The 115,343-nt window shown below is 58.4% G+C and carries 104 protein-coding genes (1 of these 104 running past the window's edge); 13 read left to right on the top strand and 91 right to left on the bottom strand.

Annotation, left to right across the window (positions count from 1 at the left end; all coding sequences use genetic code 11):
• From C4N24_RS00520 to C4N24_RS00435, 18 genes are all read right to left on the bottom strand, one after another.
• Positions 1 to 772 carry the 5' portion of a DUF3794 domain-containing protein gene (locus C4N24_RS00520; RefSeq protein ID WP_112089866.1) on the bottom strand. It extends 746 nt beyond the left edge of the window, so the window shows 772 of its 1,518 coding nt (coding positions 1-772); its start codon is at positions 770 to 772; its stop codon lies off the left edge, out of view.
• 118 nt (positions 773 to 890) lie between these two features.
• Positions 891 to 971, bottom strand: a complete 81-nt coding sequence (gene spoVM / locus C4N24_RS15840) for a stage V sporulation protein SpoVM (protein WP_015538484.1) — start codon at positions 969 to 971, stop codon at positions 891 to 893.
• 70 nt (positions 972 to 1,041) lie between these two features.
• Positions 1,042 to 1,677: a thiamine diphosphokinase gene (locus tag C4N24_RS00510; RefSeq protein ID WP_112089865.1), complete on the bottom strand. Its 636-nt coding sequence runs from the start codon at positions 1,675 to 1,677 to the stop codon at positions 1,042 to 1,044.
• Positions 1,678 to 1,695: 18 nt separating this feature from the next.
• Complete coding sequence (rsgA, locus tag C4N24_RS00505) at positions 1,696 to 2,574, bottom strand: ribosome small subunit-dependent GTPase A (protein WP_112089864.1); 879 nt, start codon at positions 2,572 to 2,574, stop codon at positions 1,696 to 1,698.
• 12 nt (positions 2,575 to 2,586) lie between these two features.
• The gene (gene pknB / locus C4N24_RS00500) at positions 2,587 to 4,470 is read right to left on the bottom strand and encodes a Stk1 family PASTA domain-containing Ser/Thr kinase (RefSeq protein WP_112089863.1); all 1,884 of its coding nucleotides are present in this window, start codon (positions 4,468 to 4,470) and stop codon (positions 2,587 to 2,589) included.
• Positions 4,463 to 5,212, bottom strand: a complete 750-nt coding sequence (locus tag C4N24_RS00495) for a Stp1/IreP family PP2C-type Ser/Thr phosphatase (RefSeq protein WP_112089862.1) — start codon at positions 5,210 to 5,212, stop codon at positions 4,463 to 4,465. Before C4N24_RS00495 ends, pknB begins: the two co-directional genes overlap by 8 nt.
• A 16-nt stretch (positions 5,213 to 5,228) precedes the next feature.
• Positions 5,229 to 6,269 carry a 23S rRNA (adenine(2503)-C(2))-methyltransferase RlmN gene (gene rlmN / locus C4N24_RS00490; protein WP_112089861.1) on the bottom strand — a complete coding sequence of 347 codons (1,041 nt, stop codon included), beginning with the start codon at positions 6,267 to 6,269 and terminating at the stop codon, positions 5,229 to 5,231.
• A 41-nt stretch (positions 6,270 to 6,310) separates the two neighbouring features.
• Positions 6,311 to 7,642: a 16S rRNA (cytosine(967)-C(5))-methyltransferase RsmB gene (rsmB, locus tag C4N24_RS00485; protein WP_112089860.1), complete on the bottom strand. Its 1,332-nt coding sequence runs from the start codon at positions 7,640 to 7,642 to the stop codon at positions 6,311 to 6,313.
• On the bottom strand, positions 7,642 to 8,562 hold the full coding sequence (gene fmt, locus C4N24_RS00480; protein ID WP_112089859.1) for a methionyl-tRNA formyltransferase: 921 nt from the start codon (positions 8,560 to 8,562) through the stop codon (positions 7,642 to 7,644). Before fmt ends, rsmB begins: the two co-directional genes overlap by 1 nt.
• On the bottom strand, positions 8,562 to 9,098 hold the full coding sequence (def, locus tag C4N24_RS00475) for a peptide deformylase (RefSeq protein ID WP_005926004.1): 537 nt from the start codon (positions 9,096 to 9,098) through the stop codon (positions 8,562 to 8,564). Before def ends, fmt begins: the two co-directional genes overlap by 1 nt.
• Before the next feature lie 19 nt (positions 9,099 to 9,117).
• The gene (gene priA / locus C4N24_RS00470; protein WP_112089858.1) at positions 9,118 to 11,379 is read right to left on the bottom strand and encodes a replication restart helicase PriA; all 2,262 of its coding nucleotides are present in this window, start codon (positions 11,377 to 11,379) and stop codon (positions 9,118 to 9,120) included.
• A gap of 27 nt (positions 11,380 to 11,406) precedes the next feature.
• Positions 11,407 to 11,979: a guanylate kinase gene (gene gmk / locus C4N24_RS00465; RefSeq protein ID WP_112089857.1), complete on the bottom strand. Its 573-nt coding sequence runs from the start codon at positions 11,977 to 11,979 to the stop codon at positions 11,407 to 11,409.
• Positions 11,969 to 12,247, bottom strand: coding sequence for a DUF370 domain-containing protein (locus C4N24_RS00460; RefSeq protein WP_112089856.1), 279 nt, complete (start codon positions 12,245 to 12,247; stop codon positions 11,969 to 11,971). Before C4N24_RS00460 ends, gmk begins: the two co-directional genes overlap by 11 nt.
• Before the next feature lie 18 nt (positions 12,248 to 12,265).
• On the bottom strand, positions 12,266 to 13,144 hold the full coding sequence (locus C4N24_RS00455) for a YicC/YloC family endoribonuclease (protein WP_112089855.1): 879 nt from the start codon (positions 13,142 to 13,144) through the stop codon (positions 12,266 to 12,268).
• A gap of 276 nt (positions 13,145 to 13,420) precedes the next feature.
• On the bottom strand, positions 13,421 to 13,762 hold the full coding sequence (locus C4N24_RS00450) for a transposase family protein (protein ID WP_112089854.1): 342 nt from the start codon (positions 13,760 to 13,762) through the stop codon (positions 13,421 to 13,423).
• Between the two features lie 196 nt (positions 13,763 to 13,958).
• Positions 13,959 to 15,362: an oxaloacetate decarboxylase subunit alpha gene (locus C4N24_RS00445; protein ID WP_112089853.1), complete on the bottom strand. Its 1,404-nt coding sequence runs from the start codon at positions 15,360 to 15,362 to the stop codon at positions 13,959 to 13,961.
• A gap of 16 nt (positions 15,363 to 15,378) precedes the next feature.
• Complete coding sequence (locus tag C4N24_RS00440; protein WP_112089852.1) at positions 15,379 to 15,759, bottom strand: biotin/lipoyl-containing protein; 381 nt, start codon at positions 15,757 to 15,759, stop codon at positions 15,379 to 15,381.
• A 51-nt stretch (positions 15,760 to 15,810) separates the two neighbouring features.
• Positions 15,811 to 17,130: a carboxyl transferase domain-containing protein gene (locus C4N24_RS00435; protein WP_112089851.1), complete on the bottom strand. Its 1,320-nt coding sequence runs from the start codon at positions 17,128 to 17,130 to the stop codon at positions 15,811 to 15,813.
• 472 nt (positions 17,131 to 17,602) lie between these two features.
• On the opposite strand from C4N24_RS00435, the gene C4N24_RS00430 reads away from it, so the two are divergent.
• Positions 17,603 to 19,555 (top strand): glycerophosphodiester phosphodiesterase family protein, encoded by a 1,953-nt coding sequence (locus C4N24_RS00430; RefSeq protein WP_242983144.1) that lies wholly within the window; start codon positions 17,603 to 17,605, stop codon positions 19,553 to 19,555.
• 131 nt (positions 19,556 to 19,686) lie between these two features.
• Here the strand turns inward: C4N24_RS00430 and tsf are convergent, their stop codons facing one another.
• From tsf to C4N24_RS00410, 4 genes are all read right to left on the bottom strand, one after another.
• Complete coding sequence (tsf, locus tag C4N24_RS00425) at positions 19,687 to 20,610, bottom strand: translation elongation factor Ts (RefSeq protein ID WP_112089849.1); 924 nt, start codon at positions 20,608 to 20,610, stop codon at positions 19,687 to 19,689.
• 48 nt (positions 20,611 to 20,658) lie between these two features.
• Positions 20,659 to 21,381 carry a 30S ribosomal protein S2 gene (gene rpsB, locus C4N24_RS00420; RefSeq protein WP_015538473.1) on the bottom strand — a complete coding sequence of 241 codons (723 nt, stop codon included), beginning with the start codon at positions 21,379 to 21,381 and terminating at the stop codon, positions 20,659 to 20,661.
• Positions 21,382 to 21,582: 201 nt separating this feature from the next.
• A complete protein-coding gene (locus C4N24_RS00415; RefSeq protein ID WP_112089848.1) occupies positions 21,583 to 23,520 on the bottom strand; it encodes an LTA synthase family protein in 1,938 nt (645 codons plus the stop codon).
• Between the two features lie 155 nt (positions 23,521 to 23,675).
• Positions 23,676 to 23,969 carry a PRC-barrel domain-containing protein gene (locus C4N24_RS00410; RefSeq protein WP_112090164.1) on the bottom strand — a complete coding sequence of 98 codons (294 nt, stop codon included), beginning with the start codon at positions 23,967 to 23,969 and terminating at the stop codon, positions 23,676 to 23,678.
• A gap of 136 nt (positions 23,970 to 24,105) precedes the next feature.
• On the opposite strand from C4N24_RS00410, the gene C4N24_RS00405 reads away from it, so the two are divergent.
• Positions 24,106 to 24,720 (top strand): HAD family hydrolase, encoded by a 615-nt coding sequence (locus C4N24_RS00405; protein WP_112089847.1) that lies wholly within the window; start codon positions 24,106 to 24,108, stop codon positions 24,718 to 24,720.
• Between the two features lie 75 nt (positions 24,721 to 24,795).
• Here the strand turns inward: C4N24_RS00405 and C4N24_RS00400 are convergent, their stop codons facing one another.
• The 11 genes from C4N24_RS00400 to C4N24_RS00350 form a co-directional block, all read right to left on the bottom strand.
• The gene (locus tag C4N24_RS00400; RefSeq protein WP_015538470.1) at positions 24,796 to 24,954 is read right to left on the bottom strand and encodes a hypothetical protein; all 159 of its coding nucleotides are present in this window, start codon (positions 24,952 to 24,954) and stop codon (positions 24,796 to 24,798) included.
• A 57-nt stretch (positions 24,955 to 25,011) separates the two neighbouring features.
• Positions 25,012 to 25,371 carry a nitrous oxide-stimulated promoter family protein gene (locus C4N24_RS00395; RefSeq protein ID WP_112089845.1) on the bottom strand — a complete coding sequence of 120 codons (360 nt, stop codon included), beginning with the start codon at positions 25,369 to 25,371 and terminating at the stop codon, positions 25,012 to 25,014.
• A gap of 342 nt (positions 25,372 to 25,713) precedes the next feature.
• A complete protein-coding gene (locus C4N24_RS00390) occupies positions 25,714 to 26,136 on the bottom strand; it encodes a flavodoxin (protein ID WP_112089844.1) in 423 nt (140 codons plus the stop codon).
• A 207-nt stretch (positions 26,137 to 26,343) separates the two neighbouring features.
• Positions 26,344 to 27,099, bottom strand: a complete 756-nt coding sequence (locus C4N24_RS00385; RefSeq protein ID WP_242983143.1) for a heparan-alpha-glucosaminide N-acetyltransferase — start codon at positions 27,097 to 27,099, stop codon at positions 26,344 to 26,346.
• A 28-nt stretch (positions 27,100 to 27,127) separates the two neighbouring features.
• A complete protein-coding gene (locus C4N24_RS00380; RefSeq protein WP_112089842.1) occupies positions 27,128 to 28,351 on the bottom strand; it encodes a peptidase U32 family protein in 1,224 nt (407 codons plus the stop codon).
• Between the two features lie 81 nt (positions 28,352 to 28,432).
• Entirely contained in the window at positions 28,433 to 29,569 is a 1,137-nt protein-coding gene (gene mltG, locus C4N24_RS00375; RefSeq protein ID WP_112089841.1) for an endolytic transglycosylase MltG, read from the bottom strand.
• Positions 29,570 to 29,585: 16 nt separating this feature from the next.
• Positions 29,586 to 30,398 (bottom strand): hypothetical protein, encoded by an 813-nt coding sequence (locus C4N24_RS00370; RefSeq protein ID WP_112089840.1) that lies wholly within the window; start codon positions 30,396 to 30,398, stop codon positions 29,586 to 29,588.
• 35 nt (positions 30,399 to 30,433) lie between these two features.
• Complete coding sequence (locus C4N24_RS00365; protein ID WP_112089839.1) at positions 30,434 to 31,105, bottom strand: dTMP kinase; 672 nt, start codon at positions 31,103 to 31,105, stop codon at positions 30,434 to 30,436.
• The gene (gene thyX / locus C4N24_RS00360; protein WP_112089838.1) at positions 31,102 to 31,881 is read right to left on the bottom strand and encodes an FAD-dependent thymidylate synthase; all 780 of its coding nucleotides are present in this window, start codon (positions 31,879 to 31,881) and stop codon (positions 31,102 to 31,104) included. Before thyX ends, C4N24_RS00365 begins: the two co-directional genes overlap by 4 nt.
• A gap of 4 nt (positions 31,882 to 31,885) precedes the next feature.
• Positions 31,886 to 34,564: an ATP-dependent helicase gene (locus C4N24_RS00355; RefSeq protein ID WP_112089837.1), complete on the bottom strand. Its 2,679-nt coding sequence runs from the start codon at positions 34,562 to 34,564 to the stop codon at positions 31,886 to 31,888.
• Positions 34,565 to 34,647: 83 nt separating this feature from the next.
• Complete coding sequence (locus C4N24_RS00350; protein ID WP_112089836.1) at positions 34,648 to 35,190, bottom strand: GNAT family N-acetyltransferase; 543 nt, start codon at positions 35,188 to 35,190, stop codon at positions 34,648 to 34,650.
• 103 nt (positions 35,191 to 35,293) lie between these two features.
• On the opposite strand from C4N24_RS00350, the gene C4N24_RS00345 reads away from it, so the two are divergent.
• The 3 genes from C4N24_RS00345 to C4N24_RS00335 are packed head-to-tail and all read left to right on the top strand — an operon-like array spanning position 35,294 to position 37,519.
• Positions 35,294 to 36,121, top strand: a complete 828-nt coding sequence (locus C4N24_RS00345) for a GntR family transcriptional regulator (RefSeq protein WP_242983142.1) — start codon at positions 35,294 to 35,296, stop codon at positions 36,119 to 36,121.
• A 17-nt stretch (positions 36,122 to 36,138) separates the two neighbouring features.
• Positions 36,139 to 37,080 (top strand): aspartate carbamoyltransferase, encoded by a 942-nt coding sequence (gene pyrB / locus C4N24_RS00340; protein WP_055184493.1) that lies wholly within the window; start codon positions 36,139 to 36,141, stop codon positions 37,078 to 37,080.
• 1 nt (position 37,081) lies between these two features.
• The gene (locus C4N24_RS00335; protein WP_097780195.1) at positions 37,082 to 37,519 is read left to right on the top strand and encodes an aspartate carbamoyltransferase regulatory subunit; all 438 of its coding nucleotides are present in this window, start codon (positions 37,082 to 37,084) and stop codon (positions 37,517 to 37,519) included.
• A 631-nt stretch (positions 37,520 to 38,150) separates the two neighbouring features.
• On the opposite strand, the gene C4N24_RS00330 is transcribed toward C4N24_RS00335, so the two are convergent.
• The 9 genes from C4N24_RS00330 to C4N24_RS00290 form a co-directional block, all read right to left on the bottom strand.
• The gene (locus C4N24_RS00330; RefSeq protein WP_112089834.1) at positions 38,151 to 39,443 is read right to left on the bottom strand and encodes a sensor histidine kinase; all 1,293 of its coding nucleotides are present in this window, start codon (positions 39,441 to 39,443) and stop codon (positions 38,151 to 38,153) included.
• Positions 39,436 to 40,158: a LytR/AlgR family response regulator transcription factor gene (locus C4N24_RS00325; RefSeq protein WP_112089833.1), complete on the bottom strand. Its 723-nt coding sequence runs from the start codon at positions 40,156 to 40,158 to the stop codon at positions 39,436 to 39,438. The genes C4N24_RS00330 and C4N24_RS00325 overlap by 8 nt, the downstream gene beginning before the upstream one ends.
• A 126-nt stretch (positions 40,159 to 40,284) precedes the next feature.
• The gene (locus C4N24_RS00320) at positions 40,285 to 41,655 is read right to left on the bottom strand and encodes a sodium-dependent transporter (protein ID WP_112089832.1); all 1,371 of its coding nucleotides are present in this window, start codon (positions 41,653 to 41,655) and stop codon (positions 40,285 to 40,287) included.
• A 14-nt stretch (positions 41,656 to 41,669) separates the two neighbouring features.
• Complete coding sequence (locus tag C4N24_RS00315; protein ID WP_005926111.1) at positions 41,670 to 42,497, bottom strand: pseudouridine synthase; 828 nt, start codon at positions 42,495 to 42,497, stop codon at positions 41,670 to 41,672.
• A gap of 130 nt (positions 42,498 to 42,627) precedes the next feature.
• The gene (gene ytfJ / locus C4N24_RS00310) at positions 42,628 to 43,032 is read right to left on the bottom strand and encodes a GerW family sporulation protein (RefSeq protein ID WP_015538459.1); all 405 of its coding nucleotides are present in this window, start codon (positions 43,030 to 43,032) and stop codon (positions 42,628 to 42,630) included.
• Positions 43,033 to 43,111: 79 nt separating this feature from the next.
• The gene (locus C4N24_RS00305; protein WP_112089831.1) at positions 43,112 to 43,840 is read right to left on the bottom strand and encodes a DUF2953 domain-containing protein; all 729 of its coding nucleotides are present in this window, start codon (positions 43,838 to 43,840) and stop codon (positions 43,112 to 43,114) included.
• A gap of 3 nt (positions 43,841 to 43,843) precedes the next feature.
• Complete coding sequence (gene scpB, locus C4N24_RS00300; RefSeq protein WP_112089830.1) at positions 43,844 to 44,389, bottom strand: SMC-Scp complex subunit ScpB; 546 nt, start codon at positions 44,387 to 44,389, stop codon at positions 43,844 to 43,846.
• Positions 44,386 to 45,108, bottom strand: a complete 723-nt coding sequence (locus C4N24_RS00295; protein WP_112089829.1) for a segregation and condensation protein A — start codon at positions 45,106 to 45,108, stop codon at positions 44,386 to 44,388. The genes scpB and C4N24_RS00295 overlap by 4 nt, the downstream gene beginning before the upstream one ends.
• On the bottom strand, positions 45,109 to 45,783 hold the full coding sequence (locus C4N24_RS00290; RefSeq protein ID WP_112089828.1) for a site-2 protease family protein: 675 nt from the start codon (positions 45,781 to 45,783) through the stop codon (positions 45,109 to 45,111).
• Positions 45,784 to 45,976: 193 nt separating this feature from the next.
• On the opposite strand from C4N24_RS00290, the gene rpmB reads away from it, so the two are divergent.
• From rpmB to C4N24_RS00265, 5 genes are all read left to right on the top strand, one after another.
• Positions 45,977 to 46,165: a 50S ribosomal protein L28 gene (rpmB, locus tag C4N24_RS00285; RefSeq protein WP_080545321.1), complete on the top strand. Its 189-nt coding sequence runs from the start codon at positions 45,977 to 45,979 to the stop codon at positions 46,163 to 46,165.
• Positions 46,166 to 46,234: 69 nt separating this feature from the next.
• Positions 46,235 to 46,411, top strand: a complete 177-nt coding sequence (locus C4N24_RS00280) for a DUF4250 domain-containing protein (protein WP_015538456.1) — start codon at positions 46,235 to 46,237, stop codon at positions 46,409 to 46,411.
• 79 nt (positions 46,412 to 46,490) lie between these two features.
• Complete coding sequence (locus tag C4N24_RS00275; RefSeq protein ID WP_112089827.1) at positions 46,491 to 47,249, top strand: esterase family protein; 759 nt, start codon at positions 46,491 to 46,493, stop codon at positions 47,247 to 47,249.
• A gap of 226 nt (positions 47,250 to 47,475) precedes the next feature.
• Positions 47,476 to 47,838, top strand: coding sequence for a metal-sensing transcriptional repressor (locus tag C4N24_RS00270; RefSeq protein ID WP_112089826.1), 363 nt, complete (start codon positions 47,476 to 47,478; stop codon positions 47,836 to 47,838).
• A gap of 38 nt (positions 47,839 to 47,876) precedes the next feature.
• Complete coding sequence (locus C4N24_RS00265; protein ID WP_112089825.1) at positions 47,877 to 50,441, top strand: heavy metal translocating P-type ATPase; 2,565 nt, start codon at positions 47,877 to 47,879, stop codon at positions 50,439 to 50,441.
• 264 nt (positions 50,442 to 50,705) lie between these two features.
• Here C4N24_RS00265 and C4N24_RS00260 read toward each other — a convergent pair whose 3' ends face one another.
• Both C4N24_RS00260 and C4N24_RS00255 read right to left on the bottom strand, forming a co-directional pair.
• Complete coding sequence (locus C4N24_RS00260) at positions 50,706 to 51,257, bottom strand: NADH peroxidase (RefSeq protein ID WP_005926148.1); 552 nt, start codon at positions 51,255 to 51,257, stop codon at positions 50,706 to 50,708.
• A gap of 262 nt (positions 51,258 to 51,519) precedes the next feature.
• Entirely contained in the window at positions 51,520 to 52,881 is a 1,362-nt protein-coding gene (locus tag C4N24_RS00255; protein WP_112089824.1) for a uracil-xanthine permease family protein, read from the bottom strand.
• A 383-nt stretch (positions 52,882 to 53,264) separates the two neighbouring features.
• Here C4N24_RS00255 and C4N24_RS00250 point away from each other — a divergent pair, with 383 nt between their 5' ends.
• Entirely contained in the window at positions 53,265 to 54,386 is a 1,122-nt protein-coding gene (locus C4N24_RS00250; RefSeq protein ID WP_112089823.1) for a cysteine desulfurase family protein, read from the top strand.
• Between the two features lie 124 nt (positions 54,387 to 54,510).
• On the opposite strand, the gene tuf is transcribed toward C4N24_RS00250, so the two are convergent.
• The 45 genes from tuf to C4N24_RS00025 all read right to left on the bottom strand — a co-directional run bounded on the left by tuf (position 54,511) and on the right by C4N24_RS00025 (position 112,183).
• On the bottom strand, positions 54,511 to 55,713 hold the full coding sequence (gene tuf / locus C4N24_RS00245; protein WP_112089822.1) for an elongation factor Tu: 1,203 nt from the start codon (positions 55,711 to 55,713) through the stop codon (positions 54,511 to 54,513).
• A 172-nt stretch (positions 55,714 to 55,885) separates the two neighbouring features.
• On the bottom strand, positions 55,886 to 58,012 hold the full coding sequence (gene fusA / locus C4N24_RS00240) for an elongation factor G (RefSeq protein ID WP_112089821.1): 2,127 nt from the start codon (positions 58,010 to 58,012) through the stop codon (positions 55,886 to 55,888).
• 24 nt (positions 58,013 to 58,036) lie between these two features.
• Positions 58,037 to 58,507, bottom strand: coding sequence for a 30S ribosomal protein S7 (gene rpsG, locus C4N24_RS00235; protein ID WP_005926179.1), 471 nt, complete (start codon positions 58,505 to 58,507; stop codon positions 58,037 to 58,039).
• 159 nt (positions 58,508 to 58,666) lie between these two features.
• A complete protein-coding gene (gene rpsL, locus C4N24_RS00230; RefSeq protein WP_005926182.1) occupies positions 58,667 to 59,095 on the bottom strand; it encodes a 30S ribosomal protein S12 in 429 nt (142 codons plus the stop codon).
• Positions 59,096 to 59,388: 293 nt separating this feature from the next.
• Entirely contained in the window at positions 59,389 to 62,961 is a 3,573-nt protein-coding gene (gene rpoC, locus C4N24_RS00225) for a DNA-directed RNA polymerase subunit beta' (RefSeq protein ID WP_112089820.1), read from the bottom strand.
• 124 nt (positions 62,962 to 63,085) lie between these two features.
• The gene (locus C4N24_RS00220; protein ID WP_112089819.1) at positions 63,086 to 66,955 is read right to left on the bottom strand and encodes a DNA-directed RNA polymerase subunit beta; all 3,870 of its coding nucleotides are present in this window, start codon (positions 66,953 to 66,955) and stop codon (positions 63,086 to 63,088) included.
• A 476-nt stretch (positions 66,956 to 67,431) separates the two neighbouring features.
• The gene (rpoD, locus tag C4N24_RS00215) at positions 67,432 to 68,511 is read right to left on the bottom strand and encodes an RNA polymerase sigma factor RpoD (RefSeq protein ID WP_112089818.1); all 1,080 of its coding nucleotides are present in this window, start codon (positions 68,509 to 68,511) and stop codon (positions 67,432 to 67,434) included.
• Between the two features lie 48 nt (positions 68,512 to 68,559).
• Positions 68,560 to 70,335 (bottom strand): DNA primase, encoded by a 1,776-nt coding sequence (gene dnaG / locus C4N24_RS00210; RefSeq protein WP_112089817.1) that lies wholly within the window; start codon positions 70,333 to 70,335, stop codon positions 68,560 to 68,562.
• A 25-nt stretch (positions 70,336 to 70,360) separates the two neighbouring features.
• Entirely contained in the window at positions 70,361 to 71,359 is a 999-nt protein-coding gene (locus C4N24_RS00205) for a deoxyguanosinetriphosphate triphosphohydrolase (protein ID WP_112089816.1), read from the bottom strand.
• A gap of 142 nt (positions 71,360 to 71,501) precedes the next feature.
• Positions 71,502 to 72,122: an IMPACT family protein gene (locus tag C4N24_RS00200; RefSeq protein ID WP_005926201.1), complete on the bottom strand. Its 621-nt coding sequence runs from the start codon at positions 72,120 to 72,122 to the stop codon at positions 71,502 to 71,504.
• Positions 72,123 to 72,234: 112 nt separating this feature from the next.
• The gene (locus C4N24_RS00195) at positions 72,235 to 73,173 is read right to left on the bottom strand and encodes a CAP domain-containing protein (RefSeq protein ID WP_112089815.1); all 939 of its coding nucleotides are present in this window, start codon (positions 73,171 to 73,173) and stop codon (positions 72,235 to 72,237) included.
• A 486-nt stretch (positions 73,174 to 73,659) separates the two neighbouring features.
• Positions 73,660 to 74,127, bottom strand: a complete 468-nt coding sequence (gene nrdR / locus C4N24_RS00190; protein WP_112089814.1) for a transcriptional regulator NrdR — start codon at positions 74,125 to 74,127, stop codon at positions 73,660 to 73,662.
• Positions 74,128 to 74,143: 16 nt separating this feature from the next.
• Complete coding sequence (gene secF / locus C4N24_RS00185) at positions 74,144 to 76,477, bottom strand: protein translocase subunit SecF (RefSeq protein WP_112089813.1); 2,334 nt, start codon at positions 76,475 to 76,477, stop codon at positions 74,144 to 74,146.
• Positions 76,478 to 76,660: 183 nt separating this feature from the next.
• Entirely contained in the window at positions 76,661 to 77,941 is a 1,281-nt protein-coding gene (locus tag C4N24_RS00180; RefSeq protein WP_112089812.1) for an aminotransferase, read from the bottom strand.
• A 225-nt stretch (positions 77,942 to 78,166) separates the two neighbouring features.
• Complete coding sequence (gene clpX / locus C4N24_RS00175; protein WP_112089811.1) at positions 78,167 to 79,489, bottom strand: ATP-dependent Clp protease ATP-binding subunit ClpX; 1,323 nt, start codon at positions 79,487 to 79,489, stop codon at positions 78,167 to 78,169.
• Between the two features lie 36 nt (positions 79,490 to 79,525).
• Positions 79,526 to 80,122, bottom strand: a complete 597-nt coding sequence (gene clpP, locus C4N24_RS00170; RefSeq protein WP_015538544.1) for an ATP-dependent Clp endopeptidase proteolytic subunit ClpP — start codon at positions 80,120 to 80,122, stop codon at positions 79,526 to 79,528.
• Positions 80,123 to 80,260: 138 nt separating this feature from the next.
• The gene (gene tig, locus C4N24_RS00165) at positions 80,261 to 81,577 is read right to left on the bottom strand and encodes a trigger factor (protein WP_112089810.1); all 1,317 of its coding nucleotides are present in this window, start codon (positions 81,575 to 81,577) and stop codon (positions 80,261 to 80,263) included.
• 216 nt (positions 81,578 to 81,793) lie between these two features.
• Positions 81,794 to 82,477, bottom strand: coding sequence for a metallophosphoesterase (locus C4N24_RS00160; protein ID WP_097783957.1), 684 nt, complete (start codon positions 82,475 to 82,477; stop codon positions 81,794 to 81,796).
• A gap of 36 nt (positions 82,478 to 82,513) precedes the next feature.
• Positions 82,514 to 83,980, bottom strand: coding sequence for a threonine synthase (thrC, locus tag C4N24_RS00155; RefSeq protein ID WP_112089809.1), 1,467 nt, complete (start codon positions 83,978 to 83,980; stop codon positions 82,514 to 82,516).
• Positions 83,981 to 84,242: 262 nt separating this feature from the next.
• On the bottom strand, positions 84,243 to 84,611 hold the full coding sequence (locus C4N24_RS00150) for a YraN family protein (protein WP_112089808.1): 369 nt from the start codon (positions 84,609 to 84,611) through the stop codon (positions 84,243 to 84,245).
• On the bottom strand, positions 84,608 to 85,255 hold the full coding sequence (locus tag C4N24_RS00145; protein WP_112089807.1) for a ribonuclease HII: 648 nt from the start codon (positions 85,253 to 85,255) through the stop codon (positions 84,608 to 84,610). Before C4N24_RS00145 ends, C4N24_RS00150 begins: the two co-directional genes overlap by 4 nt.
• Entirely contained in the window at positions 85,252 to 86,175 is a 924-nt protein-coding gene (gene ylqF / locus C4N24_RS00140) for a ribosome biogenesis GTPase YlqF (RefSeq protein ID WP_112089806.1), read from the bottom strand. Before ylqF ends, C4N24_RS00145 begins: the two co-directional genes overlap by 4 nt.
• Entirely contained in the window at positions 86,172 to 86,723 is a 552-nt protein-coding gene (lepB, locus tag C4N24_RS00135) for a signal peptidase I (RefSeq protein WP_055184269.1), read from the bottom strand. The genes ylqF and lepB overlap by 4 nt, the downstream gene beginning before the upstream one ends.
• 106 nt (positions 86,724 to 86,829) lie before the next feature.
• Positions 86,830 to 87,171, bottom strand: coding sequence for a 50S ribosomal protein L19 (gene rplS, locus C4N24_RS00130; protein ID WP_015538550.1), 342 nt, complete (start codon positions 87,169 to 87,171; stop codon positions 86,830 to 86,832).
• A gap of 217 nt (positions 87,172 to 87,388) precedes the next feature.
• A complete protein-coding gene (locus C4N24_RS00125) occupies positions 87,389 to 88,033 on the bottom strand; it encodes a TIGR03936 family radical SAM-associated protein (RefSeq protein ID WP_112089805.1) in 645 nt (214 codons plus the stop codon).
• Entirely contained in the window at positions 88,008 to 89,867 is a 1,860-nt protein-coding gene (locus tag C4N24_RS00120; RefSeq protein ID WP_055184265.1) for a TIGR03960 family B12-binding radical SAM protein, read from the bottom strand. Before C4N24_RS00120 ends, C4N24_RS00125 begins: the two co-directional genes overlap by 26 nt.
• Before the next feature lie 37 nt (positions 89,868 to 89,904).
• Positions 89,905 to 90,414, bottom strand: a complete 510-nt coding sequence (locus C4N24_RS00115; RefSeq protein WP_112089804.1) for a metalloprotease — start codon at positions 90,412 to 90,414, stop codon at positions 89,905 to 89,907.
• Positions 90,411 to 90,941 (bottom strand): M23 family metallopeptidase, encoded by a 531-nt coding sequence (locus tag C4N24_RS00110; RefSeq protein ID WP_112089803.1) that lies wholly within the window; start codon positions 90,939 to 90,941, stop codon positions 90,411 to 90,413. Before C4N24_RS00110 ends, C4N24_RS00115 begins: the two co-directional genes overlap by 4 nt.
• A gap of 127 nt (positions 90,942 to 91,068) precedes the next feature.
• Positions 91,069 to 93,462 (bottom strand): polyphosphate kinase 1, encoded by a 2,394-nt coding sequence (gene ppk1, locus C4N24_RS00105; RefSeq protein ID WP_112089802.1) that lies wholly within the window; start codon positions 93,460 to 93,462, stop codon positions 91,069 to 91,071.
• 53 nt (positions 93,463 to 93,515) lie between these two features.
• Positions 93,516 to 93,860 (bottom strand): ComEA family DNA-binding protein, encoded by a 345-nt coding sequence (locus C4N24_RS00100; protein WP_112089801.1) that lies wholly within the window; start codon positions 93,858 to 93,860, stop codon positions 93,516 to 93,518.
• Positions 93,861 to 93,942: 82 nt separating this feature from the next.
• Positions 93,943 to 94,770, bottom strand: a complete 828-nt coding sequence (locus tag C4N24_RS00095; RefSeq protein WP_112089800.1) for an HAD hydrolase family protein — start codon at positions 94,768 to 94,770, stop codon at positions 93,943 to 93,945.
• A complete protein-coding gene (locus C4N24_RS00090; RefSeq protein WP_112089799.1) occupies positions 94,767 to 95,699 on the bottom strand; it encodes an RluA family pseudouridine synthase in 933 nt (310 codons plus the stop codon). The genes C4N24_RS00095 and C4N24_RS00090 overlap by 4 nt, the downstream gene beginning before the upstream one ends.
• A 3-nt stretch (positions 95,700 to 95,702) precedes the next feature.
• On the bottom strand, positions 95,703 to 96,182 hold the full coding sequence (gene lspA, locus C4N24_RS00085; protein WP_112089798.1) for a signal peptidase II: 480 nt from the start codon (positions 96,180 to 96,182) through the stop codon (positions 95,703 to 95,705).
• A 91-nt stretch (positions 96,183 to 96,273) separates the two neighbouring features.
• Positions 96,274 to 99,069: an isoleucine--tRNA ligase gene (ileS, locus tag C4N24_RS00080; RefSeq protein ID WP_112089797.1), complete on the bottom strand. Its 2,796-nt coding sequence runs from the start codon at positions 99,067 to 99,069 to the stop codon at positions 96,274 to 96,276.
• A gap of 36 nt (positions 99,070 to 99,105) precedes the next feature.
• Entirely contained in the window at positions 99,106 to 99,951 is an 846-nt protein-coding gene (locus C4N24_RS00075; RefSeq protein WP_112089796.1) for a DivIVA domain-containing protein, read from the bottom strand.
• Positions 99,952 to 99,966: 15 nt separating this feature from the next.
• Entirely contained in the window at positions 99,967 to 100,785 is an 819-nt protein-coding gene (locus tag C4N24_RS00070) for an RNA-binding protein (RefSeq protein WP_112089795.1), read from the bottom strand.
• Positions 100,769 to 101,233: a cell division protein SepF gene (locus C4N24_RS00065; protein WP_005925611.1), complete on the bottom strand. Its 465-nt coding sequence runs from the start codon at positions 101,231 to 101,233 to the stop codon at positions 100,769 to 100,771. The genes C4N24_RS00070 and C4N24_RS00065 overlap by 17 nt, the downstream gene beginning before the upstream one ends.
• Positions 101,234 to 101,342: 109 nt before the next feature.
• Positions 101,343 to 102,656 (bottom strand): HlyD family efflux transporter periplasmic adaptor subunit, encoded by a 1,314-nt coding sequence (locus tag C4N24_RS00060; protein WP_242983141.1) that lies wholly within the window; start codon positions 102,654 to 102,656, stop codon positions 101,343 to 101,345.
• A gap of 5 nt (positions 102,657 to 102,661) precedes the next feature.
• Complete coding sequence (gene miaA / locus C4N24_RS00055) at positions 102,662 to 103,582, bottom strand: tRNA (adenosine(37)-N6)-dimethylallyltransferase MiaA (protein ID WP_112090163.1); 921 nt, start codon at positions 103,580 to 103,582, stop codon at positions 102,662 to 102,664.
• Between the two features lie 13 nt (positions 103,583 to 103,595).
• Positions 103,596 to 105,740, bottom strand: a complete 2,145-nt coding sequence (gene mutL, locus C4N24_RS00050; RefSeq protein WP_112089793.1) for a DNA mismatch repair endonuclease MutL — start codon at positions 105,738 to 105,740, stop codon at positions 103,596 to 103,598.
• 33 nt (positions 105,741 to 105,773) lie between these two features.
• A complete protein-coding gene (mutS, locus tag C4N24_RS00045; RefSeq protein ID WP_112089792.1) occupies positions 105,774 to 108,389 on the bottom strand; it encodes a DNA mismatch repair protein MutS in 2,616 nt (871 codons plus the stop codon).
• A gap of 112 nt (positions 108,390 to 108,501) precedes the next feature.
• Positions 108,502 to 108,909 (bottom strand): YlbF family regulator, encoded by a 408-nt coding sequence (locus C4N24_RS00040; protein WP_005925591.1) that lies wholly within the window; start codon positions 108,907 to 108,909, stop codon positions 108,502 to 108,504.
• A 60-nt stretch (positions 108,910 to 108,969) separates the two neighbouring features.
• Positions 108,970 to 110,361, bottom strand: coding sequence for a tRNA (N6-isopentenyl adenosine(37)-C2)-methylthiotransferase MiaB (miaB, locus tag C4N24_RS00035; protein ID WP_112089791.1), 1,392 nt, complete (start codon positions 110,359 to 110,361; stop codon positions 108,970 to 108,972).
• A gap of 118 nt (positions 110,362 to 110,479) precedes the next feature.
• Positions 110,480 to 110,884: a Fur family transcriptional regulator gene (locus tag C4N24_RS00030; RefSeq protein ID WP_112089790.1), complete on the bottom strand. Its 405-nt coding sequence runs from the start codon at positions 110,882 to 110,884 to the stop codon at positions 110,480 to 110,482.
• 24 nt (positions 110,885 to 110,908) lie between these two features.
• Entirely contained in the window at positions 110,909 to 112,183 is a 1,275-nt protein-coding gene (locus C4N24_RS00025; RefSeq protein ID WP_015538564.1) for a replication-associated recombination protein A, read from the bottom strand.
• Positions 112,184 to 112,355: 172 nt separating this feature from the next.
• On the opposite strand from C4N24_RS00025, the gene C4N24_RS00020 reads away from it, so the two are divergent.
• The gene (locus tag C4N24_RS00020) at positions 112,356 to 113,045 is read left to right on the top strand and encodes an endonuclease III domain-containing protein (protein WP_112089789.1); all 690 of its coding nucleotides are present in this window, start codon (positions 112,356 to 112,358) and stop codon (positions 113,043 to 113,045) included.
• Positions 113,046 to 113,065: 20 nt separating this feature from the next.
• Positions 113,066 to 113,392, top strand: a complete 327-nt coding sequence (locus C4N24_RS00015; protein WP_112089788.1) for a GlsB/YeaQ/YmgE family stress response membrane protein — start codon at positions 113,066 to 113,068, stop codon at positions 113,390 to 113,392.
• A 240-nt stretch (positions 113,393 to 113,632) separates the two neighbouring features.
• Here the strand turns inward: C4N24_RS00015 and C4N24_RS00010 are convergent, their stop codons facing one another.
• Both C4N24_RS00010 and C4N24_RS15205 read right to left on the bottom strand, forming a co-directional pair.
• Positions 113,633 to 114,352 (bottom strand): ABC transporter ATP-binding protein, encoded by a 720-nt coding sequence (locus C4N24_RS00010; protein ID WP_112089787.1) that lies wholly within the window; start codon positions 114,350 to 114,352, stop codon positions 113,633 to 113,635.
• Positions 114,349 to 115,343: hypothetical protein (locus tag C4N24_RS15205; RefSeq protein ID WP_181573012.1), on the bottom strand; the 995-nt coding region annotated here is incomplete at its 5' end. The genes C4N24_RS00010 and C4N24_RS15205, both read right to left, overlap by 4 nt.

Here is a 115,343-nt window from a genome sequence, read left to right as displayed (position 1 = left end):
CCGGCTCTGCCACACATAAGCAATGGCAGTCCTCGGTGATGCCCTCTAGATCTATCACCTGCTGGAAGGGCAGCGCCGCCGCCTGACTTTGCAGGGCAGTATCCCCTTCTGCCCGCCACGCGCACTGCACCCGCAACTCCCCCTTGACCACAGCTTTACCGGCAAGCAGCTTTACCTCTGCCACACAGGCGTTGCCGGTAATATCCAGTACAGCCGCCGGAGGCTTTGCAAAGACAAGCTCGCCCTCCAAAGTGACCAGCTTATCCAGCACGGCCACGCTGCGCACGCCTTGCAGTGTGCGCAGCTGCTGCTCGATACCGCCATCTGCCAGCGCCGTAATGACCTCGGTCTTGCACTGTGTGTGTACCGTGACCACCAGCCCATAGGCACCTCGCACCTCGATGCGGCGCGGGTCTGCCGCGCGGGTGTTGAGGTACTCTGTCTGCCCTTCCACCACGGCTGTCCATGCGGTAAAAGCCAGCTCCGGCAGTTCCAGCTGCCGGGTGAAGGGCAGCTTTTGCTCGGTCTGGCACAAGCCTTTTTCCGCTTCGCTCTGGTAAAACACTGTGCATCGCAGATAGCCCTCTAAGGTAAGTCTGCCCGGCTGCAGCTGCCGCTGCAGCACCACCGGGTGGACAAAGCACTTTACCAGCTTACCCACCGGCGGCAAATCGTCCGAAATGCGGATCTCGGTCTCCAGCGGAAGTTCTGCCTTTACGGTACAGCCCGCCCCGCCCTGCGGCAGCGTGTCCCGGAATATCTTCAGTTCCATGTGCAGTGCGCTCCTTTCCCTGTCCGTTTCCGTAAGAGTGTATGCGGCAGCAGACGACGGTATGCCGACAGCAAAAGACCGGTGTGCAGCAGCTGCCACACACCGGCCTTTTATGGATTCAGTTCTCTTTGCGGATGCCGAACAGCTTGCGCAGAATGCCGCACAGCGCTTTCGGGCTGCGAATGACCACTACCTGCATCTCCACCCCGCCTTTCGCTCATGTTTACCCCATTATAGCGTCTGACAGGCAAAAATGTTCCGGGAATGGTTCAATCCGCGATGGTCTCCACCACCACCAGCGCGCCCTGCCGGGTGCTGATGGTGATGCAGCTTGAACCTTCGGCGTACTCGTTGCTTACGCCCAGCGGATAGCCTGCTGTGAGTACGGCATCCTCCAGCTCGTAGAAGGAGCCTTTTTCATACACGCCCTCGGCGCGCCCTTCCATGGGGAAGGCTGAAAAGTAGAAGAACTCCTCCCTGGGATAGCTGCGGCTCTCGCCCGGCAGCACAAAGGTGATGCGGGAGCGCTCGTCCTGCAAGGCGGCACGGATGCCGCGCTGCTCCAGCCCAAGGCCGGTGCACAGGTTTGCAAGGGTATGCTCCACCCGCCTGCCGCCCAGTGCACCCAGCAAAAGCACCTCGTCAAAGCCCTTCTGTGCAGCAAGCTTTGCGGCATACTCGGTATCGGTGTCGTCCTTGACGTGGGGAAGAACAACGATATCGTCCGTATCCTGCTGCGGACAGGGAGCGGAATCAAAGTCGCCTACAATGATATCTGGTTTACAGCCCAGCCGCACACAGTTGCGGTAGCCCGCATCGCAGGCAATGATAAAATCATCGCTGCGCAGCAGGCGCTTGAGCTCCGGCTGCACCGGGCAGGCGGAAAGGATCACACAACGGGACATTATATTCTTCCTTCCGTATTACACTTTCGGGCGCTGCCAGTCCTTGACATCCTTTACCTCGTCGTACATGGCGCAGTAGCTGTCGTACCGGGTCTGGGAAAGTTTGCCCTCTGCCAGCGCTGCCCGCACAGCACAGCCTTTTTCGCTGCGGTGGGAGCAGCCGGTAAACTGGCACTGACCCAGATAAGGACCGAACTCCGGGAAGGCGTGTTCCAGATTCTCCTTGGGGATGAACCCGGCACGGTTGGCTTCCAAGCTGGCAAAGCCCGGGGTGTCGGCAATGCGTCCGCCGTAGGCTTCAAAGACGGTCACCTCACGGGTGGTGTGTCGGCCGCGTCCCAGCTTCTGGCTGATGGCGCTGGTCTCGCGGGCAGCGTCCGGCAGCAGTGCATTCAGCAGGGTGGATTTTCCCACGCCGGAGTTGCCGCAGAAAGCGCACAGCCTGCCGTTGATCCACTGCTTCACTTCGTCCAGCCCGGTACCGCTTTCGTAGTCGATACGGATAAATGGCAGAGTGGACTTTGCATAGGCGTTTGCCAGAAAATCCGCCTCGGCAAGGTCGCTTTTGGTGCACACCACCACCGGCTGTACGCCCTTATCCACCGCAATGGCGGAAAGCTTATCCAGCACCAGCGTGCTGGGGGTGGGCTGGGTAGTGCTTGCCACAAGAAACAGCACATCCAGATTTGCCACCGGCGGGCGCACAAAAACGTTTTTACGGGGGGCGATCTGTGCAATGACCGCCGCACCGTTTTCGGTCTCCAGCGTTACCTCATCTCCTGCCACAGGGGTGATCTTCTGCTTGCGGAAGATGCCGCGGGGCTTGCACTCCACGATGCCATCCGGCGTTTTTACATAGTAAAAGCCGCCAATGCCTTTTACGATATAACCGTTCATGCATATCCTCCGTCAACCCAGCAGCGAGGACCACCAGTCCAGAATACCGCCGCCTGTGGAGCTGCTGCTGGAGCTCGGCTCGCTGCTGCTGCCGGTGCTCTCGCCGCCGGTAGAGCCTTCACCAGTAGTGCCGGAAGTACCGTCACTGCCCGGCTGCTCCGGTTCCTGCGCCGGTGCAGCGCCTGCGCTGACCACAACGTTTACGCGGCTGTTCAGCTTCGCGGTGGTACCTGCTGCAGGGTTCTGGCTGAGCACCGTGCCTGCGGGCTGGTCGCTGTATTCTTCGCTCTGGCTGCCAAGACCCAGATGGTTCTGCACCAGCAGGGTGCGGGCATCATCCACGCTCATGCCGGTAAGCGAGGGCACCTTGGTGGTGGTGGACACCTGCGGACGGCTGATATAAAGGATGACCGTAGAGCCTGCCGCCACCTGCGTACCGGCGGCAGGGTCGGTGCGGATGACCGCACCGGAGGCCACCGAGGTATCCACAGCCTGTGTGACCAGCACCGAAACGCCCAGTGCCTTGAGCTGCTGCTCTGCGTCGGTCTGCACATAGTTGGTCAAGTCCGGCACCGTGACATACTGGGTGCCCAGACTGACGGTCAGCGTTACGCTCTGACCCTCGCGGACGGTGCGGCCGGACACCGGCGACTGCTTATAGATATAACCGGCAGCATAGTTGCTGTTATATTCTTCTTCCCACTCCGGGGAGATCTGGCCGGATGCGATCTGATCCGTGGCCATGGCCTGATCCTTGGTCATGCCGATATAGTCCCCAAGGGTGACATCAGCCTTGTTGTTCATCAGGTTAGAGGAGTCGTTCAGGATCATCCAGCACAGCGCCATGCAGGCCAGTGCAAAGGCAATGGTGATGCCGAACAAGGCCGGCAAAAAGACGGTGCGGCGCTTTTTGACAGGCTTATTCTTGCCGTTTTTGCGGGGGGCAGGCTGTTCGTTCTGACGGATCGCGCGGTTCTGATTCATGGTACGTTTCACCACCTTTTCGGGTGCTTCTTCTGTAATATACTGATATTCAAACAGCACGGAGGGGTTCTGCACATAGGTATCCAGAGCTTCCAGCATCGCCCGTGCCGAGGGGTAGCGGTTCTGGGGGAGCTTCGCCATAGCCTTTTCTGTGATCTCCACCAGCGCATAGGGCACCTCCGGTGCCAGCTCGTGCAGCGAGCGGGGCTCGTCCGAGATCTGCTTGATGGCAACCTCCACCACATCATCGGCGTCAAAGGGCAGATGACCAGAGAGCATCTCGTACATCATGACGCCTACCGAGTAGATGTCGCTGGTGCGGTCGGTCTCGTCGCCTTTGGCCTGTTCCGGGCTGATATAATGCACACTGCCCATCGCCTTGCCGGCCAGCATCTGGTTATCTGCCCGGGAAATGCGGGCGATGCCGAAGTCCATCATGCGCAGCTGGCCATTATCCAGCAGCATAATGTTCTGGGGCTTGATATCCCGGTGCACGATGCCGTTGGCGTGGGCGTGCTCCAGCGCCTTGAGGATCTGGGAGATGAAGTGCACGGTCTCCCGGCTGGAAAGCTTGCCGCCCCGCTCGTTGAGGTACTCCCGCAGGGTCATGCCATCCACATACTCCATGACGATATATTGCAGATGGTCATTGACCGAAACATCGTACACCTTGACGATATTGGGGTGGTTCAGCAGGGAGATGGCCTTGGATTCGTTTTTAAAGCGGCGCACAAGATCCGGGTCGTGCATATATTCCTGCCGCAGCACCTTGACGGCCACCACAGTCCCGGCGGGCACGGGGCCGTTCTGTCCCCGCATGACCGCCTTATACACATTGGCCATGCCGCCGGAGCCGATCAGTTCCTGCACCTCGTATAGGCCGTCCAGTCTTTTACCGATCAGGTTATCCATGGCGCACCTCCATCGGCTCTACCCCCACCAGCAGGGCGGTGATATTGTCCGGGCCGCCGTTTTCGTTGGCGGTGCGGATCAGAACATCCGGCAGATCATAAAAAGACCCGCTGCGCAGCAGCTGCTCCAGCTGCTCTGTGGGCACGGCATTGGTCAGGCCATCCGTGCACAGCAGCAGAACGTCCCCTGCCTGCAGCGCCACGGTGGTGAACTCCGGCTCCAGCCGGTAATCCACACCCAGCGCCCGGGTGATGATGTTTTTCTGCGGGTGATGCTCTGCCTGCTCCTGCGTGATGGTGCCGCAGTCCACCAGCTCCTGCACATAGGAGTGGTCGTGGGTCAGCTGCGCCAGCTTACCGTCCCGGTACAGGTAGGCGCGGGAATCGCCCGCGTGGCTCAGATAGGCCTTGCCGCCACGCACCAGAGCGCAGACGGCAGTGGTGCCCATACCGGCCAGAGACTCCTCCCGCAGCGCCTTCTGGAACACATAGCGGTTGGCGCTGAGCAGCGCCTTCTTTAAAAAGGTCTCCTCTTCGCCGGGGATGCACTGGCTGTACTGCTCCTGAAAGCAGCGCTCGATGACGCTGCACGCACACTGCGAGGCTTCCCGCCCGCCGCGTGCGCCGCCCATGCCATCGCACACCAGCGCCCAGGCTGCATCGCCGGGCAGCTCCCCGGCACGGTAGTCATCCTGATTGTCCTGCCGGACGCGTCCTACATCCGTTTTTCCTGCAAGTTTCATAGGTTTCTCCCTCTATTTATGCCTTGCCGTTCATTTCGTCGCGGCGTAGCTGGCCGCAGGCGGCACTGATCTCGCTGCCAAGGCGGCGGCGCACCGTGGCGTTTACGCCAAGGCTTTCAAGCTTTTGCTGGAACCGGCGCACATTGGCTGCATCCGTAGCGGAGTACGGACTGCCGTCCACCGGGTTGATGGGGATCAGATTTACATGAGCGCCCATGCCCCGGATCAGATCTGCCAGCTGCTTTGCGCAGATATCAGAATCATTGACACCGCGCACCATGGAATATTCAAAGCTGACCCGGCGGCCGGTGGTCTCCTGATACCGGCGCACGGTCTGGATCAGCTGCTCCACCGGGTAGGCATCGTTGACCGGCATCATGCTGCTGCGGATCTGGTTGGTGGGTGCGTGCAGCGAGATGGAAAGGGTAAGCTGCAGCTTTTTTTCCGCCAGCTGGTCGATCTTAGGCACAAGGCCGCAGGTGGAAAGGCTGATATTGCGCATCCCGATATTGACGCCCTCGGGCGAGGTGATGTTCTCCAAAAAGCGCATCACCTCGTCAAAGTTATCCAGCGGCTCGCCGATGCCCATGAGCACGATATGCGAGATGCGCTCGCCGATATCCTTCTGGGCAGTGTAGATCTCGGAGCAGATCTCGCCTGCTTCAAGGTTACGCACCCGCCCCGCCTGCGTGGAAGCGCAGAACCGGCAGCCCATGCGGCAGCCCACCTGCGTGGACACGCACACGGTATTGCCGTAGTGGTAACGCATGACAACAGTCTCGATGCAGTTGCCGTCTGCCATGCGCAGCAGATACTTCACAGTACCGTCCTTAGCTTCCTGACGGCGTTCGATCTGCGGTGCAGCGATATAAAAGGTTTCTTCCAGCTTTGCCAGCAGGGTCTTGGGCTGGTCGGTCATGGCAGAAAACTCGGTGACCAGTTTCTGGTGCACCCAGTGGAAGATCTGCTTTGCCCGGAAACCCGGCTGTCCCAGCGCTTTCAGTTCAGCAGTCAATTCTGCCAGCGTCAGGGAAGAAATACAGCGTTTTTGTTCCATTCTGTTCTCCTATAAGAGGATACGACCCACAAAGGTCGTGCTTATTGCGTTGCGGCGGCTTTTTGCAGCACACACAGGAAAAAACCGTCCATGCCGGTACGGGTGGGCACCGAAAGGCAGCCGTGCTCCCCTGCCGTCATCCCGGCGGGCAGCGGTACATCCGGCGCGCAGACCTCAAATTCCGGGTGACGCTGCAAAAAGGCTGCGATTTGCTGCTGATTTTCTGCCGGGTCGATGGTGCAGGTGGAGTAGACCAACCGCCCGCCCGCCTTGAGCAGCGCCGCAGCGGTATCCAGAATTGCCGCCTGTGTGGCAAGCAGTTCTGCCTGCCGGGCAGCTTCCAGCTTTTTATAGCGGAGATCCGGCTTTTTTGCCAGAATGCCCAAGCCGCTGCAAGGCACATCCGTCAGGATGCGGTCTGCCATGGGCAGTGCAGGGTTCGGCTTGGTGGCATCGTTGCACAGGGTATGCACCCCGGCAAAGCCCATGCGATCCACAGCGGTTCGGATCAGCCCTACACGGTTTTCTGCCGCATCACAGCTGTACAGTTCTCCTGTGCCCTGCATCTGCTCGGCCAGCAGAATGGTCTTGCCGCCGGGGGCAGCACACAGATCCAGCACCGTCTCGCCGGGGGCTGCACCTACGCAAAGAGCTGCCAGCTGACTGGCCTGCCCCTCCACATGGTAGTACCCCTGCCGGAACAGCTCGTTGTCTGCCGGGCTGCCCGCAAACCGTGCCAGCACACTGCCGGGCACGATGCCCTGCCGCACCTCTGCTGCGCCCTGCTCTGTGAGCAGCGCACACAGCTGTGCAGCGTTGGCCTTGATGGGATTTGCGCGCAGGCTGGTCAAACCTCCATCGGCCTGATAGGTCAGGATGCCCAGTGCTTCATCCGGGTAGTTTTTGTGGAGGAATTCCGCCACATCCCGCCCGGCAGAGCCAAGCACCATCAGGCGCTGGATCTCGTCTGTAAAGACGGCAGCGTCTAAATCATAGCCGCAGGCCTTGCGCAGCACAGCGTTGACAAGGCCGGAAGCGCTGGATTTTTTAAAGGTGCGGGTCAGCTTGACCGCTTCGTTCACCGCAGCGGAGACAGGCACCTGCATATAGCGCGCCTGTGCCAGTGCAGCGCGCAGAATCTCCCGCACGGGGGCATCCAGCTTCGCCAGACCCTTGGGCAGAAACTGCTCCAGAATATAGTCCAGCGTGCCCCGGTGCTCCAATACGGTGTAGAAGATGGCGCTTGCAAAGCCCTTATCCCGGCCTTCCAGCTTCTGGCGCTTGAGCTCTGCGTCCAGCACCAGATTGGAAAAGCCGTCCTGCTCCTGCCGTATCAGTGCGGCAACTGCCGCCGCACGCGGATTTGCCGCCATCAGAGGTTATCCCCCGTTTTCAGGCGCAGACCCGCTGCAAAGGCGGTGCCATCCATGGGCTTTTTGCCCTCCGGCACAACTTCCAGCAGCTGGATAGCACCCTCGCCGCAGGCTACGGTCAGGGGCTTTGTGGCCAGCACAGTGCCGGGGGCTTCACCGTTGGCGGCAGCCACGCGGCAGGACATCACCTTAAGTTTTTTGCCGCCGGAAGTGATAAACCACGCACCCGGCCAAGGATTCATGCCGCGCACCCAGTTATGGATATGGGCGGCAGAGTCTGTAAGGTGGAACTCTGCCATCTCCTTGTTCAGCATGGGGGCAAGGGTGGCGTTTTCGTAGTCTTGCGGCACAGCCGTCAGGGTACCTGCGGCGATTTGGGGAATAGTCTCGCACAGAGCTTCGGCGCCCACAGCGGTAACGCGGTCAAACAATTCGCCGCTGGTCTCCTCGGGGTCAATAGCGATTTTTTTACAGTACAGTACATCGCCGGTATCCAGCCCTTCGTCCATCTGCATGATGGAAACGCCGGTCTCGGCGTCACCGTTCAGCACCGACCACTGCACCGGGGCGCTGCCGCGATACTTCGGCAGCAGCGAAACGTGCAGGTTGATGCAGCCATAGCGGGGCATTTCCAGCACGGACTTCGGCAGGATGCAGCCATAGGCCACCACCACGATCAGCTCCGGGGCGAGGGCACGGATGTTTTCATCCTCGCTGCCGTCCCGCAGGGTGCGGGGCTGGAACACAGGTGTGCCGTGCGCCAGAGCAACCTCCTTGACCGGCGGCGCGGTGAGCACCTGCTTGCGGCCGACCGGCTTATCCCGCCGGGTGTACACGGCACAGATATCGTGCCCGGCGGCATATAGGGCTTTCAGGCACTCGGCGGCAATATCCGGCGTGCCCATGAACAAAATGCGCATCAGTTGTTTCCTTTCGCTTCGCGGGCAGCCTTTTTGCCTTCCTCGGTATCCTCATAGAAGTACTCGCTGGACTCCATGATGGTGATGCCGTCCAGATGGTCGTTCTCGTGCTGGATGCAGCGGCCCAGCAGACCGTCAGCTTCCAGCTCGAACCATTCGCCGTTGCGGTCCTGCGCACGCACCTTGACGGCAACCGGGCGAGTCACAGCGCCGTTATGTCCTGGGAAGGACAGGCAGCCCTCGTAGGCGGTCTCCTCTTCCTCGGAAACGGCAAGGATCTCAGGGTTGACGAAGTCAATGAACTTGTACTCGTAATCCTCGGGGATCTCCTCCGGGGCATCGGTGGTGTCCCACACCACGAACAGGCGGCGCATCATGCCTACCTGCGGGCCAGCCAGACCCACGCCATCGGCGGCGATCATGGTCTCGCGCATATCGTCCAACAGAGTAGCCAGACGGTCGTCAAAATTGGTCACAGGGCGGCAGACCTTGTTCAGGATGGGGTCGCCTTCTTTAACAATATTACGGATAGCCATAATGGTACCTCCAGTTTTATCAGATGTCACCATCCGAGTGCAGGTCTACGATGACCGATGCCTTGGACGGCAGTTTTTCTTTTTCATACAGTGCCAGTGCAGCACGCACAAGGTCGCGGAAGCGGCGGTCGTTGCGGCACTTGACGGTGAGCTTATAGCGGTAGGTGTCGTTGATCTTTTCAATGCTGCCGGGCGTAGGACCCAGAATGCGCAGGGGCAGATCCGGCTGCTTGGCCGCCTGCTGCCCTAAAAGCACCGAGAAACGGGCAGCGGCGCGCGCCACCTCGTTCTCCTTTGCACCGGCAAAGCCGATGACGCACAGCCCGCAGAAGGGCGGGTACAAGCCCAGCCTGCGGTAGTCGATCTCCTGCTCATAGAAAGCATCGTAATCCTGCGCGGCGGCAAGGGTGAGCACCGGGTTGTCCGGGTCGGTGGTCTGGATGATGGCAAAGCCGGGCTCTTTTGCGCGGCCGCTGCGTCCCACCACCTGCGTGATCAGGCTGAACACGTTCTCGTATGCCCGGAAACCCTGTGCAAACAGCAGCGAATCAATGCCCAGAACGCCCACAAGGGTCACATCCTCGAAGTCCAGCCCTTTTGCCACCATCTGGGTACCCACCATGATGTCGTATTCATGCGCTGCAAATTTGGCAAGCAGCTTTTCGTGGGCGTCCTTGGCGGCGGTAGAGTCCTGATCCATGCGCAGCACCCGTGCCTCCGGGAAGAGCTTTGCCAGTTCCTCCTCGGCCTTCTGGGTGCCAAAGCCCCGGTACTGCAGCTTGCCGCCGCAGGCCGGGCAAAGGGTGGGCGGCGGCTCCTGCTGGGAGCCGCAGTAGTGGCACAGCACCTTATGCGCTGATTTGTGGTACACCATGGGCACGCTGCACTTGGGGCACTTGAGCACCTCGCGGCAGTCCTCGCACTGGGCAATGGTCTGATAGCCCCGGCGGTTGAGCAAAAGGATGGTCTGCTTTTCCGCGTCCAGATTGCGGCGGATGGCATCTTCCAGCGCAAGGCTGATCTCGCGGGGATTGCCCGCAGCCAGTTCTGCCCGCATATCCACGATCTGCACACTGGGCAGCGGGTTGCCGCCGTAGCGCTTGGTCAGCCGCACCAGCTGGGTGCGGCCATTCTGCGCAGCGTAAAAGCTCTCGGTGCTGGGGGTGGCGCTGGCCAGAAGCAGCAGTGCGCCGTTTTCGGCGGCACGCTGCCGGGCGACCTCGTGGGCGGAGTAGCGCGGTGCGGATTCCGACCGGTAGGTGTGCTCCTGCTCTTCGTCAATGATGATAAGACCGATGTTTTCCAACGGCGAAAACACTGCGCTGCGGGTACCAACCACGATATCTGCACCACCATCCTGGATCATCTGCCATTGCAGCAGGCGTTCGGTGTGGTTGAGTGCGGAGTGCTGCACCGCCACCCGGCGGCCGAACTGCCCCTTTAACCGCAGGATCATCTGCGGGGTCAGGCTGATCTCCGGCACCAGCACCAGCGCCTTGCGGCCAAGCTCCAGACAGCGGGCAATCAATTTTAAAAATACCAGCGTCTTGCCGCTGCCGGTCACGCCGTACAGCAGCGCCGAATGGGGTGCGGCATCTTCTAGCTTGGGCAGCAGCGTGTCGTAAGCAGCTTGCTGCTGTTCGGTGAGGGTAATGGGGTCGTTGCGCAGCGGAATGGAGGCGTACAGGTCGATGGACTTATTCACCTTGCTGCATTCCAGCACGCCCTTGGTGCACAGATTATCCAGCACCGCGCGGCTGATGCCCTTATCCTCCAACTCGTTCAGGGTGCGAGGGCCGCCGCTCAGCAATGCCACCGCTGCCAGCTGCTTTGCCGTAGGCTTTGGCTTTTGCGGCAGCGTGCTCACAAGCTTGTAGGCATTTTCGGTGTGGCGGGTAAGCTGCTTTTGCAGTACCGGGGTCACACCGTCTGCCGCCACGGCGGGCTTATACTGCGCACCATACGGAATGACCGCCTTGACGGCCTCGTAGTAGGTGCAGAAGGTGCGCTCCTTTAAAAAATGCACCAGCCGCAGCAGCTCCGGTGTCAGACAGGCCGAAGCCGGGGCTACATCGAACAGATATTTCAGCTTGGAGTGCTCTGGCTCGGCATCGCAGGCCAGCACCACGCCCATGCGGGCGCGGCTGCCCTTGCCAAAGGGCACCAGCACCATGCTGCCCAGACGCACCGCATTCTGGTGCTCCGGCAGAACAGCGTAGGTGTACAGCTTATCAAAATGGAAGGTCGCATTGCTGACGGCAACGCCTACCGTTTTGGGCATTCGTCCAACTCCTTCAACGCTTGATTTTTAGCCTTGCAGCCCGGTGCGCTGGCAGATGACCTGATACAGCTCTGCGGCGCAGGGCTCGATCTGGTTGTTGACCAGCTTTACGGTAAACTTATCCTGCTCAGCCAGCTCCTGCCGGGCGGTGGCAAGACGTTCCTGAATGCTTTCCTCGGTCTCAGTGCCGCGGCCGCGCAGACGGTGCTCCAACTCCTCCACAGAGGGCGGCAGCAGAAACACGGTGGTAGCGCCCGGGAACATCCGGCGGATATTGGCAGCGCCGTGCACATCGATGACCAGCACGACCACCTTGCCGGCTTCCAGCCGCTTCTCCACCTCAGACTTCAGGGTGCCGTAGTAGTTGCCGTTATAGAAGTTGTGCTCCACCACCTGATCGTTTTCCAGCAGCTGCTGGAACTGCTCGCGGGTGCGGTAGTAGTAGTCCACACCCTCCTGCTCGCCGGGGCGCGGGGTGCGGGTGGTAGCAGAGACGGTCTTTTCGATCTCGGGGTGTGCCTCGCGCAGTGCCTTGACCACGCTGTCCTTGCCGGTGCCGGCTGCGCCGGAAACTACAAACAGAAATTTATCATTCGCCATGAGATGCTTCTTCCTCCATTGATGCTCTGCCCTCCTGCCCGGCAGCGCGGCTTGCCACCGTTTCGGGCTGAAGGGCGGACAGCACGACATGATCGGAGTCCATGATGAGCACAGCCCGGGTGCTGCGGCCGTAAGAGGCATCGATCAGCATCCCGCGCTCGCGTGCTTCCTTCACCAGACGCTTGACCGGTGCAGAGTCCGGGCTGACGACTGCCACCACGCGCCCCGCACTGACCATATTGCCAAAGCCGATGTTGATGAGTTTCATAGGCTCCTCCACAACATATTATTCCAGATTCTGGATCTGCTCGCGGATCTTTTCGATCTCCGCTTTCATATCCACCACGATGCGTGTGATATCCAGATCCTGACACTTGGAGCCAATGGTGTTGGTCTCGCGGTTCAGCTCCTGCGTCAGGAAATCCAGCTTGCGGCCCACGGGCTCGTCCAGCTGCAGGATATCGCGGTACTGCGCAATGTGGCTGCGCAGACGGACAGTCTCCTCATCCACGGCGGTCTTATCGCCAAAGATGGCGGCCTCGGTCAGCACACGGGCATCATCGATATCACGATCCTGCAGGATGACCTTGAGTTTTTCGTACAGGCGGTTGGTGTAGTTCTCTACCCGGCCTGCACTCAAAGCTTCCACCTTGCCGACGCACTGTTCCAGAAACGCAAGGCGGCTTTCCACGTCTGCCTTCATCTTGGCACCCTCGGCGGCGCGCATCTCCACAAAGCGATCCAGCGCCTGCGCGGTGACGGCAGACACATCCTGCCACAGCTGCTCCTCGTCCACATCGGCGTGGCGGGTGGTCAGCACATCCGGGAAACGGGTCAGAACGGCGGTAGACACATCATTTTTGACCCCCAGCTGCTCAGACAAGGTCCGCATCGCCTGCTGATAGCTGCGGGCAAGCTCCATATTGACGGCGACCACAGTATCCGCTGCGTCCACGTTCTGCACGGTCATGCTAAGCTCCACCTTGCCGCGGGAGATCCGCTGGTTGAGCTGCTTTTTCAGGCGGCTGTCCAGAGAACTGCAGGTGCGCGGGATGCGGGAGGAATACTCGAAATAGCGGGAGTTCACGCTGCGCAGCTCCACAGTGATCTCACGGCCATTGAGCACGGCAGTCCCCCTGCCGAAACCGGTCATGCTTAAGATCATACTAGCTCCTATTCTTTTGCGGTTTAACTTCGTTTTTTCTGTATAGGTATCCGCTTTGGGCACACAAGCCCATGTTACGATACATATAGCATCATTTTACTATTCTTTTCTGAAAAATTCAAGGTGCAGACTGCATCCGCGCAAAAAACACGATTTCCATTTTTTACTGCTGTGCATCCGTCCGCAGTCAAAACAACATGGCTGCGGCAGTTACCGCTTTTTAGAAGCTCCCCCCTGAAAAATTATAACCCCGCGTTTTCACGCAGGGTCATAACATCAGTTCGTCTTATAAACGCAGGTCACGCTGGTTTGCAGGATATCTGCGTTGAGCAGCGTGCGCTCCACCCAATGGATGTTGTCGGCAATGGTATCCAGAGAGACCTCGTATTCCTTGGCAATGCTTTCCATTGTGCGGTATTCGTAGCGATAGATCAAGGTCAGAATAAGCTTGTCCATCATGGAGATCTTGGTAAAGCGGGTCTTACGTTTGTGCTCCTGACGGTAAGCCTCCTGCAGAGCCTTAAGCATCCGGTCAAATTCCAGTTTTGAAATGCCAAAATACCGTTGATAGTCCTGCTCCTGAAACTCAGCAATGCGCTGTTCCGGGATGCTTCGCATAGCATTTTCCTCCACATCATTTATTGTATTGCCGGGATCATTTCTTTCATTATAAAATGTATTGGGCAGCAAGTCAATGTGTATGCAGAAGTTTTTCCGGCATTGCCCGGCGCAGCCTGTTTTGTGCCTTTGCCGGATATACAAAAAGGGCTGCCGCACAGCTTTTTGTGCAGCAGCCCTGAAAGAAGCTTATTTATCAGACAGGATGGGACTGGTTGGTGTAATCCACATGGTCACCGTCCACGCCCTGCTTTTTAGCATTGCGCTTATCGAAGAACTTGGGTGCGACCTGCGGGAACATGGCGTAGGTCAGCACGTCTTCTTCCTGCGTTGCCCACTTGGCAGCTTCGGCCTTCAGCTTGTCCATTTCGGGAGCCAGCGTGTCGGCAAAGCGGCAGGTGATGGGCTGCTCGTCACCAAGGATCTTCTTGGTGAACTCGGGCTTGATGGGAGCGGGAGTCTTGCCGTAGTCGCCGTGGACCAGACCCTTGAACTCCTTGGTGACCATCTTGTAGCGCTCGCCCATGATGACATTGAACACAGCCTGCGTGCCAACGATCTGGCTGGTGGGGGTGACCAGCGGCGGATAACCTGCATCCTCACGGACGCGGGGGATCTCGGCCAGCACTTCGTCCAGCTTATCCTCCTTGCCGGCATCCTTCAGCTGCTTGAGCATATTGGAGAACATACCGCCCGGCACCTGATACAGCAGGGTGTTGGCGTCCACGCCAAGGCTCTTGGGGCTGATCTGACCGTTGGCGATGTACTTCTCTCGCAGCTTTGCAAAATAAGCGCGCACGACATTCAGCTGCTTCAGATCCAGACCGGTGTCGTAGTCGGTGCCCTGCAGGGCAGCAACCAGACTCTCAGTGGGCATATGGCTAGTGCCAAGGCTCAGGGGGCTCATAGCGGTATCGACGATGTCGGCACCTGCTTCGATGCCCTTGAGGATGGACATGGAAGCCAGACCTGCAGTGTAGTGGCTGTGGATATCCACAGGGATGCTGACGGTCTCCTTCAGCTTCCTGACCAGATCATAGCAGGTATAGGGGGTGAGCAGACCGGCCATATCCTTGATGCAGATAGAGTTTGCACCCATCTCCTCCAGAGTCTTGGCGTAGGATGCAAAGTACTCGTTGTTGTGCACGGGGCTCAGGGTGTAGCTGATGCAGCCCTGCACATGAGCGCCTTCCTTGTTGGCAGACTTGATGGCGGTCTGCAGGTTGCGGGGATCATTCAGAGCGTCGAAGATGCGGATAACGTCGATGCCGTTGGCAACAGATTTCTGTACAAAGTACTCCACAGCGTCATCTGCGTAGGGACGGTAGCCCAGCATATTCTGGCCGCGGAACAGCATCTGCAGCTTCTGGTGCGGCAGCTCCTTGCGCAGGATGCGCAGACGCTCCCAAGGATCCTCGTCCAGGAAGCGGATGCAGCTGTCGAACGTAGCGCCGCCCCAGCACTCCACAGAGAAGTAGTTGATCTTGTCCATTTCGGGCAGGATGGGGCGCATCTCGTCCATGGTCATACGGGTGGCCAGCAAAGACTGGTGCGCATCACGCAGGACGACCTCGGTCACCTTGATCGGCTTTTTTGCCATGGTTGTCACCTCTTCCTTAGTTCATGGAAACCAGAACGTCACCGGAGTTGACGGTATCGCCCTTGTTCACGTTGATGGAAGCCACGGTGCCATCCTGCGGAGCAACGATCTCGTTCTCCATCTTCATGGCCTCGAGGATGACCAGCACGTCGCCGGCCTTGACAGAAGCACCGGCAGCGACCTTGACATCCAGAATGTTGCCGGGCATGGGAGCCTTGACGGCAACTGCACCGGCTGCACCGGCGGCTGCCTTGGGAGCAGCTGCGGGTGCGGGAGCGGCCTTGGGTGCGGCGGGTGCTGCAACGGGAGCAGCAGCAACAGGAGCAGCGCCTGCGGCAGTTTCCTCAACGGAAACGCTGTAAGCAACACCATTGACAGTAATATTGTAGTACTTCATGGAAGGATCCTCCAATTCAAAATCGAACTCAATTAACTTACATTCGGACGCTTACAGAGCCATATTGCCATGCTTCTTGGGCAGGCGGGCGGCACGCTTGGTGCTCAGCAGCTCCAGTGCAGCCACAACGCTGGCACGCACATTGGCGGCATCGCAGCTCATATCGGCAGCACCGGCAGCCACTGCGCTGGCAGCGCTGCACACCTCAGCGGTGTAAGCAGCAGCCTTGGCCTTGGTGGCGGCAATGATGTTGTCGGAAGCATCGATCTCGTCCTTGTACAGCACGCTGACAGCGGCGCTGGGCTCCAGTGCGCTGACGGTGCAGCCGGTCACAGCGATGCGCAGGTCGGCAGCAGCCAGAGCGGTGTACACAGGACCCACAGCCTTGCCGGCCAGCACAGCCACCTTTGCGGTGGTAGCATCGGCATAGGTAGCGGCCAGACGGGCAGCCTCGCGGATGCCGCCAGCCACGTCATCGGTAACGCTGGGCACAAAGCCCTCGGTGTCCACGATGGTGACCACAGGCACGCTGAAAGCATCGCACAAGCGCACAAAGCGGGAAGCCTTGGCTACGCAGTTGTGGCACAGCTGCTTGCCGGTTGCCACAACGCCCACGGCGTTGCCGCCGATGGTTGCAAATGCAGTGTAGACAGCCTTACCAAAGCCTGCGTACAGCTCCACAGCGCTGTCCTTATCGATCACAGCGGCAGCAGCCTTTGCGGGCTCGGCACCGGCAGCCAGAACAGCGGCGGGCTGCTCGAACTCGAAGATCGCCGGGCCGGTCAGGTTGTTGGCGGGCAGCAGACCCACGATGTGAGCGGCCTTTTCAGCAGCCTCTGCGGCATCGGCAGCCACGATGGAAGCCACACCTGCCTTGGCGGCAGCAGCAGCGCTGCCTGCATCGGCGACCTTATCGCCCTTGGCAGCGGAGGTGAACGGAGCGGTGAAGAACAGCTCTGCGCCCTCGGCCATGATGCAGACGTCTGCGTTGGCAGCGCTCAGAGCGCTGGTGCCGCCGCAGACACCCAGAACAACGGCCACCTGCGGAATAACACCGGAGACCTTTGCGATCTGTGCATTCAGCTTTGCGCTGACAGTCAGCACGTCCAGACCCTCAGCCAGCTTTGCACCAACCGAGTTATAGAAGGTGACCACCGGGCAGCCGGTCTGTGCAGCCATTTCCAGAACCTTGATGTTCTTTTCAACATCCTTTACGGTAACAGCCTCGCCGTTCTGATAAACAGCGTAAGCCTGCTGACCTGCGGCATAACCGCAGGCAGCGCTCACTGCACCATCAGCAAACAGCGCAGTATACTCCCCGTCATCGAAGAACTTGGCGAGGATTTCTCCCTTATTGATCTTTGAAGCCATAATTAGACCTCCTGGTTGTCTGTGTGAGCTTTCAAAATTATATTTATTATACAGAAGCTGGCAAAAAAATGCAAGGGATTCTATAAAAATCCATGTGATTCAACATCCATCGCTTATGGAAAGCCAAATTTTTAACGATTCATCGTTTTGCGCGTTTTATCTGGGCAACTGCTATCGCACGCCCTTTTTGCGGATGTAGAAATTTTTCCGGTTTTTTTGGCGAAACTGCACCCGTCTGCTGCGTTTTCTTTCCGTTGCGTTTATGTTACACTATATTATAGCAATTCAACTTTTTAATGCAACAGCAACAGCGTTGAATTGCATATCGCAAATATGCTGTTTAGATGTTGTACTAATTTCTTGACTTGCGATAAAATATTAAAAATCATATTTGCCGGGCAGTCTGCCAAACTGTACCTATGCAGTGCACGAGAAAAGCCCGGTAAAAATGAAAAAAGAGGTTGAAGCTATCTTGAAGCGATTTTCCGCAAAGCTCCGGCAGCAGGAGCAGGCCTACCGCTCTCTGCATGATGCCGCCCGTTCCCTGCTTTCGCCAAAGGGGCGGGTATTTCTGTTTTTTCTGCTGTTTTATAAGGTACTGACAAACCTCTTGTTCGTACCGGCGTTGCAGCTGATCTGGGCACTGACGCTGCGGTTCGCACCCATCCGCTACCTCAACAATAAGACCGCTTCCCGCATCTTTGCCTCCCCTGCCATCATTGGGTGCATCGCCGTGCTGGCGGTGCTGGCAGCCTTCTGGAACCTGTACGAGGTCGCCACAATGCTGCATCTGCTGACACGGATACGGCACGGCGAGCCCCTGCGGGCGTGGGCGGTGTTCCGGGATGCCTTTTGCAGCCTTGTGCGGGTGTTTCTGCCGCAGAACCTCCCACTGCTGCTGTATGGCGCTGCCCTGATCCCGCTGACGAACTTTTTTCTGGCTGCAAACCATCTGACCCAGTTTGCCGTGCCGGAATATCTCTGGGGGCTGCTGAAGGCGCGTTCCTCCAATCGTTTTCTATTTGCTCTGGCGGTGCTTTTTGTGCTGGCACTGCTGCTGGACGGGCTTGTGGTTCTGCCAAAATTTCTGCTGGAGCGCAAAAGCTTTGGCTGTGCGTTTGCGGAGAGCCTGCACATTTTGCGCAGCCGCACCGGGCAGCTGCTTGGGCTGGCACTGCACTGGATGCTGACCGCCGCCGTGCGCACCGGGCTGATGCTGCTGTGCGGGGCAGCGCTGTTCTATTGCGTCATCCTAGGTGTCGGCTTTGCCAGCACTGCTGCCCTGCTGGCACTTTCCCGCGCGGCACTGCTGATCGAGTTACCGTTCCTTTGCCTGCTTATGGACTGTGCCATGACGGCGGCGCAGAGCACCCTTACAGAGGTACTGTACGAAGCGCCCCGGCAGTCCGATGCAGCGCAGCCGACCATTTCCGATGTACTCCCTGCCCTGCACCGTGAGCAGACGGTGCTGGCCGGGATGATGGCCTGCGCCGCACTGGTTACCTGCGGCGTAGCGGCGGTATACCTGCTGTTCCCGCAAACGCAGCCGCTGCAAAGCGTGCTGGGCCTTGCCGACCCGGTGATCACCTATCACCGTGGCTATTCTTCCCGTGCACCGGAGAACACCATGGCTGCCTTCGAGACCGCGCTGGAGCACGGCAGCCCCCGCATTGAGTTGGACGTGCAGATGACCGCTGACGGCGTAGCCGTGGTGACCCACGACACCAGCCTGCGCCGGTGTACCGGCTGCAACGCCAACATCTACGACCTGCCCTATGTACAGGTGCAGCAGCTGGATGCCGGACGCTGGTTCCATCGGCAGTTCACGGGTTCCTATATTCCCACGCTGGAAGAGGTTCTGGCGCTGTGCAAGGGCAAGGCAGAACTGAACATTGAGATCAAGCCCAGCACCTTTACGCCGACATTGGAAGCCGAAACGGTACGGCTGATTCACGCATACGACTACGGTTCAGACTGCGTGGTCACCTCCCAGAGCTACGAGACCCTGTGCAAGGTGAAGGAACTGGACCCGGACATTACCACCGGGTATATTCTGGCGCTGGGCGTAGGCACCTACTACGATCTGCCTGCCGCAGACTTTTTCAGCGTAGAATCCACCTTTATCACCGCCGGTATGGTGCAGCAGATCCATCTGCGCGGCAAGACCATCTCCGCATGGACCATCAACCGTCAGCAGGATGCCGAAAAGCTGCTGCAGCTGGGCGTGGATGACCTGATCACTGACAAACCCGAGATCATTGCGCCGCTGCTGGCACGGGACAAGGCTTTGGATAACCGTCTGCTCTGGCTGCGGGATCAGATTCAGGAGTTGTTTGCCGCCCCGGACGCTGAAGAAACGATGGAGGTTGAGGAGACTATCGAGGACGCCATTGAGGATCCCGAAGAGGTTTTGGACGAAGCATAAGCAGAAGATTTATACAGCAATACCGGGCAGTCTGCGGGCTGCCCGGTATTTGCCTTTTCACGCAAATCAAAAGGAGCCGCAGCACCCTGTTACAGGTACTGCGGCTCCTATTTTGTCTTTGGAAGTTTAAATTACTTCACCATGCTTGCAACTTCAGATGCGAAGTCGTCAGCACGCTTCTCCAGACCCTCGCCCTTGACAAAGCGGGCGAACTTGACGATCTTGATCTCGCCGCCCAGGTCCTTAGCGACCTTAGCGGTGTACTGAGCAACGGTCAGGTCGCCGTCCTTGACGAACTCCTGATCGACCAGGCAGTTCTCCTTGAAGAACTTCTTGATCTTGCCCTCGATCATCTTCTCCTTCACAGCCTCAGGCTTGTTAGCGGTCTTGGGATCCTGAGCCATCTGAGCCAGCATGATCTCCTTCTCCTTAGCCACGACCTCGGCGGGGACAGAAGCCTCGTCGACGTAGCCGGGGTTAGCAGCAGCGACCTGCATAGCGATGTCCTTGCCGTAAGCAACGAACTCGTCCTTAGCATCGATGTCGTTGGTGGTCTCGAAGTTGACCAGAATGCCGTGGGTGCCGCCGCCGTGGACGTATGCAGAGCAGACGCCCTCGTAACGGGTGAAGCGGCGAACCTTGATGTTCTCCTTGATGACCAGGATCAGGTTCTTCAGAGCCTCGTCAACGGTCTCACCAGCCTCGGTCTTGCAAGCCATCAGAGCCTCGACATCAGCGGGGTTCTGCTTCATGATGACCTTGGTAGCCTCCTTGACGAAGTCAACGAACTTGTCGTTCTTGGCAACGAAGTCGGTCTCAGCGTTGACCTCGATGACAACACCGACCTTGCAGGCGGGGCAGTAGTCAGCGTAGACCATACCCTCGGCAGCAACGCGGCTTGCCTTCTTGGCGGCGGTAGCCAGACCGCGCTCGCGCAGGATCTCGATTGCCTTCTCGAAGTTGCCGTCAGCCTCGGTCAGAGCCTTCTTGCACTCCATCATGCCGCAGTCGGTCTGCTTGCGCAGTTCCATAACGTCCTTTGCAGAAATAGCCATTTTTGTTTTCTCCCTTACACGTTATTTGATTGGTTGCGGAATGGGAAATCAGGCGTTTGCTGCGTCCTCGGCGGGAGCGGCCTCCTGGTTGCCCTGCTTGCCTTCCAGCACAGCGTCAGCCATAGCGCCGGCGATCAGCTTGACAGCGCGGATAGCGTCGTCGTTGCCGGGGATCACGTAGTCGATCTCATCGGGGTTGCAGTTGGTATCAACGATAGCAACGATGGGGATGTTCAGCTTGCGAGCCTCGGCAACAGCGATGCGCTCCTTGTGAGGATCGACAATGAACATAGCCTTCGGCAGGGTCTTCATGTTCTTGACGCCGCCCAGATACTTGTCCAGCTTCTCCATCTCCAGCTCCAGCTTAGCCACTTCCTTCTTGGGCAGCAGCTCGAAGGTGCCGTTCTCCTTCATCTTAGCCAGCTGATCCATACGGTCGATGCGCTTACGGATGGTGCGGAAGTTGGTCATCATGCCGCCCAGCCAACGAGCGTTGACGTAGTGCATGCCGCAGCGCAGAGCCTCGTCACGGATGGACTCCTGAGCCTGCTTCTTGGTGCCAACGAACAGGATGTCGCCGCCCTCAGCTGCAACTTCCTTCACGTAGTTGTAAGCCTCGTCCAGCTTCTTCACGGTCTTCTGCAGGTCAATGATATAGATACCATTGCGCTCGGTGAAGATGTATTTAGCCATCTTGGGGTTCCAGCGGCGGGTCTGGTGACCGAAGTGCACACCTGCCTCGAGAAGCTGCTTCATAGAAACGACTGCCATAATAAAATACCTCCAGATATTGTTTTGCCTCCGCACACCGTGATCTGCACAGTACATCGGGTACCGGCGGACTGCCCTCAACCCAAAAGGGCACAAAAGGGCATAGTGATGCGTGTGTAATGCTTTGTTATAATAGCACAAAAAGAATGCGGTTGCAAGTGGTTTTCTCTGTTTTGTATAAAGAAACTCTCACTTTTTCTCTTATTTGCCCGTATTCATCCCGCTTAAGCCCGCAACGCCCATGCGGTTGAGGGCATATCCCTTGCCGAACATCAGGTCGTATTGCAGCATCCAGTGCTCGTTTGTCCAGCGCTGCTGGAACTCCGTGGGCTGCTGGGTGGTGGTGCCGTCCAAGTTCATGGTAGTGCCGCGGGTGCAGCTGCGGCTGGCGACCCGCAGCTGCCGGTTGAGGAACTGGAAGTACAGCGGCTGCTCCAGCCCGAACAGTTCCATCATCACCGGGGAGATATCGTAAGCGGCAATGGTGCCAAAGTCCACCGGCTGCTGGCTGTAATTCGACCACATCAGCAGCGTGGTCTGGTGCAGACGGGGGTCGGTGCTGGAGCCGCTTGCATAACCGGTAGTGGTGTAGACATCGTAGTTGGAATCGATGGGGTTATAGTGGTCGCCCCAGAACACCAGAATAACCGGCTCGTCCACCTGAGAAAAATACGCCGTCAGCTTGCCCAACATGGCGTCTGCATCCCGGATGCCGGTAGCGAAATCTTCCAGCGCACCCACGGTGCTGCTCTTGAGCCCCACCGGATGGGATACGACGTGCACCCGCTCGTCATCTGGGTAGTTGTCTCTATTATAATTGGTATGGTTCTGCATGGTGACCGCGTGCAGGAAGATGGGCTTATCAGAGGAAGTGCTCATCTTTTCGTACTGCTGAATGATCTGGTCGGCCATAGAGTCATCGGTCACAAGGCCGCTGGTCCAGTAGTGCTTGCGCACCTTGGTCACGCCGTGCATATCTTCCAGACTGATAAAATCACTGAAACCGAGGTTGGGATACGCCTTATCGCGGCTCCAGTATTTTGCCCAGAAGCAGTGCACCGCAGCGGTCTGATAGCCCTTGAGTTTGAGGTAGTTGGGCAGGGCGAACATGGGCTTTGTGACGTGCTGCTGGTAGGGCTTGCTGCCGCTGGGCAGGAAGGACACCGAGTAGCCGGTCAGGGCTTCAAATTCCACATCACAGGTGCCGCCGCCAAAGCTGGGGCTGTAGGCTCTGCCGTAGGCGCTGGTCTGCTGCAAAGCGTGGAGGTTCTGCGATACATCGGTATCAAAGGTGATGCCGTACTGCTCTAACTCCGAAACATCCCAGTAGGACTCGTCCATCACATAAATAATGGTAGGCTGCTTTGCCTGCTCCTCCTTGGGGGTAGTAGCGGCATAACTGCCCGCATACATGGGGCCGGTGGAGAATTTCTCGCTCTCAGCTACGTTATCCAGAATATCGTCCACCGCCTGCTCCGAGTAGCCCTCGGGCTTGTCGATCTCCAGATTGGTGAGGTTGGTCATAAAACCGGTAAGTACACCGTAGTAACGATAGTAGCGGTCCTGCATCCACGCATCCGGCGTGATGCCCAAAACCTGCGTGACTGCGGGCTGTAAGTAAACGCCGAAGATCAGCAGACACAGCGCCGCCGCCGAAGCACCGGTGCCCGCAAGCCTTGGCAGCCAGCGCTGACGCAGCCGCCCGCGATAAACAAAGAAGCTTGCCACCGTAAGCGCCAGCACCAGCACAATGGAGACCACCATGCTGGTCTGCAACTTGAGCCCGGCAGCAGAGGCCACACCGGCGGCTTCGGACACCTGCATCAGATCCCACGGCAGAAAGGGCTCACCCCGCAGCTGCATGGTGTAAAAGTTTACTGCGCAGGGTGCGCAGCCCAGAACAGCCATGCCCAGCGTAGCAAGCGGCGGGATGCGCAGCACCCAGTCCAGCAGTTCCCACACCAGAAACAGCAGCAGCCATGCCAGCAGGTATGCCCCGAAATGGGGAAAAATAAAGCTGATAAAGGTATCAGCGGTCAGCGACCCACGCGCGATCCACTCGCCCAGCAGCAGCACGATAAGAGAAACTGCCGCCGGGAAGAGCATCCGCAGGGTCAACAGCGGTTTGGATGTTTTCATAGTTGATATCCCTTTCCACGTCCCGAACCCTATTTCCAGAGTGGCTGTGCTATTTGCACAAGCCTTTCGTGCTTATTATAGTCACTTTGCCGAAAATGTCCATTCATGATTTTACAAAAATTATGGTTTTATTTTTCAAAATATTCCCCTATTTTTCACAGACCCAGCTTTGCACGCAGCTGCTGCCAGAAGCCGTGAGGTGCTGCCGGTGCTTTTGGCACGGCGGTATGCACCAGAATGGCATCCGTGCCAATGGTCTCAATCTCCCTCCAAGGGATGGTCAGACTCTCGTCCCGACCCAGCAGACCAAAAAATCGTGGCCTGCCCAGTAAGATCAGGCTTTGCAGCTGCGCCGTTGCGGGGTCAAGTTCCAGATCATCCGCGCGGCCAAGGCACACCCCCTGCTCCAACTGAACGACCTCTTTCTCGCACAGTTCCCGGATCGTCACGGCACTCTCCCCTTTCTGCCACAGCATACGCCGGGGCGGCATTTTCTATGCCAAAGGGGTGGAAAGCACCCGCCCGGTTGTGGTATACTATGGAAAATATCTGAGAAAAACATCCAATACAAGCGAGGCAGCAGTTATGTATAAAAGCATTATTTTTGATATCGGCGGTGTGCTGGTGGATTTTGACCCCAAGGCGTACCTTGTAGACCGGCTGTGCAACGCCGAAATGGAGGAGAAGGTCTACGATTTGACCTTTGGCAGCGAGGAGTGGCAGCTGCTGGACGCGGGCAAGCTTTCCCGCTATGACGGCAACCAGCGTATGCTGGAGCACGCCCGCGCCGAGGGCTGCGCCTTTGAGGTGCAGGGCGTGCTGGACGACTGGATGCACATTCTGCGCCCGCGTCTGCGGATGCTGGAACTGGTGCGGCGGCTGAAGAGCCACGGCTATTGCGTGTATTACCTGAGCAACATTCCGCAGGATGTGCTGGAATTGCTGATCGAACGCGGCGTGCTGGCTCAGTTTGACGGCGGCGTAGCCTCCTGTGAGGTACAGGTGAACAAGCCCGACCCGCAGATCTACAAAGCTTTGCTGAAGAAGTATCAGCTGAAGGCCAGCGAGTGCGTATTTATCGATGACAGACTGGAAAACGTGCAGGCCGCCTTCGCGCTGGGCTTTGCCGGTATCCAGATGAAGGACAGCGTCGGTACACTGATCCGCAGCCTTGCCACCTGTAACGTGACGCTGCGCTGAGCATTGATACCGTAAAACGCAGCAGCCCCTGCCGGAAAGCCGTTCCGGCAGGGGCTGCTTTGCGCTGGTAGGAACTTACTTTTCTTCGTAGCTCTGGCAGTAGTGCGGGGTCTCCACCTGCTGGGTGGTGCAGCTGCACTGCTCCGTCACCTTGATCTGCGGCAGATCACATTTGCAGCCGTCCACATTGTGGCAGCACGCGCAGACATCACAGGTCACGCCGATGTTTTCCATGCTTATCACCTCTTTGTCCATAGGTTGCCCTGTGGAGCAAGGGTTTATACATGGATTTTATCCGTTTGCCTTTTTGGCTTCCCGCTTGGATTTGAGCGTGACCGCCACGTGCCTGATAGACAATACCGGATGCACCGGCAGCATACGCGGGCCCGCCCAGCGCATGACTGCACGAATTTTCTCCCGCATTTCCGGTTTATAGCAATGGACCTTGCAGGCGGAACAGAAGGTCTTTGTTTCCATAAACGGACACTTTTCAATGCGCGCAAGCGCATAATCGTGCAGCTGCCGGCACTCCGGGCATAAAGTGCCTTTGGGAGTGTCATGCTGTTTGCGGCAGTAGAGTGCGATCATCTCGCTGACAAGCAGTTTTTCATCTGCACGCTTTTTATCCAAGTTTTTGGGGGTCTGCTGCATCGGGTCCGTTCCTCCTGATCATTCTTATTCTCTTTTACGGCCTGACCGGCGCGCAGCACGGCGTACTGCACTGCGCAAAAACGCAAAGCCTACTGTAACGCCAAGTGCCACAGCCATTTCCATATACACCGCCTTTACCAAAAACGGCAGGAGTTGACGGATATTTCGTCCGCTTTCTCCTGCCGTAAATTCTGCATTTTTACGATACTCTGCATAACGGCTGCTGCACTTCTAAAAGTTAGTGCTTTCTAACTTTTGTTTCTATAAAAATGCCGAAACACGGCAAGTTATAGTTTAGCGCAGCAAACCATTTTTGTCAAGAGAGTTTCCCTCTCGTAAAGCTCACCATGCCGCCAGATCTGCGCCCAGCTTACGGCAGGCAGCCTGCACGTCATCATCAGGTGTTTCGTTGCAGATGAGCCCTTCCTCGCTGAACAGCTGTGCGCCATCATCCTGTGCGCGCTGTACCCAGTCGCGCATCCACTGACCGTCACCCCAGCCGTAGGAGCCGAACAGTGCGATCTTTTTGCCGTTCAGAGAGCCTTCCAGTGCAGCAAACATAGGCTCGAACTCGCTCTCCTCCAGCTGCTCTGCACCCATAGCCGGGCAGCCAAAGGCCACCACATCAAACTCTGCCAGCTTTGCGGGGGTCATCTCGGCGCAGGACACGATGGTGCCGTTGGCACCTGCGCCCTCGGCGATGCAGTTTGCCATGGTCTCGGTATTGCCGGTGGCGCTCCAGAATACGATTGCTACTTTGCTCATAAAACTCTACCTCTTTCTCTGTGTAGTTAGTTTCGTTTAACTTCATGCTCTGTAAAAATGCGTCCGTGTTTCATGACGCATTTTTGTAGTTAGCATTTTCTAACCGTCAACAGGATACCACAGCCCTGCCCCGCTTGTCAAGGCATTGGCGCAATGTTTGCACGGCACAACAATGCCACCTTTTCTAAAGCGCACAGAGCGTGCGTTTCAGCTGCCCAATACGCGGAACACTGCCAGAAGCGCCCCGTAGATGACCGGCTGGTGCAACAGATACAGCAGCAGCGAGTGCCGTCCAAGCCAGCCCAGCGGCGGGCAGACCGAGCAGTGCAAGGGCTCCATGCGCTGCCGCCCTACAACTCCGTAGAGAAAGTACCCCGCCCAGAACAGAAACAGCCACGGCAGAAGGGCGAAATAATCCGTAGAATAGAACCACCACGGATAAAAGCCAAAGTACGCTGTAACGTAGTTTGCATACAGTGTCTGCGGCAGCCAGAGGCGCAGGCTGCCAAAACCCAAATAGCCTGCCGAAACATTGCGGGTCAGGGCGAACAGCACTGCGGAGATAGCAAACCCTGCTGCGGGTGGAATGCGCCGCAGCGGCTTTTCCAAAAGGCCGGTCAGCAGCATAGCGCTGCCCAGCAGGGTCAGCACGCCAAAAACGACCCTGTCATCCGGCATAAAAAGCAGCGTGACTGCCGTGACAAGCGCCCCCGCCCCAAACACCTGTGCGCCCCGGCGCAGGGTATGATGCCCAAGCTGCACACAGAAGCCGGACAATAGAATAAACACCCAGCAGATGCTCTGCTGCCACAGATGCCCGGGCAAGCCATAATACCAGTCTGCCTGAATGCCGAACAGATTGACCAGATCCCAGCAGCCGTGATAGAGCATCATACTAACTAAATCCAGTCCGCGCAGCTCATCCAGAATGGCGTAGCGGGCAGAAGTGTTATTGTACTTCACGGCGTTTTCCTTCCTTTTTGTCACGCTGTTACACCGTTTTGCGGCGCAGCAGGCTCATGGGCGGCAGTTCCGGGGTGGGCATGGTGTATTTTTCCATGGCGTGAGGGGTGCTTTCCACCCGCTCCCCTGCTTCGTTTTCAATCCATTCCGGGGTAAGCGGGATGCTGCGTCCGTCCGGGCACAGTGCCTCCAGCGTATCTCCAAGGCTCCATTTGCCGCGCTGCTGGCAATGGGCGATGCCGTTTTCCCAGCTGTCCACCGTGCCAACGAACTCCCACTCGCGGATGTAGGTGGCGCTGTCGGTGGCCTGTTTGGCCTGTTCGCGGCCAAAATAGAAGCCGGGAGAATAGTGCCGGTGGCTGGTGCGGGTAAGCTCTGCGTACACCTCCGGCGGCAGCTCAAAGTTATCGTTTGCCGGGTCGGCCAGATAGGCGTCCAGTGCCTTGCGGTAGGCAGCGGTAACGCTGGCAACATAGTAGAAGGTCTTGGCGCGGCCTTCGATCTTCAGGCTGTCCACGCCCGCCTTGCAGATCAGGTCGATGAAGGGTGCGGTGCACAGATCGTTGGCGTTAAGGATGTAGCTGCCGTTCTCGTTTTCGCCGATCTCGTACAGCTGACCGGGGCGGGTCTCCTCGCTCAGGTAGTACTTCCAGCGACAGGGCTGGGCGCACTGGCCGCGGTTGGCGTCACGCCCTGCCATGTAGTTGGACAGCAGGCACCGGCCGGACACGCTCATGCACATCGCACCGTGCACAAAGGCCTCGATCTCCAGCTCCGGCGGGGTCTTATCGCGCAGGATGGCAATATCCTGCAAGGTCATCTCCCGGGCCAGCACCACGCGCTTTGCGCCCATTTTGTAGGCGGCGCGGGCGGCTGCCCAGTTGGTGATGCCGGTCTGGGTGGAAAGATGCACATCAATGTCCGGGGCAAAGGTCTTGCAGGCATCCAGCACACCAAGGTCTGCCACGATAAAAGCATCCACACCGGCCTTGGCGGCTTCCTTGATGGCCTCCGGCAGGCGGTCGGCTTCCTCGTTGGTGGGCAGGGTGTTCATGGTCAGGTAGACCTTGCGGCCGCGGGCATGGGCGTAGATGACGCTTTCCGTCAGCTGCTCCGGGGTAAAATTGGCCGGGGCAGAGCGCATACCAAACTCCGGCAGACCGCAGTAAACGGCATCGGCACCGTAGTTGATGGCATAACGCAGACGTTCTGCATCGCCCGCCGGGGCAAGCAGTTCCGGGATCTGTAACATTTGTAGGTTCCTCTCTTATGTATCACAGTTTTTAACGGGAAAGGGGCCGCTGCACCGTGTTTTTTGTGCAGCGGCCTTTCCTCAGTTTTTCAGGCTTTTGTTCACAGCTGCGGCAGTTTTGCAGTTTGCGTTATGCTCTGCCAGCGTGTGGGCGTAGTAGTAATTGCCCTTGAGGTCGGTCACAAAGAAGTAAGCGTCCTTGGCTTCCTCATCGGGCTGCGGCTCCAGCGCCGCTTTGATGGCGGCAAGACCGGGGTTCGAGATGGGGCCAGCGGGCAGGCCGGTGCAGCTGTAAGTGTCGTAGGCTGCAAGGATATTTTCCGGGATATCATCCCAGCCGCCGTAGTAGGGTGCGACCCAGTTCCAGAGATAGTTATTGTCGGCGTCGCTCTGGATATGGCTGGAGGTGTTGCTTTGCAGCCGGGGATAGGGCGAGCCCTCCGCCAGACGGTTGCGGAACACCTGCGCCACGTTGGAGTCCTGACTGTTGCCCGCTTCCTCCTGCACAAAGGAGGAAAGAGTGACAAGCTCCGGCAGGGTCATGTCCTGCTTTTTGAGCGCTGCGTACATTTCCTTGGTAAATTGTGCATCGAACTGGGCGTAGAAGGTAGCCACATAGTTGTGCACCGTATCACCCTTCAAAAACTCGTAGGTCTCAGGGAAAAGATAGCCCTCACACTTCATGAAGCGGTTCGGAGCATCTTTATCCTCCGGGACATACTGCCAGAAGGTATATGCGCTGAAATCGCCCTCGTTGGCTTCCTTCAAAAACTCCTCGGCGGTGCACAGACCAGCGGCTTCCATCTTCTGGGCAATGGCAATGGCCGTGGTGCCCTCCGGAATGGTCACCCGCACTGTTTCTGCCTTGGCGTACTGGGAAAGGGTGCTGATGAGTGCATCGTAGGAGCTGCCAGTGGTCAGCTCAAAATCGCCGTATTGCAGCTTTGCGGCAGCACCCTTTTCCCCCACATACCAGCGGAACAGGTAGGCAGAGCGGATGACGCCTGCGTCCTTCAGCTTGTTGGCGATCGTGGCTACGCCGCTGCCCTGCTGAATGCTTACGGTGACCGCCGTGCCGGGCTTACTGCTGCCGTGGATCTCGCTGCGGGCAAACAGCACCGTTGCGCCCGCGGCCAGTAGAAGCAGCAGAAGCACCACCAGCAGAATTTTGCCTGCACCGCCCTTTTTGCGGGCTGCGTGTGTATCGTTGTGTGCCATACGCACCTTCCTTTTTTCAGTTTTCCAGCATCAGACGCAGATAGCTCTCGCTCACGTCAAAAGGCTCTGCGTCAAAGCGGATCATGCCGTATTCCTGCCGGGTGCCCTCGCCCAGAAAAAGCGGCTGGGCAGCGCCTACCGTGATGACCGCCTTTTCCACGATGACTTCCTTCTCGCGGGCGGCTTCCATCAGGATCTCGGCGGCGCGGTCGCTGTCGGCCATCATCTCCACAAAATACAAGGTGTCCTCCTTGCGGAAGTAGATGCCGTAGCCATGCTCGTTGGACACGATGGTAGCGCCCCGGGCGTACAGCTCCTGCAGCACCACCGCCATGCGCTCCGGGCTGAGCTGCACGGTATCCTTCCAGAACTGCTCCCGCAGCTCGCACAGCTTTTTGGCCGTAACGGTGTCAAATTCCGCCTGGCTCCACAGGTTGCGGCTTACCTCGCGGGGCAGGCAGCGCAGCGCAAAAGCCTGCGCAAAGCCCTTATCCTGCAGCAGCGCTGCCTGTGCTGCATCTGCCGGGACTGCCACCGTAAAGCCTGCGCCCCGCAGCTTTTGCTGGGCGCACAGGGTATCCAGCAGACCCGCCAGCAGCAGACTGCCCTCGCCGCACAGGCACAGGTAATTGCCCGTGCGCCCCTGCAGGGTGACCGGCACAGCCAGCGCAGCCGCCACGATGGTGTCGTTTTCATCGGCCACATAAATGTTCTGCACACCGGCAAAACGTTCCAGTACCATTTTTGCAAAATCTTCGGTATCATGATGCTGGCTCTGCCACAAAGCCAGCACTGCCGCCTCGTCGGACGGCTGCATCAGACGATACATCGTTCAGGATGCCCCCTCTTATCATATTTTATCGTTCAGCCCAGTGTTTTCCGGGCAAGCTGCTGTACCTCTTGCTGGATCTCTTCAATGCTGCGCATGGCGTCCCCGCTGGTGCAGTGCACGGTGTCCCAGCCAAGATGCCGGGCGCAGAACTCGGCAGCGGCGCGGCTGCGCGCCAGATAGGCTGTATCCTTCTCGTGCAGGTCCTTTTTGCTCTCGTCGCCGTGGTAGCGCTGGGTCATCAGGCGCTGGCTGACCGCCGGGTCTACCTGCAAATAGATGACCCTGTCCGGTGCGGGCAGACCCAGCAGACGGAACTCATAATCAAACAGCCAGTGCAGATATTCCTCCCACTGCTTCTGCGGAAGCTTCGAGCACTGGTGCACCGCGTTGGAGGTGGTGTACCGGTCGGCGATGATCACACCGCCCTGCTCATAAAAGCTGCCCCAGCTGGTTTTATAGCTGGCATAGCGGTCCACCGCGTAAAAGCTGGAAGCCGCATAGGCGTTTACATCATCCGGGTGCTGGCCGAACTGCCCTGCCAGATACATCTTGACCAGTGCGCTGGAATCGCTGGCATAATCCGGGAAGGTGATCTTCTGCACCGGTACACCCTGCGCGGCAAGATGCTCTGCCAGCAGCTTTGCCTGGGTGGCCTTGCCGCTGCCGTCCAGCCCTTCCAGCACGATCAGTTTGCCTTTGCTCATACGGCGGCACCTTCTTTAATGGCAGCATATTTTGCGCGCACCTCAGCGGTTTTGCCGCAGCACATCTTGCCCTCCGGGCAGGCACCGCACAGGCAGGCAGGGCCGGCCTTGGCAAAGATATGGGGTGCTACCGGGTACACCAGCGCGAACATCTTTTCAGCCAGTTCCCGGATCTCCCACTGGGCGCGGTTGCAGCAGCGCAGCTGGAAGAAGTTCATCAGGCTGCGGGCGTTCATGGTGACTACCATTTTGGTCTCGCAGGCATTGGGCAGCACAAAGCGGGCGTCCTCGTTGGCCTGTTTAGACGCCTTGGCGCGGGCCTGCTTTTCCGGCATTCCCTCAGCCATCAGACGGGCGGTGTGCCCCTCCTCCAGCTTATGAGCGAGGTCAAGATAACGCTGGGCGTCCTCTTCCATGCTGGCAAGGAAAGCGGCTTTTGCTTCCGGGATGGCTTCGATCTCCGGGGGCGTCACATAGCGGAAATCATCCAGACGCACATAGCGCTGGCTCTGCACGCTGAAGGACGCAATGCGGTGCCGGGTGATCTGGGCAAGCAGGGTGCGGCTGACCCCCTCGATACCAAAGGTAAAGCTGGCGTGCTCGATGGGGCTTGCATGTCCAAGGTCACTGAGCATGGTCAGAAATTTTGCAGTTTTTTCCTCGTCCAACCCGTCCAGAAGGTCGGTGATATGGGCGTCGGAGTAACAGAGCTTTGCGGCAGCCGCTACCACCTTTTCCGGTTCCGGGGTGTGGGCGATCAAACGAACAGTCATCATAGGGTCATTCTTCCTCCGTAATCTTGGTCAGGGGCGCAAAATTGGCCATCGTTTTCTTGATGCCCACTTTTTCAAAGTTGATCTCCACGATCTGATCCCCGGCAGCAGGCTTTACCTTCAGCACCGTGCCGCGGCCAAACACTTTGTGCTCCACGATGTCGCCCGGTTCATAGTGCTTTGCGTCGAAAGCCACCGATTTTACGGCAGAATTTGCTGTAAAGGCTGTTTGCTTTACAGTATTTTTCGTCGCATTTCCGCTGGAATATCCAGAACCAAATCCGCCGCTTCTGGTAGTCGGCTGAGTGGAGCTGTTGCCATAGTGACTACCAAAACCGGAGGAAACGGTACTTCTTCCGCCGTAAGAGGAGCCAAAGCCACGGCTTTCACCGGCGTTATATTCCCGGTTCAGGTAGCCGCTGCGGTTGCCCGAGCTGTAACCCGAGCCATAACCGCCGCCGTAGCTGCTGCGGCTGTAACCGGAGGGGCCGGAGTAGCCGGATGCCCCGCCGGGCACGGTATCGCTGTAACTACTGCCCCAACCGCCCATGCGGGAACGCTGTTCCAGCACCGGGCTGCGGGTCTCCTCGATATATTCCGGCTCGATCTCCCGCAGAAAGCGGCTGGGCTCGTTGCGCTGGGTGCGGCCGTACAGCATCCGCGTAACGCTGTTGGAGATGTACAGCTCCTTTTTGGCGCGGGTGATGCCAACGTAAGCCAGACGGCGCTCCTCTTCCAGATCTGCTTCGGAGTACTTGCTCATCTCGCTGGGGAAAACGCCCTCCTCCATGCCGATAAGGAACACGTAGGGAAACTCCAGACCCTTGGCAGAGTGGATGGTCATCAGCACCACCTGATCGCTGCTTTCGTTGTAGCTGTCGATATCACTGATGAGGGCGATATCCTCCAGATAGCCTTCCAGTGTGGCTTCCTCGCCGTGCTGATCGCAGTAGTTTTTGACGTTGTTTACCAACTGACCCAAGTTCTGCAGACGGTCGGCGGCATCCTCGTGCCCCTTGGCGGCGTCTGCTTCCAGCATGGCCTTGTAGCCGGTCAGTTCAATAACATCGGAAGCGAACTCATCCAGCGTGCGGGTGGCAAGGGAATCCTGCAGGCGCTGGTAGATCTGCCAGAACTTGAGCAGCGGCATGACCGCGCGGGAGAGCTTGGCGTACTGGTCGGCATGGCTGATAACATCCAGCATACTGACCCCCTGCTGCCCGGCAAGGTCTGCAATGACGTCAACGGTGGTGGCACCGATCTTGCGGGCGGGCTCGTTGATGATGCGGCGCAGCCGCACATCGTCCCGGGGGTTGGCCATGATGGACATATAGGAGTGGATGTCCTTGACCTCCTTGCGGTCGTTGAAGCGCTGCCCGCCCACGATCTTATGCGGGATGCCCGCGCGGGTGAAGTAGCTTTCGATGGGAGCCGACTGGGCGTTCATGCGGTAGAGGATGGCGTGGTCTGCCAGATGCCCGCCCGCCTTCAGGTGCTGTCCGATGACGTCCGCAATGTGGCTGGCTTCGTCCTGCTCATTCTCGGCGGTATACACCTGCACCTTATCACCCTCGCCATTATCCGTCCACAGGGTCTTGCCCTTGCGCTCGGTGTTGTGCTGGATGACACAGTTGGCTGCGTTGAGGATGTTGGAGGTAGAGCGGTAGTTCTGCTCCAGACGGATGGTCTTGGTGCCGGGGTAGAGTTTTTCAAAGTTGAGGATATTTTCAATGGTAGCGCCGCGGAAACGGTAGATGCTCTGGTCGTCATCGCCCACCACGCAGATGTTGCGCTCCGGTCCGGTGAGCAGACTGACCAGACGGAACTGCGCCACGCTGGTGTCCTGATACTCGTCCACCAGCAGGTAGCGGTACTTGTTCTGGTAGAACTCCCGCACGTCCGGGTGGTCGGCCAGCAGCTGCACGGTCTGATAAATCAGATCGTCAAAATCGAACGCACCGGCCTCTTTCAGCTTTTTCTCGTAAGCTGCGTAGATGCGGGCGGTCTGGGTGCTCTTCACGTCTCTGGCGTGGTCTGCAAGCGCCTGTTCTGGGCTGACCAGCTGATCCTTCCAGCGGCTCATCTGGTTGATGGCGGCCTTGATGGGCAGGAATTTATCATCGATGCTCAGTTCTTTATACACCGTTTTCATCACGCGCTGGGCATCGTCGGTGTCATAGATGGTAAAGCTGCGGGGGTAGCCGATCTCCTCCGCCCAGCGGCGCAGAATGCGCACACAGGCCGAGTGGAAGGTAGAGGCGAACACCTCGTCCCCTTCCTCGCTGCCCAGCATCCGGCGCAGGCGTTCCTTCAGTTCCCCTGCCGCCTTGTTGGTAAAGGTAATGGCCATCACGTTCCAGCTGCGCACCGCGTTGCGGCGCAGCATCCCGTCCAGCCAGCTGGGGGCATCCGTACCGGTCATGATGGCGGTGCGCAGGGCTTTGACGTCCTCCTCGGTCACCGGGCGGGGCGTTTCTTTGGAGCCGTGCGCCGAGCCGAACCGGATGAGGTTGGCAATGCGGTTGACCAGCACGGTGGTCTTGCCGCTGCCGGCACCGGCAAGGATGAGCAGCGGGCCATCCGTGGTAAACACAGCCTGCCGCTGCATATCGTTCAGGCGGCCGAATTGCTTTTCAATGTAAGTATCACGCAGGGTGCAGAATTCCTGCCCGAGAGATGCTGCCATGGTTTCACCTGTTTCCTTCGCTGTTATTCATACCGTATAGTATAACACATTTCGAAAAGGTTGTACACCAAAACTGCATGGAGTTACAACTGCTTTTCCAGCAGATAGCGGTCGTAGCCGCCGTACATCTCCCGGCGGCAGCGGATGACGAAGCCGCCGGCCTGTGCGTTGCGCAGGCTGTAGCTGTTATCCGGGCTGACGGTAGCGCCCAGATGGGTGATCTGCGGCGGCAGCAGCGGCAGGGCTGCTTCCAGCATGGCGCGCTGCAGGCCGTTGCCCCGCCAGTCCGGGTGCACTACCGCGCTGTCTGCGTTCGCCCAGTGCTGCCACTGGCTTTGCGGCACACCCAGAAAGGCGGCGTAGTTTTCATCGCTCTGCCCGCACAGGCGCAGGATGAGGTACGCACCCAGCCGCCGTTGCTGCCATGCGCCGATACATATCCCAGTGCGCAGATAGCCGGTGATGTTTTCCAGCGTATCCGGCACGAACTGCTCCGGGTGCGGCATGGCGGCGCGCACTTCGTTTTGCAGCGCGAACACCGCCGATGCCTCGGCGGGGGTGCAGCGCCGCAGGGTAACAGCCTGCCGGGCGGGCTTGCCGCATACTTTTTGCAGAAAATAGTCCATCTGTACTATGCCCTCCAAAATAAAATCGTACTTTTCAGCAGATTCCAGTATAAATGACGCTTTTCTAAATGTCAAATTATGCTATAATAGGAGAGAAGGGGCTGTGGAGGAATCCTCCCTGCCCGTTCGTATGAAGTTCGGGGCGGCCTGCCGCCCGGAAACGGAGGAACCATCCATGAAAGATCCCGCACTGGCATCGTCCAGCCGCTTGGGCGGCGCTGTGATCAGCGACCGCGTTGTTGCAAGCCTGCTGGAGGAGCTGTCCAACGGGCGCTATGCCCAAGCCGACCGTCTGCCCGCCGAGGTAGACCTTGCCACCGAGCTGGGGGTGAGCCGCACCGTGATCCGTGACGCGCTGAGCGAGATGGAGCGCGCCGGTTATGTGGAACGGGTGCGCGGCATTGGCACGGTGGTGAACCGCGCTGTGCTGGGGCTGCGCAGCCGCTTGGACCAGAAGCTGGAGTATTACCCTTTGATCCGCAGCTTTGGCAGCTACCCCCATGCCGACGGCATTCAGGTGATGCTTCTTCGTGCAGGCGAGGAGATGGCGCACGCGCTGGCGCTGGAAGTCGGTGACGAGGTGATCTGCATCAAAAAGCGTATCCTTGCCGATACGACCCCGGTGATCTATTCCATCGACTACCTGCCCCGCAGCCTGTTCGGCAACCGGGACTACACCCGCATCGACCTGACCGGCGACATCTTTGAGATCTTGGAGCAGGAGTGCCACCAGCAGATCTCTTCCAACGTGGCGCACCTGAAGGCCAGCTGCGGCGATGAAGCCATCCGCGCAGCCATGCGGCTTGCCCCGGGCGAGGCCATGCTGCTGCTGGACGAAGTATGTTTCAATCGTTTGTGCAAGCCGGTGATGCGCTCGCTGAGCTACTACACGAACTTTTTTGATTTTTCCATCTTACGCAAACTGCTTTAAACGGAGGTATCCTATCTATGCGTCATCTGATCGATCCCTTGGATCTTACCCAGCAGGAGATCACACAGCTGCTTGATCTTGCCGACCGTATCTGCGCCGACCCCGCCGCCTATCAGGAGGTGGCCAACCACAAAAAGCTGGCTACCTTGTTCTACGAGCCCTCCACCCGCACCCGGCTGTCCTTTGAAGCGGCCATGCTGAACTTAGGCGGTCATGTGCTGGGCTTCCCCAGCGAGAACGTGTCCAGCGCCACCAAGGGCGAGAGCGTGGCCGACACCATCCGGGTGGTGTCCTGCTATGCCGACATCGTTGCCATGCGCCACCCCAAGGAGGGCGCACCGCTGCGTGCTTCCCGCTATTCCCGCATTCCGGTGATCAACGCCGGTGACGGCGGCCACCAGCACCCCACCCAGACCCTGACCGACCTGATGACCATCCGCCGCCGCATGGGCAGACTGGATGATCTGACCATCGGTCTGTGCGGCGACCTGAAATTTGGCCGCACCGTCCACTCCCTGCTCAAGACCATGGCGCGCTGCAAGAATGTCCGCTTTGTGCTGATCAGCCCGGAGGAACTGCGGGTGCCGGATTATATCATCAACGACGTGCTGGAGGCCAACGGCATCCCCTACAAGGAGACCCGCAGTCTGGAGGAATCCATGCCGGAACTGGACATCCTGTATATGACCCGCGTGCAGAAGGAGCGCTTCTTCAACGAGGAGGACTATATCCGCCTGAAGAACAGCTATGTGCTGACCCGCGAAAAGATGGCGCAGGCCAAGCCCACCATGGCGGTGTTGCACCCCCTGCCCCGTGTGAACGAGATCGCGCTGGACGTGGACGACGACCCGCGCGCCGCTTATTTTGAACAGGTGCAGAACGGCGTTTACGTCCGCATGGCACTGATCATGACCCTGCTGGGGCTTGCAGACCCCAAAGCACCGAAGGAGGAGAACTGATATGTTGAATATTGACGAGATTCAGAACGGTATTGTCATCGACCACATCAAGGCAGGCACTGCCATTGGTCTGATGGATCTGCTGGGCATTGCGGGCAACCGCACCGCCAGCGTGGCGCTGATCCAGAACGCACGCAGCAAAAAAACGGCCAGCGGCCGCAAGGATATCATCAAGGTGGAGGGCGACGCTTCGTGGCTGAACCTGGATGTGCTGGCTTATCTGGACCCGAACATCAGCGTGACCATTATTGAAAACGGCAAGGCTGTCCGCAAGGAGCAGCCCAAGCCGCCCAAGCGTCTGGTGAACATTGTGCGGTGCAAGAACCCTCGCTGCATCTCCAGCATTGAAGAGGAGTGCGACCAGATCTTTGAGCTGAGTTCCAACGGCAAGTACCGCTGCATCTACTGCGAGCAGGAGCTGCAGGTAAAGCCGGAGTAACTGCATTTTTGCCCGAAGCAAAACGATTTCAAATGCGCTCCGCTTCGCTCTGCGCATAGCTCAAGGAATTGCATTTTAATTTTGCAGCTCAGCCAAGCCTGCGGGCTTGGCTGAGCTGCTTTTTCATTCGTTGGCTTATAGAGTCAAAGTTTTTCTTTGAGGAAATCGGCAGAGCGCTGCGATGACTGAGAGGGTCGAGTATACAAAAAGGACTGCTATACTGGGCAAAACCCATGTAGAGCAGTCCTTTTTTGCACAAAAGAGAGCTGACGGAACTCTTTGCAGCGCACGATACCCCGACCTGCCTACGCCATTCCCATACAGCAAGCAGAGCCGGAATTGCGACGCATCGAGTAACTTTATCGACTGCAACCCCCAAAAGGCCCGCCGCAGAAAGTTCCGTCAGCAGAGGTCTGCGCATCTATGCGCAACCCAAAAAGCAAAGGTAGACAGCCCGCTTACACGCACCGCAGGCCGTTTTCCATCCAGCAACAAAGCTCTTAAAAAGAAGGGTGTTACCCTCCCACCGCAACGTGACCATGTCCGCACGGAAGGCTTCCTTTACTGGCTTTAGTATAGCAGAGTTACGCTTGTGTTGCACAAAAACTGTCATATTCTGACGGTGCAGATGTCATGAATTGTCGGTGGGCACCGCACAGGTAAAGCGGAACCAATTGTCCCGGCAGCTCAGGGTATACTCCGCACCATGGCGCAGCAGAACGTCCCGCACGTTGGAAAGCCCCATGCCGTGGCCGGGCTCCTTGCGGGTGGTGCGGGGCAGCTGCCCATCCGGCGGCAGCTCCACATCCCGTTGCACCCGATTGCGCACCGAGAGAAGGTATTCCTCCCCCGTTTTGCGCACCCGTACATAGACCTCCGGTGGGTACGCCTGCGCTGCGGCACAGATGGCGTTATCCAGCAGATTTGCCAGCACGGTGACCATATCCACCCCGCTTAAGGGAAAATTCCGCAAATCACAAAGGTCAAAATACACGCTTACGCCCTGCCGGGCGGCTTCCTCGTATTTGCGGGTCAGGATGGAATCCAGCAGCGGGTTGTGGGTATCCATAATGGTGGTGCTGGCCGCCACAGCCTTATCTACACCGGCAATATAGTTCTGTGCACCAGCCACATCTCCCTGTTCCAGCAAGGCACGCAGCGCACTGATGTGGTTGGTGAACTCATGGGTCAGACGGCGCTGGGCGGTGTAGGAATCCAGCAGAGCCGAGGCCCGCTGCTGCTCCAGCTCGGCCTGAAAATGCAGGCTGCGCCGCTGCATGACCTGATCATTGAACATCGCCACGATACACAGATGCACCATGACAGCCACCGTAAGCCCCACTGTCATCCCCATTGTGGCCATGGTGGCCCTTTTGTTGTTATCTGTGAGCATGAGCAGGATGTTCAGCACCACGACCACACCCGGAAAAAAGCTCATGGTCAGCGCCTGCAAGGGCTCCAGCGCATTGCGCCTGCGCCACTTGCCTACCAAAAAGGCCACAGCTGCGCCCACCACCATATTTGCCACCGCTATGATGATTAGACAGTCTGCGCGTTGGATGACCTGCTGCAGTTCACACTTCAGGATCCACGATATGACATACCGCATACTGTTTTCAACCAACAGGCACATGGTACCGTTGATCAGGCAGGCAGTAAACTTCTGACCCGGTGTGCCGCCAAATAGCATGACGGTGATGAACAGAAAAAGAAGTGTGAGAGCCACTGCCATCGGCGTAAAAAAGCCATAGTTGTGCACGACCGAAAGGGTCATCGTAAGCATGGTTATAACACCGGACCACACCAGAGGGTGCTTTACCTTGCCCTTGCCAAGGTAAGCATATTCCACCATGATAAAGCCGATCCATTGGGTCAGGCAGACCCAGTGGCCGTACATATACCAGCGCCAGAATTCTTCATTCATCGCCGAACTGCCCCTTCCATTCCAGCCATGCGCTGCGAATAGCCGGAAAATCCTGTCGGCTTGCGTTCAGTTCTACCCCGCTGCGCAGTTCTACCTTATAGTTGCGGATGGAACGCACATATTGCAGATTGACCACATCGCTGCGCCCTACCTGCAAAAAACCGTTTTCGTACAGCATGGCGGGCAAATCGGCGATTTTGCCGTAAAAGGTGCAGATGGGCTGGTGCGGGATATCGCCGTAGACATTGATCTGCCGCAGATCACTTTCCAGATAATAAATCTGGTCGAGAGGTATCTCGCTGGTGGTACGGTTGTGGCGCACCTCCAACGTCTTTTTAGGGTCGGTCATGCCGGCAAAGATATCCTCCAGACAGCTGGGCAGCTGGGCGGCAATATCCCGCTTGAGCAGATAGCGGTAGGCATTGACCGTGTAGCCCTGCGGGGCAAATTCCAGATACGCCGAGATGTACACCAGCACGATATCCGGCGCGACCTGCCGCAGCCTGCGTCCCAGCGCAATGCCATCTGTGGTTTTCAGGTCTACATCCAGAAACGCCAGCTGGTAGCGTTCCAGCTCCGGGGTAGCCAACAGCTGCTCGCCGCTGGTGCAGACAGTGCTCTGCACCTGGATCTCCCGTGCGCGGAACCATTCCGAGATATACTCGTCCATCTGCGCAGCAAAGACCGCATCAACGTCACAGACCAGAATGTGCATGGGGGTATTTCCTCCTTCTGAATACAAAAAAGCATATAGCAGTGTCCCCCGCCGGGAGAAGCACCCTATATGCTTTTATATTACACTTGTTCCGCCCGTTCGTCAATCAAAGACAGAGCAGGCGTCTTATGCTAGGAATTTGTCGTAGAGTCCAAACGCAAAGATGAACACTACGATAAGCGGCAGCACATAGGTCAGGTAGCCGCGCATCCAGTCCTGCACCTTGAGACCCTCGCCGGTGTTGACCTCTTTTTTGTAGTTCTGCCAGCCCCAGCCGTAGCGGGTAACACAGAACAGCAGATACACCAAGCTGCCCAGCGGCAGGAACAGGTTGCTGACCAGAAAATCCTCCACATCCAGCACAGCACCGCCGAATACCGCAAAGCCATCCCATGTCCACAGGTTATAGCCCAGCACGCAGGGCATGGACAGCAGGATGATGAGCACAAGGTTCACCAGACTGGACTTTTTGCGGCTGCATCCGGTCAGCTCCATGCCGCAGCAGATAATATTTTCGAACACTGCCAGCACGGTGGACATGGCTGCAAAGGCCATGAACAAAAAGAACAGGCTGCCCCACAGCCGACCCATGGACATATTGGCAAAGATGTTGGGCAGGGTGATAAAGATCAGGCTGGGACCGCTGGTCTGGTCCACATGATAGGTAAAGCAGGCCGGGAAAATGATCAGACCGGCGGTGATAGCTACGAAGGTATCCAGCACCACGATGCGGACAGACTCGCCCAGCAGGGAGTGTTCCTTGCCGATATAGCTGCCGAAGATGGACATGGCACCGATGCCAAGGCTGAGGGTGAAGAACGCCTGATTCATAGCGGAGACCAGCGTGTTGACCACGCCCACTTCCTGCATCCGGGTAAAGTCCGGCACAAGGAAGAAAGAAAGGCCTTCCTTTGCCCCGGGCATGAACAGGCTGTTGACAGCCAGCACCACCATAATGAGAAGCAGGGCGATCATCATGCCCTTAGTCACACGCTCCAGACCGCTTTGCAGCCCCTTGGCGCACACCAGAATGCCCACTACCACCACGAATACCATCCAGAAGGTCATGGTGGCGGGGCTGGCCAGCATTTCGGTAAACTTACCAGCTACCTGCTCTGCGTTGAGCCCTGCCAGCTTGCCGGCGGCAGTCATGTAGAAATAGTGCAGCATCCAGCCCGCTACGGTGGTGTAGAACATCATCAGCAAGTAGCAGCCGATGAGGGTAAAGTAGCCGTGGATGTGCCACTTCTGCCCCGGCTTTTCCAGCGCCTGATACGCCCGCACCGGGCTTTTGCGGGAGGCGCGTCCCACGGCAAACTCCATGGTCATGATGGGCAGACCCAGAATGACCAGAAAGATCAGGTAGAACAGTACAAAAGCACCGCCGCCGCCCTGACCGGCGATATACGGGAACTTCCACACATTGCCGATGCCGATGGCGCAGCCTGCGGAAAGCAAAATAAAGCCAAGACGGGATTTCAGAGTTTCTCGTTCCATGATTCGATAACTCCTTACTTCTGCTTCCGGGGTGCGTTTTTGCCCACAGGGCCGCGGGGACGGCGCTCGGCAGCCTTGGACTGCTGGGCAGCACTGCGGGTCTGTGCACGGCCCTTGACGGCTGCGGCGCGCAGACCGTTCACCTCGGCCTTGGTCAGCTCGCGGTAGGTGCCGGGCTTGAGCATACCCAGTTTGACCACACCCTCAGCGTTGCGCTTCAGGCGCACCACCTCAAGACCCACGCTCTCGCACATCCGGCGGATCTCGCGGTTCTTGCCCTCTTTCAGGGTCATTTCCATCACGGTGCGGCCGGGCTCGTCGGTGACCACATTGATGGCACAGGGCATGGTCTTGGTGCCGTCATCCAGCACGACGCCGCTGCTCAGCTTGAGGATGGTGGCCTCGTCGGCGCGGGGCTGCACGGTAACGCGGTACAGCTTGGAGATGCCGCCGGACGGATGGGTGACAGCCTGCGCAAAGGCACCATCGTTGGTCATCAGCAGCAGACCCTCGCTGTCCTTATCCAATCGTCCCACCGGGTACAGGCGAGCGGGGATGTCGCTGACTAGGTCCATCACGGTCTTGCGGCCCAGTTCATCGCTGGCGGTGGTCACATAGCCACGGGGCTTGTACAGCGCCAGATAATACAGCTGCTGGTTCTTCTGGATGTAGATGCGCTCGTCATCCACATGGAGCACGTCACGGTTGGGGTCCATTTTGTCGCCCACCTTTACCGGGTGGCCGTTCACCTTGACGCGGCCCTCAGCAATGATCTGCTCGGCGGCGCGGCGGGAGCACAGACCCTGCTCGGCCATGATCTTCTGAATACGTTCTTCTGCCATAATATTACTCCTTGTGCGCCTCACGGCGCTCAAAACGCGCACCGCTCCCCTGCTTTTGCAGGGCACGGTGCGCGGCTATATAAACCGCAGACCAAAAGGTCTGCGGCTGCGGCTTGATTTGTATAAAGGGTTACTCTGCCTTGGGCTCCTCTGCGGGTGCCTTATCGTCCTTTTTGACCAGCGTGGTGAGCTTTTCCACCAGCTCGGGCAGCATGGTCAGGGCGCGGTCGATGCTGTTGGAGCTATCCGACAGCTGGATGGTGCGCACGCAGCCATCCTTGATGACCAGAAATGCCACCGGCTGGATGTTGACACCGGCACCGGAGCCGCCGCCGAACAGATCCTTGTTGGCAGCGTTCTTGCCGTTAAAATCGGTACCGCCGGAAGCGAAGCCGAAGCTCACCTTGGACACCGGCAGGATGGTGATGCCATCCTCGGTGGTGATGGGCTTGCCGATAATGGTGTTGGAGTCCACCATCTGGTGGATCTTTTCCATTGTAACGTTCATCAGACCCTGAATAGGATGCTCTGCCATAAAACAACTCTCCTTTATTCATCCGTGCAGGCAACAGCCCGCCGGAAAGCATTCTGATATGGATTTAGTGTACCACACTTTATAGGAATATGTCCAATACTTTTTTACGCCAGAACTCGTACAGCACCCGCACAGCGGCAATGACGATGAACAGCGCCTGCGCACTGACCCGGAAGGACACTCTATCCTGCACAGTGGGCTGGGCGCTGCCGAAGTCCGGCAGAACGCGCAGCTGGTCAAATTCCAGAAAGAAACAGTGATCCAACACGCCAAGGGTCGGATACAGCCATGCCTGCAGCTTGCCGTAATTGCGGGCAGCTGCAGCGGGGTCGTCCCCGCGCACGCCAAGGCAGACCGAGATCTTTGTAAAACGGATGGTGCCAAACACTGCCCGCAGCAGCGTGCCCACACCCCGCAGCATGGTGCAGATCACATCCAGCGTGAGCTTTGCCTTTTGGCGGGGCGGCTTTTCGGCTTTAGGCTTTGCGGGCTGCGCAGCCTTTTTTTCAGCTTTTTTGCGCTTGTGCTCCGCACGCCAAGTGCGGAATTTTGCTTTCAGTCTGCCGGTAAAGCCCTTGGGCTCCTCCGGCTGGGCGGGCGGTTCCGGCTGGGGATATTGGAACACCGGAAAGGTGATGCCCAGTGCCCCGGCTTTTACGGTAAGCGTATCGTTTTGCCAGCAGACATCCGCACAGAAGGGGCACAGCAGCAACAGCGCCGCCAGCACCAGAATGATCAGCAGCAGGATGCCCACCACCTTGAGGATGAACAGCAGACAAGCGCCCACTGCGGAAAGAACCATGCCCATGGGTCAGCCCTCACTTTCGGTCGGATCATCCGCCGGTGCGTCGCTGTGCACCGGCGGCAGGTCTGCCAGACTGGACAGACCGAACACACGCAAAAATGTATCGGTGGTGCGGAAACTGACCGGGCGACCCGGCAGGTCCAGACGTCCGGCTTCCTCGATCAGCCCCTTTTCCAGCAGACCGGACACGCTGGAGGAGGAGTCCACGCCGCGCACCTGCTCAATAAAAGCGCGGGACACCGGCTGGTTATAGGCGATGACGGTCAAGGTCTCCATGGCCGCAGGGCCAAGCGGCACAGCGCGGCGGCTGTCCAGCACGCGGCGCACACAGTCTGCCCACTGGGTCTTGGTGGCCAGCTGCCACCGGGTATTCAGATGCAGCAGACACAGGCCGCTGTCCTCCCGCTGATAGCGGGTGTGCAGGGCTTCCAGCGCAGCATCCACGCTGGACTGGGGCAGCTGCACTGCCTGTGCCAGCTTATCGGCCCCTATGGGATCGCCGCAGGCAAAAAGCATGGCCTCTACGGCGGCAAGGATTTGTTTTTGGTTCATGGGTTCTCCTTATTGCGTTCCGGGCGGGTGCGGCGCATGGTCAGTTCTCCCCGGTCATCCAGCGCGATGCGTCCGCCGCGCACCAGCTCCAGCAGCGCCAGAAAGGTGGCTATGTTGGTGCTGCGGCTCTGGCTGCGGGAAAACAGCTGCTCCATTTTTGCCACGGTGCCGCCCAGCATCCGGCGCAGGATGTACACCACCCGGCTGGTGACCGATACCATGGGCGCGGTGACCAGCGGCTCGAACTGCTGCTGGGTGGGCACACGGCGGGTTTTAGTGCGGCCTGCCAGTGCCTGCCAGTAGTCGGCCAGTATCTGCGGGGCGTGGTGCAGCGCGTAGGTGTTGTCCAACTCCATCTCCATGGGACGGCGCACGAATACCGGGGCAGCTTCCCCTTTTGCGCGCAGCAGAGCCGCCATGTGGCGGCACTGGTCGTACTCGATGAGCTGACCGGTGAGTTCCTGTTTCATGCGCTCGCCCTCTTCGCTGCGGGGCAGCAGCAGAAAGCTTTTCATCTCCACCAGATGCGCCGCCATCTCAATGAAGGCGCTGGCAGTCTCGGGGTCGGGGTCGGCCTGCTCCACGGTACGGGTGTACTGGTCGATGAGCTGCAAAATGGGGATGTTGTGCAGATCCATCTTATGCTTGGCCACCAGCGCCAGCAATAATTCCAGCGGGCCGTCAAAATCTTCCAGATGGAAGGTCAATTCCTCTGCCACTCAGATCACCGCCCCAAGGCTGCTGGCGTAAACGGCGTAGGCGATTTTATCGATATACCCGGTGCCCGCACCCAAAAGCGACCACACCGCGTTGTTCAGGTAGTACAGCGGCACATCCAGAAAGCCGCCCCAAACCGCCGCCAGCATAACGATCATGATATATTTTTCGTACCGCATCAGGCCAAAATAGATGCGCTGCGGCAGCACCACCAGCAAAATGCGGCTGCCGTCCAGCGGCGGCACGGGGATCAGGTTGAACACCGCAAGGCTCACGTTCATCAGCACCAGATACCGCAAAAACATGGCAATGTAGATGGTGGCATTATTGACCGGTGCCCAGTAGTACATCACCTTCCATGCCACCATGCCAAGGTAAGCCAGCACAAGGTTTGCCACAGGGCCTGCCAGCGCCGTAAGCGCCATACCCCACTTGGGGTTTTTGAAGTTGCGGGGGTTGGTGGACACAGGCTTTGCCCAGCCCACGCCCGCAAACACCATGCACAGCGTGCCCAGCAGGTCAAAGTGGGCAAAGGGATTCAGCGAAAGCCGCCCCTCGCGTTTGGCGGTGGCATCGCCCAGCAGCCATGCTGCCAGCGCATGGCCGGCTTCGTGGAACGGGATGGCCACCAGCGCCACCAGTGCGCGGATGATATAATAGGTTGCCTGTGCGGTCATGTAAATCTCCTGTCAAAATGAATTTCTTCCTTTATAATACTATTTTTTTGCGCCCTGCACAAGCCCCACTGCGCCGGGAATACAAAAAGCTGCAGGAAATTTAAAAAAAGGCTTGCTTTTTCTCTGCATCTCTGGTAAAATAGTCAAGCTGATTATTTTGATTCCATACTTCACTGTAGGAGGTGCAATTACCATGGCTAAGTGTGAATGCTGCGGCAAGGGTGTTACCTTTGGTATCAAGGTCTCTCACTCTCATCGCCGTTCCAACCGTACCTGGAAGCCGAATGTCCGTCGTGTCAAGGCGGTCGTGGAGGGCTCTCCCAAGTATGTCTACGCATGCTCCCGTTGCCTGCGCGCTGGCAAAGTTACCCGCGCTGTCTAATTTGGTGTATGTGGCCGGTCACTTTGTCGAGTGGCCGGCTTTTTTATTTGCCGCAAGGAGTGGAATAAAATGTCTTTGCCTGTTGATCCCATCATGCTGCTGAGCGTGGTGAACCTGAAACTGCGGGATCAGTATAAAGATCTCGATGCGCTGTGCGAGGATCTGGAGGCCGACAAGGCCGGTCTGTGCGCAAAGCTGCACGCTGTGGGCTACGATTACGACCCGCAGCGCAACCAGTTTGTCTGATTATAGCTTCCAAATCCGGCACCGGTGCGCAGCGACTGTGCCCGGGCCGGTGAATGATAAAATAAGGAGTGCTTGATTTATGATCCAGGGTACCTATTACAAAGAGTGGAGCACGGTTCTTGGCCGTGAGATGGAGTTTAAGGTGTACGGCCATGCCGGTGTGCCGGTGCTGGCACTGCCCGCCCGCGGCGGCCGTTTTTACGACTGGGAGAACAACGGGATGCCCGATGCCATTGCCCAGCTGCTGAACGAGGGCAAGGTGCAGCTGTTCTGCGCGGATGCCGTGGACGGCGAGGGTCTTTTGAATGGTGATCTGCCCCAGCGCCGCCGCGCCGAGCTGCAGGAAAAGTATTTCGTCTACCTGACCGCAGAGCTGGCTCCCCGCATTCTGACCCTGAACAACGCCAAAAAGGGCACCCGGATCTGGACTGCCGGTGTGGACTTGGGCGCTTACCACGCCGTCCACTGCCGTCTGCGCCGTCCCACCCTGTTTGCAGGTGCTGTGGGCATGGGCGGCATCTACGACCTGACCCGCTTCTGGGGCACCGACAGCGACGACATGGTGCTGCGCTGCTCTCCCCTTGCCTATCTGCAGGAGAACGGCATTGCCAACAAGCCTGCGCTGGCCAAGGCAGAAGAAAACCGCCTGATCCTCTGCGCCGGTCAGGGCGCCTACGAGGGCGACGCACTGGACGATACGCAGGCACTGGCCGACCTGCTGAAGGATCAGGGAATGCCCGCACATCTGGAAATCTGGGGCGGTGACGTTTCCCACGACTGGTACTGGTGGGGCAAGATGTGGAGCTTGTTTGCACCGCGCATTCTGGAAGTAAAGTAAGAATTTTAACGAGGGAAAGCCTGCGGGGCTTCCCTCGTTTTCTTATGTGCAGCGGAATTTTACTTTTAAATTTATGGTTCAGAAACACCTGCGGCGTTTCTGAACCATTTTTGTCTGCTGCATTATTTAAATTTCATTCCCTACTTGAATTGTCGGATATTGTGTGCTATACTGCTGTTGCAAGAAAATATACCCCTTGGGGGTTTATGAAGGGAGCGATTCCGAGATGGAAGAGAACCAAAAGCACTGTTGCTGCTGCGATGATGCGCCGGAAGCGGACGCTGCGGCAGATGCTGCTGTCCCCTGCTGCTGCCGCCACAAAGAGCGCAGCCCGGAGGAATACAAGGCCCTGCTCAACCGCCTGAACCGCATTGAAGGGCAGGTACGCGGCATCCGCGGGATGCTGGAAAAGGAAGCCTACTGCGTGGACATTCTGGTACAGGTGGCCGCAGCCAATGCGGCGCTGAACAGCTTTTCCCGGGAATTGCTGGCGCAGCACATCGGCAGCTGCGTGGCGGACGACCTGCGTGCCGGCAGCGACGAAAAGCTGGAAGAACTGCTCCGGCTGCTGCCCAAGCTGATGAAATGACCGCCCGCCGGGCAAACTGACCAAAAGGAGAAACAACAATGGAACAATTCAACGTTACCGGCATGAGCTGCGCGGCCTGCTCTGCCCGGGTAGAAAAGGCCGTAAAGAGCGTGCCGGGCGTCACCGGCTGTTCGGTAAGCCTGCTGACAAACTCCATGGGCGTGGAGGGCACCGCAGAGGATGCCGCCATTATCCGCGCCGTGGAGCAGGCAGGTTACGGTGCAAGCCCCAAAAAGGCTGCCGCAGCCGCCAGCACCAGCGCAGAGCTGGACGCGCTGGCTGACCACGAAACGCCCAAGCTGAAACGGCGGCTCATCGCCTCACTGGGCTTTTTGCTGGTGCTGATGTACTTTTCCATGGGGCACATGATGTGGGGCTGGCCGCTGCCCCGCTGGTTTGACGGCAACCACATTGCCATGGGGCTGGTGCAGTTGCTGCTGGCGGGCATCGTGATGGTGATCAACCAGAAGTTTTTCATCAACGGCTTCAAAGGGCTGGTGCACCGCTCCCCCAACATGGATACACTGGTAGCCATGGGCTCGATGGCAAGCTTTGTGTGGAGCACCTACGCCCTGTTTGCCATGACCGATGCGCAGCTGCACGGCAACGAAGAACTGGTCATGCACTACATGATGGAGTTCTATTTTGAGTCTGCCGCCATGATCCTGACCCTTATCACCGTGGGCAAGATGCTGGAAGCACGCTCTAAGGGTAAGACCACCGATGCGCTCAAGAGCCTGATGAAGCTTGCCCCCAAAACTGCCACCCTGCTGCGGGACGGTACCGAGGTGACCGTACCCATTGAACAGGTGCAGAAGGAGGACATCTTTGTGGTGCGCCCGGGCGAGAACATCCCGGTGGACGGTATTGTGCTGGAGGGCAGCAGCGCCGTGAACGAGAGTGCCCTGACCGGCGAGAGCATCCCGGTGGACAAGGCCGTGGGCGATAAGGTAAGCGCCGCCACCACCAACCAGTCCGGCTATTTGCAGTGCCGCGCCACCCGCGTGGGCGAGGACACCACACTGGCGCAAATCATCCGCATGGTCAGCGATGCCGCCGCCACCAAAGCCCCCATTGCAAAGATCGCCGATACCGTATCCGGCTTTTTCGTGCCTGCGGTCATCAGCATTGCGGTGGTCACCACCCTTGTCTGGCTGCTGCTGGGGCGGGATGTGGGCTACGCGCTGGCGCGGGGCATCTCGGTGCTGGTCATCAGCTGCCCCTGTGCGCTGGGGCTGGCAACGCCGGTGGCTATTATGGTGGGCAACGGCCTTGGTGCGAAGAACGGCATCCTGTTCAAGACCGCTGCGGCGCTGGAAGAAGCTGGCCGTACCCGCATCGTAGCGCTGGACAAGACCGGCACTATCACCTGCGGCGAGCCCACTGTCACCGACCTTCTGCCCGCTGCGGACGTGACCGAAACCGAGCTGCTCACGCTGGCTGCCGCGCTGGAGGGCCGCAGCGAGCACCCGCTGGCGCGGGCAGTGCTGGCCTATGCGGAGGAAAAGCAGCTGGAGCTGCCCTCTGTTACCGATTTTACCGCCCTGCCGGGCAACGGCCTTACCGCCAAGCTGGAAGGCAAGGAGATCTTTGGCGGCAATGCTGCCTTTATCGGTGCAAAGGTCGCTATCCCTGCTGCGCTGCAAACGCAGGCTGCTGCGCTGGCTGCACAGGGTAAAACTCCCCTCTTCTTTGGCGGCGCTCACCGTCTGCTGGGCGTTATCGCGGTTGCAGATACCATCAAGGAGGACAGCCCGCAGGCCATCCGGGAGCTGCGGAATATGGGCATCCGGGTGGTGATGCTGACCGGTGACAACCAGCGCACCGCCGAAGCCATTGGCCGGCAGGCCGGTGTGGACGAGGTGATTGCCGGGGTGCTGCCGGAGGGCAAAGAGGCTGTTATCCGGCAGCTGCAAAAGTACGGCAAGGTAGCCATGGTAGGCGACGGCATCAACGACGCCCCTGCCCTGACCCGCGCCGACACCGGCATTGCCATCGGCGCAGGCACGGACGTAGCCATTGACGCTGCGGACGTAGTGCTGATGAACTCCAAGCTTTCGGACGTGCCCGCCGCCATTCGGCTGAGCCGCGCTTCCCTGCGCAACATCCACGAAAACCTATTCTGGGCGTTTATCTACAACATCATCGGTATCCCGCTGGCAGCCGGTGTGTTCATTCCCTTGGGGCTGACGCTGAACCCCATGTTCGGCGCAGCCGCCATGAGCCTTTCCAGCTTCTGCGTGGTGAGCAACGCCTTGCGGCTGAACCTGTTTGACCTGCACAGCGCAAAGCGTGACCACCCGCCCAAACACGTCCCTGCCCTGCCCGCTGCCCTTGTGCAGCCCGCAGCGGAGGAAGATACAACTGCATCCAATCAAAAGGAGGAGACCGCTATGAAAAAGACCCTGACCGTAGAAGGCATGATGTGCCCCCACTGTGAAGCCCGCGTCAAGAAAGCGCTGGAGGCTCTGCCGCAGGTGGACAAGGCTGTTGTCAGCCACGAAGCCGGTACTGCTATCGTTACCCTGAACGCCGAAGTAGAGGATGAGGTGCTGAAGAAGGCCGTGGAAGCACAGGATTATCCTGTTACCGGCATTCAGTAACGTACAGCCCTTGCAAAGGCAAAAGGCAGTTGCGTGGATTTCTGCGCAGCTGCCTTTTTTGTAAGTAGGACGATTTTGAATGTACGCCGCGTTCGCTTTGCGTATCTTTAAGATCCCATTTTGTTTCGGAGCACCGGAGCGCCTGCGGACGCTCCGGTGCTCCATTTTTACGAAAGAAGTCGTCACCACGATTGAAACGCAAAAAGCCCGCTGCAGGGCAGAATGTCCTTGCAGCGGGCAGCATAGATAACTGGGGAACCCTTATCAGACTTCGGTGTTGAAGTAGCGCTTCAGCAGGCCCTCGAAGCCGCGGCCGTGACGGGCTTCATCCTTTGCCATCTCGTGGACGGTGTCGTGGATGGCATCCAGATTCAGCGCCTTAGCCTTCTTGGCCAGATCCATCTTGCCGGCGCAGGCACCGCACTCGGCCTCGGCACGCATCATCAGGTTCTTCTTGGTGCTGTCGGTCACGACCTCGCCCAGCAGCTCTGCAAAGCGGGATGCGTGGTCAGCTTCCTCGTAAGCATAGCGCTTGTAGGCCTCGGCGATCTCGGGGTAGCCCTCACGCTCTGCCACGCGAGCCATAGCCAGATACATACCGACCTCGCTGCACTCGCCCTCGAAGTTAGCGCGCAGACCATCAACGATCTCCTGCGGCACGCCCTCTGCCTTGCCGATGCCAACAACGTGCTCGGTAACATAGGTGTTGCCGGTCTTCTCCACAAAAGCGGAAGCGGGAGCCTTGCAAACGGGGCACTGAGCGGGGATCTCACCCTCAGCGATATAACCACAAACGGTGCAAACGTATTTCTTCATAAGAATTTACCTCCATTCGATCTGTTAAAAATAACACAGGACGGAAACCACCCGCCTGTTGCTTCTATGCGGGGCAGCTGCGCTGCCGGGTATAGAAAGAGCCACGGAAGGAGCTTTGTGCTTTGTGCACTTCCCTTTCCATGGCTCTATTATAGCGAATAATTCCTAGTTAGTCAAGTATATTTTTAAGAATTATTCCTACTTATTAAAATCTGGCAGAATGTCCAAATTCCACTGCAGAAAACTGGGTGAATTACCGGAATCAGACCTGCAGGTTGCCGCTGGTAGCAGCATCGGAGCCGGCGGTAGCGTCAAACTCGTAGTCGTTACCGGGCAGGATGGCGTTGAGCAGGATGCCTGCAATCGCAGCCACAGCCAGACCGGACAGGTTGATAGTAACGCTGCCAACGGTAAAGCCAACGCCGCCCACAGAGTTGAAGCCCAGTGCACACACCAGAATGACGGCGGCAACGATCAGGTTGCGGCTGTTGGTGAAGTCCACGCGGTTCTCCACCACGTTGCGCACACCGATGGCAGAGATCATGCCGTACAGCACAAAGCTGATACCGCCGATGATGCCGGTGGGGATGGTGTTGATGACAGCCTCAAACTTGGGGCTGAAGCTCAGGATGATGGCCAGCACAGCGGCAATACGGATGACCAGCGGGTCGTAGATCTTGCTCAGTGCCAGCACGCCGGTGTTCTCGCCGTAGGTGGTGTTGGCGGGGCCGCCCAGCAGACCAGCCATGGTAGTGGCCAGACCATCGCCCATCAGGGTGCGGTTCAGGCCGGGGTCATTGATATAGTTGTGGCCGACGGTGGCGCTGATGGCGGCAATATCGCCAACGTGTTCCATCATGGTAGCCAGTGCGATGGGGATGATGGTGAACAGCGCACTGATGAACTCCGGGCTGCCGTCAATGGCGAACAGACCCATAGCCTCCTTGTGCAGGGGGATGCCCAGCCAAGCGGCTTCGGAGATCTTCTGGAAGTCCACTGCGCCGGTGACCAGTGCCACCGCGTAGGAGACCAGCACGCCGATGAGGATGGGCAGGATCTTGACCATGCCCTTGCCCCAGATGTTGCACACGATGACAGTGCCCAGTGCCACGAAAGCCAGCAGCCAGTTGGACTGGCAGTTGGTGACGGCAGAGGGTGCAAGGATCAGGCCGATGGAGATGATGATGGGGCCAGTGACCACCGGCGGGAAGAACTTCATGATGCGGCGGATGCCAAAGGTGGAGATCAGCAGGCTGGCCACCAGATAGACCAGACCCGAGAATGCAATGGCAGCGCAGGCATAGGGCAGCATCTTGGTGTTGGCAACGGTCAGGTTGCCGTCAGCATCAGCCAGCATGGGAGCCACGATGGAAAAGCCGCCCAGATACGCAAAGGATGAGCCGAGGAATGCCGGGACCTTCTTTTTGGTGATAAGGTGGAACAGCAGGGTGCCCAGACCGGCACACAGCAAAGTGGTGGAAACGCTCAGGCCGGTGAGCAGCGGCACCAGAACCGTTGCGCCGAACATGGCAAACATGTGCTGCACACCCAGAATGAACATCCGGCCTGTGCCCAGCTTTTTGGCGTCGTATACGCCTTTGGAGTAATCGATCTTTTCGCTCATAGAAAACCTCCTGTACTGTTATTCCCAAAAAAAGAGGCATTGCCGTTGAAACAGCAGTGCCTCTGAATTTCAGGAACAAGACCTCCACACAAAAAGGAGAAAGAAGCCGCTATGCAGTCGCTCACGCTTGAACATTGTGCTCCTCCCCTTCTTTTTGTGTTCCTTCCAACAACCGGAACCGCTCCGGCAAGGCAGCAGCAACGCCGCAGCCTTTTTGATAAGTATAGCAGATTTTGGGCTTTCCAGCAAGGTGTTGACAGCTTTTTCTTGCCTGTTGCGCCGCGCCGTAAGCTGCGGGGGTTGCGCTTTGCGGCAGAATCGCCTATAATAGAGCCTGTTCTTATTTCCTATCATACTGATGTGTTGATATTGCAGGAGGTTCTATGTTTTATCTGGATTATTCTGCCAATACCCCTGTGGACGAGGAAGTGCTGCGATGCTTCTGTGAAGCAGAGCGGCGCTACCCGGGCAATGCCAACGCCCACCATCAGGCAGGCGCTGCCGCAAAAGCCGCTATAAACGAGGCGACCCGCAGCATCGCCCGCTGTCTGGGCGCACCGCCTGCGGGCATCATCTACACCTCCGGCGCAAGCGAAGCCAACAACCTTGCTGTAAAGGGGCTAGCGGCGCTGGGAGGTGCAGCGGGCAGGCACATCCTCTCTACCCCGCTGGAGCATTCGTCCGTCAGCGGCAGTCTGGAGACGCTGCAAAAGCAGGGGTACGAGGTGGAGCTGCTGGACATCCGGTCGGACGGCACGGTAGACCTTGCAGACCTGAAAAGGCGACTGCGCCCGGACACCGTTCTGGTGGCAGTGACCGCCGTGGACAGCGAGCTGGGCGTAGTGCAGCCCATTGCGGAGATTGCAGAGCTTTTAAAGGCGTATCCCAACTGCCATTTTCATGTGGACGCCACACAGGCTGTGGGGAAAATTCCTGTGCAGTTTGAAGGCATGGACACCATGAGCCTGACAGCCCATAAGTTTTACGGGCTCAACGGCATCGGTGTGCTGGTAAAGCGGCTGGGGCTGGCACTGCCGCCCCTCATCCACGGTGGAGAGAGCACTACCCCCTATCGCAGCGGCACGCCCACCGTAGCCCTTGCCTGTTCGCTGGCGCTGGCCTTGGAAAAGGCTACTGCGGAGCTGCCCGCCCGCGCCGCAGCCGTGCGCAGCCTGAACGACCGGCTGCGTGCGGAGCTTTCCCGCTATCCAAAAGTGCGCGTCAACAGCCCCGCAAACGCTGTGCCGCATATCCTGAACCTGAGCGTGCAGGGCGTAAAGGGCACCGTGTTCCAGCGGGAGCTGGACGCACGCGGGGTGTGTGTCTCGGTCAAATCCGCCTGTTCGTCCGACGGACTGCCCTCTCGGGCAGTGCTGGCAGTCAGTCAGGACCGGCGCAATGCCCTTTCCTCGTGGCGCATCAGCCTGAGCCACCTTACCACAGAGGAGGAATTGACCGCCTTTCTGCACGCCTTTGCAGACTGCTATAACACCCTGACACGGTAAAGGAGCTGTGAAACAAAGCCGTTTGTAACTGCCATAAACAAACAAAAAGACCTTCCCGCTCTCCGGAACGGGAAGGTCTTTATAAATTGCTAGTTAGCCTTGGAACTTACGTTCAAGGACAAAATCACTCAATGATCTTGCCAACAACGCCGGAACCAACGGTACGGCCACCCTCACGGATAGCGAAACGCAGGCCCTCTTCCATAGCAACAGGGGTCAGCAGCTCAACGTGCATCATGACGTTATCGCCGGGCATGCACATCTCGGTGCCTTCGGGCAGGGTGATGATGCCGGTCACGTCAGTGGTACGGAAGTAGAACTGAGGACGATAGTTGGAGAAGAAGGGAGTGTGACGGCCGCCTTCGTCCTTGGTCAGGACGTAGACCTGAGCCTCAAAGACGTTGTGGGGGTGCACAGAACCGGGCTTAGCCAGAACCTGACCACGCTCGATCTGGGTACGATCAACACCACGCAGCAGAGCGCCGATGTTATCGCCAGCCTCAGCGAAGTCCAGAGACTTACGGAACATCTCCAGACCGGTGATGGTGGTGTTCAGACGGTCAGGCTTAATGCCGACGATCTCCATAGCGTCGCCAACCTTGGCCATACCACGCTCAACACGACCGGTAGCAACAGTACCACGGCCAGAAATGGTCATGACGTCCTCGATGGGCATCAGGAAGGGCTTATCCTCCTCACGATCCGGGTTGGGGATGTAGGAGTCAACAGCGTCCATCAGCTCCTTGATGCAAGCGTAAGCAGGATCCTCGGGATCGTTGGGAGCCTCCAGAGCTTTCAGAGCGGAACCACGAATGATCGGGGTGTCGTCGCCCGGGAAGTCGTACTCGCTCAGCAGCTCACGGATCTCCATCTCGACCAGATCCAGCAGCTCCTCGTCGTCGACCATATCGCACTTGTTCATGAACACGACGATATAGGGCACGCCGACCTGACGAGCCAGCAGGATGTGCTCACGGGTCTGGGGCATGGGACCATCGGTAGCAGCAACGACCAGGATAGCGCCGTCCATCTGAGCAGCACCGGTGATCATGTTCTTAACGTAGTCAGCATGGCCCGGGCAGTCAACGTGAGCGTAGTGGCGCTTCTCGGTCTGGTACTCAACGTGAGCGGAGTTGATCGTGATACCACGAGCACGCTCCTCAGGAGCCTTATCGATGTTAGCGTAGTCCATGAACTCTGCATCACCCTTCAGAGCCAGGTACTTGGTGATAGCAGCGGTCAGAGTGGTCTTGCCGTGGTCAACGTGACCGATGGTGCCGATGTTAACATGCGGCTTAGAACGGTCGAACTTTGCCTTTTCAGCCATTGGAATATCCTCCCTTAATTTAGGTTTTGATATTGGTTACAACAACCCTGCAAAATGCAGACATTGCATTGCAAGGCTATTCTACTAAATTTGTCCTGTAAAATCAAGTGCTTTTACAGGAAATTTTGCCGGAGTTACACTACCCCGGCAAAATTCTTATGCTTTACAGCGCTTAGCCCTTGGTACGGCCAGCAATGATCTGGTCAGCAATGTTCTTGGGAACCGGCTCGTAGTGAGAGGGCTCCATAACATACTGGCCACGACCCTGAGTCTTGGAACGCAGGTCAGTAGCGTAGCCGAACATCTGAGCCAGAGGCACAAATGCGTTGACACGCTGGGTACCAGCCATAGCTTCCATACCCTGGATCTGACCACGGCGAGCGTTCAGGTCACCGATAACATCGCCCAGATACTCATCGGGAACGATAACAGCAACCTTCATGATGGGCTCGGTGATGATAGGATCAGCCTTGCGCATAGCATCCTTGAATGCCATAGAACCAGCGATGGAGAAGGCCATTTCAGAGGAGTCGACCTCATGATAAGAACCATCCCACAGGGTGACCTTGACATCAACAACAGGATAGCCTGCCAGAACGCCAGCCTTCATAGCACCCTGAATACCGTTGTCGATAGCAGGGATGTATTCCTTCGGGATAGCGCCGCCAACGATAGCGTTGACGAACTCGTAACCCTTGCCGGGCTCATTGGGCTCGATCTTGATCTTAACGTGACCGTACTGACCCTTACCACCGGACTGACGTGCGTACTTGGTCTCCTGATTGGCCTCCTTGCGGATGGTCTCACGGTAAGCAACCTGGGGTGCGCCCACGTTTGCCTCAACCTTGAACTCACGCAGCAGACGGTCAACAATGATCTCCAGATGCAGCTCGCCCATACCAGCAATGATGGTCTGGCCGGTCTCTTCATCGGTGTAGGTCTTGAAGGTCGGATCCTCTTCGGCCAGCTTTGCCAGCGCGATGCCCATCTTCTCGTTACCAGCCTTGGTCTTAGGCTCGATAGCAACGCGGATAACGGGCTCGGGGAACTTCATGGACTCCAGAATGATGGGATGATCCTCATCACACAGAGTATCACCAGTGGTGGTGTTCTTCAGACCGACAACAGCAGCGATATCACCTGCGTAGCAGCAGTCGATATCCTTGCGGTGGTTGGAGTGCATCTGCAGGATGCGGCCCATACGCTCCTTGTTGTCCTTCACGGAGTTGTAGACAGTAGTACCTGCCTCAACCTTACCGGAGTACACACGGAAGTATGCCAGCTTACCAACGAACGGGTCGGTAGCGATCTTGAAAGCCAGAGCAGCAAACGGAGCATCGTCAGAAGAAGGACGGGTCTCCTGCTCTTCGGTCTCAGGATTCACACCCTTGATGTCCTCGACATCGGTAGGTGCGGGCATATAGTCAACGATAGCGTCCAGCAGCTTCTGCACGCCGCGGTTCTTGTAGGAAGAACCACAGACAACGGGAACCAGAGTATTTGCAATGGTCTCCTTGCGGATAGCAGCCTTCAGTTCCTCACGGGTGATCTCCTCACCCTCGAGGTACTTCTCCATCAGCTCTTCGTCGTTCTCGGCAACAGCCTCGACCAAAATGTTACGGTACTCTTCAGCCTGCTCGACCATATCCTCGGGGATAGGCTCGGTGCGCATATCGTTACCCATATCGTCGTAGTAGACCTCAGCGTTCATATCAACCAGGTCAACGATACCACGGAAGGTATCCTCCTGACCGATAGGCAGCTGGATCGCTACGCCGTTAGCGTGCAGACGATCGTGCAGCATCTTGATGCAGCGGAAGAAGTCGGCACCCATGGTATCCATCTTGTTGACGTAGACCATACGGGGAACCTTGTACTCGTCAGCCTGACGCCAAACGGTCTCAGACTGGGGCTCGACACCGCCCTTAGCGGCCAGAACGGTCACAGAACCGTCCAGCACGCGCAGAGAACGCTGAACCTCAACAGTGAAGTCCACGTGGCCCGGGGTGTCGATGATATTGATGCGGTGACGGTTCTTCTTGAATGCGACCGGATCCTTCTGGGTCTCAGAGTGGCTCCAGTAGCAGGTGGTAGCAGCGGAAGTGATGGTGATACCACGCTCCTGCTCCTGAACCATCCAGTCCATGGTAGCGCCGCCATCATGGACTTCGCCGATCTTGTGGTTGATGCCGGTGTAGTACAGAATACGCTCGGTAGTCGTAGTCTTACCAGCATCGATATGGGCCATAATGCCGATATTTCTCGTCATCTGAAGAGAAACTTCTCTGGGTGTAGCCATGAAATTAACCTCCTACAGAACAGATCAATAACGGAAATGTGCGAAAGCCTTGTTAGCTTCTGCCATCTTGTGAGTGTCCTCACGCTTCTTCACGGCGTTACCAGTGTTGTTGGCAGCATCCATGATCTCAGCAGCCAGACGCTGTGCCATGGTCTTCTCACCACGGGTGCGGCTGTAGGCAGTCAGCCAGCGCAGACCCAGAGTCTCGCGGCGAGCGGGGCTGACCTCCAGGGGAACCTGGTAGTTAGCGCCACCAACACGGCGGGTCTTGCACTCGAGGCTGGGCATGATGTTCTCCATCGCCTTCTCGAAAGTCTCCAGAGGATCGTTGCCGGTCTTTTCCTGAATCATGGAGAAAGCTTCGTAAACGATCTTCTGAGCGACGCCCTTCTTGCCATCCAGCATGACGCTGTTGACCAGGCGGGTGACCATCTTGGAATTGTAAATAGGATCAGCTAAGACATCGCGCTTAGCAATGTTACCTCTTCTAGGCATCTTTCTTCCCTCCTTCACAGAATGATATCATCGGTACTCGAAAGTAATAAAACTCCCGTTGTGTCACAAAGAGCTGACCTTACATAAACCGTTACCCTCCGCTTTTAAGCGGACTTGTTATTTATATAAAGGAAAGCCGTTTATGGCGGTTGTCCTCAATTACTTCTTTGCAGCACCGGCCTTAGGACGCTTTGCGCCGTACTTGGAGCGGGCCTGATTACGGCCTGCCACACCCTGAGTATCCAGGGTACCACGGATGATGTGGTAACGCACACCGGGCAGGTCCTTAACACGGCCGCCACGGATCAGCACGACGGAGTGCTCCTGCAGGTTATGGCCGATACCGGGAATGTAAGAGGTGACCTCGATACCATTCGTGAGGCGGACACGAGCAACCTTACGCAGAGCAGAGTTAGGCTTCTTGGGGGTCATGGTACGAACTGCAGTGCAGACACCACGCTTCTGGGGGCTGCTCAGATCAGAGTACTGCTTCTTCTGAGAATTATAAGTCTTCTGCAGAGCGGGAGCGGTGCTCTTGGTAGTCAGGACCTCACGGCCTTTGCGTACAAGCTGGTTAAAAGTAGGCATTTTGTTTCTCCTTTCTTAATGATGAACATCGGAAGATTTTCCGACTTTTTTGCCGCACTATCCCCATGAGGGACGCGCAACAGTTATATAATACCCGCTTTGCAGCCGGATGTCAACAGTTTTTGCAATTTTTTTTGTATTTATTCCAGATTTTTTCTTTCGGGCAATTTTCGGCAGAAAAAGTGCCTTTTCCCTCCCCTGCTGCGCTGCTTCCGGCACGCAAAAACCGCCCCGCAGGCTTTCGCCCACGGAGCGGTTTTGCTTAATTGATCAGATCCTGACGGATGCTGCGCTTACTGTGCGGAGGCAGCCAGCTCGGCTGCGACCTCGGCGTCGCGCTCAGCCTCACGGTTCTTCAGATCCTCACGCACCTCCGGCAGACCGGTACCGGCGGGGATCAGCTTGCCGATGATGACGTTCTCCTTCAGACCGGACAGCGGGTCGACCTTGCCCTTGATGGCAGCCTCGGTCAGCACGCGGGTGGTCTCCTGGAAGGATGCAGCGGACAGGAAGGAGTCGTTGGCCAGAGCAGCCTTGGTGATGCCCAGCAGCACCTGCTGGTACTCCACCAGCTTCAGACCCTCTTCGCCTGCATCAATGCGCTTCTGCAGATCTGCATTGATATTCTCCACCTCCAGACGGCTTGCCAGAGCACCGCCGATCAGGTTGGAGGAGCCGGAGTCGGTCACACGCACCTTGCGGCACATCTGACGGACAATGACCTCGATATGCTTATCGTTGATCTCAACGCCCTGCAGACGGTAGACCTTCTGGACCTCATTGATCAGGTAGTTCTGCACGTCCTCCAGACCCTTGATGGCCAGAATATCCTGCGGGTACAGCACGCCCTCGCGGGTGATGATGTCGCCCTTCTCCACACGGTCGCCGGGCATCACGCGGGAATGCTGGGTGAACGGGATAGAGTAGCTCTTGACTTCCTCTGCACCGTTCTCGTCCTTGCCGGTGACCTTGATGACCACGTTCTTCTTGGTGTCGTCCTGAGAGACCACACCGGAGATCTCACTCATGATAGCCATGCTCTTGGGACGGCGGCTCTCGAACAGCTCCTCAACACGGGGCAGACCCTGTGTAATATCCTCGGCAGATGCGATACCGCCGGTATGGAAGGTACGCATGGTCAGCTGAGTACCGGGCTCGCCGATGGACTCTGCGGCGATAACACCGACAGACTCGCCCAGACGGACCGGCTCGCCGTTGGCCATATCGGAGCCGTAGCAGCGTGCGCAGACGCCGGTCTTAGCACGGCAGGTCAGCAGGCTGCGGATCTTCAGGCGGGTGATGCCGGCGGCCTCGATCTCGTTGGCGTCGTACAGGTCGATCATCTTGCCCTCGGGCACGATGACCTTGCCGGTGATGGGGTTGACCACATCGCCCACGGCAAAACGGCCGATCAGACGCTCGCGGAAGCTCTCGATCTTCTCCTTACCCTCGTGGATCTCAGAGACCCACAGGCCATCGGTGGTGCCGCAGTCGATCTCGCGGACGATGACGTCCTGAGAAACGTCGACCATGCGGCGGGTCAGGTAACCGGAGTCGGCGGTACGCAGAGCGGTATCAGCCAGACCCTTACGGGCACCACGGGCAGAAACGAAATATTCCAGAATGTTCAGGCCTTCGCGGTAGTTAGCACGAATGGGCATCTCGATGGTGTGACCGGCGGTGTTTGCCAGCAGGCCGCGCATACCGGCCAGCTGCTTGATCTGGTTCATAGAACCACGGGCACCGGAATCCGCCATCATATAGATCTCGTTGTCCTTGGGCAGGTTGTCTGCCAGAGCCTTGGAGACCTTATCGGTGGTCTTCTGCCAGATATCAATGGTCTTGTTGTAGCGCTCGTTATCCGAGATCAGACCACGGTTGAACAGCTTGCCGACCTTGGCGATCTCCTTATCGGCCTCGGCGATCAGTTCCTGCTTCTGGGGCGGGATCACAGCGTCGCACACAGCCACGGAGATAGCGGACAGGGTGGAGTACTTGTAGCCCTGTGCCTTGATGGCATCCAGCATCTTAGCACACTTGCGGGTGCCGTTGCGGGTCATGCAGCGGGAGATGATCTCCGGCAGGGTCTTTTTGGTCACGCGGAAGCTGACCTCGTACTCCAGCCAGTGCTCGGGATCGGTACGATCCACATAGCCCAGATTCTGGGGAATGGGATTGTTGAAGATGATGCGGCCGGCGGTGGCATCCACCAGACCGGTGCGTTCCACGCCGTCAATGGTCATGGTGCGGCGCACCTTGATGGGTGCGTGCAGAGTGATGACGTGCTCGGCGTAAGCCATCAGAACCTCGTTCTCATCACGGAATACCTTGCCTGCGCCCTCGTCGTTCTCGCGGACGGTGGTCAGGTAGTAGCTGCCCAGGATCATATCCTGCGTAGGCACAGTAACAGGTGCGCCGTCAGAGGGCTTGAGCAGGTTGCCGGAAGCCAGCATCAACATCTTGGCTTCACGGCAGGCATCCTCGCTCAGGGGCAGATGGACTGCCATCTGGTCGCCGTCGAAGTCGGCGTTGAATGCGGTACAAGCCAGCGGGTGCAGCTTGACGGCACGACCTTCCACCAGCACGGGGTTGAAGGCCTGAATGCCCAGACGGTGCAGGGTAGGTGCACGGTTCAGCAGCACGGGATGACCCTTGATGACGGTCTCGAGACTGTCCCAGACTTCGGGCTTTGCGCGCTCGACCATCTTGCGGGCGGACTTGATGTTGTTGGCAATGCCCTTTTCCACCAGATCCTTCATGACAAAGGGCTTGAACAGCTCCAGAGCCATCTCCTTGGGCAGACCGCACTGATCCATCTTCAGCTCAGGGCCGACAACGATAACGGAACGGCCGGAGTAGTCAACACGCTTGCCCAGCAGGTTCTGACGGAAGCGGCCCTGCTTGCCCTTCAGCAGATCGGAAAGGCTCTTCAGTGCGCGGTTGTTGGGGCCGGTGACCGGACGGCCGCGGCGGCCGTTGTCGATCAGGCTGTCCACAGCCTCCTGCAGCATACGCTTCTCGTTGCGCACGATGATGTCGGGAGCGCCCAGCTCCAGCAGGCGGCGCAGACGGTTGTTGCGATTGATGACGCGGCGGTACAGATCGTTCAGGTCGGAGGTGGCGAAGCGGCCGCCGTCCAGCTGGACCATGGGGCGCAGGTCAGGCGGCAGAACGGGCAGCACGTCCATGACCATCCACTCGGGGCGGTTGCCGGAGATGCGGAAAGCCTCGACAACTTCCAGACGCTTGAGGATGCGCACGCGCTTCTGGCCGGAGGACTTCTCCACCTCGGCGGTCAGCTCAGCGCTCAACTGATCCAGATCGATCTCCTTCAGCAGAGTCTGGACAGCCTCAGCGCCCATGGCAGCCTCGAACTCGTCGCCGTAGCGATCGCACATTTCGCGGTATTCCTTCTCGGTCAGCAGCTGCTTCTTGTCCAGCGGGGTCAGACCGGGATCGGTGACGATATAGCTTGCAAAGTACAGCACCTTTTCCAGCAGACGGGGGCTGATGTCCAGCATCAGGCCGATGCGGCTGGGGATGCCCTTGAAGTACCAGATGTGGCTCACAGGAGCGGCCAGCTCAATGTGACCCATACGCTCACGGCGAACCTTGGCCTTGGTGACCTCGACGCCGCAGCGATCACACACCTTGCCCTTGTAACGGATGCGCTTATACTTGCCGCAGTGGCACTCCCAGTCCTTGGTAGGTCCAAAAATGCGCTCGCAGTACAAGCCGTCACGCTCCGGCTTCAGGGTGCGGTAGTTGATGGTTTCGGGCTTTTTGACCTCGCCGTAGCTCCATGCGCGGATCTGCTCCGGGGAGGCAAGGCCGATTTTAATGGAATCGAAAACGTTGTTTTCCATGAAACGAACCCTTTCTTAATCTCTAGTTGTTTCGATGATGACAGGCGACCTATAAAACCCGCTGCTCTCCCCTGTCTGCGGCGGCAGCACGCGCACCGCAGCGGGAAAACAGCCTATAAGGGGTTTATTCGTCAAAATCCACTTCATCGGAGGAAGCGGACTCTGCAGAGACAGAGTTGTCATCCTCCAGCACAGAGGGATCATCGAAACCTGCATCGGCGTCCTTGATGTTGTAATCAGTCAGTTCGCTCTCCTGCACCACAGTCTCGGTGCCGGCAACATCACGCATATCAAAGCCGGTCTCTTCGTCGTCGAAGTTCTGGCGCATATCGATCTCGTTGCCGTCCTTATCCTGCACGATCACGTCCATACCCAGAGACTGCAGTTCCTTCAGCATAACGCGGAAGGACTCGGGGATGCCGGGCTGCGGGATGGGCTCGCCCTTGACGATGGCTTCGTAGGTCTTGACACGGCCCTCCACGTCATCGGACTTGACAGTCAGGATCTCCTGCAGGGTGTAAGCGGCACCGTAAGCTTCCAGTGCCCAGACCTCCATCTCGCCGAAGCGCTGACCGCCGAACTGCGCCTTGCCGCCCAGAGGCTGCTGGGTGACCAGAGAGTAGGGGCCGGTGGAACGGGCGTGGATCTTATCATCGACCAGGTGATGCAGCTTGAGGTAGTACATATAACCAACGGTAACGCGGTTATCGAACTTTTCACCGGTACGGCCATCGTAAACAGTGGTCTTGCCGTCACGATCCAGCTCGATCTTGGAGAAGTCGATGATGTGACCCTTCTCGCCCATGATCTTGGGGAGCTTGGTGGGGTAAGCGGGAGCATTCTCGCCGTGCCACATCTCGCGGGCGGTATCAAAGGTATCGCCGATGTCGTTCTCACGGGCAGAATCAAAGACGGGGGTCATGACCTTGATGCCGCAGGCCTTGGCAGCGTAGCCGAGGTTGACTTCCAGCACCTGACCGATGTTCATACGGGAAGGCACGCCCAGCGGGTTCAGCACGATGTCCAGCGGAGTGCCGTCGGGCAGGTAGGGCATATCCTCCTGCGGCAGGATGCGGGAAACGACACCCTTGTTACCGTGACGGCCTGCCATCTTATCGCCAACGCTGATCTTACGCTTCTGGGCGATATAGCAGCGGACGACCTCGCGCACACCGGGCTGCAGCTCATCGCTGTTCTCCGGGGTAAAGACCTTGACATCCACAATGATGCCGTAAGCGCCATGGGGCACACGCAGGGAGGTGTCGCGCACCTCGCGTGCCTTCTCACCGAAGATGGCGCGCAGCAGGCGCTCCTCAGCGGTCAGCTCGGTCTCACCCTTCGGGGTGACCTTGCCGACCAGAATATCGCCGCTCTTGACCTCGGCACCAATGCGGATGATGCCGCGCTCGTCCAGATCCTTCAGGGCATCCTCAGAAACGTTGGGGATGTCGCGGGTGATCTCCTCGGGTCCCAGCTTGGTATCGCGGCTCTCGGTCTCGTACTCCTCGATGTGGATGGAGGTGTACACGTCCTCGCGCACGATCTTCTCGTTCAGCAGAACGGCGTCCTCGTAGTTGTAGCCCTCCCAGGTCATGAAGCCGATCAGGGCGTTCTTACCCAGAGAGATCTCGCCGTTGCGCATTGCGGGGCCATCGGCCAGCACCTGACCGGCGGTGACAGTCTCGCCCACTTCCACGATGGGGCGCTGGTTGATGCAGGTGCCTGCGTTGGAGCGGGCAAACTTGATCAGAGAGTAATCCTCCAGAGCGCCCTGCTCGTTGCGTACAACAATGTGGTCGGCATCGACCTTCTCCACAATGCCGTTGCTCTTAGCCAGCACAGCGGTGCCGGAGTCGGTAGCAGCCTTGTACTCCATACCGGTAGCAACAATAGGCTGCTGGGTGACCATCAGAGGCACTGCCTGACGCTGCATATTAGAGCCCATCAGTGCACGGTTACAGTCATCGTTCTCCAGGAAGGGGATGCAGGCGGTAGCAACAGAGACCATCATTCGCGGAGAGACGTCCATGTAATCGACCTTCTCTGCGTCGATTTCCAGGATCTCGTCGCGGCGGCGGGCAGACACGCGGGGACGGACGAAGTGCTTGCCTTCGTCCAGCGGCTCGTTGGCCTGTGCCACAACGTACTCGTCCTCCACATCGGCGGTCATATACTCCACCTCGTCGGTGACGACCTGCTCAATGAGGTTGTTGTTCTCATCGTAGATCTTCTTGACCTTGCGGTAGGGAGCCTCCACAAAGCCGTACTCGTTGATCTTAGCGTAGGATGCCAGATAGGAGATCAGACCGATGTTGGGGCCTTCAGGGGTCTCGATGGGGCACATACGGCCGTAGTGGCTGTAGTGAACATCGCGGACTTCGAAGCCTGCGCGGTCACGGCTCAGACCGCCGGGACCCAGAGCAGACAGACGGCGCTTGTGGGTCAGCTCAGCCAGAGGGTTATTCTGATCCATGAACTGAGACAGCGGAGAGGAGCCGAAGAACTCCTTGATGGCTGCCACCACAGGACGGATGTTGATCAGTGCCTGCGGGGTGATGACGCTCTGATCCTGGCTCTGCAGGGTCATGCGCTCACGGATGACGCGTTCCATACGGGAGAAACCGATGCGGAACTGGTTCTGCAGCAGCTCGCCCACACTGCGGATACGGCGGTTGCCCAGATGGTCGATATCATCGGTGGTGCCGATGCCGTAGCCCAGACCGTTCAGGTAGTTGATGGAGGACAGGATATCGTCGATGGTGACGGTACGGCCGATGAGCAGGTCGTGATCCTTCTTCAGGCTCTCCATGACCTCCTCGGCGCTGGAGGCGTTATCAAGGATCTTGCGCAGCTCCTTGAGGCAGCAGCGCTCGTTGATGCCGCACTCCTTGACATCCACCCCCTTGAATGCAGGGTAGTAGCTATCAATGATGGCCTGTGCATCCACGCAGCCGTTGGTAATGACCTTGACCTTGTGGGGCTGATCCTTCATGGGATCATCGATCTTCAGCACGACCAGATCCACGCCGGCGGCATCGATCTGCTCAGCCAGCTTGCGGTCGATCTTCTTGTCGGCCTCGACAAGGATCTCGCCGGTGAAGGGATCCACCACGTTCTCTGCGGCCACATGGTTCATGATGCGGCGTGCCAGAGACAGCTTTTTGTTCATCTTATAGCGGCCGAAGCGGGACAGGTCGTACCGGCGCGGATCGAAGAACAGCATATCGATCTGGCTGGTAGCGGACTCCACCGTGGGAGGCTCGCCGGGGCGCAGCTTGCGGTAGACCTCCAGCAGACCCTCTTCGCGGTTCTTGGTGGTATCCTTTTCCAGCGTGGCCAGAATGCGCTCGTCCTCGCCGAAGTAGTTCAGGATATCCTCGTTAGAGGACAGACCCAGTGCACGGCACAGCACCGTGACGGGCAGCTTGCGGTTCTTGTCGATACGGACATAGAACACATTGGCGGCATCGGTCTCGTACTCCAGCCATGCACCGCGGTTGGGGTTCATGGTGGCGCTGTACAGGTCATTACCGACCTTATCCTTGGCATGGCCGTAGAACACACCGGGAGAACGGACCAGCTGGCTGACGATCGCACGCTCGGCACCGTTGATGACAAAGGTGCCTGCGTCGGTCATCAGGGGGAAGTCGCCCATGAAGATCTCCTGATCCTTCACCTCGCCGGTCTCCTTGTTCAGCAGACGGGCGGTGACGCGCAGGGGGGCTGCAAAGGTAACGTCGCGCTCCTTGCACTCCTTGATGCTGTACTTCGGCTCCTTGTCCAGCCGGAAGTCCACAAAGCTCAGTGCCAGATTGCCGGTGTAGTCCTCAATGGTGCCGATATCGTGGAAGACCTCCTTCAGGCCTTCATCCAGAAACCACTGATACGAGTTCTTCTGCACCTCGATCAGGTTCGGCATACTGATGACTTCGTCGATGTGGGAGAAGCTCATGCGCTCGGTTTTGCCGAGCTTAACGGGCTTGACTTTCATCATAAAATCAACCACTCCTTACTTTTATATTCTACGGGATGTCGTATACACGGGTCAAATTTGAGCAGACACACATAATTCGACCCGCGTCCTGCGGAACGTTCCGGCATTTTGCACAAACTTTTCGGGGCAAGCCCTCAAGCGGCAGCCATCGCAGTTCCCTTTTTGGCGCACTAGTCCATTATGTGATACTAATGCAGTATACACCCGAAAACCCCTGTTGTCAAGCCATTTTTCAGTTTTTTGCCGAAATAAATTTAATTTTCGCTTTGTTTTCGCACGCCCGGCAGCGTGTAGCTGTTTGTCTGCCAAGTACTTGATTTTTTTATTTTGCACGTTCCTGTTCATAACACCCTTGTGCAATTTGTCTATCTTTACTCTTGTGCCCGGAAGTGTGACTTTTGTACTTCCCTGCCGCAAAAAAGAGACCGCCGCACAAAATGCTGTGCAGCAGTCTCGTCCTGAAAATTTTATGCGATTCACTCATCCAGATAATCCCGCAGCAGCTTCGCGCGGCTGGGGTGGCGCAGCTTGCGCAGCGCCTTTGCTTCGATCTGCCGCACCCGTTCCCGGGTCACGTTGAACTCCTTGCCCAGCTCTTCCAGCGTGCGGGCACGGCCATCCTCCAGACCAAAGCGCAGGGTGATGACCCGCTCCTCCCGGGGCGTCAGGCTTTTAAGGACGTGCAACAGCTCCCGCCGCAGCAGCTGACGCCCGGCTTCGTCCACCGGGACACCGGCATCTTCGTCCTGAATAAAGTCCTCTAAATGGGCGTCCTCTTCCTCCCCCACCGGCGTTTCCAGACTGATGGGCTCCTGCGACAATTGCAGCAGCTCCCGCACCTTGTCCGGTTCCATATCCAGTGCGACAGCGATCTCCTCCACGGTGGGCTCCCGTCCATTTTTATGCAGCAGGTCGCCCGCCGTTTTCTTGACCCGGTTGATGCTCTCCACCAGATGCACCGGGATGCGGATGGTGCGTCCCTGATCCGCAATGGCGCGGGTGATGGACTGACGAATCCACCACGTTGCGTAGGTAGAGAACTTGAAGCCACGCTCCGGCTCAAATTTTTCCGCCGCCTTCATCAGGCCAAGGTTGCCTTCCTGAATGAGATCCAGAAAAGGCAGTCCCCGCCCGGCGTAGCGCTTGGCTACCGATACCACCAGCCGCAGGTTTGCTTCGCTCAAAGCGCGGCGGGCATCTGCATCTCCGGCGCGGGCAGCCTTTGCCAGTGCCATCTCCTGCCCGGCGGTCAGCAGCGGCACCCGGCCGATCTCCTTTAAATAGGTCTTGACCGGGTCATCCAGCGCCACACCCTCTGAGGACAGCTCATTCTCCAGCCTGCCGATCTGTGCATCGTCCAGCACGGGCAGCTCGGCAGGTTCCTCTGCCAGATGGACGCCCCGCTGCTCCAGCGCCGCGTAGAGTTCATCCAGCTGTGCAACATCGAAATCCGTTTCCTCCATGGCGCGGCTGATCTGCTCCGGGGTCAGGGTGTGGCGCCGCGCCTTTGCGGCAAGGCTGCGGGCAAGTTCTTCCGTTTGCGACAATTTCTGCATGATTCCTGCTCCTTTTCTCTCCAGCTCCAGCCGGAGGGAAAACAGGGATCAGTCTTGTTCGGGCAGCGTCCCCTGCTTTTTTTCGCGCATCGACTGAAGATACTGTGTGATCTCATCGCCGGACATTGCAGCAGCTTTGCTTGCAACCGGCATTCCCCGGGCGATCCTGTCCAGATACAGATGGATATCCTCCGGTGTGCAGTTCACATCGCTGTATTGTGCCGCAAGTCGGCTCAGTTCATTCAATGCTTCTTCGCTTGCAAATGCCCGCAGTGCCGTCAGGCTGAGCTCCACGCCCTCCCGGCTGCAATTGAGCATCGCTTCGTATAGTTCCTTCTGCTGCGGCTGGATGAATTGCTCCGCCGTCAGCTGCTGTTTAGCCAGTTCCAGATACCGCGGCTCCCGCAGGATGGCCGCCAGCAGCCGCTGCTGGGCGCTGGCAATGCCCAGTGCCTGACTGCCGCCTGCGCTGTAAGGCACCTTGATCTGATCCATCTCGCCGGAATGCAGCCGCTCGTGGTTTTTCTCCCGGCGGTACTTGCCGCCTGCCCGCTTTGCTGCGGTGCCCAGCTGCGCCAGAATGGCGGTTTTGGAGATGTTGGTCTCCTCTGCCAGCCGCCCGGCGTACACCTCCTGCTCGGTGGGGTTAGAGCGCTCGGCCAGCATTTCCACAGCTTCCTTTACATATTGCAGCCGCTGCGCATCCTGCGAGAGATCGTACTGATCCCGCAGGCGCTTGAGCCGGAAGTCCAGCGCGTTGCCCACCCCGTCCAGAAGTGCCTGAAAGCGCTCCGGGCCGTATTTTTTGATATACTCGTCCGGGTCCTTTGCACCGGGAATCTGCAAAACGCCCACCTTTACCGGGCTGTTGCGGAACAGCTCCAGCGAGCGCAGGGTCGCCTTCTGACCGGCCTCGTCCGAGTCGTAGCTCAGAATGACTTCGTCGGCATACTCGCTGATGATGCGCACCTGCCCGGGGGTCAGCGCGGTGCCGCAGGCGCAGACGGCAGTGTCGATGCCCGCCTGCTGCATACTGATGACGTCCATGTAGCCCTCGCACAGCACGAACCGCCGGGAGGCGCTGCGCTTTGCGATCTGCATGGCAAACACCGTCTCAGATTTGTGGTAGACCAGCGTCTCCGGGCTGTTGACGTATTTGGGCTTGGAGTCGTCCATCACGCGCCCGCCAAAGGCAATGATGTTGCCGCGCAGGTCAAAGATGGGGGTCATGACACGCTTCCAGAACAGGCAGTAGATGCGCCCGGACTGGCTGCGCTTGAACAGGCCGCTGGCATCCAGCTCCTGCTGGTTGTAGCCTTTATCCCGCAGGTACTGGTACAGCGCCTGCCCATCGTTGGGGGCATAGCCCAGCCCGAACCGGACGATGGTCTTATCGTCCAGCCCGCGCCGCCGCCAGTAAGCGCGCGCCTGCCGTGCCTCCTCCACGGTAGAGTTCAGGCAGGCATGGAAGAAGCGGGCGGCCTCCTTGTTCATGGAAAGCACCCGGCTGCGCAGGCGTCCCGTCTTATCGTCCTCCTGCGGTTCCGGCATCCCGGCGCGGGAAGCCAGCATCTTGATGGCTTCGCCGCTGCTGATATTGTTGATCTTTTTGACAAAGCTGATGGCATCTCCGGCTGCCTGACAACCGAAGCAATAAAAGCTTTGGGTGTCCGGGTACACATAAAAGGACGGCGTTTTTTCGCTGTGAAAAGGGCACAGCCCGCCGTACAGCCGTCCCTTGCGTTTGAGCTGCACATAGCTGCCCACCAGCTCCACAATGTCGGTGCGGCGGGTAAGCTCCTCGATGTATTCGTGTGGGATCATGTTGTTTTAAACGACCTCTCCAGTTTTAAAGGACGTGCCATTTCTGGGGCACGAACAGTTCTTCAAAGGTGCGGATGGCAAACTCATCGCTCATACCGCTGATGTAGTCGGTGACGGCGCGCTCCCGTCCCTCCTGATAGGCCAGCTGCACATAAAAGTTGGACATCTGATCCACATGGGTCAGGTAGTATTCGTACAGCTCCGCGATAAGCTTGTCCACCTTCTGCTCCTCACGCTTGGCGTTTTTATCCACATACACGGTCGTGTACATGAAATCCCGCAGAGCAAGGAACGCTTCGTATTCCTCCGTGCCCATGCGGACATCCCCCTCGCTGTGGGTGAGAATGCTGTTGATCATGGTGGTGATGCGGGCAGATTTGGTCTGTCCCAGCACTGCCGTGCAGTCCTTGGGCAGGGTGGCAGCGTCCAGCACACCGGCGCGCACGGCGTCCTCGATATCGTGGTTGACAAAGGCGATCTGATCCGCCAAGCGCACGATGCGTCCTTCCGGGGTAGCTGCCCATGTGCCCTTGGTGTGGGTAACGATGCCGTTCCGTACCTCCCATGTCAGGTTGAGCCCTTCGCCGTCCTTTTCCAGCCGGTCCACCACACGCAGGCTTTGCATATAGTGGCGGAAGCCGTCCGGGCAAAGAGCATCCAGTGCCTTTTCTCCCGCGTGACCAAAGGGGGTATGCCCCAGATCATGCGCAAGGCTGATGGCCTCGGTCAGATCCTCGTTCAGGCGCAGACCACGGGCAATGGTGCGGGCGATCTGCGAGACCTCCAGCGTATGGGTCAGCCGGGTGCGGTACAGGTCGCCTTCCGGCGAAAGGAACACCTGCGTTTTCTGCTTGAGACGCCGGAAGGCCTTGCAGTGCAGCACCCGGTCGCGATCCCGCTGGAACACCGGGCGCAGCGGATCCTGCGGCTCCGGCACAGCTCTGCCGCGGCTTGCATCGCTGAAGGTCGCCCACGGCGCAAAGGCAAGATGCTCGATCTCTTCGGTTCTCCGGCGCACATCCATACAGATCCTCCTTTTGTTTTTCGGGTTTCTCCCCTCCCCTCTGCGCGCAGCCGATCCCAATTGCTGCGCTGCAGCAATTGTAGCACATCGGCCGTGTCGAAGGGGGAAGTTCGGTGTCGGTTTGCAAAAAAGACTTTGTTTTTTAAAATGGTGCGTAGAACGGGTCAGACACCGTCACCTGAGCGCTGCCCCGGGTCAGCTCCCGCAGCTGCTCCAGCAGCGGGGCTTCGGTGTGTTCCGGCATCTGCCAGCGCAGGGTAACACGGTCCGTAAACTCCGGCGGTGCCTGTTTTGCCCCGGCGGCATCAATGAGCAGGGACGCACGCTCGTAAAGGGCGTAATCCACCGTTACCTGCAGCTCCACCACACTGCGCACTGTGACGACCTCCGCGTTTTCCAGTGCGCGGGCGGTGGCGGTGGTGTAAGCGCGCACCAAACCGCCGGTGCCCAGCAGCACCCCGCCAAAGTAGCGGGTGACCACCACGATCAGGTCGGTCAGGCCACTATGCTGCAGCACCTCCAGCGCGGGCGTACCGGCAGTCTTTGCCGGCTCACCGTCATCGGAATAGCGCTCGCGGTTGCCCGCCCGCAGGCGGTAAGCGTAGACGTTGTGCCGCGCGGTGCGGTTAGCCGCCCGCACCTGCTCCAGAAAGGCAACGGCGGCTTCCTCGCTGTCGGCAAAGGAGAGCTGTGCGATAAAGCGGCTCTTTTTCTCTTCATATTCGCCGGTGGCCGTGCCCCGGACGGTGCGGTAATCCTCCACGTTAGATCCTCCTGATAATAACTCAGAATAAGTATAACACAAACGGGCGCAAATAAAAAGACTGACGAAGCCTTGCGGCCCCGTCAGTCTTTTATAAGAAGAAAGCAGTTGATCACTTGGTAAAGATCTGGATCCACTGATGACCCCAGGTGCTGTTGCTATTGTAGTAGTAGCCAACACTCATCTTGCGAGCCTCAGGGTTCAGGATATTGGCGCGATGGCCTTCGGAGTTCATCCATGCGTTGACGACCTCTTCAGGAGAGACGCTGCCCCATGCGGCATTCTCGCCGGTGGGGGTATCGGTAACGCCGTAGTCCTTCAGGACGGTAAAGCACTTGGAGCCATCGGGGCGGACGTGAGAGTTTACAACGGCGATCTCCTCGGCGCGGGTCTGTGCAGCGGCGGTCAGATTATCATCGCCCATTTCCAGAGCGGTCAGACCGTACTTTGCGCGCTGAGCATTGACCAGATCCAGAACTTCCTGACGGTAGTCCTCGGTGTGAGAATTTTCAGGGTAAGAGAAGATCAGCACCCAGTAATTGTTGTAGACGCCGCCCTCGTAGTGACCAACGCTCACGGTGGTGGCATCAGCGTTCAGGATGCGCTCGCGGGTAAAATCGGTAGCCATCCACTGATCCATTGCGGAATCGGGGGTGGAGCAACCGGCCATGTAGTTCTCGCCGATAGAAACATCGCTGATGCCGTTCTCTGCCAGAACGGTGAAATCGCGCTGACCGTTGGGACGAACGTAGGAGTAAGAAACTGCCAGCTCCTCGGCACGCTTCATTGCAGCGGCATTGTGGCTGCTGTCACCCAGAGCAACGGGAGCCAGACCAGCCTGTGCGCGCTCGTTATTGATCAGGGTCAGGAAGCTGCGCTGGTAAGCGTCTTCCTCAAAGTAGGAGTTCTCTTCCTCCACGGAAGCGGCAGCAGGCACGGCAGCCTGTGCTGCGTTTGCGGTGACGGGCTTGAAGCCTGCAAAGCCAAAAACCACAGCCAGCGTCATAGCAGCTGCTGCGATATTCTTCATGGTACTCATTGCACGCTTCATAAGATTGCCTCCGGTCTGCTGCCTTATACAGTGTGATGTTGTATGCTGCAACTTGTTTGCAACTCTGTCGTATCACATCTGCAACTCTTGTGTCACAAGAGTATCACAAAACCATACAGACGTCAAGAGGTTCAAAGGCTAATTTGCAGAAAAAATACAGATTTTTTAAAATTTCCCCGCTCTTTTACCGCAACTCAAGCGTAACAAAAGCTCCGAAAACGTTACAGTTGTGTTGCGCTTCTCTTCAAAATCAGCCAAGTGCAACAGCTTCCGCACACTTTCCGGGCTGTTCCGATGCCTACCGGAGTGTATATTATCGGATTTTTATACATCATTTTGCATATCAATGCTTTGTGTACGCTTTTGTGGCGCTTTGTTGCGTTCCTGTCTGCATTCTCTTCTTATAAGGAGATTTCGTTTCAAATAAGCACACAAAAAAGGGGCTACTGCACATCACTTTGTGCAACAGCCCCTCCGGGTTGTATTTTACTGTTTTTCCTTGCGATCTCCCACAAGCTTTTTCAGTTCATCAAGAAAGCTTTCCACATCCGCAAACTGGCGGTAGACCGATGCAAAGCGGATATAGGCCACCTCGTCGATCTTTTTCAGTTCCTGCATGGTCAGCTCGCCGATGCGCACACTGGGGATCTCGCGGTCGTAGGAGCTGAACAGAGACTGTTCGATGCTGCTGACGGCGTGCTCCAGTGCTTCATAGCTGACAGGACGCTTGGCGCAGGCACGCAGCATGGCATTGAGCAGCTTCTGCCGGTCAAAGGGCTCGCGGGAGTTATCCTTTTTAATGACCACCAGCGGCACCGTTTCCACCACCTCATAGGTGGTAAAGCGCATATGGCAGTTCAGGCACTCGCGGCGGCGGCGGATGCGCTCGTTGTCTTCAGTCGGGCGGGAGTCGATCACCTTGGATTCCTCCGCACCGCAATAAGGGCACTTCATCGTTTGTTCCTCCGCCTTAGTCTTTCTTTTTCCTGCGCTCGCTCCACAGCACCCATGCCGAGGTGGAAACACACAGAGAGGTGTACACACCGCTGATCATACCCATCATCAGCGGGAACGCAAAGGTAAAGATGCTGTCCAGACCGTAGAGCTTTGCCACGATGCACATGACGCCCAGTGCCATCACGGTGGTGATGGTGGTGATCAGGGTGCGGCGGGCAGACTGGTTGACCGACTGGTTGACCAGCTCTTCAAAGCCAGCCTTTTTACCCATCAGGGCGCGGTTCTCGCGGATACGGTCGTACACCACAACGGTATCGTTGATGGAGTAGCCGAGGATGGTGAGCATAGCGGCGATAAAGTTGCCGTCCAGTGCGGTGCGCAGCAGCACAAAGGTGCCGAACACCACCATCAGGTCGTTGACCAGCGCCAGCACTGCCATCATGCCGCCGGTCAGACCGCCGATGTTCTTGAAGCGCAGGGCGATATACAGCAGAATGAGCACCAGTGCAAACAGCACAGCCACCAAGCTCTTCTGCAGGAACTTGGTGCCCATGGCTGCGCTGACGTTGCTCAGGGACAGCTGGGTGAACTGGTTATCCGGGTAGTTTTCGTTCAGGGAGTCCAGCAGGTTCTCCACCTGCTCGGTGGTCACAGTCTCGGTGCCGGGCATGGAGATCTTCAGGGTCTGGTCGCCGGTGGCTACGTTCTCGCCGGTCTGCAGGGTCAGACCGGTGTTTTCCAGCGCCGCTGCAGCGGTCTTTTGTACAGTGGCTTGGTCAAAGCTGCCCTCGTAGGACAGGGTGATCATAGCACCGCCGGTGAACTCGGTATCCAGATGCACACCGAACACCACGGCGCACAGCAGAATGGCTACCATCAGGCAGGCGGAGATGGTCAGGAACTTTTTGCGCAGGGACACGAAATCCACCGGCTTCTTTTCGGCCTTTTCCTGCACGGGCTTTGCAGCACCGTACAGCCACGGATTGCGCAGTGCCTTGATGGCGGCTGCACCGCGGATCATCACACGGGTAGCGAACACACCGAACACGAAGTTCAGCAGCACGCCGGTAAGCAGCGTATAGCCGAAGGCGTAGATGGTGCCTGCGGTAGAGGGGCCGAAGGCAAAGAACACAAAGTGCAGTGCCTTGGCAAACAGACCATCCGAGGGGCCGAAGGCGCCCATGAGCACGATAGCCACGATGACGATAGTCACGTTGCCGTCAATGATAGGGGTCAGGCCACGGGCAAAGCCGCTCTTCAGGGCGCCGTCCAGAGATTTGCCGTTTTTCAGCTCCTCTTTGATGCGCTCGGCGGTGATGACGTTGGCATCCACGCCCATGCCGATGGCCAGAATGATACCTGCGATGCCGGGCAGGGTCAGGGTAAAGCTTTCAAATACCGGGAAGTAGCCGGACACAAAGGCCAGCGTAGCCGCCACCTGACCGGCCAGCGCGATGCAGGCCAGAAAGCCCGGCAGACGGTACAGCACCGTCATGAACACCACGATGAGGGCAAAAGCGATCAGACCTGCCAGCACCATGGCACCAAGGCTGTTTTCGCCCAGACTGGGGCTCACGGTAGAGTAGCTGTCCACGCTCAGGGCAAAGGGCAGCGCACCGGAGTTGATCTGGCGTGCCATCTTGACCACGGCGTCCTGCGTAAAGGGATTAGAAGCCGAACTGGTGATGATGGCCTGTCCATCGGTAATGGCGGTGTTGACGGTGGCGGTGCTCACGTTCTCGTCGTCCAGCCAGATGCTGATGCTGCCCTTATCGGCGGCCAGCTTGGTGGTGGCATCGCCAAAGGCCTTGGCACCCTCGGTGGTAAACTTGAGGGCGACGTAATACTCTGAGCTGCCGCCGTTGCTCACAGCGCCGTACTGCGCCGAGGCGCTTTCGACCATGGAGCCGTCCAGGATCAGCTCACCGTCCTTGCTGGCTCCCTCGCGGAAGGTCAGATAGGCGGTGGTGCCGATCTCCTGAATGGCGGACTCGGGGTCAAAGTCCGTCTCGCCGGACTGCCACGGGAACTCCAGGATCAGGCTGTCGGAATTGTTGTCCACATACAGCTCGTAGTCCGTCACGTTCAGCGCGACCAGACGGTTCTCGATAACCAGACGGGCGGCATCCAGCTGCTCGTCTGTGGCATCGTAGCCATCCGAGGGCACAAAGGTGACGTTGACGCCGCCTTTGATATCCACACCAAAGCGGATATCCTTTGCACCTTTGATATAGGTGGTGGTCACATCGCCGTATTTTGCTGCCACGCCAAAAAAGGCGGTGTAGACAAATACAACGATCAGCAGCGCGGTAACGACCAGCTGCCATGCTTTGCCTTTTGTTTTCATAAATCAGGGAACCTCCAAAAGCGGCGGCTGTGCAGCCGCAGCCGTTTTTGTTGTGAACCGCAAGTTTTGCCAACGGCTCCTCTCCTCACAGAGCAGCCGTCGTGCCGGCCTTTCTGTGATAAAACTCCCCTGCCGGCCCTGCAAAGAGCCCCGCAGAGGAGAATATACAAGTTATTTCAAGCCTTAGGCCATATCAGCCAGCAGCTTTTCCACAACGGCCAGACGCACACAGACGCACAGCAGCTCGGAAGCGGTCTCCACCTCGTCCAGACTGGGATAAGTGGGTGCGATGCGCAGGTGAGAATCCTGCGGGTCCTTGTGGTACGGATAAGCAGAGCCTGCGCCGGTCAGCACCAGACCTGCATCCTTGCACAGTTCTGCCACGCGCTTGGCGCAGCCGGGCATGACATACAGGCTGATGAAGTAGCCGCCCTTGGGGTTGGTCCAGTGGGCAATATCGCCGCAGGGGGTGAGGTTGGCGGCAAAGGCGGTCTTGACGGCATCAAAGCAGGGCACCAGACGGCGGCGGTGCTTTGCCATGTGTGCCAGAACGCCCTCCTTGTTCTTCAGGAAGCGGACATGGCGCAGCTGGTTCATCTTATCGTAGCTGATGATCATCACTGCAAAGCGCTTGCACATATACTTCATGCTGTTGTCGCTGCAGGCAATGGCAGAAACGCCGGCACCCGGGAAGGTGATCTTGCTGGTGGAGGTGAACATGAACACGCGATCCTGCGTGCCGTACTTCTTGCTCACGTTCAGCAGAACAGGAGTCTCGATGATCTCCTCGGTCAGGTGATGGACGATGTAAGCCTCGTCCCAGAAGATCTTGAAATCCGGGGCTGCGGTCTTCATCTTGGCAAAGCGCTCGATGGTCTCATCGCTGTAGGTGTAGCCATCGGGGTTGGAGTACTGCGGCACACACCAGATACCCTTAATGGTATCATCCTCTGCCACCAGCTTTTCCACAACGTCCATATCGGGGCCGTTGGGGGTCATGGGCACACTGATGAGCTCAAAGCCGAACTCTTCGGTGATGGCAAAGTGACGGTCATAGCCGGGCACCGGGCAGAGGAACTTGCGCTTCTCCACCTGAGACCACGGACAGGGAGACTCCGGGAAGCCAAACACATAACCGATGTTGATGAGGTTATACATCAGCTGCAGGCTGGAGTTGCCGCCCACGAACACCTCGTTGGGCTTTACGCCGAACACATCTGCAAACAGGGCGCGGGCCTCGCTCAGACCCTCCAGCTCGCCGTAGTTGCGGGCATCGGTGCCTGCATCCGTGGTGTAGTCGGTCATCTTCAGCAGGTCCATTGCCAGATCCATCTGGTGGGGGCCGGGCTTGCCGCGTGCCATATTCAGCTTCAGACCCTTTGCCTGAAACTGCTTGTATTCCTCTTCCAGCGCTGCCTTTTCAGCGGTCAGCGCAGCGCGATCCATCTCGTGATAATTTGCCATTGAAAACACACTCCTTTATAGTACTTCCTGTTACCCAGTTATATGGCTCGTCTTTTGCGGTATGCCCCTGCCAGAGAGCACATGCCGCACGCTCCACATTTTATTATTATAGTACATTTTCCTGTCAGAAACAAGAATTTGAAAGCAAAAAGCCCTGCCAAAAGCAAAAAGCTTTCGAAACAGGGCTTTCAGGCGGGTGCGCTCCCCTGCTGTGCGGCAATGCCGTCAGCTGAGAGCGACCTGATTTTTATAGCGTTTGCGCACAGCGCCGTATTCCAGATGTGCTTCGCCGCCCTCCACAGTGTCCTCGTCCACGGTCACGCGGATAATGGTGGCATCGCTGGGCACCTCGTACATGATGGGCAGCAGAATGCTTTCCATCACGCTGCGCAGACCGCGGGCACCGGTCTTGCGCTCGATGGTCTTGCGGGCAATGGCGTGCAGAGCTTCGTCCGTGAAGGTAAGCTCCACGTTATCCATGCCCAGCAGCTCTTTATACTGCTTGACCAGACTGTTGCGGGGCTCCTTGAGCACGCGCACCAGTGCATCCTCGTCCAGATCATCCAGCACGGTGATGACCGGCAGACGGCCGATCAGTTCCGGGATCAGGCCGAACTTAACCAGATCGTGGGGCTCTACCTTACGCAACAATGCACGCTCAGCCTCGGTGGAGTTATCCTTCAGCGCGCTGCCGAAGCCCAGCGCGGACTTATCGGTGCGGCGCAGGATATACTTGTCCAGACCATCAAAGGCACCGCCGCAGATGAACAGGATGTTGGTGGTGTCGATCTGGATGAACTCCTGCTGCGGGTGCTTGCGGCCGCCCTGCGGCGGCACGTTGCTGACAGTGCCCTCCAAGATCTTCAGCAGTGCCTGCTGTACGCCCTCACCGCCCACATCGCGGGTGATGGAGGGGTTTTCGCTCTTGCGGGTGATCTTGTCGATCTCATCAATGTAGATGATGCCGATCTGTGCCTTCTGCACGTCAAAATCCGCCGCCTGGATCAGTTTGAGCAGAATGTTCTCCACGTCCTCGCCCACATAACCGGCCTCGGTAAGGGTGGTGGCATCCGCAATGGCGAAGGGCACGCCCAGCATCTTGGCCAGCGTCTGGGCCAGCAGGGTCTTGCCCACGCCGGAGGGACCCAGCAGCAGCACGTTGGACTTTTGCAGCTCCACGTCGCCGCCCTTGCCGCTGAGGATGCGCTTATAGTGGTTGTAGACTGAAACGGACAGCACACGCTTTGCCTCGTCCTGACCGATGACATACTGATCCAGACCTTCCTTGATCTCAGCCGGGGTCATGATGTTGATATCCAGATCTGCGGCAGCGGGCTGGACATGGGCGCGGCTTGCGCTGCCGCGAGCCGGACGGGCGCTTTTGGGCTGATCCGGCTTGTCAGAGAGCAGATCGTGGCACAGGCCGATGCACTCGCTGCAGATATTGACCCCGGGGCCAATGATCATGCGCTCCACTTCGTCCTGATGCTTGCCGCAAAAGCTGCAAACCAGATCTTTTTCGTTTTTGCCGGAATTGTTATTTGCCATAGCTGTTTTTCCTTATCCTGGATAGATTATAGCGGTTTACCGGTGGGCAATGACCTCATCGATCAGGCCGTATTCCTTTGCCTGCTGCGCGGTAAGGTAGTTGTCGCGCTCGGTGTCCTGCTGGATCTTTTCCAGCGGCTGGCCGGTGTACTCGCTGAGCATCCGGTTCATCTTATCGCGGATATAGACCATGTGCTCGGCATGGATCTTGATATCCGTAGTCTGGCCGGAAAGGCCGCCGCCCTGACCGCCGATCAGCGGCTGGTGGATCATGATCTCGGCGTTGGGCAGCGCAAAGCGCTTGCCCTTGGTGCCGCTTGCCAGCAGAAATGCGCCCATAGAGGCAGCCATGCCCATGCAGATGGTGGAAACATCGCACTTGATATACTGCATGGTATCATGGATGGCCATACCGGCACTGATGGAACCGCCGGGGCTGTTGATATACAGGCTGATGTCCTTATCCGGGTCCTGCCCTTCCAGATACAGCAGCTGCGCCACCACAAGGCTTGCGGTGGTATCGTTGACATCCTCGCTCAGCACGATGATGCGATCGTTCAGCAGACGAGAGAAAATATCGTAGGAACGCTCTCCGTGCGCCGACTGCTCGACAACGTAAGGAACAAAACTCATAAAGTTCGCCTCCTGAAATGGTTTAAGTTTATTGGCAAAATTGACCGATACGGGTCCCCTTGTAAAGTTCAGCCGTACCGGTCAATTTTAACAACCTTTGATAAAACGCCTGCGGCGCTTTACAGAGCCCGGCACTGATTACTCAGCGTCAGCAGCCTTCTCAGCCTCTGCGGGCTTCTCCACGATGTTAGCGTGGCTCTTGATGAAGTCGATGGCCTTGGTGCGAGCCAGATCCTGCTTCAGATCCTCAACGTTGATCAGCTCACGCACCTTGTCCTCTTCCATCTTGTACTGGTCAGCAATGCGCTTGATCTCGGCATTGATCTCGTCCTCGGAAGCCTCGATGTGCTCAGCAGCAGCAACAGCCTCCAGAGCCAGACCGATCTTGACCTGCTTCTCAGCCTGCGGCATGAAAGCGGCGCGGAACTGCTCCATGGACTGACCCATATACTTCAGGTAGTCCTCCAGACGCAGACCCTGCTGCTCCACACGGAAAGCAAAGTCGTTGACCATCTCGTCCATGCGGACATCGTACATAGCCTGAGGGATCTCGCCCTCCATGCTCTCGATGACCTGATCGACCAGAGCATTCTCGACAGCCAGATCGTCCTGCTTGTCCAGCTGCTCCTGGTTGTTCTTGCGGATGGAAGCCTTGAACTCGTCCAGAGTGTCGTACTCAGAGCAGTCCTTTGCCAGCTCATCATCCAGAGCGGGCAGCTCCTTGTACTTGACCTCGTGCAGCTTGATCTTAAAGACAGCTGCCTTGCCAGCCAGCTCAGCAGCCTGATACTCGGTGGGGAAGGTGACGTTCACATCGAACTCCTCGCCGGCGGAGTGGCCAACGACCTGCTCCTCAAAGCCGGGGATGAAGCTGCCGCTGCCCAGAGTCAGGTTGTAGTGCTCAGCCTTGCCGCCCTCGAATGCGACACCGTCCACAAAGCCCTCGAAGTCGATATCAGCGATATCGCCATTCTGAGCAGCGCCCTCACGGGTCAGCTCACGGGCGTTGCGCTCCTGCACACGCTTCAGCTCAGCGTCCACAGCCTCGTCGGTAACAGTATGGACAGTCTTTTCCACGGTCAGACCGTTGTAGCTGCCAACCTTGACCTCGGGCTTCACGGCGACCTTCACGGTCAGGGTAGCGCCCTCTGCCTCGCTGGCAGAATCCACGGTGACCTCGGGACGGCCCACGGGCTCCACGCCAGCTTCCTTAGCGGCAGCCTCGAAAGCCTCCGGGAACAGCTCGTTGATGGCGTCATAGGTAAAGACGTCTGCGCCGTACATCTTCTCGATCAGAGCCTTGGGAGCCTTGCCCTTGCGGAAGCCCTGCACAGGGTACTTCTTGCCCTCTTTTTTGAAAACATCGGCAACAGCCTTTTTGAAAGCTTCTGCGTCGATGGAGAACTGCAGTTCTGCCATGCTCTTCTCGAGCTTTTCACACTTGATGAGATTCATTTGTTTATCCTCCACTCAAATATTCTATTGCTCCGGGCAGGAAGTTTTTGCCCTGAGCAACCGCGCACCACGTCCTTGCTGTATGCACACGGAATGCGGGGACGCGCGCGCTCAATTGGGTGCAACAATCGCGTCAAAACTTATTATAGCACGCTCTGGACACAATTGCCATACCAAATTTTTAAATTTTGTCGTTTTTGCCCTTTTGTACCGCCGTTAATTGATGCGGTAGGGGCAAAAACGCAGGCCGTCGGCACTTACCAGCTTGTACCGGATGCCGTCCACCTCGCCCTGTACGGCAAACCGGATGGCGTTGCCATGCAGATGCCCGTAGAAGCAGGTCTTGATGCCGAACTCCTTCAGGGTGGCTACGATCTCCGGGGCACTGGTGCCGGTGTAGACAGGCGGATAGTGCAGGAACACCAGCTTTTCCAGCCCGGGCTCCGCAGCCTGCAAACTCATGCGCAGACGGCCGATCTCGCGGTTCATCACCTTTTCATCATGGGGTTCCCCCACATCGAACAGCCAGCCGCGGGTGCCGCAGATGGCGTACCCCTCCACACTGTAAGAATTGTTGTGCAGGATATGCAGGGTATCAAAGCCCTCGGCCTTGAGGTAGGCGTTCATCTTGTTGGCGGTGGACCACCAGTAATCGTGGTTGCCCTTCATGATGATCTTCTGCCCGGGCAGCTGCTGCAAAAAGGCAAAGTCCTTGCGGGTATCGGTCAGGCGCATAGCCCAGCTGATATCCCCCGCCAGCACGATGGTATCCTGCGGGGTGATGAGCTTGCGCCAGTTTTTCTCCAGCCTGTCCACATAATCGTTCCAGCCGGGAAAGATATCCATCGGCTTGGATGCGCCCAGAGAAAGATGGGGATCGCCAAGCACAAAAAGTGCCATAGTCTGTTTACTCCTGTTCTGTCTGTCCGCAGAAGCTTATGCCTGATAGCCCAGCGCCACCTCGGCGATCTGTTCCGGGGCAATGACCGTATCAAAGCGCTCCGGCTTGCTGCGCAGAGCGGCAAGGCTTGCCGGTGCGGCATGACCGGTGGCAGCCTCCAGCTGCTGCATGGCTTCAAAATCGTTTTCCGGAGCAGCTTTGCCCAGTGCGCTCAGCACACTGCGGGGGAACTTGAAGGGCGATGCGGTGGAAAGCACCACCATGGGCACGCCCTGCCGCTTTTTCTGTGCAGCCACATGGAAAGCCACAGCGGTGTGGGTATCGCACAGGTAGCCATCCTTTTCGTAGCGGGCACGGATCTCCCCTGCCACCTCGTCCTCGCTGCTCCAGCCGCAGGAGAAGGTCTGCTGAATGGCGGCCAGCGTCTCGGGACGGACGGTGTAGCTGCCGGTGGCAGCCAGCTGCTGCATAAAGCCTGCTACCTCGGCATCGCTGCCGGTCACATGGTACAGCAGGCGCTCCAGATTGGAGGACACCAGAATGTCCATGCTGGGCGAGGTGGTCTTGAAGAACTCCCGCTTTGCGGTATAAGTACCGGTGGTGAGGAAATCGGTCAGCACGTTGTTCTCGTTGGAGGCGCAGACCAGCTTGCCCACAGGCAGACCCATCTGCTTTGCGTAATAACCGGCAAGGATATCGCCGAAGTTGCCGGTGGGTACGCAGAAGTCCACCTCGTCGCCGAAGGTGATCTTACCGGCCTTGAGCAGCTGGGCGTAGGCGGCAAAATAGTAGACGATCTGCGGCACAAGGCGGCCCCAGTTGATGGAGTTGGCGCTGGAAAGACGGATATTGCGCTTTTCCAGCTCGGCAGCGATGGCCTTATCGCCGAACACCTTCTTCACGCCGGTCTGGGCATCGTCGAAGTTGCCGCGTACGGCGTACACAGCAACATTAGCGCCCTCCTGCGTTGCCATCTGCAAACGCTGGATCTCGCTGGTGCCGCCGGTGGGGTAGAACACGGCGATCTCCACACCGGGGATATCATGGTAGCCGTCCAGTGCTGCCTTGCCGGTATCACCGCTGGTGGCCACAAGGATCAGGGTCTTTTCGGTGCGTCCCAGATTCTTTTTTGCTTCCACCAGCAGCTTGGGCATCAGCTGCAGGGCGTAATCTTTAAAGGCGCAGGTCGGGCCGTGCCACAGCTCCAGGGCATAGGTGTCCCCTTCCACCGGGGCAAGATAGCCTGCCTTGCCGCCGAAAGCAGCGCCGTAGGTGCTGCGGGTGGCGTCGGTCAGGAAAGCGGGGTCATAATCGGTCAGGTACTCCCGCACAACAGCTGCTGCCAGCGCAGGATAGTCCAGCCCACACAGGGCTTTTACATCCACCTGCGGAAAACTTTCCGGCACAAACAGGCCGCCTTCATCGGACAGACCCTGTGCGATTGCCTGAGAAGAGGTTACTTTGCGGTTCTGATCTCTGGTACTGAAAAACTGCATGGTCATCGCTCCTTTTCGCCATGGAACGTGCCGGGCACGTTCCCGGTTGCACGGCAAAATCCTCGTTCTGCCGCATACTTCCCACCGGTGCCACGGTTTCTGCCTAAGGTGTATCTGAAAACAAAGAAAATGACGGATATTTCGCAAGCACAAGCGGGATTTAAGGCAAATAGCCGCAGGAATCCTTTGTGGATTTCAAGGCTGTTTAACGCAAAATCCAACTGTGCTTGTAGAAATAGACTAAATTTTCGACTTTTCAGATACACCCTTAGGGTTCGCAGAGAAAGGCACCCTTTATAATATGTACCATCCAGCGCCCGCTGTCAAGAGGAACTACCTCTGCAACGTCAAAACGCACCGGTTCTTCGCTTTGGCCGGTCTGCTGCAAATACCCTTGTGCAGCGCAGATCAGCCGGCGTTGCTTGGCCGGGTCTACGGCAGCAGCGGGGCGCTGCAGCATCCCTTGGCTGCGGGTCTTTACCTCGCAGATGACGATGGTGCCGTCCGGCTCCCGCAGCACAAGATCCAGCTCTCCCATGCGGGTATGATAATTATGCGCCAGCAGCTGCGCGCCCTGCTTCTGATACCAGCGGGCAGCGGCAGCTTCTCCACTGCGGCCGGTCTCGGCGCGGTTCATTTGCCGCTCTCCGGCCAGTAGCCCTGCTTTTTAAGGAAGCTGCGGCGGTAGAACGGCTGGATGCCGTACTGCGCGATCAGCTCATAGTGCAGCTTTGTGGGGTAGCCCTTGTGCTTTGCCAGCTGATACTGCGGGTACTGCTTGTCCAGTTCCAGCATATAGCGGTCACGGCTGACCTTGGCCAGCACCGAGGCTGCGCCGATGCTGGCGCTGGTGGCATCGCCTTTGACCACCGGCTGTGCCGGGATCTGCAAGCCTGCGGGGGTGCGGTTGCCGTCAACCAGCACCAGATTAGGCACGATGTCCAGTTCTTCCACCGCCTGCTGCATCCCGCCCATGGTGGCGTTCAGGATGTTTTCCCGGTCGATGACCTCCGGCCCCACAAAAACGATGCGGTAGGCCAGCGCTTTTTCGCAGATCTCATCAAACAGTGCTTCGCGCTTTTTCTCGGTCAGCTTTTTGGAATCATTGATGCCGTACACCGGGTTTTCCGGGTCCAGAATACAGGCCGCTACGCAAACAGGGCCGCAAAGCGGGCCGCGCCCAGCCTCGTCCACACCGGCAAAGCAGCCGTACTGGCTGCGCACCTCAGCGTCAAAGGCGTACAGCGGCGCCGAGATCTCCTCATCCGAGCGGCGCTTCATTCCTCGTCCTCCTCGGCAAAATCGGTCAGGTCATCCCGCTGCGGCGGGCGCTCCAGAGAGATACGTCCCCACTTGCAGGCGCGGAACTCGTCCACCAGCATGATGGCACAGCGCTCGGTGTTCACCTCGCCGCCGCGCACCAGCAGCCCGCGCTTGCGGCCGATGGCTTCCAGCAGCTCGTAGGGCGGCAGTGCCAGCGTTTCAGCATCCAGCTTGTAGCGCTGTGCCACAAGGTCGGGATAGTTGCGGCGCACCTCGTCCAGCAGGTTCATGGCCAGCTCTTCCACATCCAGAATATCGTCCTTGATGGAGCCGATAAAGGCCAGATTGGAGGCGATGGTCTTGGAATCGAACTTTTTCCACAGCACGCCGGGCATATCCAGCAGATCAAACTTTTCGGTGCTGACCCACTGCTTGCCCTTGGTCACGCCGGGGCGGTCTGCCGCCTTGGCGCGGGCAGAGCCTGCAAAGGTGTTGATAAAGGTGGATTTGCCCACGTTGGGGATGCCGCACAGCATCACCTGCGTTTTGGCACCGCCCATGCCGCGGTTCTGGCGGCGCTCCAGCAGGCCGGAAAGTTCCTTTTCAATAGCCGCCTTCACGGCGTTTGCGCCGCCCTTCTGCTTGGCGCTGATGGCCACGCAGCCGGCATCTGCGGCGCGGAAGTAGCGGATCCACTCCTCAGTCACAGCCGGGTCGGCAAGGTCGGCCTTGTTCAGCGCATAGAGCTTTGGCTTGCGGTCGGTGATGCGCTCGATCTCCGGGTTCAGGCTGGAAAGCGGAATGCGCGCATCCAGCAGCACAAGGCTGGCATCAACGTGCTGGATCTCCTGCTCCATCATGCGCAGGGTCTTGGTCATGTGGCCCGGGAACCACTGAATATTGTACTGGTTTGCAAACCGGGTATCCATTTCGTTCATTTTACCACCCCAAAATCTGTAAAGGGCATAAAGCACAGCAGCACCTTGCCCAGAATATCACGCTCGTCAATGCAGCCGACATAGGAGGAGCGGCTGTCCAGCGATTCGTTGCGGTTGTCCCCCATCACAAACAGGGTGCCCTCCGGCACCGTGAACGGGAACTGCACATCGTAGCCCAGATAGGTAGGGGCTGCAATGTAGTCCTCCTGTAAAAGTTCGCCGTTCACCGTGACCGTACCGGCGTCGTAGTCGATGCTGATGGTGTCGCCGCCCTTGGCGATGATCCGCTTGACCAGCGGTTTACCGTAGACGGTGTAGCTATCCACGATAACCACATCGCCCCGCTGCGGGGTGTAGCCTGCCGCCCAGACGATAAGCTTATCGCCGTGGGTCAGGGTGGGCACCATAGAGCGCCCGTCCACCTGAATGATGCGGAAGAAAAACGAAAAGATCAGTACCAGCACCAGCGCTGCGGAGATAAGCGCTTCGTACCATTCCAGTATGCCCTGTCCGCGCACTGCGGGGGCAGACTGCTGCTGTTTTTCCATAGCTTAGCCACCAGCCTTTCCTGATTTTACACATACGCCCGGGCTTTGAAAAAGAAAAAAGGGACAACAAGTTGTCCCTTTTCTCCCGGTTTCAAATCGGGGATGATCAAATATCGCTCTTGACCTTGGCAGCCTTGCCCGTACGGCCACGCAGATAGAACAGCTTTGCGCGGCGGACCTTACCCTTGCGGACAACAGTGACCTTCTCAACGAAGGGGCTGTTGACGGGGAAGACACGCTCGATGCCGACACCGTAAGCCACGCGGCGAACGGTGAAGGTCTCTGCAACGCCGCCGTGCTTCTTAGCAATGACAGTGCCCTCAAAGGCCTGAATGCGCTCACGGTCGCCGTCCTTGATACGAACATCAACGCGGACGGTATCGCCAACGTTGAACTGAGGCTTTTCAGCCTTGATACTGCCTTCAGAAATAATCTTCAGTGCGTCCATTTTTGAATCCTCCATTTGTTTTTAGACGTTCATGCACGGCATAGCCGTCAGAGGACCGCCCGTTTAATGATAAATACTTGTCATTAACCCCGCTGTGGTCTCAGCGGACACTAACGCCCTAATAGGATAGCACAAAACCGGCTTGAATGCAAGCAATTTGGCGAAAAATCTTGCAAAAATTTTCTGTTTTGCATGATAGACGGACTTTTGCGCCGCTTCAGGCAAACAGCTGCTGGTCTGCCGTCAAAAATTTGGTGCGCAGGATATTGGCGCTTGCGGCTGGCAGGCCGAACTTTTCTTCCAGAAAACCGGTGAGCAGCGAGGGGTTCAGGTTCAGCTCCTGCGCGGCAGGCAGGCAAAGTTCCAGCTGCACAGTGTCCCCCAGTGCGGTATAGCGCAGCTGCGGGATATGCTCTTTAAGGTCTATGATCTTTTTGCCGCGCTTGCTGTGCTTTTCCACGGGGGCTGTCTCCAGCGCGTTATACTGCTCCAGCACCGCAACGGCAGCCGCCGGGTAGCTGATGCGGTAACAGGCAAAGGCGATGCTGTCCGCTTTCATCTCCACCGGAGCCACCCGGGTAACGTGGATACCGGCGGGCATAATGGCGTTGAGCGCAGTCTGCCACTGGGCAAAATCCGGGGCTTCCGCCTCGGTCTTAACGTCCACGCACTCGCACTCGCTCTCCTGTCCCAGAGAGAGCGGGCAGGCAAAGGTCATGTAGATATGGGGGTTGAAACCCAGCGTATGCCACACCGGCAGACCGCTGCGCTTGAGCACCCGCTGCATCACCCGCTGCAAGTCCAGCAGGGAGATATAGGAGGCTTCATTTTTCTTTTCAAACGAGATTCTGACTGTAATCAAAGCAGGGACCTCCTAACAGATGGTTGGCACCGCAGGCGTTGCAGGCACGGTTGCAGGGCGGGGTGGTCTGGGCAGCCAGAGCCTTGTTGTACTCCCGCACCAGATACTCGTGGGTGATGCCGTAGTCCATATGCGACCACGGGGTCACCTCGTCCAGCGCGATGGGGCGCTGGCAGTAGAAGGCGGGGTCGATGCCCAGATCCGCAAAGGTCTGCATCCAAGTATCGTACTTGAAGCACTCTTCCCAGCCATCGAAGTAGCAGCCGCGCTTATAAGCCTCCACGATGACCGGGGCAAGGCGGCGGTCGCCCTTGGCGAACACGCCCTCCAAAAAGCTGGTGGTACTGTCGTGGTAGTTCACCTTGATCTTGCGGCTGTGCACGCTTTCCAGCAGGTGCTTCTGCTTGGCCTGCAGGGTCTCGGCGGTATCCATGGGCACGAACTGGAAGGGGGTGTGGGGCTTGGGCACAAAGCAGGCGCAGCTGATGGTCACCTGCACGCCGCGTCCCTTGGCGTGGTTCGTGTTCTTGTAGTAGAGGTCTACCACCTTCTGGGCGGTCTCGGCAATGCCCTCGATATCCTCCATGGTCTCGGTGGGCAGACCCATCATGAAGTAGAGCTTGACCGAAGTGTAGCCCGCATTGAAAGCGATGGTGCAGGTCTTTTCGATCTCATCCCAAGTGACGTTTTTATTGATGACGTTGCGCAGACGCTGAGTACCGGCCTCGGCGGCAAAGGTCAGTCCGCTCTTGCGCACCTTGGTTGTTTTTTCGATGAGACTCTGGGAGAAGTTGTCCACACGCAGGGAGGGCAGCGACAGGCTGACGTGCTCCTTGGGTGCCCACTCGTTCAGATCATCCAGCAGCTCTTCCAGCTGACCGTGGTCGGAGGTGGAAAGGCTGGAAAGGCTCAGTTCCTCGTAACCGGTGTTGGCACACAGATCCTGCGCGGCCTTGTTCAGCAAACTGGCATCGCGCTGGCGCATGGGGCGGTACAGAAAGCCCGCCTGACAGAACCGGCAGCCGCGCACGCAGCCGCGCAGCACCTCGATGCTGGCGCGGTCCTGAATGGCACCCACCATGGGCACCACAAAGTTGGTGGGCGGGGCGAACTGGTTCAGATCCTTGATGATGGCCTTGGTGATGCGCGCCGGAATGCCCGGCTCGTTGGGGGTGATGGCCTTTACTCTGCCGTCCTCGTGGTAGGTGACATCGTAGAAAGCCGGGATGTACACGCCCGGGATCTTTGCAATGTTGAGCAGCAGCTGCTTTTTGGAGATGCCCTCTTTCTTTGCCTTTTCGATCTCAGCGCAGATGGCGGGCAGCTGGTTCTCGCCCTCGCCCAGCTGGATGACGTCAAAGAAATCCGCGATAGGCTCGGCGTTGCAGGCGCAGGGGCCGCCCGCTACGATCAGCGGCCAGCGGTCGTCACGGTCTTTGGAATAGAACGGGATGCCAGCCAAGTCCAGCATGGCAAGGATATTGGTGTAGGAAAGCTCGTACTGCAAGGTAAAGCCCACGGCGTCAAAGGCCGTGAGGGGGTCTTTGCTCTCCATGGTGTACAGCGGCAGCTGCAGGCGCTCCATCTCCGCCTTCATATCCAGCCAAGGCATAAAGGCGCGCTCGCACCACCAGTTCTCGTGGCTGTTGAGCAGTTCGTACAGGATCTTTTCGCCCAGAAAGGACATTCCCACCTCGTAGGTATCCGGGAAGCAGAAGGCAAAGCGCACATCTACCTTATCCTTTTCTTTATAGATACTGCCGGGCTCGCCGCCGGTATAGCGGCCGGGCTTCTGCACCCGTCCCAGCGCTTCTTTCAGTTTGGGATCAAACATCGGGTCCTCCATAAACAATCCGTTTTTTGCGTTCTTTTTATTTTACCCCAAATGTGCCGGTTTTGCAATCGTTTCCGGCGGTTTGTGTACACTTTCCGTATTTTTGCCGCCAGAGTGCCCCTGCGCACGCTGCCATCTGTGCGCCGTCCAGCGGCGGCACCGGCAGCAGATTGAACAGCCCGGTCAGCAGATTTGCTGCCCAGAACGCGCTGTCTCGGATAGTGACAGTCTGCGCAAGACGCACCGCCCATACCCCGGCAAGGGCAAAATTGACTGCGGGCCCGGCGGCAGCAAGCACGAACCTCTGGAGTGGGGAGAACCTCTCCCCTGCCGTACGCATACAAAAACCGGTCATGGTCACCTCGATGACCGGCAGACGCCTTTGCTGGATGCAGTAGACAAGGATGTGCCCCAGCTCGTGCAAAACAGCCGCCAGCAGTCCCAGCCGCAGAAAGCCACTGGCATCAAAGTAGAGCAGCAGGTACACCACACCGCACAGCAGCACCGGGTCCCGGAATACAAGCTTCCCCACCCGCAGCCGGCTCACGGGGCATTCTCCAACAGGGCGGCGGGGTCGCAGGCAGTGCCCTGCTGCCACAGTTCCAGATGCAGGTGCGCACCGGTGGCGCGGCCTGTCTGCCCCACTGTGCCCAGCGTCTGCCCGGCCTGCACCACCTCTCCCGGGCGGACATAGAGGTATTGCAGGTGTGCGTAGCGGGTCTCGCAGCCATCCGGGTGCAGGATGCGCAGATGGTTGCCGTAGCTTGGGCTGTATGCCGCCGCAGTCACTACCCCGCCCTGCACCGCTTGCACTGCCGTGCCCGCCGTGCAGGCAAGATCAAGTCCCCGATGGAACGCAGACTTGCCGGTAAAGGGGTCTGTCCGCGCGCCGTAGGCGTCCGAGACGCGCCACGCCGTGGTATCCAGCGGAAAGCAGTGCTTTTGCGTGTTCCGGGCAGCCTGCACCGGCAAAGCTGCCAGCAGACAGAGTGCCAGCCCTGCCAACACAAGTGCCATGATACCCCACCGCCGTCTGCGTATTTTTGCTGCCTGTCCGCTCCGTTTTACCCGCATACGCCCGCCCTCCTATCCTGAAAAGTGTATGCACAAGCGGCAGACAGGAGAACACAAACAAAAAAGCAGAGCCGCCGCACAAATCTCTGCGCAGCAGCTCCGGTTTTGGTTTACATGATTTTACAGCTCAGCGCCGGAAAAAGTTCCCGATGCGTTCCAGCAGGCTCTTTTTCTTGGGCGCGGTGACAGCAGGCTTTGCAGCCGGGCGGGGTGCAGCGGGCGTTTTCGGCGCGGGCTGCGCAGCGCGGGGCTTGTTGTTCAGCATCTGTTCCAGTGCCTCGTAGTGGTCGGGCTGCTGCGCCGCCGGGGCGGCATTCTCTGCCTTTTCCGGTGCGGGCTGGAACACATGGGGCAGCTCCTGTTTGAGCTGTTCCACGGTAACTTCCTGACAGACTGCCGCCGGTTTTTCCGTTTCCGGGGCGGAGGTGGTGCACTTCCACGGCTCGGGGCGCTGCCAGTCGTTGCGCAGCAGCTCGTACATACCCATCTGGCCGTTGACCAGCGGCTCACCCTCGGCGGGCTTCACCTTCTGATAGCTGCCGCTGGCATCCATGACCCGGGCGTTGACGTTATCCCGTAGCTGCAGCTGAAGGATATCGGTGAGCTTTTGCACCAGAACAGGATCCTCCACCCGCACGCCTACCTCCACACGGCACTCAGTATTACGGGTGAGGAAGTCACCGGAAGCAATGTAGATGCGGGTGTGGGTGCCATCAAAGAAACTGTAAATGCGGCCATGCTCCAGATACCGTCCCACCAGACTGCGGATGTGCAGATTCTCGGTCCTGCCGGGCACCTCTGCGCGCACGCAACAGATGCCGCGCACGATCATATCAATGCGCACCCCAGCGCAGCTGGCTTCCTGCAATTTCAGGATGATATCCCGGTCGCTGATGGAGTTGTTTTTCAGGATCATGGAAGCCGGGCGGCCCATGCGGGCGGCAGCGATGACGTGATCCATCTCGTCCAGCAGCACGCTCTTGAAGCGCAGCGGGGCAACCAGCATCTTGTCGCTTTCCTCGGTGAGCTGCTGCACGGCCAGATTGCGGAACACCTTGGAGGCTTCCTCGCCGATGCGCTCATCTGCGGTGATGAAGGAATAATCGGTATACAGTTCGCTGGTTTTTTCGTTGTAGTTGCCGGTACCGATCTGGGTGATGTAGGAGTAGCCCTCTGCGCCCTTGCGGGTGATGAGGGTCAGCTTGGAGTGCACCTTGTAGTCCTCGAAGCCGTAGATGACGGTGCAGCCTGCGCTTTCCAGCTGCTTGGACCAGTCGATGTTGTTCTGCTCGTCAAAGCGGGCGCGCAATTCCACCAGCGCCACCACTTCCTTGCCGTTTTCGGCGGCTTCCATCAACGCCTGCACGATCTGAGACTCCCGCGCCATGCGGTAGAGAGTCATCTTGATGGAGATGACGTCCGGGTCCTGTGCGGCCTTTTTGAGCATGGTGATAAAGGGACGGATGGACTGGTACGGATAGCTGAGCAGCACGTCATGCTTCTGCACCTCAGTGGCAAGATCATAGTCCGGCGGCGGCAGCATGGGGCGTGCGGGGGTGTAAAACAGCGCCGGGTGACCCTCGGTCTCCATGCGGCCGGAAAGCTTAAAGAAGAAGCTCAGGTCCAGCGGGCTCTTTTGCAAGAACACCCGCTTGCGGGTCAGTTCCAGACGGCTGCACAGCAGCCGCTCCACCTCCGGTGCGGGGGCGGGCGTGATCTGCAAACGGACAGCGGCCAGCTTGCGGCGGCGCCGGAGCAGCTCGGTCATGATCTCGCGATAATCAATATCGTGATCCATCATGCCCTCTTTTACATCGATATCCGCGTTGCGGGTGACCCGGAACAGGCATTTTTCCTGAATGGAATCCTTGCCGAAGATGTTGGACGCATAGTGCAGCACCAGCTCCTCGGTAAGGGCAAACTGCACAGCGCCGTCCTTTTTGATAAAATGCATCCGCTCCATCTGGCTGGAGATGGGCACGATGCCAAGGCTCTGCTCCTGTGTGTGCTTTTCCTTGAGCAGCACGCCAAGGTAGATCTCCTTGTTGCGCAAAAACGGGAACGGGTGGCGGTTATCTACGATCTGCGGGCTGAGGATGGGGAACAGTTCCGACTGGAAGTATTTTTTCCAGAGATGCTCTTCTTCCTTGGTCAGGTGGTCGAAATCCACCTTATGGTAGCCGTTCTCCGCCAGATTTTCCAGCGCTTTTGCGTAGAATTTATCGCATTCCTCCTGCAGCTGCGCCGTTTTGGGCATAATGGCGGCCAGCTGCTCGGCGGCGGTCATGTTGGTCTTGTTTTCCCGCTTTTCCTTTTTGGTCTTGCTCTGCTCAAGGTTTGCGCGCTCCTGCAAGGAGCCCACGCGCACCATGAAAAACTCGTCCAGATTGGAGCCGTAAATTGCCAGAAACTTGATCCGCTCGCCCAGCGGGACGTTTTTGTCCTTGCCCAGCGCCAGAACGCGGCGGTTGAAATCCAGCCAGCTCAGTTCGCGGTTGATAAAGATCGATTCGTCACTCATAACAATATATCTCCGTATTTCCTCTTTGACCAAGGCAGAAAGCGGGCTGCGCCCTAGCGGACATACGCCTGTCCTGCCCATGAATCCACCATTGCGCGGGTAATGCCCGGCACCTGCGCGGCATCCTCCACCTGTGCAAACGGACCGTACTGCGCCCGGTAGTCCAGAATAGCCTGTGCATTGCGGGGACCGACGCCGGGTAGGGTGCACAAAGCGTCTGCATCGGCTGTGTTCAGCTCCACCTGTGTGTACTCCGCCAGCGCCTTTGTGTCCGGCAGTGTCTGCGGGGTCTGTGCTTGCAGCGGCACTGCAAACCGGAACGCCAGCCCTGCACAGATCCCTGCGGCGGCAAGGCACAGCAGAAAAAACAGCCCCTCGCGGTGCTTTTGGTTCGGCATAGGTCCTCCTCCCCATTCTACCTGATTTTTTGCTAAAAAGAAAGCCCTCTGCGGGAAAATAGCAGAGGGCTTTGCACAAATTTTACACGGATTTTTCAGCAGCACGCACCATGCGGTACAAAACCTCCACAGCAGCGCCACCGGCGGCATCCGTCAGGGTGATCTGCTCGGCGGCAAGGCGCAGCTCTGCCGGGGCATCGGCGGCCACTGCGCTGTGCTCTACAGCCTGCACCAGCTCCAGCATGGGCTGACCGCCCGCCAGCGCAAGGACCTGCTCCGCGCCCACCTGCGCCATGGCGCAGACGGTGTCCAGCATTTCCCGGCCAGAGATTCGCTTCGGGGTGAGAACAAGAGTGTCCGGGGCGATACGCTCGCCCAGCAGGGCAACACGATCCCCGATGGCCTTTTCTGCCAGCGAGATCAGGGGTACAGACTTGCTGTCCTGATACAGCAGCACCCGCAGCACCTGCTCGGGGCGGATGTCGGCGGCGTTTGCCAGCAGATACGGGGTCCACTCCTGCCGCAGATGGCGCTCCAACGCATTGCTCATGCGCAGCACCCGGGTGGTGCCGTCCTGCATCTGCACGGCGACACCCACGCCGGGGGTATCCGGCAGGCAGGTAAAAAGCTCCTGCTGCTGGGCAAAGCTGCACAGGGGCACCCGGTTGCCGTCGGCATAGTGGTAGGCCATGGTGCCGCCGCACACCAGCGCAGGCGCTGCCAGACGCACGCTGCCCAGAATGGAGCGCACGGCGCGCGGAGAGCGCTGCGAAAAAACAGTCAGTCTGCCGCCGCGGCTGCTGAACAACTGCAAAACATCCCGCACCACCTGGGTCAGATTGCCATCCTCGCCCAGCAGCAGGTTATCCAGATCACAGAGCACCAGAGTGGATGCCAGAGAATCGTTCATGTGTTTTTCCTCCTGAGTGTTGCGAGAAAATGGGTAAAGTAGTCCGGCAGCTCGGAATCGAACCGCAGCTGCTCCCCGGTGATGGGGTGGATAAAGCCCAGCGTTTTGGCGTGCAGGCACTGGCCGTGCAGGCTGGTGATGCAGTTGTGAGGGCCGTACACCGGGTCCCCCGCTACCGGATGGTGGATGGAGGCCATGTGTACGCGGATCTGATGGGTGCGGCCGGTCTTTAGGCGGCATTCCAGCAGGGTGAACTCGCCCAGCCGCTCCAGCACCTTGTAGCCGGTGTAGGCGTACTTGGTGTGGGGCTCGGTGGCGGGATAGACCGCCATTTTTTTGCGGTCGGTCTTGCTGCGGCCGAGGTTTGTTTCTACAAAGCCCTCGTCCTGCGCAAAGCCGCCGTAGACCACCGTCTGGTAGGCGCGCTCCACGCTGTGCACCGCCATCTGCTGGGAAAGGCCGATGTGGGTAGCGTCGTCCTTTGCCACCACCAGCAGGCCGCTGGTGTCCTTATCAATGCGGTGGACGATGCCGGGGCGGATCTCGCCGCCAATGCCGGAAAGGCTGCCCTTGCAGTGCCACAGCAGGGCGTTGACCAGCGTGCCGTCCGGGTTACCGGGTGCGGGGTGCACCACCATGCCCTTGGGCTTGTTGACCACCAGCAGATGGGCATCCTCGTAGACGATATCCAGCGGGATATCCTGCGGCACAGCCTCGATGGGCTTTGCGTCAGGGATCTCCAGCAGCACGGTGTCTCCTGCCTTGAGTTTCAGGCTTTTGGCCACAGCCTTGCCGTTGCACTGCACATGACCCTCGGCCACCAGCGCTTGCAGCGCCGAGCGGGACAGGCCGGTGTCCTCGCCGCTGAGAAAGCGGTCGATGCGCTGCCCGGCAGTCTCCTGCTCTACGATAAATTCACGCTGTTCCATGGTTTATTGCTCCTTGGCGGCATCATCGGCATGGAGCTCATCCAGAAAGATCACCAGCACCCACAGTGCCACACCCACGCAAACGCAGATATCCGCAAAATTGAACACAGCAAACCGCATGAACAGCAGGTTGATGTAGTCCACTACCTCGCCGTTGAGCACCCGGTCGATCAGGTTGCCGATACCGCCGCCCAGCACCAGCACCAGTGCTGCCTGCTGCAAGCGCTTGCCGCGGCTGCGGAAGAACAGCCCATAGGCCACTGCCAGCAGTGCCGCACTGGTGGCGATGATCAGGAACAGCTGCTTGCCGCTGAGCAGGCTGAAAGCCATGCCCTGATTGAGCACGAACCGCAGCTCCACCACATGGGGGATGAGCGGCATAGCGCCAACCGGCTGCAAAGCCTGCACCGCCCACAGCTTGATCAGTTGGTCGATGCCGACCAGTGCCGCCACAGCTGCCAGATTAAAGAGAACAAATGCCATTAGCTACCTCGTTTCTGTTATAAAAAACGGCGCTCCCCGGTCAAGGGAGCGCCGCCCTTTTACAAAACAGATTTGTATTGATGCGGGACGCTTATGCTTCCACAACGCTGGCGCAGCGTGCGCACAGAGTGGGGTGTGCAGGATGGCTGCCGATGGAAGCAGAGTACTTCCAGCAGCGCTCGCACTTGTCGCCGGTGGCGTGTGCAGCTGCAACGCCCAAGCCCTCGACAGCGCTGGCAGCGCCGCCCTCGCCCTTGACCAGCTCCACATGGGAGACGATCATCAGGTCGGCCAGTTCGTCCATGGGGATGCTGTTCAGCAGGTCATAGACGGCATCGTTGCAGTACAGGGTGACGGAAGCTTCCAGAGAAGCACCGATGAGCTTTTCGGCACGGGCCTGCTCCAGCACCTTCTTGACCTCGTCGCGCACGGCGATGAGCTGTGCCCACTTTGCCTTGAAAGCATCGTCGGCGGCGTACTGGCCGGCCTTGGGCATCTGCTCAAACACCACATACTTGTTCATACCCTCGGTCTTGGGCATGAAGTCCCAGATCTCCTGACTGGTGAAGCACAGGATGGGGGCAATGATCTTGTCCAGAGCGACAAGGATCTTGTACATGGTGGTCTGGGCTGCCTTGCGGGCTGCGCCGTTGGTGCAGTACAGACGATCCTTGGTGACGTCCAGATAGAAGTTGGACATGGCCACCACGCAGAAGTTGTACACGGCGTGGTAGACCTTGTTGAAGTCGTACACAGCGTAGCCTGCGTTGGTGTTGACGATCAGGTCATCCAGCGCAGCCAGTGCCCAGCGGTCGATATCCTGCAGCTGGTCGTCTGCCACACAATCGGTGTTGGGGTCAAAGCCGTCCAGATTGCCCAGAATGAAGCGGGCGGTGTTGCGGATCTTACGGTAAGCTTCGCTGAGCTGCTTGAAGATGTTCTTGCCGGCGCGCACGTCCACGGTGTAGTCGGAAGAAGCCACCCACAGGCGGATGATATCGGCGCCGTAGTCCTTGATGATCTCGCTGGGCTCCACGCCGTTGCCGGCGCTCTTGTGCATCTGCTTGCCCTGCTCGTCCACCACCCAGCCGTGGCACAGCACGGACTTATAGGGTGCACAGCCCTTGCTTGCAACACTGGTCAGCAGGCTGGACTGGAACCAGCCGCGGAACTGGTCGCCGCCTTCCATATACATATCGGCGGGGAAACGCAGCTCGGGACGCTCGTCCAGCACGGCGGCGTGGGTAGAGCCGGAGTCGAACCAGACGTCCATGATGTCGGTGTCCTTCTCCCACTCGGAAGCGCCGCACTTTTCGCACACTTCACCTGCGGGGATGATCTGCTCGGCATCGTACTTATACCATGCGTCAGAGCCTTCCTTGCGGAACAGGGCGCTGACAGCCTTGATGGTAGCATCGGTAATGTGGTAGGTGCCGCACTTCTTGCAGTAGAAGGCGGGGATGGGCACGCCCCAAGTGCGCTGGCGGCTGATGCACCAGTCGTTGCGGTCGCGCACCATGCCGGTCATGCGGTCATGACCCCAATCCGGCATCCATGTGACGGTATCAATGGCCTTGTACACATCCTCGCGGAACTTGGCAATGGAGCAGAACCACTGCTCGGTAGCACGGAAGATGATGGGGTTGTGGCAGCGCCAGCAGTGGGGGTACTGGTGCTTGATGTGCACCTGACCCATCACAGCGCCGGATGCAGTCAGGTCGGCCAGAATGGTCTTGTTGGCTGCCCACACGCGCTGACCAGCGTACTTACCGGCCAGCTCAGTCAGGTAACCGCCGTCATCCACAGGCACTGTGATGGGCACCTGCGGATACTTCTGGCAGACGTTGAAGTCGTCCACGCCGTGGCCGCCTGCGGTGTGCACGCAGCCAGAACCGCTTTCCAGCGTGACGTGGTCGCCCAGAATGACCCAGCCCTCCTTGGGCAGGTAGACGTGGTTGTAGCGCATCAGCTCGAACTCAGCGCCGGAAACAGGCTCGCCCACGATCTCGTAGTTCTCGATGTGGCAGGCGTCCATGACGCTCTTGACCAGATCGGTAGCCATGATGTGGTACTCCTCGCCGATCTTGACGAAGGAATACTCGAACTGACCGTTCAGGCAGATAGCCTCGTTGGCGGGCAGGGTCCAGGTGGTGGTGGTCCAGATGACGAAGTAGGTCTTATCCATGGGGATGCCGTACTTTGCCAGCACACCGTTGGGATCCTGCGAGACGTGGAAACGCACAAAGATGGAATCGCAGTCGTCCTCGCCGTACTCGATCTCGGCTTCTGCCAGCGCAGTGCGGCAGTCCGGGCACCAGTACACGGGCTTGAGACCCTTGTAGATGTAGCCCTTCTTGGCCATCTCGCCAAAGATCTCGATCTGACGCGCTTCAAACTCAGGCTTCAGGGTCAGGTAGGGGTGCTCGAAGTCACCGATGACGCCCAGACGCTTGAACTGGTCGCTCATGATGTCGATATGCTCAGTGGCAAACTTTTCACAGATCTGGCGCAGCTCCAGCTTGGAGATGTCCTTCTTCTTGTCACCGACCGAGGACAGAGCCTTCAGCTCAATGGGCAGGCCGTGGGTATCAAAGCCGGGCACATAGGGAGCCTGATAGCCCTCCATGTTCTTTTCGCGGATAATGATATCCTTGATGATCTTGTTCAGGGCAGTGCCCATGTGGATATTGCCGTTTGCATACGGAGGGCCGTCGTGCAGAATGAACTGGGGCTTGCCCTCGTTGTGCTTCATGAGCTGGTTGTACAGGTCGTTGTCGTCCCAATCCTTGAGCATGACCGGTTCCTTTTTGGGCAGGCCGGCACGCATCTCGAACAGGGTCTTGGGCAGATTCAACGTACTGTCGTACTGCGATTTGTTCTTAGCCAATGGTTTACACTCTCCTCTATTTTTGCGTTGGGTGCCTTACTCGCTGAACTTGACGCCCTGAAAAGCATCATAGTCCGGCTCGTCCGGCTTCATATCAGCAGGAGGCGGGTCCAGCTTGAGCTGGCTTTCGTCCTTTGCCCAGAAATCCTCGCTGCTGTCAGCCGCCTTGTCGTCATCGGCAGGGGCGGCAGGTTCGGTGGTTTTGGTCGTTTCGGCAGGCTGCTCGACCGGAGCTGCTGCAGCGTCGGCTGCGGGGGCAGCATCAGGCTGTGCGGCGGGCTGCTCTGCGGCAGTCTCCTGCGCAGGCTCTGCGTCCTGTGCGGGGGCGTCCTGTGCAGCTTCCTTGGTTTCCTTCTGGAACTCCGGCAGACGGCTCAAAGACTCCACATGGCTGCGGTACAAATTGAGCACATCGGCCTTGAAGCGGGTGACCTCCAGACGGACGCGGTCGTACTCCCGCTCCTCCGCCATACGCTTCTCATTGGCTTCGTTCTCGATCTCGTCTGCGCGGTCGCTTGCCTTTTGCAGCAGCTCGTTGGCATCGCGGATGATATCGTCGCCCCGCAGATTTGCGCGGTGGATGATCTCCTCAGCCTTCTGGTTTGCTTCGCGGATCACGTTTTCGCCCATGCGCTGAGCATTGATCAGCGCACTCTTGAGCATATCGCCGTCAGCCTCAAAGCTTTGCAGCTCGCCCTTGAGCTTCTGGTTCTCTGCGGTCAGATCTGCGATCTGCTTGCGCAGCTGCTCTGCCTGCGCATCGTTCTGCTGCAGCTGCTCCTCGACCTTGTCCAGAAAACGATCCACGTCCTCTGTACGGTAGCCGCGGAGGTTTTTTTCAAATTGTACAGAGCGGACATCCTGCGGAGTCAGCATAGTCATTTCCTCCCATAGCTTTTAATATTGAAAGAACTCAATGATCGAACGATCTTTTTTACTTTTCCCGGGCAATGCAGTCAGCCGGAAGCGGCCCTTGCCGCGCACGGTGAACACATCCTGCTCGTATACGGGGGCATGGGGCTTTTCTACCGGCAGATGGTTGATCTCTACCCTGCCCGCTTCGATCAGCTCCGCAGCAGTACCGCGGCTGACGTGCAGCATGGCAGAAAGCACCGCGTCCAGCCGCAGGGAGGACACGGTGGCAGTGAGCAGCTGCCGCTCCGGCGCCGGGAAAGCCGGGATCTCTTCCGGCTCCAAAAGACGGGTGGACACCTCGGTGCGCCCCGCCTGGCACAGCTCCCGGCAGATAAGCTTTGCCGCCGGCTCCAGCGCGAACACATAGGCTGTGCCCGGCGCATCGGCGGGCAGCAGGATATCGCCCAGTGCTTCGCGCTTGAGGGCAAGCCCCATCAGGCTGCCCAGATAGTCCTTGTGCGCCGGAAGCGCCGCACCGGGCAGCGCCCGGCACTGCAGCTGTACACAGCGCACCGGACACTCGCTGTAGCTGTACTCCGGCTCCAGACAAAGCACCCGGCGCTCGGCTTCGGGCCAGCCGCCGTCAAAACGCCAGCCGTCCCGCACACCGGCACGCCCCAGTGCCGCCCGGGCAAGATCCTGTTCCCGGTCGCTGAGGAACGCGGAGTACCGGGCTATGCCGCGGGAAAAAGCCGCATCGGCAAGATCCTCGATATGCCGCATGAGATAGCGTTCCTCATCGTTGCGGGCGGGCACAAAGCCGCGCACCGCACCGGCTGCCGGATCAATAGAATGCGCCATTGTTCTCCAGCTCGTCCAGCAGGTCACCCATGATATCCACGTTGTACGGGGTAATGATAAAGGTGCTGTTGGCTACGCGCTTGATCTGACCGTTGTTGGCATAGGCCACGCCGGACAGGAAGTCCACCAGACGGCGGGAGACCTCCTTGTTGGTGGACTCCAGATTCAGCACCACGGTACGCTTGTTGTTCAGATGGTCGGCAATGGTGCTGGCATCCTCGAACCGCTCGGGCTTGACCAGAACCACCTTGAGCTGGGTGGTAGCGTGGATATTGACCACCTTGTTCTTTTTGCTGGTGCCCTCGGCAGGCTCTTCGGTCTCTTCATCCATCCCGATGCCGACGCCGCTGTTGTTGTTCACCATCTGGGGGCCGTCATCGATGTACTGATCCTCGTACTCGTCCCCTTCACCCATCAGGCCCTTTTTAATGCTATCCAGCAAAGACATAATTATCTGCTCCTTTCATTCGGGCAGCGCCCGGCTGCCTGGCGTTCTTTGCAAAAAGAATGCAAATAGCTTTTACTATTATCTGATTTTTTGCAGCAGATGTCAATAACTACAAAAGTTTTCCGTCATATAAATTTTGTCCCGAGACGATTATTTCGTCATAAAGCCTTACCTGACTGACAGAACCGTCCGTTCCCTTGGGCAAAACAAGGATGTAATCCCCTTCCGTGACCAGCGGATGGTCAGCATCCACGGGGTCGATCTTACAGAAGCGGGCAATGTTGCCGTACTTGACATACACGCCGGGGATATAGTTTTCGCCCTGCGTTTCGGCCTCGGTGCCGTCCTCCTTCAGGTAGTGCACCGCTGCAGCAGGCACCCGCAGACCGGTGCTCTCCCCGGTGCTGATGCGGGCACGGGCGTGGTTGAGACACAGCACGTCGCCGTTGATGGAATTGCAGCGCAGCACAAAGCGGGCAACATCCTTTTCTGCATCAACGGTCACCTCGGTGACGGTAGCGCGCAAGGCGGCATCGCTCTGGCCGGGAAAGCTGATCTCCACTGCCGTGCGCAGGGGCTTGCCGTCCGAGCCCAGCAGCTTTTCGGCCTGCTTTGCCGAGCACACACCGGCGTACTGCCAGCTGAACCCGGCCACCAGCTTGCCTACGCAGCCATCCAGCGGCATCTCGGGGTCGGAGTCCAGATAAGCCTTGAGCTGCTCCGGGCTCTGTGCCAGAATGTCCGCAGCACCGGCGTTCAGCCGTCCGCTGCTGGCAGCCCGGACAAAGTAGCCGGTGGTGGGGGCGGTGATCTGAGTGGGGTTGCCCAGCTGGGCCTGCACGGTCTGTGCCTGCTGGGCAAGCAGCGCGATCTGATCTGCAAAGCCGGCGGTATCGCCGGTGGTGATCCAGAGCTTGTTCTGCGCCAGCAGATAGGCATCGGCGCTGCTGTCCACATCGCTGTAGCGGTCGGTGTCCAGCGCATCCAGCAGATCGTACAGTGCGCCGGAGCGCTCCTTGAGCAAGCCATCCAGCTGGGTGGCTGCGGTGTTCTGGGAGCGCTGCAACAGGTCGATCTGGCTGGTGAGCTGGGTCAGCTGCTGGCGCAGCACTGCCTGATTGGCGTCGGTGTACAGCTCTGCAACGGCAGTGCCCGCCGACACCCGCTCGCCATCCGAGACAAGGTAGCCCAGATTGCCGCTGCCGGAAATGCAGGTCTCGTCAAACAGCAGCACGCCGTCCGCTTCAATGGTATCGGAGATGGTGATGGGCAGCGCCGTTTCGTAGACGTTCTGGGGGAAAAGGATGTGCGCCGCCTGCCAGCAGACATACACTGCCGCCGCCAGCAAAAAGGTGGCCATCACAACTGCCAGCGTGGTGAGCGCAGAGAGCTTGTGGCGCGGTTCCTGAGGGGTTTCCGGCATAAGGATCATCCTTTCGATAAAAAGTCTTGGGTCAGGCGCAGGGCGGTCTGCCGCACGTCCTCAGCCCCGGCATCCAGCCATGTGACCCCGTCCATGTGGCGGAACCATGTCAGCTGGCGCTTGGCGTAGTTACGGGAAGCCTGTTTGAGTTTTTCGGTGCAGGCATCCAGCGCTGCAGTCTGCTCAAAATACGGAAAAAATTCTTTATAACCGATGGCCTGTGCGGCGGTGCGGAAGGCTTCGCGGTTGCGCCAGACGTATTCCGCCTCGGTTAAAAGCCCGGCTTCCAGCATTTTGTCCACCCGCAGGTCGATGCGGCGGTACAGCGCTGCACGGTCCGGGAAGTCCAGCCCCAGCACAAGGCTGCGGTAGGGGCGCTCCGGCGGCAGCGAATCGGCCTTTTGTTCGCTGAGACGCTTGCCGGTAGCGTGGTAGTGCTCCAGCGCCCGCAGCACCCGTACCTTATTATTGGGGTGGATGGCAGCGGCGGCTTCCGGGTCCACGGCTTGCAGTTTTGCGTACATGGCTTCCGGGCCGATGGCTTCCAACTCGGCGGTCAGCTGCTCGCGCAGGCCGTCCGGGGCTTTTTCGGCGGTGAAGCGCACCCCGTACAAAAGGCTCTGCACATACAGTCCGGTGCCGCCTACCAGCAGCGGCAGATGCCCCCGGGCGGTGATATCCTGAATATACTCCCCTGCCAGCGCGGTAAAATCTGCCACGCTGAAGGTCTTTTCCGGGGTGAGGATGTCCACGCCGTGGTGCGGGATGCCGCAGGTCTCCTGCGGGGTGATCTTGGCAGTGCCCACATCCAAACCTCTATAGATCTGCATGGAGTCGGCGCTGATGACCTCGCCGGAGAACCGCTGCGCCAGCGCAACGCCCAGCGCGGTCTTGCCGGTGGCGGTGGGGCCTACCACAGCCACCACAGCGGGTTTTGCATTACACGATGCGTCCAAACTGCTTTTCCAACTCCTTTCGGGTAAGTTTGAGCACGCAGGGACGGCCATGGGGGCAGAAAGGCGGCACCTCGCCGGAGAGGATCTTCTCGGCCAGTGCCATAAGCTCCTGCGGGGAGGACTTGTCCCCCGCCTTGATGGCGGCGCGGCAGGAGATGGAGTGCAGCACCCACTCGGTGTGCTCGTTCAGTGCGTCCCGGCTGCCCTTGAGCAGGCGGTCGGCGATCTCCACCAGCAAGTCCTCGGCGTTCTGCGGCTCTACGTCCGCAGGCACGGCGCGCAGCAGCACGGTACTGCCGCCAAAGTCCGCCACATCCAGCCCGGCGTTTTCCAGCAGGGGCTGGTTTTCCAGCAGCGCCTGCTTTTCCTCTGCGGAAAGGTCGATGGCGGCGGGTTGCAGCAGCAGCTGGCTGGGCACGTTGCCGTAGTTGGCAGCAAGTTTTTCGTACAGCTGGCGCTCATGGGCGGCGTGCTTGTCGATCAGGCACAGCTCGTCTCCCCGCTCTGCCAGAATATAGGTGCGGAAGACTTCGCCCACATACCGCAGCGGCTCTTCTCCCTGCGGTACATCAAAGCCCAGCTGCTCCGGCTGTTCCGGCTGTTCGGGTTCTTCCGGCTGATAGGGCACCGTGGCGGCTTCGATCTCCGGGGCGGCGGGTACGGTGTTCCATGCCGCCATGTGATCCAGCAGCGGGTCGGCTGCGGTGTCCGTTTCCGGGTGCACATCCAGCTGCGCTTCACCGGCAGCTGCCCGGAAGGGCTGCGGCGCGGGCTGGACTTCGGTTGCATCCGGTTTTTCCGGGCTGTGGAGGGTGACCACAGGATCCAGAATGTCCTCTGCGGGGGCAGACTGCCGCCACGAGGGCATAGCAGCAGCCGCGCGGGCAGGCTGTGCGGGCTGTACCGGCGGGGTATCTGCCGTAAAAGCCGGGGTTTTCACCGGTGCAGCAGCGGGGCGCTGCTGCGGCGGGGCTTCCCAGCGCTGCGCAGGCAGTGTGCCGGGGGCTGCTTGACCCGGAACCACGGCAGAAAGTCCCGTAAAGTGATTATTCTTTACAGAATTTTCGTTCTTTGTATCGTTTTCTTTTTCGGATTTCTCATTTTTGTCCGCTTCAAAGGTAAAGCGGCGTTCCCCGGTGCCGGGCTGTGCCAGTGCCAGCTTGACCGCATGGTAAACGACATCGAACACGTCGTTTTCCCGGGCAAAGCGGGCTTCGATCTTTGCAGGGTGGACATTGACGTCCACAAGGTCGGTGGGCATTTCCAGCAGCAGGATGCCGCCCGGGAACTTGCCCTGCATGGTCGTGCCCTTAAAGGCCATTTCCATGCCCGCCATGATGGTACGGTTGCGCACATAGCGGCCATTGATGTAGAAATGCTGCATGCTGCGACTGGCGCGGCAGCTCTTGGGCGGGGTGATCAGACCGGTGACCCGGTACAGCCCCTCCTCGGAGTGCACCTCAATGAGGTCGCGGCTGAACTCCCGCCCCAGCACCGCATAGGCGGCGCTGCGCAGCTGACCATCGCCGGGGGTGACGTATTGCAGCTTGCCTTCCCGGATGAACTTGACACTGACCTCCGGGTGGCTGAGTGCGACATGACCTACGTTATCTGCCACAAAGGTGCCCTCGCTGGAGTCCTTTTTGAGGAACTTCATGCGGGCGGGGGTGTTGTAGAACAGGTCCTGCACCCGGATGGTGGTGCCCACGGCGCGGGCGGCAGGCTCCCTGCCCTGCTCCTCGCCGCCGGCGATGCGGTAGCAGGTGGCAAACTCGTCCACCTCGGTGCGGGTGAGCAGCTCTACCCGCGCCACGCTGGCAATGGAAGCCAGTGCTTCGCCGCGGAAGCCCAGCGTATGGATGCTGTTCAGGTCGTCCGGCTTTTCGATTTTGCTGGTGGCGTGGCGGATGAAGGCCGTCGGGATATACTCAGCATCAATGCCGGTGCCGTTATCGCTGATTTCGATCAGCTTTACGCCGCCGGATTCAATGCTGACGGTGACCTGCGTTGCACCGGCGTCGATGGAGTTTTCTAACAGCTCCTTGACCACCGATGCCGGGCGCTCCACCACCTCACCGGCGGCGATCAGTTCAGCGGTATGCTTATCCAGAACATGGATGACTGCCATGGTATTTTCCCTCCCCTGTGGTTGATTTTATGGTCAGCCGTTCAGGCTGCCCTTGAGGGTCTTTTTCAGCTCGTACAAAAAGTTCAGCGCTTCAATGGGAGTAAGTGTTTCCACATCCACGGTCTCCAGCTTTTCCATCATCTCGCTGGGCACTGCCGGGGAATTGTACTCCTGCAAGGCGTCAAAATCCATCTGCTCCACCTTGTTTTTGGGGGCAGATGCTTCCAGCGTGCGCAGCACTTCGTGGGCGCGGCGGGTCACGCTGCCGGGCAGACCAGCCAGCTTTGCCACCTCGATGCCGTAGCTATCGTCGGCGGGGCCGCGCACGATGCGCCGCAGGAAGGTGATGTCCTCGCCGCGCTTTTTGACCGCGATGTTGTAGTTTTTTACGCCTTCCACGGTGCCTTCCAGCTCGGTCAGCTCGTGGTAGTGGGTGGCGAACAGGGTCTTGCAGCCCAGTCCTTTGGCAGGGTCTGCGATATGCTCCACCACGGCGCGGGCAATGCTCATGCCGTCAAAGGTGGAGGTGCCGCGGCCGATCTCGTCCAGCACCACAAGGCTCTTAGCGGTGGCGTTTTTCAAAATTTCGGCCACCTCGGTCATCTCCACCATAAAGGTAGACTGGCCTGCGGCAAGGTCGTCCGATGCACCGATACGGGTGAAAATGGCATCCACCACGCCCACATGACAGCTGGCAGCCGGCACAAAGGAGCCGATCTGTGCCATCAGCGCAATGAGGGCATTCTGACGCATATAGGTAGATTTGCCCGCCATGTTGGGGCCGGTGATGATGAGACAGCGGTCGGTGGTGCAGTTGAGGGTAGTATCGTTGGGCACGAACATACTGCCCTTGAGCACCTGCTCCACCACCGGGTGACGTCCCTCGGTGATGGTCAGCACATCACTGTCGTCCACCATGGGGCGGCAGTAGTTATTTTCCGCTGCAACCTGCGCCAGCGCAGCCAGTACATCCAGCTGGGCGATAGCATTGGCGGTGCGCTGGATACGGTCCAGCTGGGCACCGATGCTCTCCAGCAGTTCGTCAAACAGGCGGCGCTCCAGCGAGATGAGCCGCTCGTGTGCGCCAAGGATCTTGCTTTCCAGCTCCTTCAGCTCCTGCGTGATGTACCGCTCGCCGGAGGTGAGGGTCTGCTTGCGGATATAGGTCTCCGGCACAAGGTTTTTGTAGGAGTTGCTCACCTCGATGAAGTAGCCGAACACATGATTATAGCCGATCTTCAGCTTGGGGATGCCTGTCTCCTGCCGCAGGCGGGCTTCCAGCTGCGCCAGCACCCCCTTGGTGTTGTCGCGGATGGAGCGCAGCTCGTCCACCTCGGCATGGTAACCCTTGGCAATGACGCCGCCATCCTTGAGGGTGGAGGGTGCGTCCGGGTCTACTGCGGCATAAATGCGCGCCTTGATATCCTCCAGCGGGTCGATGCTGGCGGCAAGCTCGGAAAGCTCCGGGCAGCTGCAGCCCTCCGCCTGCTTGCGCAGACCGGGCAGACGGTCGCAGGTCTGGGCAAGGGTGTAGATCTCTTTGGGGGTGGCAGAGCCGTACACCGTGCGGGTCATCAGGCGCTCCAGATCCGCGATGTAATGCAGTTCCTCGGTCAAATCGCCGCGCACCATGGTCTGGCGCACCAGTGCCTCCACGGCGTTCAGGCGGTGGTTGATGAGCGAGCTGGAAATAAGCGGCTGCTCGATCCAGCTGCGCAGCATCCGCTTGCCCATGGCAGTGCTGGTCTTATCCAGCACCCACAGCAGGGTGCCGCGCTTTTCGCGTCCGCGCAGGGTCTCGGTCAGCTCAAGGTTTGCGCGGGTGACCGGTGAAAGCCGCATGAACTGGGCTTCGTTGTAAGTAATGACGGTCTTTAGCCGCTCCACGCCCTTGATCTGGGTATCGTGCAGATATTCCAGCAGCGCGGCCATGGCAAAGCGCACCAGACCCTCGGCAGCTATGCCGGTGGTCTGCGGCCAGTCGCGGCCAAACTGCTCTTCCAGCGCAGACGCCACCAGCCCCGGCGCATAGCGCTCGTCCTCGACCAGTTCCACCGAGCAGCTCATGTTCTTTTTGATGTAGGCGGTCACCTCGCGGCAGTCCAGCAGACCGGGGTTCAGCAGCACCTCGCTGGGATGGTAGCGGCACAGCTCGGTAATGACCGCCGGGGCGATCTTATCTGCCGTCAGTTCGGTGATATGCGCCGTACCGGTGGAAACATCCGCAAAGCACAGACCGGCCTTTTTGCCCTTGAGGTACAGGCTGGCAATGTAGTTGTTACGGTCGTCCTGCAGCATACTGCTTTCAATGACCGTACCGGGGGTGACCACCCGGATGATGTCCCGCTTGACAAGCCCCTTGGCTTTAGCGGGGTCCTCCACCTGCTCGCAGATGGCCACCTTATAGCCCTTGGCGATCAGGCGCGCTACATAGCCCTCGTAGCTGTGGAAGGGCACGCCGCACATGGGGGCGCGCTCCGCAAGGCCGCACTGCTTGCCGGTAAGGGTAAGATCCAGCTCCCGGGACGCCGTGACGGCGTCATCGAAGAACATCTCGTAAAAATCGCCGATGCGGTAAAAAAGAATTTCGTCCTTGTGTTGATTTTTGATCTCAAGATACTGCTGCATCATGGGCGAAAGCTCTGCCATGGTTTTTCCTCTTTCCCTTGTATGGTTCCGTCAGCCGGTTTGCGGGCTGTAACCGCCGGTGCAAACAAAACGCGGTCTGTGTTGCACAGCCGCGTTCCGATGAAAACTCTGCTTAGTGGCAGCCGCCGCAGGTAGAGCAGCTGCCGGTGCAGGAGGCAGAAGGCTCCTGCACGGTCATGGGGTCGCCGCCGTTCATGGCGGTGTTGATGATGGCGTCGATATAGTTGACCAGATTCTCGCACTCGCGCTTGGCCTCGTTATATGCCACCATACCCTCGTTGCCCATGATCTGACCGTAAAGGCTGTTCACCTTCTCGTTCAGCTCAGCGATGCGGGCGTCGTCGCGCTCGTTCTTGCCGATCTCGTTGTTCAGATCCATGCGGGCCAGATTGAACTCGCCGATCAGATTCTGCAGCTCCTCATCCTTATCATTTGCCTTGCGGGCCTGATCCAGAATGACGTAGCGGGGGTCGGTCTGCAGTGCCATAGCGGCACGCTTGAAAAGATCAATGCAATCCATGATTGGGTTCTCCTTGTTGTTTTTATTCTTTCTGGGGCAGTTTACCCCGGAATCACGTTTTTATGCTTCCACTTCGCCCAGCAGCACAGTGGCGCGGGCACCGGTAAGATGTACGGTCGCGTAGCTGCCCAGCAGTGCCGGGTCGGCGGCAAACTCCACGGTCAGGTTGTTGTCCAGCCGGCCGGAAAGGGTGCCCTCGTTGCGGCCGTAACCTTCCACCAGCACCCGGACAGTCTGCCCTACTTGCGCCTTGACCAGCGCCATGGCGATCTCGTCCTGCGTAGCCAGCAGGCGGGTCATGCGGTCGGTCTTTTCCTTGCGGGGGGTGGGGTCCGGCATTTCGGCAGCCTTGGTGCCGGTGCGCTTGGAATAGATAAAGGTGAACAGCTGCATATAGCCCACCTTGCGCACCAGTTCCAGCGTTTTTACAAAATCCTCCTCGGTCTCGCCGGGGAAGCCCACGATGATATCGCTGGAGAAGGTGATGCCGGGCACGGTCTTGCGGGCGTAGTCAATGAGCTCCAGATACTGCTCCACCGTGTAGTGGCGGTTCATCTGCTGCAAAAGCCGGTCGGAGCCGCACTGCACCGGCAGATGCAGGTGCTTGCACAGCTTCGGCTGGGCGGCGATGGTATCAATGAGCTTATGGCTGGCGTCCTTGGGGTGGCTGGTCATAAAGCGGATGTGATAATCGCCGGGCACGGTGCACAGCAGGTTGAGAAGGTCGGAGAAATCGATCTGCTCTTCCAGCCCCTTGCCATAGCTGTTCACGTTCTGACCCAGCAGGGTGATCTCCTTATAGCCCGCTTCCACAAGGCTGCGGAACTCCGCAAGGATATCGCCGGGCTTGCGGCTCTTCTCGCGGCCGCGGACGTAGGGCACGATGCAGTAGGTGCAGAAGTTGTCGCAGCCGTACATGATGGGCAGCCAAGCGCGGAACTCGCTCTCGCGCCGGATGGGGATATTCTCCACGATGACCGGACGCTGGGCAGGGTCCAGCAGCACCCGCTTATGCTTTTGCAGCTTCTGGGCAACCAGCTGCGGCAGGGTATCGATGCCGTCCACGCCGAACACCAGATCCACATAGGGGTAGCTCTTGCGCAGCTTTTCCACAACGTGCTTCTGGTTAGCCATGCAGCCGCACAGGCCGATGATGAGACCGGGCTTTTTTTCCTTGAGCCCCTTCAGCGCGCCCACGTTGCCGAACACCCGCTGCTCGGCGTGCTCGCGCACGGCGCAGGTGTTGAACAGGATCAGGTCGGCGTCCTCGGGCTTATCGCACAGGCCGTAGCCGATATCCACCAGCACGCCTTTGATGCGCTCGCCGTCGTTGACGTTCTGCTGACAGCCGTAGCTGTGCACAAAGGCCAGCGGCGGGGTGTCGTAGGTCTGCCGCACCAGCTCGGCGGCAACGGTATTATGTTCAAAGTTAATGTATTCCAAAAAAACCATCCTTCTCCGCCGGGCAGGGCAGTCCCATGCGGCGAAACTCTATTTTCTGCTATTATATAAAAGACACTCTTTAGTATACCCTGTTTGGCCGCTGCGGGCAAGAGGAAACACGCAAATTTTATGCCTGTTTGGCCGCTGCAACCTCTGCATCCTGTCTGCGGCAGCACTCTTCGCACACGCCCAGCAGCACCACGGCGCAATCCTGCACCCTGCCCTTCTGGTTTTTGACCAGTTCCATCACCTGTTTTCCGTCCACATCTGCATCGGTCACGCCGCCGCAGACGGTGCAGTACAAATGGCTGTGCCACGGCAGAGTGTGGTCAAAACGGTCGGCCTTGCCGGGAATGGACACCCGGCGCACCCGCCCGGCCTCCACCAGACTGTTCAGGTTGCGGTACACAGTGCCAAGGCTCAGGTTCGGGCACTCCTGTGCGGCTTTATCGTAGATCTCTTCCGCAGTCGGGTGGTCGCACAGCCGCTCCACCGTCTGCATGACAAGCTCCCGCTGTTTTGAGTAGCGCATATCCATCCTCCTTTTTTACACGGTTCAGACGTTTTCTTCCCCTTTGATCTTTGCCCAGTACGCCCGGGCTGCCTGCTCGGTCTTGTTGTCGCCAAAGGTGTAGTATTTGGTATCCTTCAGCACATCCGGCAGGTACTGCTGCTGTACCCAGTGGTTTGCGTAGCTGTGGGCATATTTGTAGTTCTGTCCCTTCACCAGCGCATCCTCGCCATCAAAGTGCTTGTTTTGCAGCTGGCGTGGGATGGGGCCGGTGCGCCCGGCCTGCACATCCGCAATGGCTGCGTTGATGGCATCGTGGGCGCTGTTGGATTTAGGGCTGGTGGCCACCAGAATGACCGCGTCCGCAAGCGGCAGACGCGCCTCCGGCAGACCCACCATGTTGGCAGCATCCACCGCCGCCTTGACGATGGGAATGATCTGCGGGTAGGCAAGCCCCACATCCTCACAGGCGCACACCATCAGGCGGCGGCAGGCAGAGGGCAGATCTCCCGCTTCCAACAGGCGTGCCAGATAATGCAGTGCCGCGTCCGGGTCGGAGCCGCGCATGGACTTTTGGTAGGCAGAAACGATGTCGTAGTGGTCGTCGCCCTCCCGGTCGTAGCGCATGGCGGTGCGGCGGGTGACCTGCCGGATCATATCCAAGGTAATGCGCTTTTCTCCGTTTTCCACCGGTGCCGCCGTGACTGCAAAGTCCAGACAGCCCAGCGCCTTGCGCAGATCGCCCCCGGCGCTTTCGGCCAGATAGGCACAGGCGTCCTCGTCCATGCACACCGGCACCTGCTCCCCCTCGGAAAGGCGCTGCACGGCGTTGCGCACCCCGCGCTCCACATCCGCTGCGGCAAGGGGCTTGAACTCAAACACAGTGCAGCGGGAAAGCAGGGCATTATAGATGTAAAAATAGGGGTTCTCGGTGGTGGAAGCAATCAGGGTGACGCTGCCGTCCTCGATGCATTCCAAAAGGCTCTGCTGCTGCTTTTTGTTCAGGTACTGGATCTCGTCCAGATACAGCAGAATGCCGCCCGCCGCTGCCAGCGTGCCGATATCCTTGAGCACCGCCTTGATATCCCCTGTGCCGCAGGAGGTGCCGTTGAGCTTGTGCAGGGTCATGCCGCTGTTCTCGGCAATGATACGTGCCACCGTGGTCTTTCCGGTGCCGGAGGGGCCGTAAAAGATCATGTTGGGAATGCGTCCGCTCTCAATGGTGCGGCGGAACACCCGCCCCGGGGCCAGCAGATGCTGCTGCCCGCACACATCCGCCAGCGTTTTGGGACGCAGGCGCTGCGCAAGAGGTTCGTTCATGGTGGTTTCTCCTTTCCTGCCCGCAAGGCACTTTTTATATAGTATAACGCATTTAGAAAAGGAGGACAAGGGCTTTTCTGAAAATCATTCTCAGATAATGCCCCGTAAACATTTACAAATCCTGTCAAACATGGTATGATTCAAGTATTCCCTTTCAAAGGAGGTTTGTCCCATGCCGGTACGAAAAAAGGCCCCGGAGGACCTTACCGCAAAAAAAGCGCTGGCGCTGGAAGTCATCCGGCGTCTCAAGGCTGAATACCCAGATGCAGGGTGCACGCTGGACTACGACCACGCATGGCAGCTGCTAGTCAGCGTGCGGCTGGCCGCCCAGTGCACGGATGCCCGGGTGAACATTGTGGTGGAAGAGCTGTTTGCAAAATACCCCAGTGTGGCGGCGCTGGCTGCCGCCGAACCGGAGGACATTGAAGCCATCGTCAAGCCCTGCGGGCTGGGACACTCCAAGGCGCGGGACATCTCGGCTTGTATGCGGATGCTGCGGGACAAGTACGACTGCCGGGTGCCTGACACCTTTGACGAATTGCTTGCCCTGCCCGGCGTGGGGCGCAAGAGCGCAAACCTGATCATGGGCGATGTGTTCGGCAAGCCCGCCATCGTTACCGACACCCACTGCATCCGGTTGTGCAATAAAATCGGCCTTGTGGACGGCATCAAGGAGCCGCAGAAGGTGGAGATGGCCCTGTGGAAGATCATCCCGCCGGAGGAAGGCAGCGACCTTTGCCACCGCTTTGTGATGCACGGCCGTGCGGTGTGCAATGCCCGCAAGCCGGAATGCGAAAAATGCTGTTTGAAAGACATCTGCCGCACCGCCCGCGAAGCCGCCGGGCAGCAGGCAGAGCCGTAATTTTCAAGGAGGTATAATCTATGATCACCTTAACCATTTTACTTATCGTTGCCCTGCTGTGCGTACTGGTGGGCTGTCTGACCGGCCTGCTGTCGCTGGTGGGTGTGCTGGCTTCCCTTTTTGTGGGCGTGCTGGTGGGCGCACTGGCCGGATATCTGGCCGGGCGTTTTATGGGCACGGAAACTTCCCTTGGCCGCAACATCCTGATGGGTGTGCTGGGCAGCTTTGTGGGCGAGTTTTTGTTCGGCCTGCTGGGCATCCACGCTTCCGGCAGCTTTTCTTCCTTTGCCATCTCGGTGATTGGTGCCTGCATCTGCATCTGGATCGGCCAGAAGATCTCCAAGTAAGTTTTTTGTAACAGTACGCCGCCGCATTCTGCTGCCGGAGTTTCCGGGCAGGGTGCGGCGGCTTTTGGCTTTATATCCGAGCAAAAACGTCTTGCGCAGAAATATCTTCCGTTTGATTAAACCACGATGCACACGCACCGTGGTTTTTGTTTGTCCATTTTTAGCACGATACAGAAATGCACCGTGCTATTTTTGCATCACCTTGCGCCACTGATCAAAACCTATATCCATTCCCCTTTCTTATACCCCGCTATTCCCGCGAGAACTAACACTCATTGGTAGTATTGCGTTATAAAAGATCCGCCCATCCTCGATCCGAATGACCTGCTGCGCCTTCTGCGCAATTTCCGGGTTATGCGTGACAACGATAAGCGTTTGCCCGAACTCCGCAGCGCATTCCATCAGCAGCCGCATCGTATCCTCGCCCGTCCGCGTATCCAGATTTCCGGTAGGCTCGTCTGCAAAAACGATGCGGGGCTTTGCGATGAGCGCACGAGCGATCGCCACACGCTGCTGCTGTCCGCCGGAGAGCTGTGCGGGGCGGGAATGCAGCTTGCCCGCAATGCCCAAGATCCCGGTCAGCTTATGGAGCATCTGCTCATCCGGTGCTCTATGGTCGAGGTAAAACGGAATCAGAATATTATCCCGCACCGTGTACTCCGGGAACAGGCGGAAATCCTGAAAAATAAAGCCGATCTTTTGCCGCCGCACCTGTGCCAGCTGCTCCGCATTCATTGCATAAATGTCCTGACCGTCCAGCAGCACCTTACCGGTGGTGGGTGGCAAAAGTCCTCCCAGAATTTTCAGGAGCGTGGATTTTCCGCTGCCGCTGGATCCGATGATGGACGCAAATGTACCGTTTTCAAGGGTCAGGTCGCTATTTCTGAGGGCGTGAACAGTGCTTTCTCCTTCCCCGTAGGTTTTGGAGATCTGCACAGCTTCCAGAATTTTATCCTTCATAAGATGTCCCCCTTGGATGCTTTTTTACGAATAAAGGAGAAGATCGGCAGCAACGCTGCGGACAGCCAGAACACCATCAGCAGAATGCTGACCATGATCTGACTTCCCACGGGTTTATGGAATTCAAACACCCGTCCGCTTGTATGGATACGGATCAGGTCGAGAATGCTCTGGATCGGAACGATACGCGAAACTGCCGCATAGACAACGATATTCACAAGCAGCGTCGTCCCAAAGATGACCGGGAGCAGCAGCTTTGCATAGGATAGCACCAGTTTTTTCGGGGAAACACCCAGCGTCAGGAGAAGCGACAGCCGCTGCTGCTGGATTTCATAAGCCGAAAGGTTCAAAACCACCAGCAGTGCGCACCCCAGAAGGACCCCGAATACCGCAAGGATGCCGACAAGGAAAGCGCTCTGTGTGCCCTCGGTGTAGCTCTGGCTGATCAGGTCGTAGTTATCTGCACTCAAGATACCATTCCTGCGCGTCGCAATGGAGGAAATAGACCGCCGCAACGAGAAATTGCTGTCAGCGGACAGTTTCACGTTCAGGCTGCTGTATCCTTCTTTTTCCATATGGTAGCTGCCTGCGCTCTCAAACATTTTATGGTAAAGAGCCGTACTGACAAAAATCGTGCCGCTGGAAATGAGCCGGTCTGTTGTCAACAGCGTGTAGTTGTTCGCAGACTTTACGACACCGACAATGGGCAGCTGGGCTGTATACGTCCGGTAGACCTCATTCCCGGCTTCATCCTGCCCGGTATAACGCCGGTATTGGATGCTCAACTTGTCTCCAGCTGCGAAAAGCGGTTCAACAGGAATGCTGCCCTCCGTTTGGGTGTTCTTCTGATAGTACGCGTCCGCAGCGGGGTCATAATAGCAATCTCCCCACAGGGTCAAAACAGAATCCCCTGCCAGCAGCGTCTCTATTTCCTCGTCCGAAACGCCGGCATCTGCGGCAATGCGGCGCAGTTCGTCCTCCGGCAAGGCGC

Source organism: Faecalibacterium prausnitzii (assembly GCF_003287405.1).
GTDB lineage: Bacteria > Bacillota > Clostridia > Oscillospirales > Ruminococcaceae > Faecalibacterium > Faecalibacterium intestinale.
Note: the sequence above shows the minus strand (reverse complement) of the source record. Positions and strands in the feature narration are given on the sequence as shown.

Excerpts from the sequence above, each read along its gene's own strand:
- rpoD (WP_112089818.1), bottom strand. The coding sequence starts at position 68,511 with ATGCAGAAATTGTCGCAAACGGAAGAACTTGCCCGCAGCCTTGCCGCA.
- spoVM (WP_015538484.1), bottom strand. The coding sequence starts at position 971 with ATGCAGGTAGTGGTCATTCGCAGCCCGAAAGCGCTGTGCGGCATTCTG.
- rsgA (WP_112089864.1), bottom strand. The coding sequence starts at position 2,574 with ATGAACGGTTATATCGTAAAAGGCATTGGCGGCTTTTACTATGTAAAA.
- C4N24_RS00320 (WP_112089832.1), bottom strand. The coding sequence starts at position 41,655 with ATGGAACGAGAAACTCTGAAATCCCGTCTTGGCTTTATTTTGCTTTCC.
- C4N24_RS00380 (WP_112089842.1), bottom strand. The coding sequence starts at position 28,351 with ATGTTACAGATCCCGGAACTGCTTGCCCCGGCGGGCGATGCAGAACGT.
- ppk1 (WP_112089802.1), bottom strand. The coding sequence starts at position 93,462 with ATGAGTGACGAATCGATCTTTATCAACCGCGAACTGAGCTGGCTGGAT.
- C4N24_RS00195 (WP_112089815.1), bottom strand. The coding sequence starts at position 73,173 with ATGAAGCGTGCAATGAGTACCATGAAGAATATCGCAGCAGCTGCTATG.
- C4N24_RS00365 (WP_112089839.1), bottom strand. The coding sequence starts at position 31,105 with ATGAGCAAAGGCAAACTGATCGTGCTGGAAGGGCTGGACGGCAGCGGC.
- scpB (WP_112089830.1), bottom strand. The coding sequence starts at position 44,389 with ATGAACCAAAAACAAATCCTTGCCGCCGTAGAGGCCATGCTTTTTGCC.
- rpsB (WP_015538473.1), bottom strand. The coding sequence starts at position 21,381 with ATGGCAGTCGTTTCTATGAAGCAGCTTCTCGAGGCAGGTGTGCACTTC.
- C4N24_RS00060 (WP_242983141.1), bottom strand. The coding sequence starts at position 102,656 with ATGCCGGAAACCCCTCAGGAACCGCGCCACAAGCTCTCTGCGCTCACC.
- C4N24_RS00330 (WP_112089834.1), bottom strand. The coding sequence starts at position 39,443 with ATGAATGAAGAATTCTGGCGCTGGTATATGTACGGCCACTGGGTCTGC.
- C4N24_RS00280 (WP_015538456.1), top strand. The coding sequence starts at position 46,235 with ATGTCTTTGCCTGTTGATCCCATCATGCTGCTGAGCGTGGTGAACCTG.
- C4N24_RS00435 (WP_112089851.1), bottom strand. The coding sequence starts at position 17,130 with ATGGCTTCAAAGATCAATAAGGGAGAAATCCTCGCCAAGTTCTTCGAT.
- C4N24_RS00090 (WP_112089799.1), bottom strand. The coding sequence starts at position 95,699 with ATGGAACAGCGTGAATTTATCGTAGAGCAGGAGACTGCCGGGCAGCGC.
- C4N24_RS00400 (WP_015538470.1), bottom strand. The coding sequence starts at position 24,954 with ATGGAAAACATCGGCGTGACCTGTGATGTCTGCGCGTGCTGCCACAAT.
- C4N24_RS00040 (WP_005925591.1), bottom strand. The coding sequence starts at position 108,909 with ATGGATTGCATTGATCTTTTCAAGCGTGCCGCTATGGCACTGCAGACC.
- C4N24_RS00030 (WP_112089790.1), bottom strand. The coding sequence starts at position 110,884 with ATGCGCTACTCAAAACAGCGGGAGCTTGTCATGCAGACGGTGGAGCGG.
- C4N24_RS00180 (WP_112089812.1), bottom strand. The coding sequence starts at position 77,941 with ATGGCAAATTATCACGAGATGGATCGCGCTGCGCTGACCGCTGAAAAG.
- C4N24_RS00270 (WP_112089826.1), top strand. The coding sequence starts at position 47,476 with ATGGAAGAGAACCAAAAGCACTGTTGCTGCTGCGATGATGCGCCGGAA.
- fusA (WP_112089821.1), bottom strand. The coding sequence starts at position 58,012 with ATGGCTACACCCAGAGAAGTTTCTCTTCAGATGACGAGAAATATCGGC.
- C4N24_RS00020 (WP_112089789.1), top strand. The coding sequence starts at position 112,356 with ATGCCGGTACGAAAAAAGGCCCCGGAGGACCTTACCGCAAAAAAAGCG.
- mutS (WP_112089792.1), bottom strand. The coding sequence starts at position 108,389 with ATGGCAGAGCTTTCGCCCATGATGCAGCAGTATCTTGAGATCAAAAAT.
- lepB (WP_055184269.1), bottom strand. The coding sequence starts at position 86,723 with ATGGAAAAACAGCAGCAGTCTGCCCCCGCAGTGCGCGGACAGGGCATA.
- C4N24_RS00250 (WP_112089823.1), top strand. The coding sequence starts at position 53,265 with ATGTTTTATCTGGATTATTCTGCCAATACCCCTGTGGACGAGGAAGTG.
- rsmB (WP_112089860.1), bottom strand. The coding sequence starts at position 7,642 with ATGGCGGCAAATCCGCGTGCGGCGGCAGTTGCCGCACTGATACGGCAG.
- C4N24_RS00325 (WP_112089833.1), bottom strand. The coding sequence starts at position 40,158 with ATGCACATTCTGGTCTGTGACGTTGATGCGGTCTTTGCTGCGCAGATG.
- C4N24_RS00395 (WP_112089845.1), bottom strand. The coding sequence starts at position 25,371 with ATGCAGCAGACCCCCAAAAACTTGGATAAAAAGCGTGCAGATGAAAAA.
- pyrB (WP_055184493.1), top strand. The coding sequence starts at position 36,139 with ATGCGTCATCTGATCGATCCCTTGGATCTTACCCAGCAGGAGATCACA.
- thrC (WP_112089809.1), bottom strand. The coding sequence starts at position 83,980 with ATGACCATGCAGTTTTTCAGTACCAGAGATCAGAACCGCAAAGTAACC.
- priA (WP_112089858.1), bottom strand. The coding sequence starts at position 11,379 with ATGCCCAAAACGGTAGGCGTTGCCGTCAGCAATGCGACCTTCCATTTT.
- clpX (WP_112089811.1), bottom strand. The coding sequence starts at position 79,489 with ATGGCAAATAACAATTCCGGCAAAAACGAAAAAGATCTGGTTTGCAGC.
- C4N24_RS00220 (WP_112089819.1), bottom strand. The coding sequence starts at position 66,955 with ATGATGAAAGTCAAGCCCGTTAAGCTCGGCAAAACCGAGCGCATGAGC.
- C4N24_RS00460 (WP_112089856.1), bottom strand. The coding sequence starts at position 12,247 with ATGAAACTCATCAACATCGGCTTTGGCAATATGGTCAGTGCGGGGCGC.
- clpP (WP_015538544.1), bottom strand. The coding sequence starts at position 80,122 with ATGAGTTTTGTTCCTTACGTTGTCGAGCAGTCGGCGCACGGAGAGCGT.
- C4N24_RS00265 (WP_112089825.1), top strand. The coding sequence starts at position 47,877 with ATGGAACAATTCAACGTTACCGGCATGAGCTGCGCGGCCTGCTCTGCC.
- tuf (WP_112089822.1), bottom strand. The coding sequence starts at position 55,713 with ATGGCTGAAAAGGCAAAGTTCGACCGTTCTAAGCCGCATGTTAACATC.
- rpoC (WP_112089820.1), bottom strand. The coding sequence starts at position 62,961 with ATGGAAAACAACGTTTTCGATTCCATTAAAATCGGCCTTGCCTCCCCG.
- gmk (WP_112089857.1), bottom strand. The coding sequence starts at position 11,979 with ATGGCGAATGATAAATTTCTGTTTGTAGTTTCCGGCGCAGCCGGCACC.
- C4N24_RS00415 (WP_112089848.1), bottom strand. The coding sequence starts at position 23,520 with ATGAAAACATCCAAACCGCTGTTGACCCTGCGGATGCTCTTCCCGGCG.
- C4N24_RS00350 (WP_112089836.1), bottom strand. The coding sequence starts at position 35,190 with ATGGACTATTTTCTGCAAAAAGTATGCGGCAAGCCCGCCCGGCAGGCT.
- nrdR (WP_112089814.1), bottom strand. The coding sequence starts at position 74,127 with ATGAAGTGCCCTTATTGCGGTGCGGAGGAATCCAAGGTGATCGACTCC.
- C4N24_RS00495 (WP_112089862.1), bottom strand. The coding sequence starts at position 5,212 with ATGAAACTTGCAGGAAAAACGGATGTAGGACGCGTCCGGCAGGACAAT.
- thyX (WP_112089838.1), bottom strand. The coding sequence starts at position 31,881 with ATGATGACTGTTCGTTTGATCGCCCACACCCCGGAACCGGAAAAGGTG.
- pknB (WP_112089863.1), bottom strand. The coding sequence starts at position 4,470 with ATGGATAACCTGATCGGTAAAAGACTGGACGGCCTATACGAGGTGCAG.
- C4N24_RS00065 (WP_005925611.1), bottom strand. The coding sequence starts at position 101,233 with ATGTCTTTGCTGGATAGCATTAAAAAGGGCCTGATGGGTGAAGGGGAC.
- C4N24_RS00150 (WP_112089808.1), bottom strand. The coding sequence starts at position 84,611 with ATGAACCGCGCCGAGACCGGCCGCAGTGGAGAAGCTGCCGCTGCCCGC.
- mutL (WP_112089793.1), bottom strand. The coding sequence starts at position 105,740 with ATGGCAGTCATCCATGTTCTGGATAAGCATACCGCTGAACTGATCGCC.
- C4N24_RS00455 (WP_112089855.1), bottom strand. The coding sequence starts at position 13,144 with ATGATCTTAAGCATGACCGGTTTCGGCAGGGGGACTGCCGTGCTCAAT.
- fmt (WP_112089859.1), bottom strand. The coding sequence starts at position 8,562 with ATGCGCATTTTGTTCATGGGCACGCCGGATATTGCCGCCGAGTGCCTG.
- C4N24_RS00390 (WP_112089844.1), bottom strand. The coding sequence starts at position 26,136 with ATGAGCAAAGTAGCAATCGTATTCTGGAGCGCCACCGGCAATACCGAG.
- dnaG (WP_112089817.1), bottom strand. The coding sequence starts at position 70,335 with ATGATCCCACACGAATACATCGAGGAGCTTACCCGCCGCACCGACATT.
- C4N24_RS00315 (WP_005926111.1), bottom strand. The coding sequence starts at position 42,497 with ATGGCAGAAGAACGTATTCAGAAGATCATGGCCGAGCAGGGTCTGTGC.
- C4N24_RS00110 (WP_112089803.1), bottom strand. The coding sequence starts at position 90,941 with ATGCGGGTAAAACGGAGCGGACAGGCAGCAAAAATACGCAGACGGCGG.
- C4N24_RS00450 (WP_112089854.1), bottom strand. The coding sequence starts at position 13,762 with ATGCGAAGCATCCCGGAACAGCGCATTGCTGAGTTTCAGGAGCAGGAC.
- rlmN (WP_112089861.1), bottom strand. The coding sequence starts at position 6,269 with ATGGAACAAAAACGCTGTATTTCTTCCCTGACGCTGGCAGAATTGACT.
- C4N24_RS00275 (WP_112089827.1), top strand. The coding sequence starts at position 46,491 with ATGATCCAGGGTACCTATTACAAAGAGTGGAGCACGGTTCTTGGCCGT.
- C4N24_RS00015 (WP_112089788.1), top strand. The coding sequence starts at position 113,066 with ATGATCACCTTAACCATTTTACTTATCGTTGCCCTGCTGTGCGTACTG.
- C4N24_RS00010 (WP_112089787.1), bottom strand. The coding sequence starts at position 114,352 with ATGAAGGATAAAATTCTGGAAGCTGTGCAGATCTCCAAAACCTACGGG.
- rpsL (WP_005926182.1), bottom strand. The coding sequence starts at position 59,095 with ATGCCTACTTTTAACCAGCTTGTACGCAAAGGCCGTGAGGTCCTGACT.
- C4N24_RS00335 (WP_097780195.1), top strand. The coding sequence starts at position 37,082 with ATGTTGAATATTGACGAGATTCAGAACGGTATTGTCATCGACCACATC.
- rpmB (WP_080545321.1), top strand. The coding sequence starts at position 45,977 with ATGGCTAAGTGTGAATGCTGCGGCAAGGGTGTTACCTTTGGTATCAAG.
- C4N24_RS00070 (WP_112089795.1), bottom strand. The coding sequence starts at position 100,785 with ATGGCGCATTCTATTGATCCGGCAGCCGGTGCGGTGCGCGGCTTTGTG.
- miaB (WP_112089791.1), bottom strand. The coding sequence starts at position 110,361 with ATGGTTTTTTTGGAATACATTAACTTTGAACATAATACCGTTGCCGCC.
- C4N24_RS00255 (WP_112089824.1), bottom strand. The coding sequence starts at position 52,881 with ATGAGCGAAAAGATCGATTACTCCAAAGGCGTATACGACGCCAAAAAG.
- ytfJ (WP_015538459.1), bottom strand. The coding sequence starts at position 43,032 with ATGGCAGAGCATCCTATTCAGGGTCTGATGAACGTTACAATGGAAAAG.
- lspA (WP_112089798.1), bottom strand. The coding sequence starts at position 96,182 with ATGGCATTTGTTCTCTTTAATCTGGCAGCTGTGGCGGCACTGGTCGGC.
- C4N24_RS00510 (WP_112089865.1), bottom strand. The coding sequence starts at position 1,677 with ATGTCCCGTTGTGTGATCCTTTCCGCCTGCCCGGTGCAGCCGGAGCTC.
- def (WP_005926004.1), bottom strand. The coding sequence starts at position 9,098 with ATGGCTATCCGTAATATTGTTAAAGAAGGCGACCCCATCCTGAACAAG.
- mltG (WP_112089841.1), bottom strand. The coding sequence starts at position 29,569 with ATGGCACACAACGATACACACGCAGCCCGCAAAAAGGGCGGTGCAGGC.
- C4N24_RS00145 (WP_112089807.1), bottom strand. The coding sequence starts at position 85,255 with ATGAAGCGCCGCTCGGATGAGGAGATCTCGGCGCCGCTGTACGCCTTT.
- C4N24_RS00355 (WP_112089837.1), bottom strand. The coding sequence starts at position 34,564 with ATGGCAGCATCTCTCGGGCAGGAATTCTGCACCCTGCGTGATACTTAC.
- tig (WP_112089810.1), bottom strand. The coding sequence starts at position 81,577 with ATGAATCTCATCAAGTGTGAAAAGCTCGAGAAGAGCATGGCAGAACTG.
- C4N24_RS00120 (WP_055184265.1), bottom strand. The coding sequence starts at position 89,867 with ATGTTTGATCCCAAACTGAAAGAAGCGCTGGGACGGGTGCAGAAGCCC.
- C4N24_RS00025 (WP_015538564.1), bottom strand. The coding sequence starts at position 112,183 with ATGAACGAACCTCTTGCGCAGCGCCTGCGTCCCAAAACGCTGGCGGAT.
- C4N24_RS00405 (WP_112089847.1), top strand. The coding sequence starts at position 24,106 with ATGTATAAAAGCATTATTTTTGATATCGGCGGTGTGCTGGTGGATTTT.
- tsf (WP_112089849.1), bottom strand. The coding sequence starts at position 20,610 with ATGGCTATTTCTGCAAAGGACGTTATGGAACTGCGCAAGCAGACCGAC.
- C4N24_RS00205 (WP_112089816.1), bottom strand. The coding sequence starts at position 71,359 with ATGGATGTGCGCCGGAGAACCGAAGAGATCGAGCATCTTGCCTTTGCG.
- C4N24_RS00305 (WP_112089831.1), bottom strand. The coding sequence starts at position 43,840 with ATGGGCATGGTTCTTTCCGCAGTGGGCGCTTGTCTGCTGTTCATCCTC.
- rpsG (WP_005926179.1), bottom strand. The coding sequence starts at position 58,507 with ATGCCTAGAAGAGGTAACATTGCTAAGCGCGATGTCTTAGCTGATCCT.
- secF (WP_112089813.1), bottom strand. The coding sequence starts at position 76,477 with ATGAAAACAAAAGGCAAAGCATGGCAGCTGGTCGTTACCGCGCTGCTG.
- C4N24_RS00290 (WP_112089828.1), bottom strand. The coding sequence starts at position 45,783 with ATGACCGCACAGGCAACCTATTATATCATCCGCGCACTGGTGGCGCTG.
- C4N24_RS00260 (WP_005926148.1), bottom strand. The coding sequence starts at position 51,257 with ATGAAGAAATACGTTTGCACCGTTTGTGGTTATATCGCTGAGGGTGAG.
- C4N24_RS00160 (WP_097783957.1), bottom strand. The coding sequence starts at position 82,477 with ATGGCACTTTTTGTGCTTGGCGATCCCCATCTTTCTCTGGGCGCATCC.
- C4N24_RS00370 (WP_112089840.1), bottom strand. The coding sequence starts at position 30,398 with ATGTATCGTCTGATGCAGCCGTCCGACGAGGCGGCAGTGCTGGCTTTG.
- ylqF (WP_112089806.1), bottom strand. The coding sequence starts at position 86,175 with ATGAACGAAATGGATACCCGGTTTGCAAACCAGTACAATATTCAGTGG.
- rplS (WP_015538550.1), bottom strand. The coding sequence starts at position 87,171 with ATGGACGCACTGAAGATTATTTCTGAAGGCAGTATCAAGGCTGAAAAG.
- C4N24_RS00075 (WP_112089796.1), bottom strand. The coding sequence starts at position 99,951 with ATGACTATGCTGACTCCGCAGGATGTCCGCTCTGTACAATTTGAAAAA.
- C4N24_RS00100 (WP_112089801.1), bottom strand. The coding sequence starts at position 93,860 with ATGCCGAACCAAAAGCACCGCGAGGGGCTGTTTTTTCTGCTGTGCCTT.
- C4N24_RS00095 (WP_112089800.1), bottom strand. The coding sequence starts at position 94,770 with ATGAACGATTCTCTGGCATCCACTCTGGTGCTCTGTGATCTGGATAAC.
- C4N24_RS00440 (WP_112089852.1), bottom strand. The coding sequence starts at position 15,759 with ATGAAGTACTACAATATTACTGTCAATGGTGTTGCTTACAGCGTTTCC.
- C4N24_RS00445 (WP_112089853.1), bottom strand. The coding sequence starts at position 15,362 with ATGGCAAAAAAGCCGATCAAGGTGACCGAGGTCGTCCTGCGTGATGCG.